91 protein-coding genes, 3 tRNA genes, 1 other RNA gene, 1 pseudogene and 1 other annotated feature (1 of these 97 running past the window's edge) are annotated in these 87,016 nt (G+C 39.4%); of the genes and pseudogenes, 18 read left to right on the top strand and 78 right to left on the bottom strand.

The window, feature by feature from the left end; all coding sequences use genetic code 11:
• Nucleotides 1-387: 387 nt before the first annotated feature.
• The 14 genes from lysS to spoIIE form a co-directional block, all read right to left on the bottom strand.
• Complete coding sequence (lysS, locus tag ACFSBH_RS03240) at nt 388-1,845, bottom strand: lysine--tRNA ligase (RefSeq protein ID WP_379596037.1); 1,458 nt, start codon at nt 1,843-1,845, stop codon at nt 388-390.
• Nucleotides 1,846-2,083: 238 nt separating this feature from the next.
• On the bottom strand, nt 2,084-2,569 hold the full coding sequence (gene folK, locus ACFSBH_RS03235; RefSeq protein ID WP_379596030.1) for a 2-amino-4-hydroxy-6-hydroxymethyldihydropteridine diphosphokinase: 486 nt from the start codon (nt 2,567-2,569) through the stop codon (nt 2,084-2,086).
• Entirely contained in the window at nt 2,566-2,931 is a 366-nt protein-coding gene (folB, locus tag ACFSBH_RS03230; protein ID WP_251516986.1) for a dihydroneopterin aldolase, read from the bottom strand. Before folB ends, folK begins: the two co-directional genes overlap by 4 nt.
• The gene (gene folP / locus ACFSBH_RS03225) at nt 2,924-3,751 is read right to left on the bottom strand and encodes a dihydropteroate synthase (RefSeq protein WP_379596028.1); all 828 of its coding nucleotides are present in this window, start codon (nt 3,749-3,751) and stop codon (nt 2,924-2,926) included. Before folP ends, folB begins: the two co-directional genes overlap by 8 nt.
• A gap of 149 nt (nt 3,752-3,900) precedes the next feature.
• Nucleotides 3,901-4,827: a cysteine synthase A gene (gene cysK, locus ACFSBH_RS03220; protein ID WP_251516991.1), complete on the bottom strand. Its 927-nt coding sequence runs from the start codon at nt 4,825-4,827 to the stop codon at nt 3,901-3,903.
• A gap of 159 nt (nt 4,828-4,986) precedes the next feature.
• The gene (locus ACFSBH_RS03215; RefSeq protein ID WP_251516993.1) at nt 4,987-5,886 is read right to left on the bottom strand and encodes a peptidylprolyl isomerase; all 900 of its coding nucleotides are present in this window, start codon (nt 5,884-5,886) and stop codon (nt 4,987-4,989) included.
• A 21-nt stretch (nt 5,887-5,907) separates the two neighbouring features.
• Nucleotides 5,908-6,777, bottom strand: coding sequence for an Hsp33 family molecular chaperone HslO (gene hslO, locus ACFSBH_RS03210; protein ID WP_251516995.1), 870 nt, complete (start codon nt 6,775-6,777; stop codon nt 5,908-5,910).
• A gap of 13 nt (nt 6,778-6,790) precedes the next feature.
• Nucleotides 6,791-7,567 carry a type III pantothenate kinase gene (locus ACFSBH_RS03205; RefSeq protein ID WP_379596025.1) on the bottom strand — a complete coding sequence of 259 codons (777 nt, stop codon included), beginning with the start codon at nt 7,565-7,567 and terminating at the stop codon, nt 6,791-6,793.
• Nucleotides 7,568-7,728: 161 nt separating this feature from the next.
• A complete protein-coding gene (ftsH, locus tag ACFSBH_RS03200) occupies nt 7,729-9,786 on the bottom strand; it encodes an ATP-dependent zinc metalloprotease FtsH (RefSeq protein WP_379596023.1) in 2,058 nt (685 codons plus the stop codon).
• Nucleotides 9,787-9,940: 154 nt separating this feature from the next.
• Nucleotides 9,941-10,486, bottom strand: a complete 546-nt coding sequence (hpt, locus tag ACFSBH_RS03195) for a hypoxanthine phosphoribosyltransferase (protein WP_251517023.1) — start codon at nt 10,484-10,486, stop codon at nt 9,941-9,943.
• 25 nt (nt 10,487-10,511) lie between these two features.
• Entirely contained in the window at nt 10,512-11,903 is a 1,392-nt protein-coding gene (tilS, locus tag ACFSBH_RS03190; protein WP_379596021.1) for a tRNA lysidine(34) synthetase TilS, read from the bottom strand.
• A gap of 147 nt (nt 11,904-12,050) precedes the next feature.
• A complete protein-coding gene (locus ACFSBH_RS03185) occupies nt 12,051-12,980 on the bottom strand; it encodes a protein kinase domain-containing protein (RefSeq protein WP_379596019.1) in 930 nt (309 codons plus the stop codon).
• On the bottom strand, nt 12,943-13,683 hold the full coding sequence (locus tag ACFSBH_RS03180; RefSeq protein ID WP_379596017.1) for a hypothetical protein: 741 nt from the start codon (nt 13,681-13,683) through the stop codon (nt 12,943-12,945). The genes ACFSBH_RS03185 and ACFSBH_RS03180 overlap by 38 nt, the downstream gene beginning before the upstream one ends.
• A gap of 59 nt (nt 13,684-13,742) precedes the next feature.
• Nucleotides 13,743-16,187, bottom strand: coding sequence for a stage II sporulation protein E (gene spoIIE, locus ACFSBH_RS03175; protein WP_379596035.1), 2,445 nt, complete (start codon nt 16,185-16,187; stop codon nt 13,743-13,745).
• 427 nt (nt 16,188-16,614) lie between these two features.
• On the opposite strand from spoIIE, the gene ACFSBH_RS03170 reads away from it, so the two are divergent.
• A tRNA-Met gene (locus tag ACFSBH_RS03170) sits at nt 16,615-16,688 on the top strand.
• A gap of 653 nt (nt 16,689-17,341) precedes the next feature.
• On the opposite strand, the gene ACFSBH_RS03165 is transcribed toward ACFSBH_RS03170, so the two are convergent.
• The 20 genes from ACFSBH_RS03165 to yabG all read right to left on the bottom strand — a co-directional run bounded on the left by ACFSBH_RS03165 (nt 17,342) and on the right by yabG (nt 35,317).
• Nucleotides 17,342-17,725 (bottom strand): S1 domain-containing RNA-binding protein, encoded by a 384-nt coding sequence (locus ACFSBH_RS03165; RefSeq protein ID WP_251517009.1) that lies wholly within the window; start codon nt 17,723-17,725, stop codon nt 17,342-17,344.
• Between the two features lie 70 nt (nt 17,726-17,795).
• Nucleotides 17,796-18,176: an FtsB family cell division protein gene (locus ACFSBH_RS03160; RefSeq protein ID WP_379596015.1), complete on the bottom strand. Its 381-nt coding sequence runs from the start codon at nt 18,174-18,176 to the stop codon at nt 17,796-17,798.
• A 5-nt stretch (nt 18,177-18,181) separates the two neighbouring features.
• A complete protein-coding gene (yabQ, locus tag ACFSBH_RS03155) occupies nt 18,182-18,781 on the bottom strand; it encodes a spore cortex biosynthesis protein YabQ (protein WP_379596013.1) in 600 nt (199 codons plus the stop codon).
• Complete coding sequence (gene yabP, locus ACFSBH_RS03150) at nt 18,778-19,083, bottom strand: sporulation protein YabP (protein WP_251517013.1); 306 nt, start codon at nt 19,081-19,083, stop codon at nt 18,778-18,780. The genes yabQ and yabP overlap by 4 nt, the downstream gene beginning before the upstream one ends.
• 66 nt (nt 19,084-19,149) lie before the next feature.
• Nucleotides 19,150-19,404, bottom strand: coding sequence for an RNA-binding S4 domain-containing protein (locus ACFSBH_RS03145; protein WP_251517015.1), 255 nt, complete (start codon nt 19,402-19,404; stop codon nt 19,150-19,152).
• A gap of 2 nt (nt 19,405-19,406) precedes the next feature.
• Nucleotides 19,407-20,852, bottom strand: a complete 1,446-nt coding sequence (gene yabN / locus ACFSBH_RS03140) for a bifunctional methyltransferase/pyrophosphohydrolase YabN (protein WP_379596010.1) — start codon at nt 20,850-20,852, stop codon at nt 19,407-19,409.
• Between the two features lie 4 nt (nt 20,853-20,856).
• Nucleotides 20,857-22,428 (bottom strand): putative polysaccharide biosynthesis protein, encoded by a 1,572-nt coding sequence (locus ACFSBH_RS03135; protein ID WP_251517019.1) that lies wholly within the window; start codon nt 22,426-22,428, stop codon nt 20,857-20,859.
• A gap of 207 nt (nt 22,429-22,635) precedes the next feature.
• A complete protein-coding gene (gene spoVT / locus ACFSBH_RS03130; RefSeq protein ID WP_251512785.1) occupies nt 22,636-23,172 on the bottom strand; it encodes a stage V sporulation protein T in 537 nt (178 codons plus the stop codon).
• Between the two features lie 102 nt (nt 23,173-23,274).
• A complete protein-coding gene (gene mfd, locus ACFSBH_RS03125) occupies nt 23,275-26,799 on the bottom strand; it encodes a transcription-repair coupling factor (protein ID WP_251512788.1) in 3,525 nt (1,174 codons plus the stop codon).
• Between the two features lie 69 nt (nt 26,800-26,868).
• On the bottom strand, nt 26,869-27,099 hold the full coding sequence (locus ACFSBH_RS03120; RefSeq protein ID WP_251512790.1) for an anti-sigma-F factor Fin: 231 nt from the start codon (nt 27,097-27,099) through the stop codon (nt 26,869-26,871).
• Between the two features lie 70 nt (nt 27,100-27,169).
• Nucleotides 27,170-27,733 (bottom strand): aminoacyl-tRNA hydrolase, encoded by a 564-nt coding sequence (gene pth / locus ACFSBH_RS03115; protein ID WP_379596006.1) that lies wholly within the window; start codon nt 27,731-27,733, stop codon nt 27,170-27,172.
• A 171-nt stretch (nt 27,734-27,904) separates the two neighbouring features.
• A complete protein-coding gene (locus tag ACFSBH_RS03110; protein WP_251512795.1) occupies nt 27,905-28,525 on the bottom strand; it encodes a 50S ribosomal protein L25/general stress protein Ctc in 621 nt (206 codons plus the stop codon).
• Between the two features lie 172 nt (nt 28,526-28,697).
• A complete protein-coding gene (locus ACFSBH_RS03105; protein WP_251512797.1) occupies nt 28,698-29,651 on the bottom strand; it encodes a ribose-phosphate diphosphokinase in 954 nt (317 codons plus the stop codon).
• A gap of 15 nt (nt 29,652-29,666) precedes the next feature.
• A complete protein-coding gene (gene glmU, locus ACFSBH_RS03100; protein WP_379596003.1) occupies nt 29,667-31,052 on the bottom strand; it encodes a bifunctional UDP-N-acetylglucosamine diphosphorylase/glucosamine-1-phosphate N-acetyltransferase GlmU in 1,386 nt (461 codons plus the stop codon).
• Between the two features lie 172 nt (nt 31,053-31,224).
• Nucleotides 31,225-31,515 (bottom strand): septation regulator SpoVG, encoded by a 291-nt coding sequence (spoVG, locus tag ACFSBH_RS03095; protein WP_251512802.1) that lies wholly within the window; start codon nt 31,513-31,515, stop codon nt 31,225-31,227.
• Nucleotides 31,516-31,659: 144 nt separating this feature from the next.
• Nucleotides 31,660-32,469 (bottom strand): pur operon repressor, encoded by an 810-nt coding sequence (gene purR, locus ACFSBH_RS03090; RefSeq protein ID WP_379596001.1) that lies wholly within the window; start codon nt 32,467-32,469, stop codon nt 31,660-31,662.
• Nucleotides 32,470-32,535: 66 nt separating this feature from the next.
• Nucleotides 32,536-33,390: a 4-(cytidine 5'-diphospho)-2-C-methyl-D-erythritol kinase gene (gene ispE / locus ACFSBH_RS03085; protein ID WP_379595999.1), complete on the bottom strand. Its 855-nt coding sequence runs from the start codon at nt 33,388-33,390 to the stop codon at nt 32,536-32,538.
• Nucleotides 33,391-33,509: 119 nt separating this feature from the next.
• Nucleotides 33,510-33,689, bottom strand: a complete 180-nt coding sequence (locus tag ACFSBH_RS03080) for a small, acid-soluble spore protein, alpha/beta type (protein WP_251512808.1) — start codon at nt 33,687-33,689, stop codon at nt 33,510-33,512.
• 229 nt (nt 33,690-33,918) lie between these two features.
• A complete protein-coding gene (veg, locus tag ACFSBH_RS03075; protein WP_251512810.1) occupies nt 33,919-34,161 on the bottom strand; it encodes a biofilm formation stimulator Veg in 243 nt (80 codons plus the stop codon).
• Between the two features lie 250 nt (nt 34,162-34,411).
• The gene (gene yabG, locus ACFSBH_RS03070; RefSeq protein WP_379595996.1) at nt 34,412-35,317 is read right to left on the bottom strand and encodes a sporulation peptidase YabG; all 906 of its coding nucleotides are present in this window, start codon (nt 35,315-35,317) and stop codon (nt 34,412-34,414) included.
• Between the two features lie 222 nt (nt 35,318-35,539).
• Between yabG and ACFSBH_RS03065 the strand changes: the two genes are divergently transcribed.
• Nucleotides 35,540-36,052 carry a DUF3231 family protein gene (locus ACFSBH_RS03065; RefSeq protein ID WP_251512814.1) on the top strand — a complete coding sequence of 171 codons (513 nt, stop codon included), beginning with the start codon at nt 35,540-35,542 and terminating at the stop codon, nt 36,050-36,052.
• Nucleotides 36,053-36,106: 54 nt separating this feature from the next.
• On the opposite strand, the gene rsmA is transcribed toward ACFSBH_RS03065, so the two are convergent.
• From rsmA to metG, 5 genes are all read right to left on the bottom strand, one after another.
• On the bottom strand, nt 36,107-36,985 hold the full coding sequence (rsmA, locus tag ACFSBH_RS03060; RefSeq protein ID WP_379595994.1) for a 16S rRNA (adenine(1518)-N(6)/adenine(1519)-N(6))-dimethyltransferase RsmA: 879 nt from the start codon (nt 36,983-36,985) through the stop codon (nt 36,107-36,109).
• On the bottom strand, nt 36,975-37,544 hold the full coding sequence (rnmV, locus tag ACFSBH_RS03055; RefSeq protein ID WP_379595992.1) for a ribonuclease M5: 570 nt from the start codon (nt 37,542-37,544) through the stop codon (nt 36,975-36,977). The genes rsmA and rnmV overlap by 11 nt, the downstream gene beginning before the upstream one ends.
• A gap of 185 nt (nt 37,545-37,729) precedes the next feature.
• Complete coding sequence (locus ACFSBH_RS03050) at nt 37,730-38,956, bottom strand: ubiquitin-like domain-containing protein (RefSeq protein ID WP_379595990.1); 1,227 nt, start codon at nt 38,954-38,956, stop codon at nt 37,730-37,732.
• A 425-nt stretch (nt 38,957-39,381) separates the two neighbouring features.
• A complete protein-coding gene (locus ACFSBH_RS03045; protein WP_251512823.1) occupies nt 39,382-40,152 on the bottom strand; it encodes a TatD family hydrolase in 771 nt (256 codons plus the stop codon).
• A gap of 60 nt (nt 40,153-40,212) precedes the next feature.
• Nucleotides 40,213-42,219 (bottom strand): methionine--tRNA ligase, encoded by a 2,007-nt coding sequence (gene metG / locus ACFSBH_RS03040; RefSeq protein ID WP_251512825.1) that lies wholly within the window; start codon nt 42,217-42,219, stop codon nt 40,213-40,215.
• Between the two features lie 618 nt (nt 42,220-42,837).
• Between metG and ACFSBH_RS03035 the strand changes: the two genes are divergently transcribed.
• The gene (locus tag ACFSBH_RS03035) at nt 42,838-43,119 is read left to right on the top strand and encodes an AbrB/MazE/SpoVT family DNA-binding domain-containing protein (protein ID WP_251512827.1); all 282 of its coding nucleotides are present in this window, start codon (nt 42,838-42,840) and stop codon (nt 43,117-43,119) included.
• A 64-nt stretch (nt 43,120-43,183) separates the two neighbouring features.
• Here the strand turns inward: ACFSBH_RS03035 and rsmI are convergent, their stop codons facing one another.
• The 17 genes and pseudogenes from rsmI to dnaX all read right to left on the bottom strand — a co-directional run bounded on the left by rsmI (nt 43,184) and on the right by dnaX (nt 55,699).
• The gene (gene rsmI, locus ACFSBH_RS03030) at nt 43,184-44,059 is read right to left on the bottom strand and encodes a 16S rRNA (cytidine(1402)-2'-O)-methyltransferase (protein ID WP_251512829.1); all 876 of its coding nucleotides are present in this window, start codon (nt 44,057-44,059) and stop codon (nt 43,184-43,186) included.
• The gene (locus tag ACFSBH_RS03025) at nt 44,056-44,328 is read right to left on the bottom strand and encodes a GIY-YIG nuclease family protein (protein ID WP_379595986.1); all 273 of its coding nucleotides are present in this window, start codon (nt 44,326-44,328) and stop codon (nt 44,056-44,058) included. The genes rsmI and ACFSBH_RS03025 overlap by 4 nt, the downstream gene beginning before the upstream one ends.
• The gene (locus tag ACFSBH_RS03020; RefSeq protein ID WP_251512833.1) at nt 44,321-45,061 is read right to left on the bottom strand and encodes a tRNA1(Val) (adenine(37)-N6)-methyltransferase; all 741 of its coding nucleotides are present in this window, start codon (nt 45,059-45,061) and stop codon (nt 44,321-44,323) included. Before ACFSBH_RS03020 ends, ACFSBH_RS03025 begins: the two co-directional genes overlap by 8 nt.
• A 217-nt stretch (nt 45,062-45,278) precedes the next feature.
• Nucleotides 45,279-45,632: a DNA replication initiation control protein YabA gene (gene yabA / locus ACFSBH_RS03015; protein WP_251512835.1), complete on the bottom strand. Its 354-nt coding sequence runs from the start codon at nt 45,630-45,632 to the stop codon at nt 45,279-45,281.
• A 204-nt stretch (nt 45,633-45,836) separates the two neighbouring features.
• Nucleotides 45,837-46,661: a PSP1 domain-containing protein gene (locus ACFSBH_RS03010; RefSeq protein WP_251512837.1), complete on the bottom strand. Its 825-nt coding sequence runs from the start codon at nt 46,659-46,661 to the stop codon at nt 45,837-45,839.
• Nucleotides 46,662-46,671: 10 nt separating this feature from the next.
• On the bottom strand, nt 46,672-47,661 hold the full coding sequence (holB, locus tag ACFSBH_RS03005; RefSeq protein WP_379595983.1) for a DNA polymerase III subunit delta': 990 nt from the start codon (nt 47,659-47,661) through the stop codon (nt 46,672-46,674).
• 147 nt (nt 47,662-47,808) lie between these two features.
• Nucleotides 47,809-48,243, bottom strand: a complete 435-nt coding sequence (locus ACFSBH_RS03000; RefSeq protein ID WP_251512841.1) for a YaaR family protein — start codon at nt 48,241-48,243, stop codon at nt 47,809-47,811.
• Between the two features lie 36 nt (nt 48,244-48,279).
• On the bottom strand, nt 48,280-48,609 hold the full coding sequence (locus tag ACFSBH_RS02995; RefSeq protein ID WP_251512843.1) for a cyclic-di-AMP receptor: 330 nt from the start codon (nt 48,607-48,609) through the stop codon (nt 48,280-48,282).
• A pseudogene (tmk, locus tag ACFSBH_RS02990) lies at nt 48,578-49,253 on the bottom strand (dTMP kinase). Before tmk ends, ACFSBH_RS02995 begins: the two are co-directional and overlap by 32 nt.
• Nucleotides 49,250-50,683: an aminotransferase class I/II-fold pyridoxal phosphate-dependent enzyme gene (locus ACFSBH_RS02985; protein WP_251512848.1), complete on the bottom strand. Its 1,434-nt coding sequence runs from the start codon at nt 50,681-50,683 to the stop codon at nt 49,250-49,252. Before ACFSBH_RS02985 ends, tmk begins: the two are co-directional and overlap by 4 nt.
• Nucleotides 50,684-50,882: 199 nt before the next feature.
• Nucleotides 50,883-51,878 carry a nuclease-related domain-containing protein gene (locus tag ACFSBH_RS02980; protein WP_251512851.1) on the bottom strand — a complete coding sequence of 332 codons (996 nt, stop codon included), beginning with the start codon at nt 51,876-51,878 and terminating at the stop codon, nt 50,883-50,885.
• A 129-nt stretch (nt 51,879-52,007) separates the two neighbouring features.
• Nucleotides 52,008-52,196, bottom strand: coding sequence for a sigma factor G inhibitor Gin (locus ACFSBH_RS02975; RefSeq protein ID WP_251512853.1), 189 nt, complete (start codon nt 52,194-52,196; stop codon nt 52,008-52,010).
• A 160-nt stretch (nt 52,197-52,356) separates the two neighbouring features.
• Entirely contained in the window at nt 52,357-52,620 is a 264-nt protein-coding gene (locus ACFSBH_RS02970; RefSeq protein WP_251512855.1) for a pro-sigmaK processing inhibitor BofA family protein, read from the bottom strand.
• Nucleotides 52,621-52,738: 118 nt separating this feature from the next.
• The gene (locus tag ACFSBH_RS02965) at nt 52,739-52,951 is read right to left on the bottom strand and encodes a YaaL family protein (RefSeq protein WP_251512857.1); all 213 of its coding nucleotides are present in this window, start codon (nt 52,949-52,951) and stop codon (nt 52,739-52,741) included.
• A 16-nt stretch (nt 52,952-52,967) separates the two neighbouring features.
• Complete coding sequence (recR, locus tag ACFSBH_RS02960) at nt 52,968-53,564, bottom strand: recombination mediator RecR (RefSeq protein ID WP_251512858.1); 597 nt, start codon at nt 53,562-53,564, stop codon at nt 52,968-52,970.
• Nucleotides 53,565-53,640: 76 nt separating this feature from the next.
• Complete coding sequence (locus ACFSBH_RS02955; RefSeq protein ID WP_251512859.1) at nt 53,641-53,955, bottom strand: YbaB/EbfC family nucleoid-associated protein; 315 nt, start codon at nt 53,953-53,955, stop codon at nt 53,641-53,643.
• Nucleotides 53,956-54,001: 46 nt separating this feature from the next.
• On the bottom strand, nt 54,002-55,699 hold the full coding sequence (gene dnaX / locus ACFSBH_RS02950; RefSeq protein WP_251512860.1) for a DNA polymerase III subunit gamma/tau: 1,698 nt from the start codon (nt 55,697-55,699) through the stop codon (nt 54,002-54,004).
• A gap of 240 nt (nt 55,700-55,939) precedes the next feature.
• Here dnaX and ACFSBH_RS02945 point away from each other — a divergent pair, with 240 nt between their 5' ends.
• From ACFSBH_RS02945 to ACFSBH_RS02890, 12 genes are all read left to right on the top strand, one after another.
• Entirely contained in the window at nt 55,940-56,155 is a 216-nt protein-coding gene (locus ACFSBH_RS02945; protein WP_251512861.1) for a hypothetical protein, read from the top strand.
• Between the two features lie 10 nt (nt 56,156-56,165).
• Nucleotides 56,166-56,348, top strand: a complete 183-nt coding sequence (locus ACFSBH_RS02940) for a hypothetical protein (protein ID WP_251512862.1) — start codon at nt 56,166-56,168, stop codon at nt 56,346-56,348.
• Nucleotides 56,349-56,410: 62 nt separating this feature from the next.
• Entirely contained in the window at nt 56,411-56,599 is a 189-nt protein-coding gene (locus ACFSBH_RS02935; protein WP_251512863.1) for a hypothetical protein, read from the top strand.
• Between the two features lie 19 nt (nt 56,600-56,618).
• Nucleotides 56,619-57,362, top strand: a complete 744-nt coding sequence (locus ACFSBH_RS02930) for an amidohydrolase family protein (protein ID WP_251512864.1) — start codon at nt 56,619-56,621, stop codon at nt 57,360-57,362.
• 50 nt (nt 57,363-57,412) lie between these two features.
• Entirely contained in the window at nt 57,413-58,297 is an 885-nt protein-coding gene (locus ACFSBH_RS02925) for a hypothetical protein (RefSeq protein WP_251512865.1), read from the top strand.
• A 29-nt stretch (nt 58,298-58,326) separates the two neighbouring features.
• On the top strand, nt 58,327-58,566 hold the full coding sequence (locus tag ACFSBH_RS02920) for a hypothetical protein (protein WP_251512866.1): 240 nt from the start codon (nt 58,327-58,329) through the stop codon (nt 58,564-58,566).
• Nucleotides 58,567-58,659: 93 nt separating this feature from the next.
• The gene (locus ACFSBH_RS02915) at nt 58,660-59,286 is read left to right on the top strand and encodes a class I SAM-dependent methyltransferase (RefSeq protein WP_251512867.1); all 627 of its coding nucleotides are present in this window, start codon (nt 58,660-58,662) and stop codon (nt 59,284-59,286) included.
• 163 nt (nt 59,287-59,449) lie between these two features.
• Nucleotides 59,450-59,851, top strand: coding sequence for a hypothetical protein (locus ACFSBH_RS02910; RefSeq protein ID WP_251512868.1), 402 nt, complete (start codon nt 59,450-59,452; stop codon nt 59,849-59,851).
• A gap of 217 nt (nt 59,852-60,068) precedes the next feature.
• Complete coding sequence (locus ACFSBH_RS02905; protein ID WP_251512869.1) at nt 60,069-61,304, top strand: MFS transporter; 1,236 nt, start codon at nt 60,069-60,071, stop codon at nt 61,302-61,304.
• An 11-nt stretch (nt 61,305-61,315) separates the two neighbouring features.
• Nucleotides 61,316-61,654: a DnaJ family domain-containing protein gene (locus tag ACFSBH_RS02900; protein WP_251512870.1), complete on the top strand. Its 339-nt coding sequence runs from the start codon at nt 61,316-61,318 to the stop codon at nt 61,652-61,654.
• A gap of 179 nt (nt 61,655-61,833) precedes the next feature.
• Nucleotides 61,834-62,067, top strand: coding sequence for a hypothetical protein (locus tag ACFSBH_RS02895; RefSeq protein ID WP_251512871.1), 234 nt, complete (start codon nt 61,834-61,836; stop codon nt 62,065-62,067).
• A gap of 39 nt (nt 62,068-62,106) precedes the next feature.
• Nucleotides 62,107-63,117, top strand: coding sequence for a phosphotransferase family protein (locus tag ACFSBH_RS02890; protein ID WP_251512872.1), 1,011 nt, complete (start codon nt 62,107-62,109; stop codon nt 63,115-63,117).
• A gap of 82 nt (nt 63,118-63,199) precedes the next feature.
• Here the strand turns inward: ACFSBH_RS02890 and ACFSBH_RS02885 are convergent, their stop codons facing one another.
• The 4 genes from ACFSBH_RS02885 to ACFSBH_RS02870 form a co-directional block, all read right to left on the bottom strand.
• On the bottom strand, nt 63,200-65,785 hold the full coding sequence (locus tag ACFSBH_RS02885) for an ABC transporter permease (protein WP_379595973.1): 2,586 nt from the start codon (nt 65,783-65,785) through the stop codon (nt 63,200-63,202).
• Complete coding sequence (locus ACFSBH_RS02880; protein WP_251512874.1) at nt 65,782-66,465, bottom strand: ABC transporter ATP-binding protein; 684 nt, start codon at nt 66,463-66,465, stop codon at nt 65,782-65,784. The genes ACFSBH_RS02885 and ACFSBH_RS02880 overlap by 4 nt, the downstream gene beginning before the upstream one ends.
• A 122-nt stretch (nt 66,466-66,587) precedes the next feature.
• Nucleotides 66,588-67,592 (bottom strand): sensor histidine kinase, encoded by a 1,005-nt coding sequence (locus ACFSBH_RS02875; RefSeq protein ID WP_251512961.1) that lies wholly within the window; start codon nt 67,590-67,592, stop codon nt 66,588-66,590.
• Nucleotide 67,593: 1 nt separating this feature from the next.
• On the bottom strand, nt 67,594-68,277 hold the full coding sequence (locus ACFSBH_RS02870; protein ID WP_251512875.1) for a response regulator transcription factor: 684 nt from the start codon (nt 68,275-68,277) through the stop codon (nt 67,594-67,596).
• 161 nt (nt 68,278-68,438) lie between these two features.
• Between ACFSBH_RS02870 and ACFSBH_RS02865 the strand changes: the two genes are divergently transcribed.
• Nucleotides 68,439-69,188: a PdaC/SigV domain-containing protein gene (locus ACFSBH_RS02865; protein ID WP_251512876.1), complete on the top strand. Its 750-nt coding sequence runs from the start codon at nt 68,439-68,441 to the stop codon at nt 69,186-69,188.
• Nucleotides 69,189-69,248: 60 nt separating this feature from the next.
• On the opposite strand, the gene ACFSBH_RS02860 is transcribed toward ACFSBH_RS02865, so the two are convergent.
• The 3 genes from ACFSBH_RS02860 to tadA form a co-directional block, all read right to left on the bottom strand.
• The gene (locus ACFSBH_RS02860) at nt 69,249-70,058 is read right to left on the bottom strand and encodes an alpha/beta fold hydrolase (RefSeq protein WP_251512877.1); all 810 of its coding nucleotides are present in this window, start codon (nt 70,056-70,058) and stop codon (nt 69,249-69,251) included.
• Nucleotides 70,059-70,202: 144 nt separating this feature from the next.
• An RNA gene (gene ffs / locus ACFSBH_RS02855) (signal recognition particle sRNA large type) lies at nt 70,203-70,468 on the bottom strand.
• A 79-nt stretch (nt 70,469-70,547) separates the two neighbouring features.
• Nucleotides 70,548-71,009, bottom strand: a complete 462-nt coding sequence (gene tadA, locus ACFSBH_RS02850) for a tRNA adenosine(34) deaminase TadA (protein WP_379595970.1) — start codon at nt 71,007-71,009, stop codon at nt 70,548-70,550.
• Nucleotides 71,010-71,132: 123 nt separating this feature from the next.
• On the opposite strand from tadA, the gene ACFSBH_RS02845 reads away from it, so the two are divergent.
• Nucleotides 71,133-71,663: a cysteine hydrolase family protein gene (locus tag ACFSBH_RS02845; protein ID WP_251512879.1), complete on the top strand. Its 531-nt coding sequence runs from the start codon at nt 71,133-71,135 to the stop codon at nt 71,661-71,663.
• Nucleotides 71,664-71,700: 37 nt separating this feature from the next.
• Here ACFSBH_RS02845 and ACFSBH_RS02840 read toward each other — a convergent pair whose 3' ends face one another.
• From ACFSBH_RS02840 to acsA, 7 genes are all read right to left on the bottom strand, one after another.
• Entirely contained in the window at nt 71,701-72,216 is a 516-nt protein-coding gene (locus tag ACFSBH_RS02840) for a type 1 glutamine amidotransferase domain-containing protein (protein WP_251512880.1), read from the bottom strand.
• A gap of 83 nt (nt 72,217-72,299) precedes the next feature.
• Entirely contained in the window at nt 72,300-72,818 is a 519-nt protein-coding gene (locus ACFSBH_RS02835; protein WP_251512881.1) for a hypothetical protein, read from the bottom strand.
• A 61-nt stretch (nt 72,819-72,879) separates the two neighbouring features.
• Nucleotides 72,880-73,734, bottom strand: a complete 855-nt coding sequence (locus ACFSBH_RS02830; protein ID WP_251512882.1) for a metallophosphoesterase — start codon at nt 73,732-73,734, stop codon at nt 72,880-72,882.
• Between the two features lie 44 nt (nt 73,735-73,778).
• Nucleotides 73,779-74,405: a kinase gene (locus ACFSBH_RS02825; RefSeq protein WP_379595966.1), complete on the bottom strand. Its 627-nt coding sequence runs from the start codon at nt 74,403-74,405 to the stop codon at nt 73,779-73,781.
• Nucleotides 74,406-74,557: 152 nt separating this feature from the next.
• Nucleotides 74,558-75,121: a GNAT family N-acetyltransferase gene (locus ACFSBH_RS02820; RefSeq protein ID WP_251512884.1), complete on the bottom strand. Its 564-nt coding sequence runs from the start codon at nt 75,119-75,121 to the stop codon at nt 74,558-74,560.
• A 39-nt stretch (nt 75,122-75,160) separates the two neighbouring features.
• The gene (locus ACFSBH_RS02815; protein WP_251512885.1) at nt 75,161-75,922 is read right to left on the bottom strand and encodes a class I SAM-dependent methyltransferase; all 762 of its coding nucleotides are present in this window, start codon (nt 75,920-75,922) and stop codon (nt 75,161-75,163) included.
• 85 nt (nt 75,923-76,007) lie between these two features.
• Nucleotides 76,008-77,711: an acetate--CoA ligase gene (gene acsA, locus ACFSBH_RS02810; RefSeq protein ID WP_379595963.1), complete on the bottom strand. Its 1,704-nt coding sequence runs from the start codon at nt 77,709-77,711 to the stop codon at nt 76,008-76,010.
• Nucleotides 77,712-78,193: 482 nt separating this feature from the next.
• Here acsA and ACFSBH_RS02805 point away from each other — a divergent pair, with 482 nt between their 5' ends.
• Nucleotides 78,194-78,400 carry a hypothetical protein gene (locus ACFSBH_RS02805; RefSeq protein ID WP_251512887.1) on the top strand — a complete coding sequence of 69 codons (207 nt, stop codon included), beginning with the start codon at nt 78,194-78,196 and terminating at the stop codon, nt 78,398-78,400.
• Nucleotides 78,401-78,461: 61 nt separating this feature from the next.
• Here the strand turns inward: ACFSBH_RS02805 and ACFSBH_RS02800 are convergent.
• The 8 genes from ACFSBH_RS02800 to ACFSBH_RS02765 form a co-directional block, all read right to left on the bottom strand.
• Nucleotides 78,462-78,534, bottom strand: a tRNA-Arg gene (locus ACFSBH_RS02800).
• Nucleotides 78,535-78,607: 73 nt separating this feature from the next.
• Nucleotides 78,608-79,429: a pyrroline-5-carboxylate reductase gene (proC, locus tag ACFSBH_RS02795; protein WP_251512888.1), complete on the bottom strand. Its 822-nt coding sequence runs from the start codon at nt 79,427-79,429 to the stop codon at nt 78,608-78,610.
• 451 nt (nt 79,430-79,880) lie between these two features.
• Nucleotides 79,881-79,973 (bottom strand) — tRNA-Ser (locus tag ACFSBH_RS02790).
• A gap of 114 nt (nt 79,974-80,087) precedes the next feature.
• The gene (gene serS / locus ACFSBH_RS02785) at nt 80,088-81,356 is read right to left on the bottom strand and encodes a serine--tRNA ligase (RefSeq protein ID WP_251512889.1); all 1,269 of its coding nucleotides are present in this window, start codon (nt 81,354-81,356) and stop codon (nt 80,088-80,090) included.
• 49 nt (nt 81,357-81,405) lie between these two features.
• Nucleotides 81,406-81,636 (bottom strand) — a binding site (T-box leader).
• A gap of 73 nt (nt 81,637-81,709) precedes the next feature.
• On the bottom strand, nt 81,710-83,047 hold the full coding sequence (locus tag ACFSBH_RS02780) for a serine hydrolase (RefSeq protein ID WP_379595960.1): 1,338 nt from the start codon (nt 83,045-83,047) through the stop codon (nt 81,710-81,712).
• A 208-nt stretch (nt 83,048-83,255) separates the two neighbouring features.
• Entirely contained in the window at nt 83,256-84,731 is a 1,476-nt protein-coding gene (guaB, locus tag ACFSBH_RS02775; RefSeq protein ID WP_251512890.1) for an IMP dehydrogenase, read from the bottom strand.
• 251 nt (nt 84,732-84,982) lie between these two features.
• The gene (locus tag ACFSBH_RS02770; RefSeq protein WP_251512891.1) at nt 84,983-86,197 is read right to left on the bottom strand and encodes a carboxylate--amine ligase; all 1,215 of its coding nucleotides are present in this window, start codon (nt 86,195-86,197) and stop codon (nt 84,983-84,985) included.
• Between the two features lie 30 nt (nt 86,198-86,227).
• On the bottom strand, nt 86,228-87,016 hold the 3' portion of the coding sequence (locus ACFSBH_RS02765; RefSeq protein WP_251512892.1) for an HD-GYP domain-containing protein. 324 nt of this gene lie beyond the right edge of the window; the window shows 789 of its 1,113 coding nt (coding positions 325-1,113); its start codon lies beyond the right edge, outside the window; the stop codon is at nt 86,228-86,230.

Raw genomic sequence — 87,016 nt, 5'->3', positions numbered from 1 at the left:
TGTTGTTTAATAAGAAAACGGGGTTTTCTTATTAAGTTTATGCTTGGCCACTCACGTGACCTTGCTTGACATACTGGTTGTTTTGTTCAGTTTTCAAAGAGCAAACATTTCGTTGCCGTTCGTAACGGCGACTTTTCTAATATAACATGGTTGAAATATCTTGTCAACAACTTTTTTAAAATGTTTTTTTCGAAGTTGTTGTCATTTCTTTTTTATAGCGCCGTTTAGCGCAACGAATATTAATTTACCATGTTTACGAAATGAATGCAAGTAGTTTTTTAAAAAAATATACGTAAATAAAATACACGTACTATTCTGTACAAATAAATCCTTAAACATTAAGATACCCAGTTCACCTGAAAGTAAACTGGGTATAATACATCTAATTTATTTATTACGCATTTGCGGGAAAAGCAGAACGTCACGAATAGAAGGAGCATTGGTCAGTAACATGACGAGACGGTCAATACCTATACCAAGTCCACCGGTTGGCGGTAAACCAAATTCCAGTGCCTCAAGGAAGTCCTCGTCCATTAGATGCGCTTCATCATTTCCTGCATCTCTTTCAGCAACTTGTTGTTCGAAACGTTTGCGTTGCTCGATTGGATCATTCAATTCACTGAAGGCATTCGCATGTTCACGCCCTACAATGAATAACTCGAAACGATCGGTAAAACGTGGATCTTCTTGATTAGTTTTCGCCAAAGGAGAAACTTCAACTGGATGTCCATAAATGAACGTAGGCTGAATAAGTGTATCTTCTACTTTTTGTTCAAAGAACTCATTCAAGATATGACCATAGGACATGCTTTCTGTAATTTCCACACCATGCTCTTTAGCTAATGCACGTGCTTCTTCATCTGTAAGCTGCTGCCAGAAATCTACACCTGTAACTTCCTTAACAGCATCTGCCATATGAAGTCTCTTCCATTCTGGCTTAAGGTTGATTTCATGTTCACCATACGTAATATCGGTTGTTCCCAAGACTTCTAGAGCAATATGTGCAACCATATTTTCTGTAAGTTTCATAATATCCTCAAAGTCAGCGTATGCTTCATATAGTTCAATCATTGTAAATTCAGGGTTATGACGAGTGGAGACCCCTTCATTACGGAACACTCTTCCGATTTCATAAACTTTTTCCATACCACCGACTACGAGACGTTTTAAATGTAATTCAATTGCAATACGCATGTATAAGTCGATGTCGAGTGCATTGTGGTGGGTAATAAATGGACGGGCCGCCGCTCCACCAGGAATACTATGCATCATCGGTGTTTCAACTTCCAAGAATCCTTGGTTATTCAAATACTCACGCATTGTTTGGATGATTTTACTACGTTGAATGAAAGTCTCACGGCTCTCAAGATTAGTGATCAAGTCTAAGTAACGTTGACGATAACGTTGTTCCACGTCTTTTAAACCATGATATTTCTCAGGAAGCGGACGTAATGATTTCGTCATCAATTCTAATTGCTCCGCTTTAATTGATAGTTCTCCAGTGTTTGTTTTAAAAACCTTACCTATAATACCGATAATATCGCCTAGATCGAGAGTATTAAATACGTCATAAGCTTCATCACCGATAGCATCTTTTCGTACATATACTTGAATTTGGCCACTCATATCTTGGATATGTGTGAAACCTGCCTTCCCTTTACCACGCTTTGTCATGATTCGGCCGGCCACAACTACTGGGATATCTTTTTCCTGCAACTCTTCCTTTGAAAACAATTCATAGTCTTTTATAATATCTGCTGCAAGATGCGTTCTTGCAAACTTACCGCCAAAAGGATCCACTCCTTGTTCTTGCAAATTTACAAGTTTATCTCTTCGCACCTGCATTTGATCTGTAAGTTCCTCTGACAAAGTCAATCACTCCTGTCTTAATGTATGTATAACTTTAATGTAATTTACTACCTAGAGTTTTCTTTTAGCCTACTATAGCACAGAAAAACCTACCAGCAAACACTGGCAGATTCTTGTTAACTTCACGGCTCCCTCTATATAGAAGCAATGTAGCTTTTTACCTCAATTGCTTCTCGCACCACAATTAACGGTTATTATTATATCATATAATATTCTACCGTTTTTTCACTGTTTCTACATCACGTTGCGGTAGCTCTTCTAACAATTCTTGTGCGGTTTTACCAAACTGCACTATCTCTTCCTCCGCAATTTCCGCCAGGGGCACAAGCACAAATGCACGCTCATGCATCCGCGGGTGTGGAATCGTCAATTGTTCATCCGTGCTACTTTCTTGATTATACAATAAAATATCAAGGTCGATGGTACGTGGACCGAACCGCACGTCCCTTGTCCTGCCAAGTTTTTGCTCTATCCCTTGAATCGTCTCTAATAAGTCATATGGCTCCAATAAGGTTTGGATTTCAATAACCATATTTAAAAAGTCATCTTGTTCCACATAGCCGACAGGCGCCGTTTCGTAGATGGATGAACGCTTTTGGATAGCGATTGCTTCATGCGCCTCCAGTAGATTCAGAGCTTCACTTAAATAGAAATCCCGCGGTTCAATATTTGTTCCAAGTGCAATATATGATTTATTCATCGTTGATTCTCCCTATATATTTCTACAGCTACTGAACGATACTGTCCATCGATTGGTGGATTGGGCTTTACTACTACAACTCGGCAAGCTTGTAATAATGGGAAAGTCTGAAGAAGCTTTTCAGCCACAGACTCAGCAACAGCTTCTATTAGATTCTTTGGTTCTCCCTCCACAATGCTTCGGACAAGCTGATAGACTTCACCATAATGGATGGAATCTTCCATTTTATCCGATTGGCCTGCTTGTTTTAAATCAAGAAAGAGTTCTAAATCTACATGAAAACGTTGGCCAAGTTTTCGTTCCTCCGGGAATAACCCGTGATATCCATAGAACTGCAACTCATTCAAACTTATTTTATCCATTATATACACCTTTTCCAAGCATGGCATCCGTCATTCTTGCAATATCTGCATTCACCTTTACGTTATGAACCCTTACAATAGAAGCACCCTTTGTGATTCCAAGGCAAGTGGTCGCTCCGGTTCCATAGTCACGAGCATCCGGCTGCACATCAAGTACATGACCAATCATGCGCTTCCTCGATGTCGCAAGTAACAACGGATACGGCAACTGTTGAAACATTTCTAGTTTCTGCATGACCATTAAATCGTCTTCCCTCGATTTTGCAAAGCCAATTCCCGGGTCGATGATGATATGATGTTCTGGAACACCTGCATCTTTAGCGATTTTTATGCTTTCCTTTAAATCTTGGATCATATCCAGAATAAGATCCTGATAATCTTCATTTGTCCGATTATGCATCAAGATAATAGGTACGTTATGCTTAGCGACCACTTCTGCGATAGCCGGATCTTTTTTGGCTCCCCAAATATCATTGATAATATCAGCGCCAGCTTCAATCGCTGCTTCTGCAGTTTCCGCTTTGAATGTGTCAACAGAAATAGGAATGTTAAGCTTTTCTTTTATAGCTTTTATTGAAGGTACGATACGAGAGATCTCATCTTGTGCAGATACCGGAGTATGTCCTGGCCGGGTAGATTCTCCACCGATATCGATAATGTCCGCACCCTCTTCTGCCATTCGGACAGCTTGTGCCACTGCTTTCTCTACCGTCGTATAACTGCCGCCATCCGAAAAAGAGTCTGGTGTCACATTTAATATACCCATAATATGTGTTCGTTCCGCTAAATTTAACGATTTAGTCTTCGTCTTCACTATCATGATTCTTGCTTCTCCTCAAAAAACATTTATTTGTATCGTAACACATTCAATTCCAATAAGACAAAAACATACTACTTATGCATGGATAATATTCCCCAATTCAAAAAGGATTAACAGAACAAATCTGCTAATCCTTCAAAACAATCCATTTATTCTTCATCAAATTGGAATAATGCAGTCGATAAGTAGCGCTCTCCGTTATCAGGCAAGATAGCTAGTACTTTCTTTCCTTTACCTAATTCTTTAGCGACTTTCAATGCTGCCGCAACTGCTGCACCAGAAGAGATACCACCGAGGATCCCATTTGTAGTTGCAAGCTTACGGGAAGCTTCAAAAGCTTCTTCATTTTCGATTTGAATAACTTTATCATAAATATCTGTATCAAGGACATTCGGAACAAAACCTGCACCAATTCCTTGGATTTTATGCGGTGACGGAGATCCACCTGATAATACTGGAGAATCTTTTGGTTCTACAGCAAAGAGTTGCACATTTTCAAAATGGGATTTCAACACTTTTCCTGCACCAGTAATCGTACCTCCTGTACCGATACCAGAAATAAAAGCATCCAAGCCATCCTTCATTTGCTCAACAATTTCTTTCCCAGTTGTTTCTTCATGGACCTTAGGGTTTGCCGGGTTATCAAATTGCTGTGGCATGAAATAACCATGTTCATCTTTTAGTTCGTTAGCCTTTTTAATGGCACCTTTCATACCATCCGCCCCAGGAGTAAGCACCAACTGAGCTCCGTAAGCCCGCAATAGATTGCGGCGCTCCTGACTCATTGTGTCAGGCATGACTAATACAGCTTTATATCCCTTTGCTGCTGCAACCATAGCAAGTCCAATACCAGTGTTTCCACTTGTCGGTTCAATGATCGTATCTCCAGGCTTCAATTCTCCGGCTTCTTCTGCAGCCTCTACCATAGAAACAGCTATACGATCCTTTACAGAGCTTCCCGGGTTCATGAATTCAAGTTTCACGTATACATCAGCTGAATTATCATCTGTAAGATTGTTCAATTTAACAATAGGTGTTTCACCGATCAAACGGGTAATATCATTAGCAACTCTCATAAGACCCCTCCTAATTCCCAGTAAATTAATATGATTTCCGATTAATTATAATGTATGTTTAATCGGAAAGTTTGTCAACTATTTTGTTGTTGCAACAATACGAATAATAAAGCATTTTCGTAAAAAAAATGCCGTTCATTATCTGAACGGCTTCCGTTATTATTTGGAATAAATCCAGTCAACTTCGACTTTTTCCCATAATGGGTTTGCTTGTAAGGCAATCTTTTCTTCATGAAGAATCAATTCATTTTCAACATATGGCTTAATCTCTTCATAACTGAATTCAATTGCTGGAAGTGCTTGATGCAAGTAGATGATTGCAATCCCGTTATCTGCGGCAAATGGTTCTGAATAAGTATGTTCATCCATTTTGTTAGCAACTTCCTCATATCCATTCGGGAAGAATTGGCTGCTTGTATTAATAAACCCTAAATATCCGCCGCTATGTTTCGTCTCATCATCATTCGAATACTCTCTTGCTAATTGCTCAAAACTGGCCCCTTGTTCCAATTCTTCATATACCTTCTCTGCAGTCTCCATATTTGAGACTAGAATATGAGATAATTGCATAGCAGAGGAGAAGTCATATTGGTTTTTATAATCAGCGTAATAGCTTTCGATTTCAGATTCGGGAATAGAATATTCCTCTGTCAGTAAAAATTCGAGTTGATATCGATAAATCAGTTCTTCTCGCCACTTCTCTTCTTCCTTATTCAACTCTTCTTGCGTTAATGGTCCTTGCATAGACGTCAAATAAGCAAGATCACGTTCAATGACCTTTTCACTGATTTCAATGTTTTTCTCAGCAGCTAATTGAGAAACGATTTGACGATCGATGATAGATTTTAATGCTTTTTCACCGTGCGTTTCACGCAGATTAGCCATCCAATCTTCATAAGTCACATCAGTCCCGTTAATCGTCGCGACCGGCTCTTTACTTGTAATGGCAGCTTCTCCATCTTTTACAACAACCTTATCATCTTGCATCATGAAAATGAGTGAAGCAATGTTGGTAATAAGGAGTACTATGATGATACCCCATAATAATTTCTTGGACATACGACTACTTTTCTCCCTCGTTTATTGTTTCAATTCTTCTAGTTCGTCCGTCGTAAAATGATATTCTTCACTACAGAAATGACAGGTAGCACTTGCTCCTCCATCTTCTTCTATCATCTTTTCGATTTCATCATTTCCTAAACTGCTAATCGCATTAGCGATTCTTTCTTTTGAGCAGCGGCAACGGTATTCGATAGGCATTTTCTCATGAATGGTAAATGGTTCATCTCCAAATAACTTCTCCAACAACTGTTCTGGTGTGTAACCCTGTTCGATAAGTTTAGAAATGGCTGGAAAATCTTTTACTTGTTCCTCTAACTTTTCAATGACCTCATCATCTGCTCCAGGCATTACTTGAACGATAAATCCTCCTGCTGCAAGAATCGTATGATCCGGGTTAACGAGGACACCAGCTCCTACAGCTGATGGAACTTGTTCTGAAGTCGCAAAGTAATAAGTGAAATCCTCACTGATTTCTCCAGAAACGATTGGAACTTCTCCAGTAAAATAATCTTTCAATCCAAGGTCTTTAATGACACTTAAGCTGCCAGATGTACCAACTGCCCGTGCGACGTCGAGTTTACCTTTGTCATTCAATTCAAAATCGACGTGGGGATTTGTCACATACCCGCGCACATGACCGTCTGCATTAGCATCGACGACAATTGCTCCAATCGGGCCACCGCCTTCAATTTTAATTGTATTGGAATCTTCACCTTTTAACATGGCACCCATCATTCCGGCAATCGTTAAAGTTCTCCCTAAAGCAGCAGAAGCAGTTGCCCATGTATCCTGGCGTCTTCGCGCCTCCTCCACCGTGTTCGTAGACGCAGCTGCATAAGCACGAATCCTACCGTTATATGCAGTCGCTTTAATTAAATAATCTTTCATGCTGTTAACTCCTTTATGAAATATCTTTTAGTCGGTTATATATGATATTCAACCCTTTTAATGTCAAATAACGATCTACAACATCAATCGCTTTCGAATCTTTGGCAATCAGACCGGCCAAACCACCTGTAGCGATTACTTTCACATCTCGGTCGATATCTTCTAACATCTTGTCAATTATACCATCGACCAATGATACATACCCGTAATAAATTCCTGATTGCATCGCTTCTACTGTTGATCTTCCTATAATATGCTCTGTCTCCATAATTTCTATTTTCGGAAGTTTGGAGGCTTTGCTATATAATGCCTCCATCGAGATATTGATCCCTGGCGAAATTAGACCGCCATGGTAATATTCATTTTCATCTATATAACAGAAAGTAGTGGCTGTTCCAAAATCAATCACAATGACAGGTGCGCCATATGTTTCTATGGCACTAACCGCATTGACAATCCGGTCGGCACCAACTTCCCGTGGATTAGGATAGCTCATCTTGAGATATCGGGAAATATCCTGATTTCCAACAACTACTGGTTCCAACTGAAAGTAATTCCTGCTCATTTTTTCCAATGCGTACATAATAGGTGGCACCACAGAGGAAATCACCACTCCATCTATGTCAGTAAAAGAAATCCCTTTATAACTGAAAAGCGAATGGATGAGCATCCCGAACTCATCCTCGGTCTTGTGTCGATCTGTTTTGATCCGCCATTCGTGTAAAAGTTCTTTTTTTTCGAAAACACCTAAAACCGTGTTCGTATTCCCTACATCCAAAACAAATAACATTCGAATCAGACCTTCCTATTTTTCTAAGTTTAAATATAGCATAGGTAACTGGAAAAATGAAAATGGCAGAGCTTGAATATCCACTTCTTTTCATCAAGTATTTCTTCCGCGTAGACTTGGATTAAAAAAAGCAGCCATCCCTTAGCATGGCTGCTTTTCCATTAGTTATTATTCTTATGATCATCGTCACCCATAATCGGATCATTGATATGTCGTTTTTCTTCGGTAGCTTGAGATTCATCGCGTCTTTCTTCCTCGCGTTTCTCCTCAGCTTCTTTCTTCACTTCTTCATAAGATTTTCCGACTTTATCCGGATCTTCGTTCTCTTCTTTTGAATTGATGTTCACTTTAACGTCCTCGTTGTCCTCGTCTTCTTCCACTTCCAACGGCTCCGGTAAAACTCCATCGTTAAAGAGAGATTCGATTTGGCGTCGGTCTAGAGTCTCAACTTCAAGAAGTGTTTGAGCAATCAGCTCCAACTGTTCACGATGTTCTGTAAGGATTGTTTTCGCACGCTCATAACAGTAATTGATGAAGTTCTGCATTTCCTTATCAATTTCATAAGCGATTTTTTCACTGTACGTCTGATTGTTCTGGATGTCACGGCCAAGGAACACATTGCCGCCCTCTCCACTAGAAAATTGGATTGGACCAATTTTGTCACTCATTCCGTATTCAGTAATCATTTTATGAGCGATACTAGTTGCTCGCTGGAAGTCATTATGCGCTCCGGTACTAACCTCACCAAAGATGATTTCCTCCGCAACTCTTCCTCCGAGTAAACCAGTTATCTTATCGAATAATTCCGGTTTCGTCATAAAGTAGCGATCCTCTTTAGGCAGCATGACAGCATAGCCACCAGCTTGGCCACGTGGTACAATCGTCACCTTATGTACGACGTCTGCATCATCAAGCACCATGCCGACAACGGTGTGTCCACTCTCATGGTACGCGACAATATTTCTTTCTTTCTCAGAAATGACACGACTCTTCTTCGCAACACCCGCGATGATACGGTCGGTCGCTTCATCCACATCAGCAGAAGTAATGAACTTACGATCATCCCTCGCTGCAACCAATGCCGCTTCGTTCAACAGGTTTTCCAAATCTGCTCCAGAGAAACCTGGTGTACGCTGAGCAATGACCTTAAGATCGACTGTCTTATCCAATGGTTTGTTACGAGCATGTACTTTAAGTACTGCTTCACGCCCTTTAACATCAGGACGTCCAACCATAATCTGTCTATCAAAACGACCTGGACGTAAGAGTGCCGGGTCAAGGATATCTGCACGGTTTGTAGCCGCAATAATGATAATTCCTTCATTTGCACTAAAACCATCCATCTCAACAAGTAACTGGTTCAACGTCTGTTCACGCTCATCGTGCCCCCCGCCAAGACCTGTTCCACGTTGACGACCAACTGCATCAATCTCGTCAATAAAGATGATACATGGTGCATTTTTCTTCGCGTTCTCAAACAAGTCACGGACACGGGATGCTCCGACCCCGACAAACATCTCTACGAAGTCAGAACCACTGATTGTAAAGAAAGGTGTTCCCGCTTCACCGGCAACTGCACGAGCCAGAAGCGTTTTACCTGTTCCTGGTGGTCCTACTAACAGCACACCTTTTGGAATACGCGCACCGACTGCTGTGAATTTACGAGGATCTTTTAGGAACTCAACAACCTCGACAAGCTCCTGCTTCTCTTCATCAGCACCAGCAACGTCTTTAAAACGCACTTTCTCTTTTTCACCCGATACCATCTTAGCCTTACTTTTCCCGAAATTCATAACACGGCCGCCACCGCCGCCACCTTGCGCTTGACTAAGAATGAATAAGAAAAATAGACCTATTAATAGGAAGGGAACAAGGGTTGTAAGAAAAGTAACCCAAGGGCTTGGACGTTCTTCTTCCTCTGCTTTCAAAACACTATTATCTCTTGCAAGTTGTGTGATTTCAGCAATCACATTTGTATTATCTGGAACTTGGGAAACAAAAGTTTGATTATCATCATGAAGCACACCAGTAATTCGGACAATGCCATTTGCTGGTTGTAGCGTCAATTCTTTTATCTCGCCATTTTCTAAAGCATCTATAAATTCGTCTACATGATATTGTTCACTTTCTTCGCCTGGACCATTTAGTACACTAATTACGCCAATAATGACGAAGAATATAAGTACCCAAAAGAATACGTTACGAAATATCTGACTCATTACTTACCTCCTCCCATACCGGGAAAACTATATTACATAGTACCATATGAAAAAGTTATTATACAACTAATTGCGCTTTAGAATTCACTTTTATTTTTCACCGTCGGTTCAGCTGTTTCATCCCCATTTACTGGCACTTTATCCGGTGAAAGAATTACTCTTTGTCCTGATAGATTTCCTCTTTCAGTACCCCGATGTATGGAAGGTTTCGGTATCGTTGATCATAATCCAAACCATAGCCAACAACAAATTCATTTGGAACTTCGAAGCCCACAAGATCAGCAGATATTGCAGCTGTGCGTCCTGATGGTTTATTAAGCAGTGTTACGATTTTAATGGAATTTGCTTTCCGGTATTTGAAGAGGTCGACTAAATAACTTAATGTTAATCCACTGTCAATAATATCCTCTATAATGAGAAGATCACGGCCTTCCACCTTTGTATCAAGGTCTTTCACAATTTTAACTTCTCCACTTGACTTCGTTCCACTTCCATAACTGGAAACATCCATGAAATCAAGCTCCACATGAATATCCATATGACGTACGATATCCGACATGAATGGCATGGCACCTTTTAGTACACCGATAGCGAGCGGGAATTTCCCATCGTATTCTTCCGCCAGCTGCCTGCCAAGTTCCTTACATTTTTCTTGAATTTCTTCCTCAGTTATTAAGATATGCTTAATATCTTTGTGCATACTATCCTTTAACATTCTTATCCTCCTACTGGTGTCCTTTTTCGTATTGTATACATACAAACTGTTTATCATTTACTTCTATTTGCTTACCTTTTTTCAGGCCAACTAACCATAATATATGTCCATTGCTATCCACAACGATAGGCCAAGAATTTCTTCTTTCGATTGGGATTTTTTCATCAATAAAGATATCCTTCAACTTCCTTGTGCCTTGCAGCCCTTTCCAGCTCATACGGTCTCCATTTTTACGGGTTCGTACATAAAGTGGTAAGGAAAGTCCGCTAGCGGCAATATATAGTGAAAAAGGGGTTTCTTTACCAATTGTGGCTGTATATGTAGCTTTTATTACCGATCCATCTGGTAAATAAGTGGTACCAGGGAGAACTAACATTTGATTAAAGTTCTCTTGTAGTGGATATGATTGTTCGAAGTAAAAAGTCAGTCTGTCATATGCTCGATTTAATTTTAAGCAATGTGGAAAGTCCAGTTTTGTATTTCCGTGAGACTTACGTATCAGTGAAAAAAATTGTTCTTCATGTACATACGATAAGTGGCTTGGTATTGTTTCGTATAGATAGTTCAATATTAGATGAAAGGCACGTCTTTGTAAAGATTGGTCATGTTTTTTGAACAAATTAATATCCATTATGACTTGATGCTTTTCATGATTAAAGACCACAGCTTCATCGAGCACCTTTTTTGCCTGCTTTTGCATATAGGTCTCATCTTCTTCCAAGTTTTCACTAAGATGCTGTGCCGTCCGATGTAAATTCGCGTTTTTCTCTTTTAATAAAGGAATGACATGGTGTCGATAATAATTTCTCGTATGTATACTTTCCAAGTTTGTCGCATCAATCCGTGGGATGATGTTATGCGTTTCACAGTAAACTTCTATTTCACTCTTCGTCACTGCAAGTAACGGGCGGATGATCATCCCTCCCGCTAATGGACGCTGCACTGGAATCCCCTGAAAAGAAGTTGAGGTTGCAGAGCGGACAAGTTTCATTACCAATGTTTCCACCTGATCGTCACCGTGGTGACCGAGAGCAAGATAATCCGCATGAAGTTCTGTCATCTTTTGTGCGAAGAACTTATAACGAAGCTCACGAGCGGCCACTTCCATGCTGATTCGTTCTGTTCTAGCATGGGAACGTACATCAAGGGATGTTCCATGGAAAGTTAATCCCCAATCCTTGCAAATCTGTTTGACATAGTTGAAATCCCCCTCAGATTCCTCCCCACGAAGCTGATGATCTACAGAGAGCACCTGTAAGTCTAGATTCCATTCTTCCCTTACTGTTGACAAAAAATGCAACAAAGCCATGGAATCTGGACCACCCGACACTCCTACAAGCACCCGAGCACCTTGATGCAACAAGCTATGTTTATCGATGAATTTCCGAACTGCATTCTCCATTAAATTCTCTCCATCTACAAGACTATTCTTACTTAATTTTATCACAGTTATCCATTTACCCTAAAGTAAGACCTTCCAGGTCACGAATAAATTATAGTGATTCGGAACGTTGACTTCCCATTCTAATAAATTTCTTTCAAATTACAGTCAAATCATAAAGGAGAGGAGAAAAGAAAAAGCACTTATTATAAAAATCCAAAAAGCCTCCTTGAACCCACTTCCATCATTTTTCTCCGGATTCCTTGGATTGTTTCGTTGTCTTAACGAAAGTAAAACTTGTTTAAGCTCCCGTTTCATTTCGGTACTTGTCTGATACTTCCCTGAAATTGCTTTTTTTAAAACCGGTGCGTATGGTTTTAACGCCTTCACTTGATCTATTCTTTGATAAATATACTTCTTCCTGTTTTTTTCTGGGCGCGGAAAACGTTTTGGGTAAAAGATTTCCAGAAAAATAATTGCAAACGAAAAAAGGTCGTAACTCGGCTCTGCCCGCCTGGAACCCAGCCCCCAGTACCCTCGATCATAAAAGTCGGTATACTCCTTGATGGAGCGACCAATCTGTGTCATCCCACCAACATCTACCCAACGGATTCGGGGAGGAGCTGAACGGACAATCAAATTCTCTGTTTTTAAGTCACCAAACACCCAGCCTTCCTGGTGGAGTTTCTCCAAATCTTCCAGGAGTTGAATCATAAAGGGACCAAGCCAACTAGTACCATGCTTTTGGAAGAAGTCTCGGACAGTCTCCCCTTTGACATACTCCATGACGTAAAAATAAAAAGTCCGCCCATTTGGAGCAGTCCAATCATCCACATCTAATAAAGCAGGCCCAAGGCGATTTCCCCGGACCTGCTCCAATGATTTCAGCACATTAACCTCCAAAGACATAGACGTTTGATTTTCGCTTATTTTTAAAGCAGCAACCTGCCTATTAGCCTGACATAAATAGACTGCTCCAATCGCTCCTTCACCAAGTTTTCCATTTATGAGATAAGTGTTTCCTTTGAATTTCCCTTTGATTAACGTCCCAGGCTTTATACTAGAAACCTGTTTCTTCAATATCCGATTCATTGCCATGACGGAAACTCCTTAACAAACTTTTCTTACCGAATTGATACATCGCTTCTCGGATTGCCGGACCTGTTGGGGTGATTCCACCACTCGTGATTTTAGGGAAAACCGAAGAAACTGACTCTAGTTTTGGAGTCCAGTCGAGCACTTTTTGTATACTCTTCCGTTTGCCTGGAAAACTATAAATTGCAAATCGATTTTTTCCAATTCTTGCATTGAGACTGATAGATAAGTCGATTAATGCCTCTTTCACCATATGCAATTTATGATGCATGCTTGCACTCGTGTCTACTAGAATGACGACCTCAAGGTCAGACGTTTCTCCCAAATCTTCTACTACCTCAATGATTTCACCACGTTTTTCTGGGTCTAAATCTTCTAATCGATGATTCTCTCCAAGAATTTGTTTCAATTCCTTATTAACAAATCCTTGTAGTGTTTGGTTCATTGCTTGCTTGGTAACCATCTGCACTGTTTGTGATAACGCTTCACTATATACAAGCTGACTGACTCCACCTCCTGAAAGTGCTATATCTTCCACTTCTTGAAGTCCTGAACTTTCTTCTGTTTCGTCATGATCAAGAATTCCAATAACGTTTACAGCAATTCCTTGCTGATAAGCAAGTGCTGCTGTTGCTGCCGGATCTTCTCCATGGTTGGAGCACCCATCCGTAATTAATAAGATTTGCCGTAATGTACCTGTTTTCATAGGTTACCCTCCCGTTTCCTAGTTTTACTAGCATCGCCAGAAAACTGGAAGGATATACCTTAACCAAGCGCCTTCTTCGAGTAAATTGGAACCGAAGCCCACTTCGGCTGGTTCTTCATAATCTTCGAGACTAGAACCGTCATATCGTCATCGATTTCCCCTGATTTTGTACGAATGACTTCCTCCAACAGCAAATCAGCAATTTCTTGTGGATCCTCTGTTTCTATTTCTTTCAAAGTGCGTTTCAGCCAAAGCTCCGTATTCTCCACATGTTTAGGTCCATCAAAAACACCATCACTAATCATAATCAAGATATCACCCGACAAGAGCTGGTCACTGACAATATCGATATCAACCTCATGGATAATTCCCATAGGCAGATTACCAGCCTCAATTTTTATAATTTCATTCCCCCTCTTTACAAAGCTCGGTGCAGCACTCACTTTCAAAAATTTTACCATCGCATGGTTTAAATCAATGACCGCAAGATCAAGGGTGGCGAACATTTCGTCCGTTGTCCGTAAAGCCAATATGGAATTGATCGATTTAATCGCCACTTTTTCCGGGATACCGATTTGTAATATTTGTTGCAACAGCCTCAACGTCTCCTCGCTTTCCTCCCGTGCCCGCCTGCCATTCCCCATTCCATCACTTATTGCCATCGCAAATTTCCCTTCACCAAGTTCCATGGTTTTAAAACTGTCTCCTGAAATGAATCCGCCTCCTTTTGCCGCATTCGCAGCCCCTGTTTCCACAATAAACTCCTTTGCGGAACGAAAAGATAAATAACTGTATCCATTTGGAAATGGTGAGATTTCCTCTTCTTTTACAACAATCATTTCTCCAATAATATCGGATAATACCGGCGCAATCAGCTTTTCTCCTTCTCCGTGATATTCATAGAAAGAAATCGTCATTTCTATATCGACATTTCCTTTATCCAGTTGGAAGATATCAAGCTTTTCCAGTTCAATTCCCAAGCCTTTTAACGCATCTATAATCTGAATCTCCTGCTTTTCGTGATGCTCCCTCTCCTTCAAAATTTCATTCGCAAAGTCGTCCATCACTTCGGAAACGCCAAATAATTGATCCGCAACGAGACGCTTACTTTCAAGCACTTGTCGTCGCAATTCATGATTTGCCATATAATAAGTCATTTCTTCCTTAAGCACTTCTACAACCTTCTTCGATTTTACACAATGGTTTTCAAAGGCTCGCTTCACCTTCAAGCTAGGCTCTTGTTGAATCGCGTAAGCATCCTTCATCCCCTCCATTAATTGATACGTCTTATCGAAGTCCTTCTGCCAGCAGCGTTCCTTCATGAAGCAGCTTTGGCATGTCCTCTCTGTCACTTGACTTAAAAACTGATCCGTATCCCGCTTCTTTGCAATAGTTCCAGTTGGATCAGTTTCTGCGACAGCAAAACTACGGGCAAGTGCATCAAATACTCCAGAGAACTGTTTTACTCTTTTTGCTGTAACATCCCGTACCTTTAAAGAGTACTGCTGCTGTTCTTTAGCATGCTCCTCCGTTCCTGGTATGTAGCGAGAGATATTTGAAAACCAACTCGCTGGAGTCAGGAAGAAGAGTAAGATGGCAATAAGCGATTCGGTAATCGAGCCCATTAATGTGATACTCTCACCGTAAATGACGATAAGAAACGTACCGACCAAAAGACCTGCTGCAACACCAAACTTTTTCCCTTCTTTCAGCAGTCCCCCTAACAAGCCCGAAAAAGCTAGTAGACTCATCTGGAATAAATTCGCCACATTCGCAAGTGATAAAATAAGTCCCACTACTACCCCGACCGTCGAGCCAATTGCCGCTCCCCCGACAAAAGCAAAAACTAATACAAAATACCGTGCAAAAATCTGTTCCACTGCCGCACCATATATTACCCAGCCGATGGTACCTGTTAAAATGGAGGCAATTAATATGATCATACAAACAATTTCTTCATTCTTTAAGGCAGGCTTGTACCTTTTTGGTGATAATAATGGGATGCTCTGCATAAATATAAGTACAAGTACAGAAGCCAGTACACTCTCTACCGCTATAAGCAACCATTCATAAGAAGTAATCGGGTTATGCCATGAATATAGAAACATCCGTGGAAGAAAGGTCGCAATCCCTACTACAAAAGGAAGGACTATCTTCTCCCGCTTCAGTTGCTTAAAAACTGCAATCAACATGAGAAATACGAGCACCGAAAGTCCGACGAATAAAGTATGTTCAATCGAATATGTCGCTGCTCCCAAGGAAATCGCCAGTAACGCATGAAGAGTCCTTCTCCGTTGCATCAGCCAGACACTCGCTATAAACGCTAAGGCAAATGGAGAAACTGCCGACAGCACTACAGCTCTTCCAAGTAAAAAGCCGACCATGACTAAAAGCAAGCCCCGATCAATAAATAAAACCCTCGCCTTTGTCCGCCATGGAGATAGCTTCTCCTTCCCAGCCTTCTGTTTCCAACTTGTATACCCCGTTTGCTCTACCGATTGCATCATTCACCATCACTCCATTCTTTTCTGTTAGTAAACCATATTCATTTTGTTTATGTTGTCAAAATTTCAGAGCGTGTCCAAAAAATCGTTCGACGGGAAATTATAAAGAATTCTGAATTTACACACGAACAAATGTTGTGAAATTCTATCAAACTTTATTCTATCAAGGGGAATGGAGTATTAATGGAAAGCGAATATATGCAGAAATGATGAATGTTTGACGAAAATGTGGGAAAGTATCGGCTTTTATTGTCTCTATTCGTTTAAAACCTTTATTTTATATCTCATTCTTTTATAATTTAATTTTTTTATCAAAACATGTTGACATAATTTAAAACCTAGTGTATTATAAATCTCGTTGACAATTTTGGCGGCGTAGCTCAGCTGGCGAGAGCGTACGGTTCATACCCGTGNCGTTGACAATTTTGGCGGCGTAGCTCAGCTGGCGAGAGCGTACGGTTCATACCCGTGAGGTCGTGGGTTCGATCCCCTCCGCCGCTATATACCAATCAAAAGCAAAAAAGACCGTTCAGGGACTGACAAGCTGGACTGAGGTGCAGGAAGATAAAGGAAACATGGCGAGGTAACGAGNCCCGTGAGGTCGTGGGTTCGATCCCCTCCGCCGCTATATACCAATCAAAAGCAAAAAAGACCGTTCAGGGACTGACAAGCTGGACTGAGGTGCAGGAAGATAAAGGAAACACGGTGAGGTAACGAACCGATGTTGACTTATCGACCGGAAGCTCAGGAAGTTTGCGCAGTCCCTGGTCTTTTTTTGCTAGNAACGAGCCGATGTTGACTTATCGACCGGAAGCTCAGGAAGTTTGCGCAGTCCCTGGTCTTTTTTTGCTAGACGATAGAAAAGCTGAAGAGCGCGGTTAGGGACGGTCGAATTGGACCACGGCGCAAGGAAATAAAGGAAACACGACGAGGTACGAGCCGATGTTGACTTATCGACTGGAGGCGTGGGAAATTCGAACAGTCCCTGCGCTCTGAAGCTAGACATACCAAAAGTAAAAAGTTCTGCATCTTGGATGCAGAACTTTTTTTATTCTATCACTCTCTAATTAAACAAAACAGCAGGGCCCATCTTGGTAGATGAATCCTGCTGTTTCTCTATATAAGAGCATTATTATTTTCTAGACAGCAAACTTTTAGCCGCGTTTAGCACCTCGACCTCCGCGTTTGGACTCGGTATGCTTCTTCAGTGAGGCTAAGCGATCTTCCGAATCTTTCAAGAACCGACTCATTTTCGCTTCAAAAGTTTCCTGGCGTTCTTTCGGATTTCTTTGGCGAACTGGTCGTTCTTTTGCTTTCTTAATCGATAGACCAATCTTTCCATCCTTTTCGACATTAATTACTTTAACCTCGACAGTATCGCCGACAGTCAGATGATCATTAATGTCTTTAACATAGTTATCAGCTACCTCACTAATATGGACTAGGCCTGTTTTCCCTTTTTCGAGTTCAACAAACGCTCCAAAATTTGTGATTCCTGTAACCTTTCCTTGCAGCTTGCTGCCTACTTCAATTGACATAAAAAAAATGCTCCTCCTTAAAATTTTAGGTATACTTCTATTCTTAGTATATGGCTGTTAAGTTAAAGTGTCAATATGACGGGTCCCCATCTTGAAGCTTAAAAATCAATTCTCCCTTTTTTGTAAAGAAGTAATTGGTTCTCGCAATATCGAGGACATAACTTTCATCATTCAATAATTCGATTTCTTCCTTCAAATGTTCTTCTTGCCGTTTCAGTTCCGCTAATTCTTCTTGGAGTTTCTCGTACTCTTCCGTTTTTTCGGCATGTAAGATCCGCTGATTCCAATGATAGAATCCCATTGCTCCAATCATTAACATGATCACAAGAGAGAATAACACAAGACGTCGAATTAAACGCTGCCTTTTTCTTTTCTGTCTTTCTATGTAAGCGTCATACTGCTGCACATAATTCGAATCTAATCTTGTAACCGTTTTTCTTCTTTCCGACAATTACCCTACCTCCTTCTAAACGTCAGATACTCGATTCCTTTTTTCAGTTTAATTCTTATTGTACTATAAATTGGACTAGATTTGTGTAACAATTTCTTAAATTTTTCTGGTATAAAAGGCTGCAGCATACGACCAATCAGGAGGAAGGGAAATAGGATAACCTTAAAAATAAAGCCCAGTAACTTAATTACTATTTGAAAGAGGAAAATAATAACACTTGAACATACGAGAAAAATCCATTTCAACGGCATAATAATAAGTAAGATAAAAAGACGCTTGAAAAATTGAAAGATCGCCCGGAATATATCGATGACCCTTTCCAACAGACGTTTATATAATGTGTTTAATAACGCCTGATAAAAGGAAAAGCCCAACAGGCAAGCTAAGAATATATAAAGCCGGATTTCTCCCGCATTGACGAGGAATAAACAATAAAAAATAATAAGTGTCTGCAAAAGCCAAAAACTGATTTCCAGAAAGTAACTCGTTACTCTTTTTCCTTTCCAATGGACGGAGAATCGCCGGAATGTATCTTGGGCAATACCTAAATAGATTCCGCTCAACACCATAATGGCCATTGTAGCAAATTGGACGGAAAGAGTCATCGGAACAACTTGCTAAAGAACCCCTTAGCCTTCTCCCCATGGACTTCATCAATATAGGATAGTTCATAGATTCTGCCTTTTATTGTAACATTGCCGGAACTAACATCAAGATTCTTTAGTTGAAGGTTTTGTCCACGGATAATGAGATAGCCTTGTACAGTTTCCAAAAGAAACTCTTCGTTGTCAAAGCTATCCACTTCCTTGACCCCACTGATTTCAAGATTTTTACGATTCGTAAGCTTCACCTGATGCTCCATTTCCACCACTCGATTGCTATTTGAATAGTTCCCAAATTCGCCCATAAAAAAACCTCCTTCTCAATGTAAATTTATGAGTGGAGGGACAAGTATAGAACTAAATACTCGTTCTTATATTTTTTCTTCTTTCACTACGGTATACAGCGTTTCTGCTTCATCTTTTTTAACCGTTTCTCTCGTATCATTCACGCGTACCGTGACAACCTTTTGCCCGAATTGGATCGCCAAGGTATCCCCAGGAGTAATGGTGGTTGAAGCTTTCGCTGCACTTCCGTTCACCGTAATCCTTCCCTGATCAGCAACTTCTTTTGCAAGGGTCCGGCGCTTAATCAAGCGGGATACTTTGAGAAATTTATCTAAACGCATGGCTATTCCCTCCCTTTTGCTTCTTGCCAGTATTCTTCCATTTCCTCTAATGTTGTATCTTCTATCTCTTTGCCAGATTCTTTTATTCTTTCTTCCACATAGTTGAACCGGGAAGCGAATTTAGCGTTAGCCCGATTCAGTGCAACCTCTGGATTTATATCGTAGAAACGCATCAAATTGGCAGTAACGAATAAAACATCTCCAAATTCATCTTCTATGTCGACAGCATTACCCATGCTGATGGCTTCTTTCACTTCTGACAGTTCTTCTTCAAGCTTTTCCCAAACGTCTTCAACATCCGTCCAATCAAATCCTACCTTACTAGCTTTATGTTGAAGTTTGGCAGCTTTGGCTAACGAAGGTAAGTGCTTCGGTATGCCACCAAGCAATGTATCATGTTTCTTTCCTTTTTCTTGTTGTTTGAGCGCATCCCAGTTGGTAAGAACCTGATCAACTGAATCGACTTGTTCCTCACCGAACACATGAGGGTGGCGATGGACCATCTTATTAGTAATCGACCGGATGACATCATCAATCGAGAAGTATCCTTCATCGTCTCCAATTTGGCTATAAAGGACGATATGCATGAGAAGGTCGCCAAGTTCCTCAATGATATTGTCATCATCCTCATTATCAATTGCATCCATTAATTCATAGACCTCTTCAATCGTATATTCCCGAAGCGACTGATGGGTTTGCTTTTGATCCCATGGACAACCGTTCGGGCCTCGGAGTGTAGCCATCACTTCCACTAAACGGGAAAAGCGATGCGGCAGCTGCTCATGAATGACAGGAGGAACATACACACTCGTTAAATTGTTTACTTCCACTGTGCGATCCAAATCCTCTAGTGGCAGTTTCGTCAGCTTTTCGTGTTCCGTGCCTGCCGCCTCCACAATTGTCACTTCATAATCGGGAGGTAAATCCTCCAGTAAAGTCAATTTCACTTCTGATGCAATAAAAGAGTCATATACCTGACAAAATACCAGATGCTGCTCATAGTTTAACTGTCTCCGTTCAAAACTTGTCCCATCGACAAATTGGAAACCATCGATAGGGTCTATTTTCAGGGAAGTAAATAAAGCATCCAAATAACTTTGGCCGCCTGAAATTTCTACCTCGACTTCTTCTTGTTCGAGCAATAGTTGTACCGTTTTCTCTGCAAGCATCGGATGTCCTGGAACTGTATAGACAATTGAACTTTCCTTTGCTACTTCCAGCAACTGGGCAACAATCGTTTCATAGACTTCAGCAAAATTCGAAGTCTCCTCATATATGGCATCAAATGAATAAAATGAAATCCCTTCCTGCCTTAAGGTATCAATGACAGGGTGGTCCGTCGTCCGCGTATAAATTTCCTGCTGGGAATCCTTCAGTTTCCTATATACTCCTAGTGGCAGCTGGTTTATATCCCCAGCTCCTAACCCGATTACCTCAATCTTGCTCATTCTATTATCTCTCCTTATAGATGCGCATCAACAAACGTGAAAATGGTAACATCATAATTTCTGAACGTTTTAAAGCCTTTCCGCGAATTAAAATGAATATGTACATGCAGGCACCTGTGCTGGCAATTATTCCAACAAAAAAGAGTGCTCCGGCTCTTGAAAGTTCGGCCGGTAAAAATTGTTTAATAACAAAAATATAAAGGAGCATAGCGGAAGTGGCAAGAAATAGCGCTCGCCAATTAATGTATCTGGCAAATTGCAGGTTTGGCAATTTGCGCTTCAGTTCCAACAATACAAAACAGGAAAAGAACGCTAATCCAATAACAGTCGAAATGGCACTGCCGGTTATTCCATAAATAGGAACGAGCCATTCATTGCCAATCCAGTTCAGCATCACCGCGACCAGAATTAACAAGGCAGTCCGCTTCATATAGCCTAATCCTTGTAAGATAGTAGCACAAGTGATTCCAATGGCACTGAGTAAAATCGCGAGCATTAAAATCCTCAAATCAACAGTTCCTTTTAAATCCTGATACAACAAAATATTAGCTTCTGGCATGATTGCAATCAGCCCTGCTGTAGCGGAAAAAGCCAAGTAAAAGCTTATCGCAAGGCTACTGCGTACTTTTTGGTAAAATTCAATCGGATTTTCTTTTAATTTGCTCTTAGAAATCGATGGTATCATAGCAAGCGCGAACGAAGAACCGAGTACAGTTCCGAGTTGGATCAGTGGCTGTCCCCTGTCCAAAACACCTTTCTCCTCCATTGCCTCCCTTGGCAGTAAGCCGTATTCCTGTAAAGCTGGGATAAGAGTGAACGCATCTCCAAATTGGAATAAAAGTAATACCATATGATTAAGAGCAGCTACAAACCCCAATAAAAGGAGAGTCTGGATATAGTAGCGCCAAGGAATACGCTCGTTGCTAATTCGGGGAACTTCTTGCCGTTTCATAAAAATGAGAAGAATGAATATAGCAACGACCCCTCCGAAAATACTGGCAATTGCTGCACCTTCCCCAATCCGGTACATACTGACACCCTGTGCATTCACATACAGGGCAACTAGAATAATCATGAACACGCGGACAACCTGTTCTCCGACTTGGGAATATGCCGTTGGCTTCATTTGCAAGTGCCCTTGAGATGCTCCCCTTAATAAAGATGTAAAAGGAATGACTAAAAAACTCACCGCAACAATTTTGTATGCACGTGTTAAATTCGGATCCCCAACCCAAGTTGCCACATTTCCCGAAAAAACAAATAAAAGGGAAGCAATAATACCTACCATGAAGAAGAGAATAAGAAGAATAGGCAAGTAAAAATGATTCAGTGTGAGTTTCTGCTGTTTTCTTTTTACTTCAGCCGCGATATTAGAGATTGCGGATGGAAAACCATATAATGATAAAACAAGCGCCATCCCCAACAACGGATAAATTTGCTGATAGATATAAAATCCAACATCGCCTGTGAAGTTTTGGAGCGGTACCCGGTAGCCCGCGCTCAGTATCTTACTCAACATTCCTGCGATGGTCAGCAAAAACGCTCCTCGCAACAAACCCTTACTTTCACTCGTCATCCAATAAACGTCCCTTACGCAATAAATTTGAATATATTATACCATTAAATGCTAATCCATGTGTGAGCGTCAAAGAGCTTCCTTGTAATGGGAACATCAGACAATCTAAACGGTCTTGTTCTCATTAATGGTGACTATTTTGTTTTACATCAGACATTTTTAACTAGAAAAAGGTCAACCAGGACTGCCCTGATTGACCCAATGAAGTTATTCCATCTGTTTTCCTAAAAATATGGATGCTGTTTCTGAAACCTTCGCTTCGACATCTGTTAACTTTTGACCTTCTGTTGAGAATAATAATACACAGCCAATCGGATCGCCGTTCGCTACTATTGGGCTAAGACAATAAGATTCAAGCTCTGTTTCCTTACCGTCCAGTAATTCAAACGTCCCTTTATCCGTTTTAAGTATTTGGTTACGACCCTCAATAGCTTTTGTTACATCGGAACCAATCATTTTATTTAAATAGTCCTTTTTCGATTCACCAGCAACCGCAATTACATCATCACGATCACATATCAACACTGGTATTTTTAATGAATCAAATAGAGACTCTGCATATTCCTGCGCGAAATGTCCTAGTTCACTAATAGGCGAATATTTCTTTAGAATAACTTCCCCATCCCGATCGACGAATATTTCAAGAGGGTCGCCTTCTCGGATACGTAACGTTCGTCTGATTTCTTTAGGAATAACAACCCTGCCTAAATCATCAATCCTTCGTACAATTCCTGTCGCTTTCATACCATTCTGCCTCACTTTCAAGTAGAAAATACATTTACTAAATATCACCAGTGTTGGTGTTAGTATGAAGCAACATGGGATAATTATACATTATCAATAAATTTAGGTATCACGGTTTACATTCGCTAATTTTTTGATTAGTTCTTCCGCCACTTCATAGCGCTTCCGTTCGGTTTCTCTCGTCCATGTAATAACAATCTTCAATCTGTTATTCTCCGTTCCAAGCTGGACATTACGACCAAAACTGTTGGCCAATTCAAAGAGCTTGGCACCGTCTACCATTTGACTCCGATTTTCTTCCAACAACATTTCCAGTTGCTTTTTCTTCTCGGTGATAAATTCTACCCTCTCTTTGCGGCCATGCAATCGCAGTTTCGATACCGTAAATAGATGTTCCACTTCTTCTGGATAATCACCGAAACGGTCAATGAGTTCGTCCTGTAGTTCGGAAATATCCGCTTCTGATTCGATCGTTTGAAACAGTTTATAAATATCAATCTTCTGCTTGCCGTCCGGGATATAATCTTCTGGGATATAGGCATCGATTTTTAATGAGATCTCCGGATCAAACGGTGTGATATCTTCTATTTCCTTGCCCTGCTTTCGAGCATCGATTGCATCTTTCAACATCTTCGAATAGAGGTCATATCCAACAGAATCAATGAATCCGTGCTGCTGCGAACCAAGCAAGTTACCTGCCCCACGAATGGATAAGTCTCGCATAGCAATTTTAAAACCGGAACCGAGCTCTGTGAATTCTTTGATGGCCTGTAAACGCTTCTCCGCCACTTCACTAAGGATTTTGTCCTTCTTGTAAGTGAAATACGCATAAGCTACCCGATTCGAACGACCGACCCGGCCCCTCAATTGATAGAGCTGGCTTAATCCCATTCGATCCGCGTCGTTTACAATCAACGTGTTCACATTGGGAATGTCTACTCCAGTCTCAATAATCGTCGTACTTACCAAAACATCAAATTCCCCTTCAAGGAAGTTTAAAATTACATTTTCCAATTCTGATTCGCTCATTTGTCCATGTGCAATCCCAACTCGGACACCATCGACGAGCATACCGACATCCCTAGCTACTTTATCGATATTTTCAACTCGGTTATATAGGAAAAATACTTGTCCTCCTCTGGCCATTTCACGTTCAATGGCTTCCCGAACCAAGATGGGATTATATTCCATGACATAAGTTTGGATCGGAAATCGATTTTCTGGTGGCGTCTCAATGACCGATAAATCACGTACACCTAACATGGACATATGCAATGTTCTCGGAATCGGTGTCGCCGTCAGTGTAAGCACATCGACATTGATCTTTATCTGTTTAATTTTCTCTTTATGTTTTACACCAAATCGTTGCTCTTCGTCGACGATAAGTAAACCTAAATCAAAATACTCCACATCTTTAGATAACAAACGATGTGTCCCGACTACAATATCAACTGTTCCTTTTTTAAGTCCTTTTAATGTCTCCGTCTGCTGTTTTCTTGTTCGGAAGCGGCTCAGTAACCCAATGTTGATCGGGTAATCCTGGAATCGCTCTCGAACCGTCTCATAATGCTGTTGAGCCAGTATGGTTGTAGGCACAAGGAAAGCCACTTGTTTTCCATCCATAATGGCTTTGAATGCTGCACGGATAGCAACTTCTGTCTTTCCATATCCAACATCCCCACAAAGCAAGCGATCCATTGGTCGAGCCTTCTCCATATCAGCTTTAATTTCTTCAATACATCGGAGTTGGTCTTCTGTTTCCTGATAAGGGAAGGAAGCTTCAAACTCCCGCTGCATTTCCGTATCTGGAGAAAAAGCATAACCTTTCTTCGCTTCCCGTTCGGCATAGAGCTTAATAAGTTCATCCGCAATATCCTCTACATTCGATTGCACACGGCGTTTTACCTTCGTCCATTCTGTTCCACCAAGTTTATAAAGCTTTGGTTCTTTCCCTTCTGAACCGACAAACTTCTGGACTTGGTCAATTTGATCAATAGGGACAAAGAGCTTATCGTCTCCAGAATATTTAATAAGCATATAATCATTATGCATGCCGTTCATTTCTAATGTTTCAATACCTAAATATTTCCCGACTCCATGGTTCGTATGAACGACGTAATCGCCGATATTCAGCTCTTGATAGCTTTTAATCCGCTCAGCATTGGAAATTTTTTGTGTTTTACGTTTTCGTTTCGTCTGCTTTTTAAATAACTCGTTTTCGGTGATGATGACCAATTTATGCATCGGCAATTCAACTCCGCTCGATAAGTTCCCAACAACAATTGTAGGCTTGGAAACCGGGAGCTGTAATTGTTCAGCCACTACCGCCTCAATTTGATAATCCTCTAAAATGGCATGGACTTTCTCTCTTCGCTGTTCATTAGGCACCAATATGAGTACCGATGAAGCTGATTTTTCCCAACGCTGCAATTCGCTTTTGAATAAATGCATCTGACCGTGAAATTCTTGCATGGCCCGTGATGAGAGATTAATGATATTTTCGGGTTGGGTATTCGGAATATGACGTAGAAAAACAGACATGTAAATACGCTGTTGTTTCATTTTCTCCAGAACAATCTGCCAATCAAAAGAAAAACGGCTGTCTTTAACCATGCGATTGGCCTCTAAGAGACTGCTATACCATTCAGCTTCTTCTGTATCCAAGTTTGTTGCGGTCTCCTGAATTCTGCCCATTTCTTCCAAAACAATCAGACCATCATCTGGTAAGTAATCTAGTAAACTCTTAGGACTTTCATAGAAAAATCCGATATATTTATACATTTCCTGAAAGCGTTCCATATTTTTCAAACGACTAATATCATGTTCAATCGTTTCTACAAGTTCCTCTTTGCCCGACTTTGATGTTTTGTTCTTCAAAGTTTCTGCCAACGCCTTTTCAATCCGCTCTGCTGCAGACAGCAGATCTTCCTGTGTAAGGAGAAGTTCTGTCGCTGGGCCGATATTAATTTCCGTAATTCTTTCTAATGAACGCTGTGTATCCGCATCAAAGAAACGAATAGAATCGATTTCTATATCAAACAACTCAATACGAACAGGGTGCTCTTCTGTAAGTGGATAAATATCAATAATTCCGCCTCTTTGACTGAATTCCCCAGGGGCCGTGACCATTTGTGTACGCTCATAACCCATTTCTACTAAAAAGGAAAAATAGGCGTCTACATCGATTTCTTCTCCCTCTTTAAACTTCAGTTGATATTTCAACCAGTCACTCGGACTTGGAAGTATCCTTTTTAAAGCAGCAATAGGGGCAATCAGAATGCCCGACTTTCCTTTCGACCAGGCAGTAAGCGCCTCAATCCGCTGACTTCTTAACTCAGGGCTCGCTGTAGCAATTTCAGATGCTATCAACTCATTTACCGGATAAAGGTGTACCCGGTCTTCCCCGACTAAATCTGTGATGTCATCATAAAGCTGCTCGGCTTGCAATAGTTGATGAGTCACTAACAGTACCGGCCGTTTAGTTGATTCATTAATGGCAGAAACGAGCATGCTTCTAGCAGGACCAGCTAATCCCGCTACAAGCTGCTCCTTCATGCCATTGGATATCCCGTCCAGAATCGTCTGGATATCCTCTTTTTCCTGTAAAAATTGATGTATTTCCCTCATGTATACCACTCTACCTATTTCAAAATAAATGCAAAAAACGCTTTGGTCCAACCACCAAAGCTGTATAGCCTAATGTATAAAATAATCGAGTTCATGATAATGCGGATGTTCTTGCAGGGTATCCTCACATGCATCACAAATCGCAAAAATTTTTATATTACCGTCTTCTTGATACTTCAACATTTCTTGTTTTTCCTTTGCTGTAAGTTGATCAATACCGAGTAGGGCGGCATCCAGTACTTGTTCCTCTAGTCTGCCAATCTCTTCCTTACAATGTCTGCATTGATAGATAATCGCCACGTATATCGCCTCCTCAGAGTCTATAAATAAAGTTTATCCGATTCAGCATCGTTTATACGTGAGCGTTCACTTAACTGTTGTAATCATTCATCACTTCAAGGAAACTTTTGCCCTTTATCCATTCTTCACAAGCATCAGCTGCTTTTCCAATACTATCTTGGATTACATCTTGCTCTGATTTCGCAAAATTAGCGAGCACATAATCGACGATAGGCATCGCATTTGTCGGTCTGCCAACTCCAAATCTGACCCGATTAAACTCTTTTGAACCGAGATGTTCAATGAGGGAGCGCATTCCATTATGTCCTCCATGCCCACCTTTAGCCCGAAGTCTAATCTTCCCAGTCGGCAAATCAAGATCATCATAAATTACAAGAAGATCCTCCGAATCGACACCATAATAGTCCATTAACGGGCGAACAGCATTTCCTGATAAATTCATGAAGGTTTGCGGTTGCAAAAAGATAACCTTCTCCCCATGAACCATTTCCATGGCATAATCTCCGTTGAATTTACTTTTATCCAATTTTAAATCATGACGTGCAAGCAGTTCGTCAATCACCAAAAACCCAATATTATGTCTGGTTTTATGATATTTTCTTCCCGGGTTGCCTAACCCAACTATTAATTTCATGTTATACTTCCTCATTTACTATTTTGTCGGCTTTTCGCGTAACTGAATTTTCTAAATTCTATCGAGTCACGTTTTCGGGATAAAAAAAGACTAAACAAGCCCTCCTAACACAACATCTGATATGTTCTTGATAGGAGGGTTGTTCTCTAGTATATATGCAACTCTTGGTAATTATTCGTTCTCTTTTTCACCATCAACAAGTTCAGGCTCTGCATCTTCATCAACTTCCGCAGGCTCTCCTGAAGAAGGCGCTACAATTGTAACAACTGTAGTATCCGGCTCATCGACATATTCGAATTTATCGGATTTTGGCAGATCTGCAACGGAGATCACATCACCGATTGCCAATTCTGTCACATCGACTTCAATTTCCTCCGGAATATCAGCAGGCTTCACTTTAATTAACAATTCGTACTGTGCAAGCTGTAACACACCACCATCTTTAACGCCTACAGCTTCCCCTTCAACACGGACAGGTACGGAAACTTCCATTTCCTCACTCATATCAACCACATAAAAATCTGCATGGATTAATGAATTTTTAATCGCATCCATTTGATATTCATGAAGCATAACATCTGCCTTCGTGTCATTTTCGATTTCCAGTGTGATGATTGCGTTTCTTCCTTCATCACGTACAGTTTTTAGTAGTTCAACACTATCAACCGCCACCGTTTTCGGCTGTTTATCCTTTCCGTAAACAACTGCTGGGACTTGTCCCTCGTTTCGAAGTTGTTTCGTTACTGATTTACTTAAATCATCTCTCTTAACTGCCTTAAGTTTTACTGCCATCTTCATCATCCTCCAAAAATTTACTATTAACCACACCAACGTATGCTTACTAACCTTTGGTAGCTGAATCTTACACATGTATCTTAAGTCGAGCTAAAAAAACGTTTTGTACTATCTAGTAATCATGGAAAAACAACCATAGATATATACCTTACTGCAAAACCTCCGAAATTTAATCAAACAATATACTTACGGATTGTTCTTCATGAACGCGGACAATCGCCTCTCCAATCAATGGAGCAACGGATAATACACTGATTTTATCCACTCGTTTTTCTTCTGGGAGTGGAATACTATTCGTCACAACCAACTCCTTGATTTGGGATTTTGAAATCCGTTCAATAGCTGGTCCTGATAATACTGGGTGTGTACAACAAGCATACACTTCTGTAGCTCCATTTTCAATTAAAGCGTCTGCTGCGAGCGTAATCGTTCCACCAGTATCGATGATATCATCAATTAGAATGGCAGTCTTGCCTTCTACATTCCCGATAATATTCATAATTTCTGCGACATTTGGTTTTGGTCTTCGCTTATCAATGATACCAATAGGTGTTTTTAAACGATCGGCAAGTTTTCTTGCACGCGTTACCCCACCATGATCAGGAGATACAACAATAACATCTTGGAGATTCTTCTCTTCGAAGTAATCAGAGAGGATTGGTACCCCTTGTAGGTGATCGATTGGTACATTGAAGAACCCTTGAATTTGTGGCGCGTGTAGATCAAGTGTAATGACCCTGGTAGCTCCTGCTGTTTCTAGCAAGTCAGCAACCAATTTCGCTGCGATCGGCTCTCTTGAACGTGCTTTTCTATCCTGTCTTGCATAACCGTAATAAGGCATAACAATATTGATTGATTTAGCGGATGCACGCTTCAAAGCGTCAATCATAATTAGTAATTCCATTACGTGGTCATTGACCGGTGCAGAAGTGGATTGCAACACGTATACTTCACTTCCACGTATACTTTCTTCAATATTAATCTGTACCTCACCGTCACTAAACCTTGATACAGTACATTTTCCTAAGGAGATCCCGATATGATCTGCGATTTCTTGTGCCAATTTAGGATTTGAATTAAGTGTAAATAACTTTAGCGATCCGTCCTCATATTTCGATGCCATTAAAATAACCCTCCGTTAATCTTTTTTTCCTTTGTTTCCCTTGAGTCGCTCTGCATAATTCTCTTTATTCGTCTGTCTTGCTCTGGCGATGGATAATGCATTGTCAGGCACATCTTTATTAATGGTAGAACCTGCAGCAACATATGCCCCTTCACCGATGGTAACCGGTGCAATCAAGTTCGAGTTGCAACCTACGAATGCATTGTCTGCTATTTTGGTTAAATGTTTATTCTGTCCATCATAATTAACTGTTATCGTACCACAGCCTACATTTACATTTTTCCCGATTTCTGCGTCACCTATATAGCTTAAATGGGAAACTTTACTTTCATCACCGAGGGTAGCTTTTTTAAGTTCAACAAAGTTGCCGACTTTTGTGTGATTTCCTACTATTGAATCTGGGCGGATATGTGCAAATGGGCCAACTGACGTTTCACTTCCAATTTTACTATCATGTACCACACTCTGTTTGACGACCGTATTTTGACCGATATGCGCGTTAATAAGTTCACTATTCGGTCCAACCACAGCGTCTGATTCAATTGTTGTTTTTCCTTGGATTGTAGTTCCCGGGTGAATCGTCACATCTTGTTCGATAACGACATCCGGACCGATATATGTCTGTTCAGGATCAAGAATGGAAACGCCATTACGCATATGCTTTTCGTTGATCCGTTTCTTCATAATACGTTCTGCTTCTGAAAGCGCAACCCGATTATTTACCCCGAGTGTCTCTTCAAAGTCAGAAGTCAAGTAAGCTGTAACAAGCTTGTTATCATCTTTCATAATTTCAATGACATCCGGTAAATAATATTCACCTTGGACGTTGTCATTAGATACTTTTTGAAGTGCTTCAAACAGATGTGCATTATTAAAACAATATGTACCTGTATTTATTTCATTGACGAGTAGCTCTTCTTCGCTTGCATCTTTATGTTCGACAATCCGCTCTACTTGCTGTTCCGCATTCCGAATAACCCTCCCGTATCCAGCAGGGTCAGGAGTATCAGCTGTTAGAATTGTTGCACTTGCCCCTGATTGTTCATGGTGTTCAACTAATTTACGGAAGGTTTCTCCTGTAATGAGTGGTGTATCCCCACAAGCAACAATAGTTGTCCCTTCGGCATCTTTCAGTAAATCCTTCGCTTGTAGAACGGCATGGGCTGTACCCAATTGTTCTTCTTGAATCACAAATTCCGTTTGTGCTCCAATCTCTTCTTTTACTTTCTCAGCACCAAAGCCGACAACAGTAATCGTTTTATCTAAGTTAACGGCATTCAAATGATCTATAACATGCTGAACCATTGGTTTTCCGACTACAGGGTGCAGCACTTTATAAAGCTTTGATTTCATCCGAGTACCTTGCCCTGCAGCAAGAATGACAGCATAGCGTTTCGTCATAAAGAAACCTCCAATATTCTTCTAATTGTCCACTTTAAAATATATCGTAAACGTATAAGGATTTCAAGGGATTGCGGGAATATGCAAGTGTTTTTTTATGGAAAGGAAAGGAGGACAAAAAAGAGGCTAACCTATGTAAGATTAGTCCCCCCCTGTTTATTTATGGCCGATTTTAGGAAGCGCCTGCTTCTTCGAATTCGACTTCACTTTCTCCTGATTGTCGGTACGCCTCAAGTACTGCGTCCTGAATTTTATTTCTCGTATTAGAATTGATTGGATGGGCAATATCTCTAAATTCTCCATCCGGTGTACGTTTGGACGGCATCGCTACAAAAAGCCCATTATTCCCATCAATTACACGGATATCATGGACTACAAATTCCTGGTCCAAAGTAATAGATGCGATCGCTCTCATTCTGCCCTCAGTATTTACGCGGCGCAATCTTACGTCAGTAACTTCCACGATGTTTCACCACCTTTTCCCATTTGAACTCTATTTCTATAGTTCAACAAAAGTCTTAAAATTCCTGCTTTTATTTTAAAAAAGTTTCTTTTTGGTTAAAAAAACTTTCAAAAAAGGGAAAAGGCAACTATTTTAGGGGAATTATTATCTATAATTCCCCGGAATGATCTCCATTTTCTTTTCTTCAGGATCAACATGTGAAATTTTAATAAGCGATGTATAGTTGGTAACCTTTCTTTCTTCTTCTTCATCGTCAGCTTCCGCAAATACACCAATCGCTTTTACCTCTGCATCAAACTCAGCAAGCAAATTCATAATACCAGTTATCGTTCCGCCTGCTTTCATGAAATCATCGATGATACAAACCTTAGACCCTTCTTTAAGGCTGCGTTTTGCAAGCACCATCGTTTGAATCTTTCTGGAGGAACCTGAAACATAATTAATACTTACTGAAGAACCTTCAGTCACTTGCGGATCTCTTCTGGCAATGACGACGGGGACATTCAAAAATGAAGCTACTGCATAAGCAAGGGGAATTCCTTTCGTCGCTACGGTGACAATGGCATCAATCTCTAGAGAAGCAAAACTGGAAGCAAAGATACGGCCAATTTCCCGGACTGTCTTCGGGTCGCCTAGCAAATCACTCATATATAAATATCCACCCGGTAAAATACGATCAGGATCCTTCAATATTTCACAAAGGCCTTGAATGAATTTCTCATTTTTTCCCTCTGTGTTTTTAGGAATGAATCGTACTCCCCCACTAGCTCCTGTCGTCCGATGGAGATATCCTATACCTTGCTGTTCAAATACATCATGTATAATATCTAGATCTTCACTGATGGAAGATTTGGTTGTATTACATAAATCCACAAAATAAGGTAATTGGGTATGTGTATGGGGATTTTCTAGAAAATATTGGGTTAACACGATCAAACGGTTACTTCTTTTCATTTCTACACCTCAAAACCCGTATATTTTTATCTAAATATACCATTTTCATCCGTATTTAGGCAATAATTATCCTAAAAGACGGACTAAATAAACTTCATCACAAAATCCCCGCATCCCATTATAAATCCGCTTTGCTTTCTGATGTTGCTGGACTAAACCATAAACTGTAGGGCCTGTTCCACTCATCAGTACACCAGGAGCCCCTAAATTCTTCATAGAATCTTTGATTCGTTTCACTTCTGGATGCAATCCCATCGTAATCGATTCTAAAGAGTTTTCGATATGCTTGCATATCCCTGAGAAATCCCTGTTATAAAGCGCTTCAATAAGGGCGTCGTTATCCGGATGGACCAATTCATCCACATTCACATGCTGAAAGATCGTTCGAGTGGAAACACCAATATTTGGTTTTGCCAGAACGACCCAACACGGTGGTGGAGAAGGTAATTTTTCAATGATCTCTCCGTATCCTTTAGCAATTGCCGTCTCCCCGTAAAGACTAAAAGTGGCATCTGAACCACATTTCGCTGCAACAGGAGCAAGCTCAGAAAGCTCCAAGTCTAGATTCCATAAGCGGTTAAGACCACGCACAACAGCCGCAGCATTCGTACTTCCTCCCCCTAAACCTGCAGAGACTGGAATGTGTTTATCAATTTTAATGTGAACGCCTTTTTTAATACCAAATTTATCTTTAAATACTTTCGCTGCTTTATATGCCAAATTCCGTTCATCGTTTGGTACGTAACGGCTTTCTAATGAGATTTCAATCCGATCGTCATCAAGAGAGGTGAATTCCAGGCGATCTGCTAAATCAATTGTTGTCATAACCATTTCCACATCATGATATTCATCCGTTTCCCGTTTACGCAATACATCAAGGGATAGGTTTATTTTTGCTGGTGCTTTCTCTATGATTGTCATGATCTTCACCTGCTTAAATAAAAAGTTAAACAAATTGTACCATAATCGATAAATAGTGGCGACTTCTATGGTAATCACCCAATAGCTAGTATATCTATAAAGAAAAAAAGACAAACCACCTATGGTTTGTCTTTTCCGATACTTTCCTCCGCCATTTGAATGGCTCGCTTCACCATATTACCGGCGTCTCTGGCCTTAATCCCGCCCCAGCCTTCTTGTTTCACCGTGTCGTAAAATCCTAACTCTTTGGCAATTTCTTCTTTCAACTGGTCTGACATAACTCCTCTACGCCTTCCCATGAAAAAACAGCTCCTTTTTGTTATGGCATTTACGACACCCTTAGTTTAACCGATTGTGCATCAGCAACTCCCGGAAGCTTACGGGAACAAAGGGAAAGTTTAGCACAAAAGCGAAAGCGCCTGTTTTAACCGATAAGTTTTATATCTAGGCACGATATTTATGTAAATAACAAATAGAAACACCAAAAAATAAAGCAGTAGGTAATCTACTGCCTTCATGTATATTTCTCTATTTCTGATCTAAAAATTTAAGTTCAACAGTCTCTGTAAGTACGTCTGCATAGCTATAAGAAACACGTTCGAATGCATTTTCGTCTTGATCGAGCTCAACGATGAACACAGAAGGATAAGTTTCCGCCAAAACACCGGATCTAACAATTGTTTTCTTTCTGCCGCCGTTTGCTTTCAATTTCAAACGCCTTCCAATTCGGCAATCAAGACCTTGCTTAATTTCGTTCAATGTTTTCGCCAATAGACTCCACCTCACTGTAATTTATTATAACACAGGCTTGTTCGGTAGTCAAATGAAACTAAATATTATAACAGCATACCAATTTACCTGTCAACAATAATATTTTGGCTATTACACGTATTATTTCTAGTTGTTAACTTTTTATGTATGATTTGACAATATTTATTCTGTATCCTACTTTCATACTATAGTATGGACTAAATATATAAATACTATGTAACGGGACAAGGCTTACCCAGTCCCTAAATCGTCAAAATTCCTTGATATTTTCATCATCAGGTTGATCTGTATGCTCTTCTGCCTCTTCAATGAACGGTAGTCCTGTCCGCAAAAGACCGCGGGTCTCAATTCCTCCCATGCCCTTCTCACCTGTTAGTGTATTCCGGACGGCATCGGAGACATTAACACTCTCCATAAACGGTGTATAAGCTATTTTTGCAGCAATATAAACTGGATCTAGAGCGTGGATATTAATCCGATAAGGAGAGCTGGCAAAGTTAGCCCCAGCTCGAATCATTGACTCAAAATGAGATTGACAAGCACCAGCAAAAATGACTAATTGATCTAGATGTGGATTGACCCTTCTTGCTTCTCGGACCGTTTCCACAAAGTATTTGGAATTACGATAAGCACGTAAATCTTTCTTTTCCCCTTTGTTTTTAGAATAGGAGTCATGACCTGTAATGACAATGATATCAGGTTGGATTCTTTCAATAAGCGGACCAACGGCCTGTGGCATTTCTTTTTCCGACAAATGCACTCCATGGACATGTAAGCCTATGCGCTGATATAGGCTGATACATTTTCTTAAATATATTAGGTCACCATCTAAATGCAACACCTTCGCAGGCAGTTGAAAATAAGATAAATTCCGTTTGTATCCACCACTGATCTGGTGCGTCTTTTTCTCTCGCATCAACTGATAATCTTGACGGAACAACCGATATGAAAACTCTTCTTTTTCCTTTGACTTCTTTTGTATTTTTTCCAAGTCTGTTCGAACTGCAATGGTTAAATCATCGAGCGGAGCATCCGCTTCAAGACGTAATTCGACTCCAAGGAGCTGTACAATCTGTTTATCTACATTTGAGACTCGAAATACAATATCATGGTTATATGACTTCCTTGTAACGATATCTCCAATTTTTATATCCATCTACACACCTCAATCGCCCAGGATTACTTCTATAGGCTATGTCAAAAGGATTGAATTTGTGCTTATACCCAAAATATATCTAACCTGCCTCACCATATCGGTTGGTTCTGAACCAATTTCCCAGTCTTTTTAAAAGCGGTGACTCCGTAATGTATGAAAATAATTGAACGGAACACACTATGGCTAGTGCTTGTTGGCATGAATATACTTAGGAGGTTTAATATGGGGATATTTAGTGGGAATCCAAAAGAACAACCGCTGCATTATGGTGAGGTATTTGGAATATGGTCGTATTTAATGACAGCTAAAGGTACAGTCGCCGCCAATCAAACGCAATATAATCACGCAGGAGATGAAGATCTTAAGAAGATGTTAGAGGAAGCCATTCGTTGCAGCCAGGAGGAAATTAAGCAGATTGAAGCTCTTTTAAAGGTAAACGGCGTAGGACTGCCTCCAACGCCTCCAGAAAGGCCACACGCCCACGCAGAGGATATTCCTGTTGGAGCAAGATTTGCAGATCAGGAAATGGCAACAATGCTCGGAGCACAGAATTCAGCTGGTTTAGTGGCGTGCAGCACCATCATGGGAGAATCTATTCGTGAAGATATTGCTATGATGTTCGGTCAATTCCACATGCAAAAAGCATCCTTTGGCGGTAAACTCTTACGTATGATGAAGGAGAAAGGTTGGATTGTACCACCACCACTTCATAATTATCGGTTAGAAGATCATTAACATATGTTAAATCGAAAAACGGCAGTACGCTAAAAGCGTACTGCCGTTTTTCGTTTATCCATTTATTTCCTCATATAGCCCGTCCGCTAACCTTGCAAACTCCTCGATCGTTAGAGATTCGCCTCTGCGACCACCGTCAATCTCCACACGGTCCAACACTTTTTGCAATGTTTCCTTATCCATCTCTTGCAAATGATTTGCTAAATTATTTCTTAACGTCTTCCTTCTCTGTGCGAAACTCGCTTTCATCACACCAAAAAAGAAATCCTCATCTTTCACAAGAACAGCCGGTTCATCCCGTAATTCAAGTTTAAGTATGCTGGATTCAACGTTCGGCTGCGGATTAAATACCGTCTTAGGCACATTCATCACAACTTTGGCATTCGTATAGTATTGAATGGCAATAGTTAATGAACCATAACTTTTTGTATTCGGTTTAGCAGCCATACGTTCAGCTACTTCTTTTTGGATCATAACCGTAATACTCTCCAGCGGCAACCGATCGCGAAGCAGTTTCATCAAGATTGGGGTAGTAATGTAGTAAGGCAAATTAGCCACGATATGAATCGGCTGATTTTCTTCAAATTGTTCTTTGATCACTTGGTGCACATCAGCTTTTAATATATCTTGATGGAGTACTTCAATATTGGAATAATTCTGCAACGTATCCTGTAATATCGGGAGCAAGCGCTGGTCTATTTCGAAAGCAACAACCTTATCTGCATGGATAGCCAATTGTTCAGTCAAAGCACCTATTCCTGGTCCAATTTCAATGACACCAGCAGACTTATCTACACCTGCATGCTTTAATATATTCTCTAAAATATTTGGATCAATAATAAAATTTTGCCCAAGACTCTTTTTAAATGCAAAACTATATTTTTTTAAGATTTCTTTCGTCCTGGATGGGGTTGCGATAAATTTAGTTGACATCTTCATCCTCCTGTTGGATGGCTTGCACCGCCGCTTCAAACTCTTCTTTCGTTATCTGAAACTGATTCAGTCGTTTCAGTAGTTGTTTACCATTAGTATGTCCGATTTGTAAATATTCACCAAGCCTACGTCTTCGTTCATGAGCCTCATTCACACCAATTAAACGATACTTGATCAAGTCACTTTTTGTAATATCACCTTGTTGCTGTTCCGTCAGTTCATATACCTTACTGAGAGCTTGACGTATCGCTTCTGGACTAGCATGTTCGATACCTAAGCTATTGTTATGGGGATTCTTTGCTCTAGCCTCATTTTGGGTAAGGAAAGCATGTTTGCAGCCAGGAACCGCTTGATCTACGATATGCCGGATACGTTCACCAGGATAATCAGGGTCTGTAAAAATAATTACTCCACGCTTTTCTTTAGCATGACGTATCCGATTGATAATTTCCTTATTGATTGCAGATCCATTTGTTTCAATTGTATCTGCTTCAATCGCCTGATTAATTTTTGCCGTGTCGTCTTTTCCTTCAACGACGATAATTTCTTTAATCTTCAAGTTCTTTCCTCCTACCACAAAAGCGTAAGCACCCTCGCAGGCTAAATTCGCGACATATGCTCAGCACCTGCGGCTATTCCACGAACAGCTTTAAAGAGTAGTAATAATATTTTCCCGCACTGCACAAAAATAAAAGCTCTTCCCCTGATTTTAACACGAGAAGAGCATATTGCCTAAGTATTCTATTAGTCAAGAATTTTAATCGTTACCGTACGGACTCCCCAATCATTCGCTGCATCTTTAGTTGGAACATGTACATCAATGCGATTACCACGTATTGCTCCGCCAGTGTCTCCAGCTACCGCTTCACCATAGCCTTCCACCCACACTCTAGTCCCAAGTGGAATGACACTGGAATCTACTGCTATCACTTTTTGATTTGGATTTGATTTCAAATCAATTCCCGTTGATGTTACTCCAGAACACCCATTACAATCGGCGGTGAAAGCACTTGCTGTAACAGTCATCGACTTACCACCACTAGATTCTGAGGATTTGCTTGATAATGTAACAAGCTTTCCACCAGATTTTGTCGATGCCGTTTGCTGCATAGGTTCCTTCGTACCAACTGCAACAACACGGTTTTTACTTTCCTTTATGACTTCTTCCTCAATCAGCTCACGGGAGACTTCTTCACCATTTTCCTTTGTGATTTTATACCTTCTGACCACTTCACCATTCTCTCCCTGAGTGATCACTTGTTCTTTCCCTTTCAGAAGGGTATCATCTTCTTGTTTTTCTGTCTTAAATTCAATATCTTCGGCGATTTCTTTCGTTTCAGATGTAACACGGACAATATTAACCTCTGTATCCTTTGTTACAGCTTTATCTAATGCTGGTTTGATTCGATCTTCTCCATTCAACTCAATGCCATTAGCTTGCAGGAGCTCATCCACGGTTCCACCAGTTGTATATACCTCAAGCTCTTTCCCACCATCATTTACTGCAACGTTGAACGCCTGCTTTACAATAATCTCCAAGCCATCAAATAACGCTTCAGCAGTGGAATGGGAAATTTCGTCATGTTCAGAAAAAGATAAATCATTCTCCTCGAAGAAACTCTGTACTGTTTCTTCTGTTGTATAGTAAGTTTCAGGGTTTCCATCGATGTCAACGGTAACCTGCTTTGCTGTCTTATAATCGATTGTCATTCCATCTTCAATTGGTGTTTCTTGATCATGAGATAACTCATCATAGGCACCAACTGCAATTCCCATTTCTGAAAATAGTTCTCCCACCGTCTTCTTGTGGGTATTTACGATTTGTTCTTCTCCGTTGTCTATGATAGTAACTTCTGCTTTAAAAGCTTCGACTACTATCAAACTCGTAAATAATACGAGAGCTAAGACACCAAATCCAGAAAGAACCATTTTCGTTTTGGATCCTAGCATTAGCTTATGAATTAATTTCATGCTCCTGCCTCCTTGTTCGAATCGATTATAGTAATTGATTGTATGTGAAGTCAAAGCCATTCCGTTTACAATCAAGTTACATTTCTATTACACTTCGATTGGATTTATATTTCAAAGCTACCAACACCTTGAACCACAAGGGTTACAAGTTTTGCGTAATATTCTATCAATTATCGATTAGGCTTAATATAAAGCTTCAAGGAGTTTAGGTTTTTCTGCTAATAAGACAATTATTGCTTATATATTGCAATATTATAGGGAATTCGACATAGTTTTCCCAAATGGTTTTCTCCAATGAGGAAACTTAAGATAATAAGCTGATTTATCTTATTTAATGGCATATTTAGCGACATACATCCATTTTTAATCTCATCAAATAAAAAGAGGGCTCATTAGAGAAAAAGCTCTAGTTCGCCCACTTCGCTTTATGCTTTAATATTAAAAATCTGAAATGCATTTTCCGTTGTCTGCCTTTCCACTTCCTCTAAGGGGATACCTCGCAGTTCGGCAATTTGTTCTGCAACAAGTTTTACATAAGCAGGTTCATTCCGCTTCCCACGCTTTGGATGCGGCGCGAGGTATGGTGCATCGGTTTCAATCAGTAAACGCTCTAACGGAACTTCTTTGGCCACCTCTTTTGGAAGGGGGGCATTTTTGAATGTCACCGGCCCACCGAGAGATATATAAAAATTCATATCGAGAACTCGCTGGACATATTTTACCGAGTCATTGTAACAATGCATAATCCCGCCAACCATATGCGCTTCCTCTTCTTCGAGAATTTGGATAATATCTTCTGTAGCCTCCCGATTATGGATAATAATCGGCATATCCAGTTTCTTTGCAAGCCGGATTTGTTTACGGAATACATTAGCTTGTACATCTTTCGGAGATTTATCCCAGTGGTAGTCCAATCCCATTTCTCCAATGGCGACAACTTTGGGATGCTCGGATAATTCTTCTATCCAGGCCAGTTCTTTATCTGTCATATCAATCGCATCAACGGGATGCCAACCGACTGCAGCATAAATCGTTTCGTACCTTTCTGCAATTTCTATCGCAAGTGGGATTGTTTCGTGGTCAAAACCTACAACAACCATGTATTTAACACCTGTGTCAAACGCACGCTGAATCGTCTCTTCCCTATCTTCTTTAAATTGCCAAGCATTTAAATGTACATGTGTATCAAATAACAACTTCCCTACCTCCTATCTTTAAAAAGAAAACCCTGCTGAACGTAGCAGGGTATATAACAATTATGAAATCAGTGAACCATTTGGTACTCCTAGCGGTGCTTCAATCACCGTCAGCTTGCCATCGGCTTCTGCGGAGAGGATCATTCCTTGACTCACTTCTCCACGCATTTTACGCGGTTTCAGATTAGCAACAATGACCACTTTTTTGCCGACTAATTCTTCCGGGTTTGGATAATGCTCAGCAATCCCAGAAAGAATCTGACGATGTGCTTTATCTCCAGCATCAAGGCGGAATTTAAGTAATTTATCCGCACCTTCCACTTTTGAGCATTCAATAACTTCTGCAACTTTAAGCTCTACCCGATCAAACTGGTCAATTTTAATTTGTTTCTCTTTTGCAGAAATAAGTTCAGTTTCTTCCGGATTCCACTCTTCTTCCTTTGCAGATCCTCCAGCCATTTGAGCACGGATATAATCAGCTTCTTCCTCAGCATCAAGACGCGGGAAGATCGGAGTACCTTTTTTGATGACCGTTGCACCCTCTGGGAAATTGCCGAATTGTGCACGCTCCCAACTTCCTTCCGTTTCTACATCCAGGCCAAGTTGTTCAAAGATTCTCTTTGGTGCATTGGTGAGGAACGGCTGCAGCAGAGTAGCGGAAATTCGTAAGCTTTCAGCAAGATGAATCATGACACTTGCTAACTCGTCTCGCTTGTCCTCTTCTTTCGCAAGTTTCCACGGCTCTGTTTCGTCAATATATTTATTGGCACGTGAGATTAGACGCCATACATGCGACAAGGCACCACTGAACTGCATTTTCTCCATTTCTTCTTGATAATCCTCAATTACATCAGCAGCTGTTTGCTTCAGGTCTTCATCAAACTCCGTTACTACCCCCTGATAATTAGGTACGTGACCATCGAAATACTTATTAATCATAGCTACCGTACGGTTAAGCAAATTACCCAGGTCATTCGCCAAATCATAGTTGACACGTGATACAAAATCTTCCGGCGTAAATACACCATCACTTCCAAAGGCAACTTCACGCATGAGGTAGTAGCGAAGAGCATCGAGTCCATAACGCTCGACAAGCATCTCAGGATAGACAACATTTCCTTTTGATTTGGACATTTTTCCATCCTTCATTAATAACCAGCCGTGACCGAATACTTTCTTCGGTAAAGGTATATCAAGGGCCATAAGCATAATTGGCCAGTATATCGTATGGAAGCGGACAATTTCCTTACCAACCATATGAACATCTGCAGGCCAGTATTTTTTAAACTTACTATCGTCTTCCGTACCATATCCGAGGGCTGTAATATAGTTCGCCAATGCGTCAATCCACACGTACACAACATGCTTAGGATTGCTCGGAACCGGAATACCCCAAGAAAATACCGTACGAGATACAGCCAAATCTTCCAAACCTGGTTTAATAAAATTATTAATCATTTCATTTTTTCTGGATTCCGGCTGAATGAATTCCGGATGTGTTTCATAGTATTCTAATAGTCGATCTGCATATTTACTCATTCTAAAGAAATAGGATTCTTCCTTGATAAGTTCACATGGATGGCCGCTATCCGGAGACTTACCTCCGACTACATTTCCATCCTCATCATATTCAACATCTACCAGCTGAGTTTCTGTGTAGAAGGTTTCATCAGGAATCGAATACCAGCCCTCATATTCATCAAGGTAGATATCACCCTGTTCAAGGAAGCGTTCAAAGATATCCTGCACCACTTTTTTATGCATCGGATCGGTTGTACGAATGAACTTGTCGTTACTAATATCCAACAGCTTCCAAAGCTTCTGCATTCCTTCGGCCATGTCATCAACATATTCTTTAGGAGAAACATTTAATTCCTTTGCCTTCTGTTCAATCTTCTGTCCATGTTCATCACTGCCCGTCAGATAGAACACATCGTATCCGGTCATCCGTTTATACCTAGCCATTACGTCACAAGCAATAGTGGAATAAGCATTACCGATATGTAGTTTCCCACTTGGATAATAAATTGGGGTTGTTATATAAAAGGTATTTTTTGAGTTACCCATAAGTGAACCTCCTCATTCTAGTATCATTAACTTATAAAATCTATTGTATCGATTATATAAGAATTTGCCAAATAATGTTTTAGCAAAACCGATGTATCTTCTTATATTTGACGCTTTAGGGATTTTTCAAATGCATTATAAACATTTCTTCAATAAAAGGGATAAAATGTCGTTAATTGGATATTGTGTCAATTATATAAAGTGTTGATTTAACTGTATTTAATGGCTACATCTGTATTAGATACATTATATATTCAAATATTAAATTATGTTATTATGTCGCTAATTGATTAATTCTTTATTGATAATGACTAAAAATTTATACAGATTCTTAACATTCATTATCCATTTTATATAATAATTTAACAGGCGAATTATCTGACTAGTGTATATTTTTGGAAATAAAATTGACATTATTTTCAGGTGTTGGTATTCTATTGCTTAGAAAGATTTTACTATTAGCTCTTTTGTATCATTTATTTTTATCAGTAGTTGCAGAAAAGAGAGATTAAAAAATCCACTGCAACTTATTTTGGTAAAGATAAAGATAAAAAAAGAAAAGGAAGCGTTTTCTATCAACAGTGAAACGATTCCGACATTTATTGGGGAGGATAAAATATGAAATCTACTGGCATTGTTCGCAAGGTCGATGAGCTTGGAAGGGTGGTCATCCCTATTGAGCTGAGACGTACACTGGACATCCATGAGAAAGATCCAATTGAAATCTACGTGGATGACGACAAAATTATTTTGAAAAAGTATGAATCTCGGATGAGTTGCCAAATTACTGGTGAAGTCTCAGATGATAACTTGCTTTTAGCAGGGGGTAAACTGATTCTAAGTAAGGAAGGCGCAGCAGCATTAGTTAAAGAAATCGAATCCCGTCTTGTTGCTGAATAAATATTAAAGATAAAATAGAATAAACTGGGTGAAATATCCTACCCAGTTTTATTTTTGTGTATCCCTATTCTTCAATATGGTAAGTTTGATAAACCGTCCGCTTTGGAACCCCTCGATCCTTCGCTACCTGTTTAATTGCTTCTTTACTCGAAATCCCTTCTGTTTCGATATAGTGGTCCACATGTTCCTTTACACCAAGATTAGACCACCAGTTATCTTCAGCATCTTCTGCTCCTGCTTCTGCTCCTTCCACAACAATAACAAATTCACCTTTCAGTTCATTTGTCTTAACCCAGGCCAATAAGTCATCCACCGTTCCGCGAATATATTCCTCGAAACGTTTTGTGAGCTCCCGTGCTAATGCTACTTTTCTATTCCCTAGGGTGTCTCGAATATTCTCAAGTGTATCTTTCACACGAAATGGTGATTCATAAAAAAGCAGTGTTGCAGATATTTTTTTTAAATCTGTAAGTGCTTCTATTTTTTCTTTCTTCTTACGTGGTAAAAATCCATAAAAATAAAATTCATTGGTAGACATACCAGAACCTACGAGAGCGGCGAGTGCAGCATTTGCTCCAGGCAAGACAATCACTTTGACATTTCGCTTCAACGCTTCTTCCACTAAACCAGAACCTGGGTCAGAAATAGCCGGCATACCCGCATCACTGACAACAGCAATCTTCGCCCCCTCTTCCGCTTGGCGGATTAGATCTTCTATTTTCCCTAAATTAGAATGCTCGTGATAGCTTGTTAGCGGTGTGTTTATTTCGAAATAATTAAGGAGTTTTTTCGTATTCCTCGTATCCTCTGCCGCTATAACATTTGCTGTTTTCAATGTATTTAACGCACGATATGTAATATCCTCCAAATTGCCGATTGGGGTTGGTACAAGAAATATTGCACCTTCTGCTTCATTATCAAAACTTTTTTGGATCATCATGTCAGCAAGCACTTCTTTCCATTGCTCTCGATTAATTTCTCCTTTTCCGGACGGGAGAGCTGTTTAATTTGATATTCACGCCGCATAGCCTCTTCCTTTGTTGGAAATTCCTCCGTGTAAGCGACTTTAAAAGGACCCCGGCCACGCGTATATTTGGCACCTTTCCCCATTTCATGCATTTTTAATCGATGAGGCAGGTTGTTTGTATAACCTGTATAGAGTGTATCATCCTTACATTTCAATATATATACGAGATGTACTTCATCCATAAATGATACTCCTAGCTTCCTCTGTATACGTCCCGTCATCATTGTAAATGTAGAGCGGGGGGAGGATTTTTATATCGGGTTTCCCATCACGGATTCCCTCGAATAAAAGCATATTCGCTTCTTTACCTCGCTTTGGATAAACAAACTGGATACGTTTAGGCTCCAATTTGTATTTCCGGAATAAATCAATGATATCCACCAGCCTCCCTGGGCGATGAACCATTGCAACTTTACCGCCTGGGCGGACATGCAGCTTGCACGCTTTCACTACATCTTCCAGTGTACAATATACCTCATGACGTGCAATCGTCAAATAATCATTGTCATTATGCTCCGTCGACTTCGGTGAGCGGAAGTACGGGGGATTACAAGTTACAACATCAAACGTACTGTGGCCCAGCACCGGTTGCATTTCCTTCAGGTCACCAAGAAGGACTGAGATTTGATCCTCAAGCTCGTTCACTTCAATACTTCTTTCCGCCATGCTGAAAATACGTTCTTGTATCTCCACACCGGTAATTTTCGCTTGTGTACGTCTTGATAACAACAAAGGAACCACTGCATTCCCCGTACATAGATCAAGTATTGACCCACGCTTGATTGGAATATGTGCAAAATGAGAGAGCAGCACAGCATCCAGTGAAAATGCAAAACTGCTCGGGCTCTGTATTATTTTCATTGATTCATCGGCCAATAAATAGTCGAGCCGTTCATCGTCGTATAGTTTTACCATGATGGTGTCCTTTCTATTCCAATATTAAATTTTACAAAGACTGAGTGACCTTTCAGGAGAGCGCCGTAGTGTACTTCGGATTAAGTCACACATAGTCTTACGAGAATATATGAAGCTTCTGTAGACTATTAATAAACAACCTGTAATTCGGTTGATTTTCCTATACATTGAAGAAAACTGCCCTACTTTAAGAATAGGACAGTTCAAGTTTAAAGCATTATTTTCTCTTTGCAAAGAAATCCAAACAAAAAATACAATCTTCATTCTGTCGTGGACTTCCAAATTCTAAGTTACAGATATGGAATCCTTCATCATAAAGCCTTGCGAGGTTGTCACGTCCTTCTCCCGGGAGATATTCCTTCGTTTCCTCGCCACTCTCTTTCGCTTGTTTTTCTTTTTCCTGATTCGTTTGCTCCAAATGATTGCGCAAATTATGATTTTCAACTTGCAGGCGATGATTTTCTTCAAGGACACTACTTAGTTTTCCCTTCAATTCGCCAAGTCGTTCATACAACTCACCAATTTGCTTTTCCATATCGGCAACTTGGTCAAATATTTCTCTGTTATTCACGCCCACTCACCTCTTTATCACGCATTAACCGGCTGAAACCTTCCATTTTTATAACAAAATTGGAGAATGGAATGCAGCCCGCAAATTCCTGACTCGTTCGACTGACATTCAATGAGGATAGAAGCCGATTAACGTGAGTATCTATTAAAGTAAGTCCATTAGCACGTTCAGCGCCTTAAATAACCCATTGAATGCAGCGTCATCTTATTTTGTGGTCTGCGCTAAGATTCCTTCTTCAATCATTTCATCTAATGTATATTCAATCGTGCGTTCATGTTCTGTTAATTCAATTTGCACGAGTTTTTCCAATATGTTTAGTCCAACGACTTTTCCTTTTCCATGTGGAGTCTTAACGGATTCACCAAAGTCTGGCATCTCCCGTTTAGCTTCTTCATAATGGTCATTTTCATACTTTAAGCAACACATTAATCTTCCACATAATCCTGAGATTTTTGCTGGATTGAGAGAGAGATTTTGATCTTTCGCCATTTTAATGGAGACCGGCTCAAAGTCCCCTAAAAACGTTGAACAACAAAGCATTCTACCGCACGGTCCAATACCACCCAGCATTTTTGCTTCATCGCGTACACCAATTTGGCGTAACTCAATTCTTGTCTTGAACATAGCTGCAAGATCTTTAACAAGATTTCGGAAATCAATCCGACCATCTGCTGTAAAGTAAAAAATAATTTTATTTCTATCAAATGTATATTCAACATCGACTAGATTCATTTCCAAGTCATGTTCTTTCACCTTTACGGAACAAGCTTCCAATGCTTCTTTTGCTTGTCGCTTATTCTCAACGACAGTTCGTTTATCTTCTTCCGTCGCTACACGGATAACCTTCTTCAAAGGAAGTACAACATCTTCTTCATCGACCTTCTTACTGGCAATGACAACTTTCCCGAACTCAATACCACGAATTGTTTCTACGATCACATAACTATCAAGTGTGATATCTTCTTCCCCCGGGTCAAAATAATATATTTTACCCGCTTTTTTAAAGCGGACACCTATAACTTCTATCATTCTAATTTTTTCACCTCTTCATTTGCAGTACAAGCTGCTCCATTACTAATGTAGGCTGTACATTTTGCGAGAGTTTCCGTTTGGCCTGGATAATTAAATCGAGTAGTTTCGATAAATGGTTTTGCGAAAATCTCATCGAGGTCTTCTCTAGTAATGTATCATTTGGTTTGAAAACGGTCATCTTCCCCTCATTACCAATATGGTAGTAAAGAACATCACGTAAAGATAGGAGCAGCAGATCAAGCCCCCGTTCGTGATCTTTTCTCTCTTTAAAATGCGTAAGCCACTTACTATGGAGATAGAGATAGATATTCTCAGGCCTTGTGGTTAGCATTTCTATTAATTGTAACACTAGCGTTCTCGCTTCCACAAACCATTCGTCTTCAGAGAGCTGGAACGCATCATCTAAATTATTCGTAAGCGCACTCATCAGGAGTGCATCCTGTTCTTTCATCCCTTCACTGATCAACTGCTTTTGGAACTGGAGGGGATTAAGTGGTTTTAAGTCTATCACCTGACAACGAGAGCGAATCGTTGGAAGAATCGACCCACTATTTTCAGTGAGCATCATCGCAGTCGTCTGTTTACTTGGTTCCTCTAAAAATTTAAGGAGGCTGTTTGCCGCGTTTACCGTCATCCTATCAGCATGTTTAATAACATAAACCTTCTGATTGGACTCCATACCTGAAAACGCGAATTCCTTTTGCAGGTGCCTCACTTGCTCTTTTGATATAGATAAACCCTCTGGCTCGATCCAATGGACGTCCGGATGGTTGCCAGATAGGATACGTTTGCAATTATTACATGTGTTGCACGGTTCTATTCCTTGCTTGTTTTCACAAAAAAGACTCATTGCCATTACAAGGGCGATCCGTTCTTTTCCCGTGCCTCGTTCACCTTGCAGGAGGTACGCATGAGAAATTCGGCCTTTTTCCAAACTGTTGGTGAGAATAGTCGTTGCAAGTGGCTGTATTTCTGCAATTTTAGACCAAGTGTTCATGAGTATCCGTCCCTTTTCGTCCAACACTAACGCTCAGGCAGCCATGAAACTTATTTGAAAAGACCTGGAAGTTCGACGCGAGAAACACGCCAAACTTCCCGTCATTCACAGTCCATCTGCTGCTAAATGAGCGTGTGCAATTTGTTGTTACGTATATATGTTAATCAGCAGACCTTTGATTTCACCGATGTGACCAAGTATGTCCACTGTCTTCTTTTCCTGATTCATAACATCTTCCGTTAATTCCAATAACTTCTCGTCGATTTTCTTTAAAATCGTAAGTTTACGGCTACTTCCATCAAAACCGATGGAATGGCCTTGTTTTAATTGATAACTGTTTGATACAGTTTCTTCTAAAAAACCTTTAATCAATCGTTTGAACTTTGTAAGCTCACGTAATGTGCGATAATGTGCAAGTTTTTCACCTTGACTTGCAATATTTTTAACCAATTCTTCAAGCTCTTGTTGTTTTACCTTTAGAGACTCAGACTGTACGAGTTTTTGGAAGGATTGGGTTTCAGCTGGTGCAGTTCTTGTTACCTTAACTTCTGTCTGAGATTTAAATTCTTGGCTGATTTTCATTCATGCTCCGCTCCTTCCAAGTTCACTTTTTCCTTTTTAAAACTGGACAAATTGTTCAATTGGCAGAATAAATACAGTTGCACCGCCAACTTCTACTTTAACTGGCTTCGGAATATAAGAGTCTGCACTGCCACCCATTGGCGAAATCGGTGCAACCATCTGTTCACGCTGCGAACAGTTATCTCTAATTACCTTTAGAGCTAAGTCTACTTGGTCATCGTTACAACCAATCATCAAGGTTGTATTTCCTTCTTTTAGAAATCCACCAGTAGATGCAAGTTTTGTTGTTTTGAAATCCTCATCACCTAGTGCATTAACAAGTCTGTTGGAATCCTTATCCTGAATAACCGCCATAATTAATTTCATTTGCCAGCTCCCCCTTGTTTTTTAAAGTAAGCTAAAATACAATCCAATGCACTTTTTTCCACAGCTGCAAGAGCTTGGTCGGCATTGATTTTTTGAATTCGGTTTGGAAATCGATCATGAAGAATGTTATAGCCTTCATAAACTCTCTGATGAAAGTCCAGTCTCTCCAAATCTAACCGGTTTCTTTCTCTATCTTTATTCGCCGCAATTCGCTCTAATCCCTTTTTTGGATCAATATCAAATAAAAGAGTTAAGTTTGGCATGATATCTTTGATGGCAAATTGATTGATTTCATAAACCTCTTCGATTCCAAGACCCCGTGCATGCCCTTGGTAAGCAAGGCTAGAGTCAATAAAACGATCGCAAAGAACGATTTTTCCTTGCTGTAATGCTGGGAGAACTTTTTCCACAAGATGTTGTCTGCGGGCTGCAGCATAAAGGAGTGCTTCCGTACGCTCCTCCATTTTCGTATTGACCGGGTCAAGAATGATGTTCCGGATTTGCTCAGCAATATCAATGCCACCTGGTTCTCTCGTTGTAAGGACCTCGTAACCCATTTCTGTCAAAGTATTGGTTAATGCTTGAAGTACGGATGTCTTTCCCGCACCCTCCACACCTTCAAATGTAATAAAATATCCACTCACGTCTGCTTCTCCTTCAGGTTGCTCATAAATATACGTATGCCTTCTTCCCGTTGCTGGATTCTCACCCCTTGCTCGATAAGCTGGTTGATTGCTGTATAGTGCTCCAGTGTAACGATTTCTCCTTTTGAAATTAGAGGAATCCCCGGTGGATACGGAATCACCGGCTCTGCTGCAATTTCACCTATTGCTTTTTCAAAAGGGATAAGCTTTTGTTTCAATCCTTCCATTTCCCGGTAAGTTAAGGCTAATTCTTGAATCGTACTGGTAAAATAGTTTACCACTTCTATTGTAGCATGATTTCCATTGTTTTTTAATGCTTCCATCACGTATTTCAGGACTTTTTTCAGACGTGCCCATTCACTGAAAGGGCCTAAACCAAAAATAAAAAGTATTTGCCTGTCTGTAGTCAGTTCCGGATAAATTCCTTGTTCCTCAAACAACCTCGCAGCCTCTTTTGCAGTATACCCATCTTTAAGCTGAATCGTTAATTTTAACGGATCGTCAGATGGAATGATGTCCCAGTGACTGACTGCCTCCCGAAATAATGCTTTTATTTTGTCGATGTCTTCTAAGATTTGTTGGATCCTCTCCTGATTCAGCATGGCGAGATAATATCTTGCAATATCTAAAGAAGCCATTAATGGATATGACGGGCTGCTCGATTGCAGCATCTGCAATCGATATGCCAGACTTTCCTTTGTGATCAGCTTCGATTTTATATGTAGATAAGAAGCCATCGTCATTGCCGGAGCCGTCTTATGAGCCGAATGGACGACGACATCCGCGCCAAGCTCGAGGGCAGACTTTGGAAATGGTTCCCCTAAAGCGAAATGCACTCCATGGGCCTCATCTACAAGAACGGGAATATTCCGGTCATGAGCGAGCTCAATCATCGTTTTGATATCATAAGTACGACCAAAATAGTCGGGATAAGTAAGGATGACAGCTTTAGCATCCGGATGTTCATCTAGTGCTTTTTCAAGTGTATTAATCGCTGGACTGGTGAATCTCTCCACTTTGGCATCATACTCCGGTGCAAGAAAGACCGGTCTCACACCAGCAAGTTCCAGCCCATTCAAAATCGACTTATGACTATTTCGCTGAACAATCACTTTATCATTTTGCTTACACGCAGCAAGAATCATCGCTAAATTTCCTACCGTGCTGCCATTGATAAGGAAGAAGGTATGATCAGATTGGAAAAACGCACTCGCCAATTTTTCTGCTTCAGCAATTGCTCCATGGGGAGCGTGAAGGTCGTCTAAGCCCGGTAGTTCGGTCATATCCAGTTTTAAAATATGTTCATAATATGACTTCGCCTGCTCCGGAAAGATAACCCCACTTTTATGGCCAGGAACGTGAAATGATATGGATTTGGTAGTGGAAAATTCTTCTAGCATTTGTAAAATCGGGATGTTTTTCTGGTTCATTGGAGACTCCTCCGTGATTTTTGGTTATATTCTTTAGTTTATCATAGAGTGAGCAGGGCTGGGGGTGCGAGGAACTGGCTTGATACAGCGGATATTTGTGAATTTGAGCATTATTATCTTGGACTTGAGCATCTTTACTGCCAACTTGAGCATTTTTAATGGGTATTTGAGCATTTATCTGGTAGATTTGAGCATTTACCTATACATCTAATAGATGATAAGGTTCGAGCTTATATTCTAGTCCGCTTTTTATCCCATAGCTTTCTAACTTCTCCTTTTGTAATAATTGCTTAACAATATGTCTAGACTCCAACTGCAAAAACTCCCTCGCTTCTCGATTTTTTATATATTCATTAACTAATAGTCCGTATTCCGCCAATGCACGTCTATGAGCTTTTTTCGAGGCTGCTCTACAATAATAACAAAGCCATTTTCCTCCTTTACGTATCATTGGTGCTTGCAAGCATTCTGGACAGATAACTCCTTTTATTAATTCCCCATAAGAAATTTTGTATTTGGCCAGAAGATCTTCTTTTTTCTCGGAGTGTGCAGCAAGTAACCGATTGGAAATCTCCATCAATTGGTCTCCTGATAGTCTTGCTACCGGGTACATCTTTTCAAATTCCTCAATTTTATCAAGCAGCTTATCCTTATGCATAACCATTTTGGGCAATTCATTATTATTGGTATGATTTTTAAGGATGGTATTCGAGTTACTATAGACTACAATTTTTTCAATTGGAAGGGAGGGGAAATCGTACTGCCTTAGCCAGCGGAGTAGTCGGAGGTGTTGCAGTTTCACTTGAAATACCGGATTGGTAAATGCTTGTTCTTTATCAACTTCTTTTCGTATTACCTGTCCCATTTCATCAAATATGACATGGTCACGAATATTTTTTACTTCTATGATCAGTAAGTATTGTGCAGACAATAGTAGAATATCAATTTGGAAATAACTCTGATTATCCTTGATGCGTAGATATTGGAAGATAAGATATTTTTCTGGAGGAAGGAAGTTCAGCATATACTGAAGGTCTTGTTCTCCGTTATATCCGGCGCGTATGTTTCTTGCTCTTGAATCAATGATTTCTTTTTGAGGATGATTTTGAGGAACCCTTTCGTTTAAAGCTTCATGCTGCAGCAATTCGATCGGAGGTTTAAGAGGTTTAATAATCAACGATACACTACCTTTCATATGTATTTTCTCGTTGCTTTATATTCGGCAAAAGGGAGAAAAATCCTGCATGAAGGGCGAGTTTAATTTCTACGACAATAACCTACATTACAAAAACAAATAAAAAAGCCTTTGCTTTATACAAAGACTCTAGGAAAATAGTTGCTGTTGATTTACACTTTTTAATTTCTGTACATAGTAGCGGTATTTTTCTTCACGTGGTTCAGTATGGATGATATTATACTCACACTCTTGGCAAATAAACATTGTATAAAGATGAATACCATGTTGCTTTTCTTCTTCACATATACCACAAGTTTTAAGCGTCTTTGCTTCCATTTCCCCACCTCCATGAAAGTAGTATCTCCTAATCTTATGATTTCTATTCATGGAATGTGAATATTACTATTTTCATAATAAAAAAATGGACCGTATACGTAGGGTCCAATTTTTGATCTCATGTTGAAACGGATATATACCCTGACATTCTGGCCCATTTTTATAATATGAAAATATGGATTGCGACCAAGGATGCCACTCCGAAAAGGCCCAATATCCCGGAAACAAGTGCAGTGAAGAGGTTAATCGGGACATGAATACCAAAATTGGCTCCGAAAACGTTGACGAAAAATAATAATAATACCCCGATTACTAGTTTCACAGACCCTTGTCCGAGCAGTTTCATTGGTTTCACCGGTGCTCCAACGGTAAGCAACAAAATAATAATGGAAATCATTATGATAATTACCATGGTTGAGCTCATTCTTTAACAATCCTCCTACAACTCAAGTCTAACGAGAACAAGATTCGAACTCCATGTCCCACTTAGTCTATGTATATGTATTTACATATAAAAAAAGACTAAGGTTCAACTTAGTCTTTTAAATATCCAATGCATTAACATTTCGGCGTCGCGCTTCCCGGAGCAAATATAAATATTTGGCCTCAGCAAGTTTCTCGGCAGCTCTGCTTTCAAGGGTGCGTTCAATACTCCTTGAGCCTAATTCGCGAATTTGTTTCCACTCTTTTTCTACTACAAATATCGCATGCAGCAGCTCCGCATCCACCTGTTTTTTATTCAATTTCCTTGCCATGTTCTTCACCCGAATTCTATAATTCTCTTCTTCCCTCTAACGCTCTTGATAGTGTCACTTCATCCGCATATTCTAAGTCACCGCCAACCGGTAGTCCGTGGGCGATTCTAGTTGTGCGGATACCAGATGGTTTCACAAGTCGAGAAATATACATCGCTGTTGCTTCCCCTTCAATATTGGCATTGGTCGCAAGGATGATTTCTTTTACTTCTTCATCCTTCAGGCGATTAAGTAAATCAGGGACATTGATATCTTCTGGGCCAATTCCATCCATCGGTGAAATCGCACCATGAAGAACATGGTATTTACCATTAAATTCTTTCATTTTTTCCATAGCGATAACGTCTTTCGGATCCTCGACTACACAAATAATCGATTCATCCCGATGCGGATCGGAACAAACTGCACAAACTTCCTTATCCGTAATGTGGCCACAGATCGAGCAATGAGTAAGCTCTCTCTTCGCATTGACCAACGCGTTTGCAAAGTTCAAGACATCATCGTCCTTCATATTCAAAACGTAAAAGGCCAGACGAACAGCGGTTTTGGGACCGATTCCTGGCAATTTCATAAAGCTATCAATAAGCTTTGAAATCGGTTCTGGGTAATACATGAACTTTTCCTCCTAAACAATAAGGGAAAAAAGCACCTGCTAAAAACAGGTACTTTTTCAATCCATTAGAATGTGTTTAAAACATTCCTGGCATATTTAAGCCTTTAGTAAATTGTCCCATCGTTTCATTTGATTTTTCGTCAACCTGATTTAAAACATCGTTTGTTGCAGCAATGATCAAATCTTGCAGCATTTCGATATCATCTGGATCGACAACTTCTTCTTTAATCTGAACGTCTGTGATCTCTTTTTTACCGTTGGCAATCACAGTTACCATACCGCCACCAGCAGAAGCTTCAAATGTCATCTCATGAAGTTCTTCTTGTGCCTTCATCATTTTCTTTTGCATTTTTTGCATTTGTTTCATCATATTGTTCATATTTCCTCTCATGGAAATACCTCCCTCAAATTTGAAATGGTTATTTTAATAAGAGCACTTACTCTTGAATTTCCAATAGGTCATCGCCCACGAGCTTCCTTGCCTCTTCAATGAGCGGATCACTCTTTTTTTCTTTTTCGTCTTCCTTCTCAACTGGCTTATCCTGAGAATCGATGAACGATTGTCTCAAATCCAGCCAATTCGCATCTGGAAGTGGGATAATTCGCAATTGCTTACCTAAAACACTTGCGAGTACGGATTCAACAAGCTCCCGATTATCTAAGAAAAGGGAACAATGAATTTCATATTTAAACGCAACGACAAGAGACTCTGGAGATGCAGCGACCGGTTTACTATCCTGAATCGTCGCATGTGCAGGGGCATTCGTGCTTTTGAGCCGTTCTAAGAAGCTCGCCCAGTTGCCCTGAACATTTCTTAATTCCTGTTTTTCTGCTTCTCTCAGCACACCATATATCTGTTCAGTCGGAACTTTGAAACTGCTCTTTGCGCCACGGGATTGTGGACGTCTTTGTTCCCGTTGTGGTGTTGGTTGACTAGCTGCGGCTGGTGCCTGTTCCTTGAAGCGGGTAAGCTCTTTCTCCAATTGAGCCAACTTATCGGTTAAACGCATAACCTCGTCACTTGCTACTGCATTCTGACTACCAGCATTGTTAGGGCCATTTGTAATCGTAAGTATAGCAATTTCAATATATACTTTCGGACTGTTACTCCATTTGATTTCCTGTTGGCATATGTTCAGACGGGTGATTGCTTCCTGAATCCAATTGACTGTAACCTCTTCTGCCAGCCCGCGAAAAGCATCGTCTACCCGTGCACGTTCAAGCATTCCTTCTAAAGTTGGATTACTCTTAAATAGTAATAGGTCACGCAAGTAATAGATAAGGTCATATACAAAGCGCCCGGGGTCTTTTCCTTCTTGAATGATCGTATCCAACAGCTTGATCGCATGCTGGACATCACGGTCAAACATCGCCTTTGTGATTTCGGTTAAAATTCCTTGAGATACACCGCCTGTTACGGCAAGCACATCTTCTAACGTCACCTCATCACTGCTGTATGAAATGGCCTGATCCAAGATACTTAAAGCATCACGCATTCCACCTTCTGCCGTCCGCGCGATTGCATCCAGCGCTTCCTCCGTAACCTTCTGTCCATCTGTCTGAACGATTGTTTTCATACGTCCTACAATGGCTTCATTGGATATCGGCTTAAAGTCAAATCGCTGACACCGGGAAATGATTGTCAGTGGAATTTTATGTGGTTCTGTCGTAGCTAAAATAAACACGACATGTTTTGGTGGCTCCTCTAATGTTTTTAACAAGGCGTTAAACGCATTAACAGAGATCATGTGGACCTCATCGATAATATAGACTTTATAAGGAACAACGCTCGGTGCATATTTTACTTTATCACGGATTTCACGAATATCATCGACACTCGTGTTCGAAGCTGCGTCAATCTCAATAATATCCGAAATGGAACCATCCTGGATTCCTAGGCAGGCAGCACATTCATTACATGGCTCTTCCACCGGATTTCTTTCACAGTTGATGGTTTTTGCAAAGATCTTCGCCGCACTCGTTTTCCCTGTTCCACGTGGACCAGTGAATAAATAAGCATGCGAAAATTTCTCATGCAAAATCGCATTCTTCAATGTCCTTGTAATATGTTGTTGTCCAACGACGTCCTCGAAGGTTCTTGGACGCCAAACACGATATAAAGCTTGATAGCTCATGATATAGATTCTCCTCTACAGTCTATTTCTAATTATACCCGATATGAGGGGTGAATGTGAACCGATGAAGGTAAACATTTGCGAAAATGTAATTTGGAAATATTGTTACAGACTATTTATTTACCGCTGCGTTTGATGTAGACTGAACTTATAGAAATAATTGAAAAATATGGGATTTTAAGTGCTGGGATTTTTTTTGGGTTACATCTTGGAAAACATTTACTTATAGGAGGGTTTAACATGGCTAAAGGATTAAAAATCATGTTTTACTGGTCATTTGTTTTCCCTATTTTAGTTACCTTTTTCAGAATCTCCTTCGACGTATTGTTAGGTAACGAAATCGTATGGATGTCACATATCGCCTTTTTCTTAGCAACTATTTTTGCCGGGTTGATATTTGGCGGGCCATTAAATTTCCTTATTTTTAAGTATTACGCTAAAAAAAGAGTAAGTTAGGAGGATAACGGTGGAAGTGATATTTATGTTTGCAGCGGCAATTGTTGTGGTCTTCGTTGCTGTGATTGGAATCATTGGCGGTTTATCACAAAGATTTACAAAACCCACAGCCGAACTAAAAGAGCGAGTCACCTTATTAGAGACAAGATTACAGGAGTTGGAGGAAAAAATAAACGATAATAACCAACTATAATTATATTTACGGAAGAATTATTAATGCACTTCGATTATGTAAGCGATTAAGAGGTGGGAATCATGTATTCTTTATTAACAATAAATCAATTTCAAATAGGTGACTTCATCGTACAATTATTATTCATTTTTATCCTGTTGACATTGATTGTGAGCATCGTTTCTATTATAAGAAAATCGAGAAGGAACAACGAGAGATTGAAGCGTATAGAAGAAAAAGTAGAAGAGTTATTATCAAAAAAAGATACATAAGTGAGAAGGGGGAAATTGTTTGAGGGTATTCGACGCCCATTTTCATATTATTGATTACCGCTATCCAATCTATGAAAATCAGGGATATTTACCACCAAATTATGTCGTAGAAAACTATCGAGAAATAACAAAAGACTTGCATATACTTGGTGGAGCAGTGGTATCTGGTTCCTTCCAAGGTTTTGATCAGAGTTATTTGATCGACGCTCTAAATAAACTGGGACCATCATTTTGCGGCGTAACACAATTGCCGTTTACGGTTTCAGATGAGGAAATCATTAAGCTCAATCAAGCAGGTGTAAAAGCACTACGTTTTAACATTAGACGTGGGGGATCAGAAGATTTATCAAACCTTGATTACTTAGCAAGAAGAGTATATGACTTAGTGGGCTGGCATAGCGAACTATATATCGATGCCAAGGATTTACCTGATATAACTGCAACCATTGAAAGCTTGCCCGCTATATCGATAGACCATTTGGGATTATCCGAGGAAGGTCTACCACATCTACTGAGATTGGCGGATCAAGGGGTTCGAGTAAAAGCTACCGGGTTCGGCCGTGTCGAGCTCAACGTAACCAGTACTTTAAAATCGATCTATGATGTAAATCCAGATGCACTGATGTTTGGTACAGATTTGCCTTCCACGAGAGCAAAGAGGCCTTTTGAGTATGCAGATATTGAAATGATTATGGAGTTGTTTGATAAAATAGCAATAGATAAAATAATGTATTTCAACGCATGGAATTGGTACTTTGGATAAGAAAATAGCCAGTATACATCTATTAATGTCCTAATTATTCGGGGGAAAAAATGCAAATTACAATAAACGCCTATGAAAGTGAAGATAAAGAACAATTGAAGCATTTATTTCAAGTTAATTTTGAAGATGAAAACTTGCTTACAATAGTGTATGGAGATAGAAAGCTTTTTGCATATTCTGCCCTCCTAAATCATAAGCTAGTCGGAATTTTATTCGCTTGGAAGAACACCATTCATCCAAATTGCATTTACTTTCGTATTTTAGTAAATCCACTCTATCATTCCTTACCAATTGCCGAATTGCTTTTAGAAAAACTAGAGACTCTTACATTAGTAAATTTACCATTGCAAACATCACTCTGGGAAACTTCAGATTCCCTATTAAGAATATACAGAGAGAATGGATTTTCTATAATCAGAAAAACTTACACACCGACTTTAACTCTTACAAAAGATATAGATCTTACTGAATGCAAACAAATAAATTATAAAAAGATAAATCTTGAAGAGGCATCAGCAAACAACTTATTGATGAAAAAACTTACGTCCCTTGTAAGAAGGAATTATGAACAGTCACATCTGGTAAATCCTGTAGCAAGATTAGATTATGAGCAATGGCAGGAGTTTATTTTAGCTGATGATGTATTAAAGAAACACAGTTATATGTTTTTGGACCATAGTGAAATATTAGCCTATTCATTCCTTCACAAGTCTGATTTGAAAGGCAATCTTGAATTAGGGTGGTGTGGAGCAAATAATGTGGAACATTCATATCTAATTCCTCAATTAGTTATACATCAGGCACGGGATGCGATAAAACTAGATTACCAAACATTTTCTGGAGAATTCGATACAACAGACAAATATGCTTTAGAAACGTTGAACCATTTTCCGTTCGCTCCAGCTCCTACCTTGGTTACATTGCAAAAAAAGTAATACCCATTCATATAAAGGACAGTGAACAAATGAAAACCTTCTATCTAGCCGTCACGTATGATGTATGTGCACATAATCAATTGTTCGAGGACATGAACAGGTACGCTCTGGACTTGTCTATCAATCTAGATGAGCAAATAAGAGAATTTGCTAAACAAGATATTGCACCGGTAGTGAGATTATTTACATCAGACAATCAAGACTTTGAGAACCTAAAATTTATTAAAGAATATACCTTTATAGAGTACGAGTGTAATTGTCAGGAATAACTTCCTTTACTTCAAGTCCTACCAATTTTATAGCGTCTCTCACTGATACAAGTATCACTAGTTAGTTAAATAATATTTATTGGAGGAAGATACATGTTAGACAAACAAGGTTTTAATCTATGGTCAGATAATTATGATCAAACAGTAAAGGTTAGTGAAGATAATCATGAATATCCCTTTGCCGGATACAAACAAATTTTGAACCATATCTATAATGAAGTCATGCAAAAATCCAGTTCAAACGTACTTGATATCGGTTTTGGAACAGCAGTATTAACGAGTCAATTATATGAACGCGGCCACTATATAGATGGTTTGGATTTTTCGGATGAAATGATCACCATTGCAAAAGAAAAAATGCCCAACGCTCGTTTATTGGAATGGGATATCACACAAGGATTGCCTTCTCAGATTTCAGAAAATAGATACGATTCCATCGTCAGTACATACACATTACATCATTTAAATGATAAAGAAAAAATTGAGTTTATAAATAGACTGTTGCCACTCTTAAAAGAAGAAGGAAAAATATATATCGGTGACGTTGTGTTTCAAAACAGAGAAGATCTGAATCGCTGCCGCCAAGAAAATCTTCATCATTGGGATGATGATGAGTTTTATTTTGTCTTTAATGAATTCGAATCAGATTTAGGAAATTCATGTCATGTTCTTTTTCAACCATTCTCACATTGCGGTGGGGTTATTACCATTTCGAGATAATAGATCGGGGCTTTGCTATTTCTTGAAGTATGCTTTTTTATTTTCTTATCATTAAATTTTTTGCAAGAAAAAGTATAATAAAACAAAATAGATTGAATTTTCTAACAATTAGTTGCGGTGAATAATAAACAGTATCCCTTTCATTGTTAAAAGGGGAAATGAAGTGAGTAAAAGAAAAGTATTTTCTTACACTTATCCAAGCTTCGGCGTTATGAAACAACACATTAAAAATGAAGAAGGTTCTAATGTTTTAACCATCCAGCCAGAGTTTAAGTTCCAGCCCATATTTAATTTTTTTCAAGGAACTCATCTTATTTACAAAGGAAAAGTGAAAAAGTTAAGTCTTACAAGATTTAGCTTCATACTAGAAAATGTAGAAGGGCATCCTATCGCTAACATTAATCAAGTTCCTGTACATAAGAAAAAATCTATATTTAAGGAATACCACATCAATATAGATGATGAAGTGTTTAAAGTATCCTTTAAGCTTGCCGATCATTCCTTTTCTATTTCATATAGGGTAGGGAACTTGGCATCCAAGCAGACCGAGTATCTTCATTTTTGAAAAAAATAGTAGATTATAAAACATATCGTTTTGAAGTGAATGAGGGTAGATTTCCTTTGGAACTTTGGATGGCAATTGGAGCAGGGGTTATTATACTAGACTAATTTATAAAAAATATATTGCCCTGGAAATAATTAGTCTTATGAAAGAGTACAAAATCACACTTCAATAATAACTTATTACAAAACACCAATGGAGGTAGAGCACAATTAGGAGCATGAATAACTGGAAAGACCCAGCAATTTTATTATCCTCGATTGGATTTTCAAGTATCGGTGACTTTATCTATCTAGTGGCAATCAATATTATGGTGTATCAGCTTACAGGTTCAGCAGCCGCTGTCGCAGGTCTTTGGATTATAGGACCTATCACGAACATCGTTATGAAACTTTGGACTGGAAGCTTTATCGACTATCGAAGCAAACGTAAAGTAATGATGGTTACCTATTTAATCCGAGCTCTTTTTATTTTCCTTATTCCGTTCGCACCGAATACGGTAGTTATTTACGGAATATTAGTAATTTTAAGTGGGGCTAAGGCATTTTTTAATCCTTCTTCTATTACATATATTACTATCCTTATTCCAAAAGATAAAAGAAAGCGTTTTAATTCCATTCGATCATTTACGAGCTCAGGGGCTTTCATTGTAGGTCCTGCAGTTGGTGGTTCTCTGCTATTAATCACATCAATCGAAGTGACTTTATGGATAAATTCAATATTCTTTTTGATATCAGCAGTTTTATTATCATTTCTTCCTGAAAAAGAATATATAGATAAAGGAAGCATTCCTACTTTAACTCTGAATCAGATAATACGTGACTTTACGGTTGTTCAGAAATTTATGGCAAATAATAAATATGTAGCTTATGTGTATCTCAGCTTTGTTGTGATCATCGTCTTTTCATTTGCAATGGATGCACAGGAAGTTGTTTTTACCCAACAGGTGATTGGTCTCTCTGAATTTGATTATAGTCTACTTGTAAGTATAACCGGCATCGGTTCGGTCACAGGCGCTTTCCTATTATCGGTTTTTTCTAATAAAATCCCGCTTCGATTCATGATTTCTATTGGATTAATCATGATGACGGCCGGCTATATCATTTATGCCTTTTCATGGTCTTTTACTTCTATTGTTGTTGGTTTTGTCATTTTGGGATTCTTTAACGTGTTTTTGAATGCTGGAATGATGACATTTTATCAAAATAACGTCCCGGTGGAAATGATGGGTAGAGTAACGAGCATATATGATCTCATCCAGAGCGGCATTCAAGTCTTTGCTGTTTTAGGAATAGGGGTTGTAGCGGATATTATTTCAATGCGAAGTACTATTGTCACCCTCGCACTTTCCATGCTGCTCGCGTCCTTTATTTTTTCATTTTATATATGGAAACCTGAGAAAAGGAACTTCTTCCAGGATGAAAATCAGCTGGAAATCAGTGTGAGAGAAAGCTAGGAGGAATCAATATGGAAAAGAAGTACAATGATTTAATTGGGGAAATACTAGAAGCTTCAGGGGAAAAAGATAATTTTAACTACGAAGGAAAAGGAAAACCTCTTTCGAAAGATTATTTGAAGATGGACACGTTTCAACACTTTCAAAAGATAGCAAAGGATGCAGGGTATTTGCCTCCTTGGTTAGAGTTGCAAAAAGAAATCTCTCAATTAGTCCATAGTTGTGAAACAGAAAAGCATGTAAAAGCAATCAATAAAAAAATCAATAAATATAATAAATCATGTCCGCCTTCCATGCAGAAAAACTTAATCAGCCTAGATGAATTAGATGCGGCTAAAAATATCTGGTAGATTGTACTTGAATTTATTATAAGAAGTCTACAAAAGCTAGAATACATCTTACTTTGTAGGCTTCAGGTTGTCCTGAGAAAAATACACCGTTCTTTAAAGCGGGAAGAATCAAGAAGGAAAATGACACTGTTTTGTTGAACATATGGATTAGGAAATAGAAGGATTACATTGGAGTAGACATGATATTTATTGAAGGGAATGACACTTTGGTTAGTTTATTGGAAAACATCTTTCAAATATCAGCAGCAATACTAATCCTTTGTTCCTTCTATTACTACAGACAGTTTAAGAAAATGAAGAAAGAAAGGAAACTGACGAGTAGTGAACTTTCTATTTATATTGTCACCCAAATCGCCATTTATCTCTGTGCAGGCAGTTTTCTACTTTTATTTCTAGATAGGAATTTTGGATAAAAACTTGTTTTCTATTATAAAACTAATTAGGAGACATATATGACAACAAAAATAATCTTTGGTTCAAATAAACTAGGTAACATTCGAAATGAACAGCTGCAAGCAACGCTCGTCAAGTTTAAATTAGGTACGCTGTTAAGTGCAAAGAAAACGGAACAAGGAGCAATGGGACAAACTATGTTCATCATTTCCACTAAAGGAGAGTTTGTATTTAAGGGGAATCCGCTATATAAAGGACAATTAGAAGAAGAAAAATACTTTATCGAACAACTACGACAGAGAACCGAAGTACCCGTCCCAATTCCTTATCTTATTGATGATTCCACGGATATTTTTGGATGGAAGTATGCTTTGATGCCACTACTAAAAGGGAAACATTTAACTGATTCTACGTTGCAACATACCATGAATACCAAAGATAAATGCAGTATTGCCCAATCCATTGCCGATGCATTATTCGCTTTTCATCAATGGAAAGTGGAAGACTTCGGTGAACTTGACACCCATACATTAAAAATCACACCGTTTAAAACGGGTTATTATCAATGGCTCTTTGATAGAATTCTATTTTGGTTAGAGGATGCGAGGAAATATTCTAAAGTCACTCACGATGATTTACAATGGACAAAAAATCTGTTGGAAGATTCCAAGGAAGCTTTCCAACGTATTACCTCTCCAACGTTTGTAATGGGGGATTTTAAGCCGGGTAATTTCCTCGTTCAACAGAAAGAAAGCAGCTGGAGCATCAGCGGTGTTTTTGACTTTACCAATTCCTTTTTTGGAGATCCAGTTTCCGACTTGGTCAAAATGCTGACGTATTATCTTGATAACAATGAAAAAGTTGTAGCAAAACATTTAGTTGATGCGTATTTTGATAAGCTGACTAATAAAGTGGATAGCATAACACGGTTGAAGGTGCATATGCTTCATCAAAAAGTTTTGGATTGGGGTAATGCTAAAGCAACGAAGACAGTCACTTGGTATGATGAGCTTCCTTTTTATCATTGGGCTGGAGAGTATACGCAAGCGATGGAAGACCTATTCAGATAACATCCGTTCCAACATTCTCGAAAGGCTATCCAGACCGTATTATTAAAGAAATGCGATTAACTTCAGGTTAATCGCATTTTCTTTATATATTCTCTTGTTTTAATCCTTCGATAATATTTTCCTTTTTTATTTTCGCAATGGAGTAGAGCATCGCAGATCCTACAATCAAGAAAATGGCGATAATCACAAAGCCGATACTCATCCACGGGAGACGAAATGCATATTCGAATGTATAATTCGTGGAACGATGAATGCCGTACATGATCAACATGCTGATAGGCAATCCATAGCCTAATGCTTTCATTCCATAAAACATACTTTCATAACGGATCATTTTATTAAATCCTTTTGGTGTCATACCAACAGATCGAAGCATGGCAAACTCTCTAGTCCTTAAAGAAATACTTGTTGTAATGGTATTAAAGATATTAGCAATGGAGATAAGCGAAATCAACGTAATAAATCCATAAGTGAATATAGACAAGAGCAAAATCATTTGTTCTTCACGCTGACGGCTTTGATAGACGTTATACACATGAACATTAGGTTCGTTTCTTTCTTCAATTGCTGCTTGTGTTGCTAAAGGATCCGAGCTATTCATATATAGATAGGTGCTCACTCTCTCGTCAGATATGGAAAGCTGCTTCAGTGATGACTCAGGGATAATAAGATTAATCCCCCCAAGCATGACAGTATTAACACCCACCGGAACCAGGTCAGTAAGGGCACCGATTTCTACACTAGTAAGAAATTCCGGCTCGTTTTGCTCTGACTCGATTTCACTATAAGACGGTAAATATACATCAATTTTATTTCCTACTTCCGACTCAATCGACTTTGTTTCAATAATTTTACCTTTTGTTCCACCTTCATAGGAAATTTGTTCAATGACGATGGCAGTCAGTTGAGACGGGTCAGTAAATTTTTCAGTATCTACTCCGACTTCCTCCGCATAAGCTTGGAAATTTTCATCGTCCAAACTATATAAGGTGACATAATAAGGATATTTCCCATCTTCCAAAGTCATGTCATATTCTTCTATTTGCATTTTCAATTCAGTTGGTAATTCATCCTTATCGATGAACGCATCAAGTAATACCTCAGAGACTAGAAATGATTCTGTGACATGGTCCATTGATGCAAAGCTTTTCAACTCATTTTTTTCCAACGTGTCACCGTATAGCTGAATATCGAACTGAATGTTATCTTGAGACATCTCCAACGATTTTTTCAACCCATCCGTAAAGTATGAAACGGATAAAAATAGAACAATACTGATGACTAATGAAAATACAGTCGCTAAATATCTCTTCTTATTGCGCTTCACATTCTTTAATCCAATTTCAGCTTCCAACCCAAATATTTTTCTTACAATTTTTGAAGTCTTCACAGTTCTCCCCGACAATTTGATGTCTTGGGTTTGACGGATGGCATCTATCGCTGAAATCTTTGACGCCCTTTGTGCAGGTATATATGTGGAAATGAAGATCGTCAAAATAGAAATAGCACATGCGACCAATATAGAAGCAGGGGTGACTACCAACTCCAGCTTTTCAGAAATTCCTAGTGCATTTTGAATAAATGTATTGATAAAAATAAAGGTGACACCAATTCCCCCAAGGCCTGCTATAATTCCAATCGGTATACTAATTGCCCCAATTATCGTCCCTTCAAAAAAGACAGAGTTTCTTTTCTGCTTCTTTGTAGCTCCGACACTCGACAACATCCCTAAATGTCTAGAGCGTTCAGATACACTAATGGCAAATGCATTATAAATGAGAGCGACAGATCCAATAATGATGACTGTCATAATTATACCGGCCAATGAGTATAACGTTTGGCGTAGATTATCATTAGCCGTAACTCCATAGTAACGAAGCAGATCAGAGTTAAAATTAACCGTTTCGATTCCCTGTTCCTTTGCCAGACTTTTTGCGTTTTCATAGATAGAACTATTGACGTCTTCTACAACTACATACGCATCGATGGAGCTTGTTTCACTCCATAACTTTTCATCGACATAGCCAAGCACCGTATAACCTGGTGCCCACGGAACTTCCCAGGTTGGACGTTTCATTACCCCAACAATCACCATTTCTTTAGATTCTTGGTTACGTAATTCTTCATGGAGAGTTTCTCCATCACGCTCAAGGAAGTGATGTTGTTTAAGCTTCATCCCTTCTAAATCCACACGTTCACCAATTTCAAGATGAAGTTCATCACCTATTTTATAATCTACCTTTGACTGACTTAACATCTCTTCAGAAACGACTATTTCATTAGGTTTATACGGTAGTCTTCCATCTATAATCTCCACAGGGAATTGTTGCATCCCTGGGCCATTATAGCTTTGTATATAAATATATGGTTTATTGTCGTTGTTCGTCTCTTCAAAAAAAGCATATCCATCACTGGAAATAACTAATTTCTTAGTTTCACTATGTTGCTCGATTGCCTCGATTTGATTTGGAGTGACATCACTATATTGAACATGCCACTCCCCATTACTCGTAATATGTTGTCTAATCATTAAATCCAGGAAAGAAACACCAAGGGTTGCGACGGCAGTAATCATTGCTACAGAGATGATTACTCCAATAATGGTCACCAAGGTCCTGCGTTTATTCTCCTTTAAATGTCTAATCGTGACTTTATTGACGATGTTCACGGACGGATCACCTCGTCTTTAGCAATCTTTCCATCTTCAATCGAGATGATACGGTCCGCTTGCAAGGCAATGCGTTCATCATGGGTAATGACAATGAGTGTTTGATTATATGTTTTATTAAACATTTTCAGCAATTCCATAATATCCTCGCTATTTTTGCTGTCCAAATTCCCTGTTGGTTCATCAGCCAGCATTAATGCGGGGTTACTAATCAAAGCTCGGCCAATCGATACACGTTGCTGCTGTCCACCTGAGAGCTGATTCGGCAAATGGGAGAGCCGTTTTTCTAATCCGAGGATGTCAACAATGTTATTAAACTGTTTGGTATCCACTCGCTGTTCATCCAAAAGCATTGGCAACTGCATATTTTCTTCCACTGTCAAAATCGGAATCAGATTATAAAACTGATAGATTAAACCAATTTGTCTTCTTCGGAAAATTGCCAGCTGTGTTTCGTTCAGGTCATATATATCCGTTCGGTCAATGAATACCTTGCCACTTGTCGGTTGGTCCACTCCACCGAGTAAATGGAGCAACGTGGATTTCCCTGAACCGGAAGGACCGATAATACAGACAAATTCTCCCTTTTTAACTGTAAAGGAAACATCATCAAGCGCTCTTACTGCTGTTTCACCTTCGCCATACACCTTGGACAGATTCTTTACTTCTAATATATTCATAAAAATAACCTCCATTGATTAACTTCATGAGGTCAGTATACTTCGTCGGTATGACTTTAAAGTGACTCTTAAGTGACAATTTATTCACTTTGAAAGAAAAAAAGAAACAGATGATGAATCGATCAAATCACCTGCTTGTAAAATTTTATATGAAAAGTCGTTCCCTCGTCAGGATTACTTTTAACTTCCAAATCACCATTCTGGCTCGTAATGATGCTATGTGCCATAGCAAGTCCGATTCCTACACTTTCATCGCTGGCATTTTTTCCTTTATAAAATCGTTTAAAAATGTATGGAAGGTCTTCCCTAGGAATACCTGATCCATTATCCGAAATCTGAATTTCAGTGTATAACGGATTCTCCAAAAAATGAATGCTAATCTTGCCGCCTTCAGGAGTATGCTCTACACAATTTTTCAGGATATTGACAAGCGCCTCCACCGTCCAGTTGAAGTCACCTGTAAAAGTTGCCTGGTCTTCTCCTCGAATGGATAATTGTTGCATTTTAATATCCATTGGAATGTGCAGCGGCTCGACTGCGGTTTGAACTAGCAAATCAACATAATGATTTTCCTGCTTGAAGGCGATGGTACCTGCATCAATCTTAGATAGCTTTAACAAAGAGGATACTAGCCATTCCATGCGTTTCAACTGTACTTGCAGATTCCTTGTGAATTTTTCCCGCTGGTCATCTCCCAGTCCTTTATCACTTAATAATTCCACCATGACTGTCATGGAAGTGAGAGGAGTCTTTAGTTGGTGAGAGATATCTGATATGGCATCCGTTAGTTTTGCTTTATCTTCACGCAAAACGGTTCCATGCTCTGCAAGCATTTTCGTTACTTTATAGATTTGACTCTTTAATATGCTCAATTCTCCTTCATAGTTATCCCGTACATCGAGATGATAATCACCACTGCCTATTCTTTGTAAATAATGGGATAGCTTTTCTATTTCCCGGTAACGCCATTTAGTGAAGACCATCATACAGATGATCAGTAAAGTGGCCAAACCAAGAATCATACCTGCTGCAGCATAGGAAATAAACAGCATCGTAGAAATAGTGAATAATACACTAATCAAAAGAAGTACAGTAAGCAGAATTTTAATTTCCCGATTTCTCAGCAACTCATTCACCAACCTTGTAGCCCATTCCGCGAATCGTTTGAATCAGCGTTGGATTCTGTGGGTCATCCTCTAACTTTTCCCTTAACCTTTTGATATAGACAGTTAGTGTATTGTCATTTACAAAATCCCCGCCAACATCCCAAATCCGATCTAAAAGCTGCGCCCGTGTAAGCACTTGTCCAATATGATTGGCAAAAATAAGGAAAAGCCGATATTCTAGAGCTGTCAACAAGATTTCCTTGTTGTTTTTATACACTTTGCCTTCCGTAATATTAACTTTTATATTTTTAAGTTCAATTATATTTTTTTGTGGAGCACTGCGATGATAGCGACGATGTACAGATTTGATTCTAGAGATAAGTTCACGGATACGGAAAGGTTTGGTGATATAATCATCAGCTCCCATATCCAACCCCATGACTACATTGACTTCATCATCATAAGCCGTTAAAAAGATGACAGGTTTATCTTCTTGTTCCTTCACTAACTTACATAAGTCATAGCCACTTCCATCTGGCAAGTTCAAGTCAAAGATGTATAAATCAATTTCTTTCATCTGTTGCTTAATTGTATTCCTCGCTTTAGAGGCATTGTAACAAACTACTGTCTCATAACCCTCTTGTTTTAAGGAATACTCCAATCCCGATGCAATCGTTCGATCGTCTTCCACCAATAGGATCTTCATCCGACTCACCTTACATTCGTTTTTCTTTTTATGTTACTGGAAGAATATATCGTCGTCAAAATACAGACGATGAATATTTGCTATGTAGAGTCATCATCATAAAAATACAGCAAGCAGTCCATAATAATGTTATGATGATAGCTTAAAAAGGGCGTGTTGTTTTGACAACAAAAGTGTTTCTGTTAGTTACTGTTTCTTTCGCTTTATTCACATGTGGAAAAGTGGGGGCGACAGAAACTGCTGAAGTTAATAACATGTGGATAAATAGTTCACCTATTATAGAGAATGGTACGAAAGAGAAATATGAAATAATACCTGAAAAGTATGAGGATAAAAATGTAGTAATAGAGTATCCCCAAATTACGGGAATTTCTGATAAAGAAAAGGAAGACGATATCAATCAGTTAGTCAAAAAAGAAGCAATAAAGCCTTATTTGGAAACCATCATGCAATTAGAACCGGATCAACATTATGAAGCGGATGGTGATTATGAAATAAAGATGTTCAATGAAAATATTTTAAGTATCGCATATAAGAGTTACAATAACATCACTCCATCTGCTCATCCGTTCAACCGCTTCTTTACAACGAATATTGACCTCCATACTGGAGAATTATTATTTTTACCCGACTTCGTTGAGAATATAGATGAAGCATTTATCCAGAAACTAAAAAACGCAACTTATATTGGAGATTTAGAAGATAAATACGTGGATCAAGTAAAAGAAATGGCGTTCAGCTCGTATGAAAATGATCAGGTATTGATGGAAGCACTTGCTGATAGTGAAGACAGGAAACATGGTATTTTTATCTATGTAACTGAAGATTCACTAGGCATCAGTTTACCGGTTCCACATGTAGCAGGGGACCACGTAGAATTAGAAATTCCTCTACACGAAATAGAGAATTAACGATCATTCAGCACTTCAAGTGAAAGATGCCATTCCCACCTGAAGCGGAAATGGCACTTTTTAATTTTTGATAAAATCTTCTAAAATCTGATTAAACTTCTCATGATGCTCCCAAAACATCATATGTCCACCTAACACTTCCAATTGTGTTTTTGGAGATAGCTCTTTTGTAAATCGGGCAGCTGTCTCTGCCCAATGCTCGGCTACAACAGTCAAGGTAGGAAGCTGTTCACTTGCTTGTTTTGCTGCTTCTCTATAATCAGAGAACATACCTGATGCGAAAAGATTTCCAGCAATATAATATGGAGTATTCATTGACTGCTCTACTAAAATGGTTAGTTCATCCTCACTTAATTCTCTCTGAATCATTACACCAGTAATATAAGCAGTAATAAATTCACGCTGTCCTTGTGGTGAACGGAGGGAATTATTATAGATGCCAGCAATATCATCGAGTGCGCCTTCCACCCAGTCATCTACATGAACAGAAAGTGATTTTGGCGGCATATCAATTAATACCATCGATTTCAATCGTTCTGTACCATTTTGTTTAAAATATTCCCAGGCAGTTAAACATCCGAAAGACCAGCCGACAAGATTTACATCTTGAACATCCAATTCCTTTAGTACTTTAGCCAGATCTGTACCGTGAGTAACATAATCATTGCCATGAATAGTTTTTGTGGACTTTCCATGGCTTCTTGGATCAATAACAATCACTCGATTCGTTTTTGAAAAATAGGAGACTTGTTTCTCGAAAGATTCTGTTGTAAAAGTAAAACCAGGTATGAAAACGATGGGGTCACCTTTCCCAGTATCTTCAAAAAAAAGCTCAATTCCAGGGTCGACCTCGATATATTTTCCAGCCAAAATAAACCCTCCCTTTATTTAGTTAGATAATTTAGTTAATTACATACTAGCATATCTGTTTAAAACTTTATATAAGAAAAATAAAAAACGACTCTAAACATCACCATACATGATGTTCAGAGTCGTTGATCATAAGCTATGTAACCGTGCACCCAACGTCGATACGACGACCATATGCGCTTCTTAGCTTCATGGCTCGGCCTAGGCTTCCCTACGGCACACAAGAATGACCACTTACTGCTGCTTCCTTCCGGACCTGACAGGGTTCGTGGGTTCCTGTTGCGCAGGACCCGGGCGTCAACACCAATCCACTAAGGCTGACCATACAGTTGCCGTACCTTGGCTGGGAATTCGGCCTCGCTATAGCGGATTGCGAGTACAGGGCACCGCTACCTCCCCGCTTAGCACGGTATTTATCATTATAACGGTTTTTGTGTCGCTTTGCAATGGAAAATAATTCATCTGCACTTAAAATGCTAGATAATCATTTCATTTTTTCTTCTTGTTACGAAGTGCTTTAAAGAAATCAGTTAATAAGCTGGCACATTCATCCTGCATTACACCTGATTCAAGTTCGGTTTGATGATTAAACCGTGGCTCCTCCAACAAATTGAATAATGTGCCGGCACATCCAGCCTTCGGGTCCGGTGCACCATATACGACTCGTTTTATCCGGGATTGAACGATGGCGCCAGCACACATGGGACAAGGCTCTAATGTGACATATAATGTACAATCTTCAAGACGCCAGCTGCCAATTTTTTCATTGGCTTCTGCAATGGCGATAAGTTCTGCATGAGAGAGGGTTTCTTGGGATGTTTCACGAAGGTTATGACCTCTTGCGATAATTTCGCCTTCATGCACAATCACTGCCCCAATTGGTACTTCTGCCATCTCTCGTGCTTTCTTGGCTTCTCTGATTGCTTCTAGCATAAATTTTTCGTCAGTCATCTAACACACACATTTCATAATTAGTTTGAAAAAAATGAGATTAGGAAATAATTAATTAGAAACATATTATTCTTAAACAATCTATCTATATACTAGGTATCTTACCACAAAGGAGAGGATGCTATGAGGAATTTGGATGATACAGCAGTTCTATTTGTAGATTTGATTAATGATTTTAACTTCGTCGGAGGAGAGAAGTTACTAAGTAATACAATGGAAATTTTACCTAATCTAATCAAATTAAAAAGCTTTGCCATAGAAAATGATTTACCTGTCATCTATGTTAATGATCATTATGGATTATGGCAAGCAGATTTCAATAAAATAATTGAGTACTGTACCAATGAAAACAGCAAAGAATTGATAGAGTCCATGAAACCAGATGATAGTGACTATTTCTTGATTAAACCACAGCACTCTGCTTTTTTCCAGACTCCGCTGCAATCATTACTGACTGACCTCAATCGAAACACATTAATCATTGCGGGTATTGCCGGTGATATTTGTATTCTTTTCACCGCTAAAGATGCGTATATGTACCAAATGGATTTGTATATTCCTAAAAACTGTATGGCTTCTGAGGAAAAAGAAAATAATGATTATGCGCTATACTTGATGCGTTCCGTAATGAAAGCAGATATTGACCCCATATAGAAAACACTCTCCCTGGTAATCCAAGGAGAGTGTTTTTTTATTTCAATATATTCAACGACTCACGGGTAAAGGCTGGAATATCGTCTGGCTGACGGCTTGTTACGAGTTGGTCTTGGCAAACGACTACTTCTTTATCAGCATATTTTGCGCCGGCATATTCCATATCTACTTTGATGGATTTATAACCTGTTGCATCGCGGCCTTCCAATGTTTTTGCAGTAATTAATAGCTGTGGCCCATGACATATCGCCAGGACTGGCTTTTTCTCGTCCATGAAGTGCTTGGCAAATTCTACAAAGCGATCATCCGCACGTAACTGGTCTGGTGAGAAGCCACCTGGGATAAAGAGAGCATCATACTCATTGGGATCAACTTCATCGATTCCATAGTCAATTGGAACTTTGGATTCTTCCTGTTTACCAATAACGGTATCACCTTTTTGATTTCCAATAGTTACAATTTCATGACCGGCTTCTTCAAATGCTTTTGCCGGCTCTGTGTACTCTGAATCCTCAAATAGGTTCGTAATGACAGTAGCTATTTTCTTACCCATAATTCCCAACTCCTTTATATTGATATTACATAAAAGAGTTTTCCCATTTCATAGTTAATAAAACATAGCTACTTTGTTTGATATCAATTATTATCAAACCGTACAACCTTCTTGAGGCGACGGTAAATGGAGCCTGGTAAGACAAAAGCAGTGAGGGATTTTCGTTTTTTGCTCTGCAATAAATCTACACTTCCATTCGTGCCAAAGTAAAAGGACTGCCAAGTGAACTTGGAGCAATAATTATCCTCCAGTTTACGAAGGTCGGGGACGTAGACATACCGCCTGATTTGGTCATAATGCTGCATAGCCCATTGTGCCGCTTGCTTCGCTTCCCGTTCATTGGAATGACGTAAAACGGTAATTTTTTCACCCTTTTTGTGACGGGAAAGATAAAGTGGCATACTGTCGGAGTGACCAAACCTTTTCCAGCGGTTAACATGGTAGATGCGGAAATTTGTACCGACAATTCCAGTATGGCCGACTAAAATTGAGGATAAAGCATACTTATGCGAATAAAGGACATCCCCTGGTTGCATACGAATAGAGGTGCCTGGGTAATAATGCGTCATTGCTGCTTCTTCGATGTCGTTCTTCTCATTCACAATGTTTCACCTTTCCACATGAAGTATATTCTAGCAAATCTAGGATTAACGATAAGCTAATTTATGCTGAACGTAATGTCACTACAACAATTTCTGGACGGTTAAATATCCTGAATGGAACAATACTATTTCCAAGCCCACGATTAACAATCATTGTAGTGCCTTCTGAATGATGTTCCCCAGATGTAAACTCCGGAAATAATCCTTGATCAGGAGCAATCAACCCACCAACAAAAGGAATTCGAAATTGTCCACCATGTGCATGCCCTGAAAATACAAGCTCAAATCCATAATCACTATAAAGAGAAAACAGTTCCGGTCGATGTGATAATAGAAATCGAAAATGGTCTTCGCCTTCAAAACCTGTGATCGCTTCTTTGATATTTTCTTCTGTCTTTGCTTTTTCTGCATGAGAGCTTCCCTCGATAGCCGGGTCGTCTAATCCAATGATCTGAATCTTATCCTCTCCAATGGTAATGTACTCACTTGTATTGCGCATGACTTGAACGCCGATAGATTCTAAATCTTCCTCTAATTCATTGAATTTTCCTGACCACCATTCATGGTTTCCCGTCACATAAAAAACCGGCGCAATCTCAATTAATTTCTCCATCAGAAGAATACCAGTTTGCTCATCGGATCTATTCGAATCAATTAAATCACCGGTAAAGACGATTAAATCCGGTTCTGTCCTGTTCACCCGTTTAAGCAGGTCTTCTTGATCCTCGCCAAATAACTTACTATGCAAATCAGATAGTTGAACAATTTTATAGTTATGAAAGCTTTTAGGCAGATTATTGGATGGAATGGTATATTCACTAGTCACTAAAGAATTGTTTTGATAGTAAAGGAAATATATTAGTAGAACCATCCCGATCAAATAATACAACCATTTCTTTTTCGTTTTTTCCTTCAATCTTCTAACCTCAATCTATTACAAACTTAGGACATCCACCAGTGTCATGAGTTCACTCTATAAATTTTATCTGCAGTCATTTCCGGCTTCACTACTTCCAAATAATGCTCTTCAGCTAACCAATATCGCTTTCTATACTTATCTAATATTTTTTCTCTACTCCCTATATATGTATCTCGCTGCAAGACTCTTTCGTACCGTATATCTCTTGGACAATCAACAAACACTGTAAAATCATAATATCCTATCCATTCAATCCTTTGATTAAATACACCTTCAATTATAACAATAGAATTTGTTGGAGTCGGAATGTCTTTCATCGTATATGTATCATTTGATTTATCATAGAAGGGGAGAGTCAGGCAGGAACAATTTTCATGGATCTTCATAAATAGTTCCTCTGTCAACATACTAATATCCCATTGTAAATAGTAGTATTCATACCATTCTTCTCTTCCAGTTCCATAGCGTTTGTTTCTTTCAACGATATGGTCGTCCAGACGGATGATTACAACGGGGCAATATTTTTGTAAACGAGACATCAATTGATGAACCAACGTTGTTTTACCTGCTCCACCCAAGCCATCGATTCCAACAAGATATGGTCTTTTCATGCTTTTATTTCTAAAATTAGTACGGATGTCATTTATTAGTTCGTCGCATTCGACCAACTCCATATACCTCCTATGCAATGAAGTTATTTTGAATTCAAAACCATAGTAAATCATGAGAGGGAACATGGCCTACCTCACCATGCTTCATTGCTGACTGGCTTTATGGTACCATTTGGCAAATGTTTCTGTCATGTTTAGTAGCAGGATGATTAAACTTCTAGAGTATTTCCTCTGTCTATCCATTCTGGCTTCAATAGAGAAAAAACAAGCGCATCATGTGACTGCTTGCGTTGATAGAGGTATCCTCTCAGTAATCCTTCCTGTGAAAATCCTAGTTTCCTTAATAATTGAATAGATGGTTCATTTTGCGGATAGGTTACCGCGCCGATCCGAAATAAATCCAAGTCCTCAAACGAGTATTGCAGTACTTTCGTAACTGCTTCCGTTGTAATGCCCTTACCCCAATAAGAAGGATGCAATTCATAACCTATCTCTGCCTTTTTCCCCTTAATATTAAGGTTGTTTAAACCTAATGTTCCAATAAATCCTCCAGTATCCTTCGATAGGATTCCCCATCTTATTCCTCTTTTCATTTCGAATGTGGAATGAAACGAATCGATCATTTCTACAGCCTGTTTTTCACTTTCCAAACTATCCATCCCATAATAAACCGTGACGTCATCTCTTGACATGATGTCATAATAAGCATTAGCATGCTCTTGTACGACTTGCACTAATTTTATCCGTTTTGTTTCCAACTCTGGAAAGTCCATTTTATTTGCTCCTTTAAATTTATAAACTGACCGTTAAAATTATTTCTTATGAACAATTGCCTCAAATGTAATGGTTTGCTCTAAATTTGTCGGATACTCTCCGTAATAATAATTGGCTGATATAACAATATCTTTAAACCCGACTGATTCCAGGAGCAACTTAAATTCCTCAATCCCATACCAACGAATCGGAAACCGCTCCAATTCCGTTTGAACCAATATTCCATCCCGCCATTTTTCGTAGCGGTTATGTGACACGGTATACTGATTGATATAATCGACTTCAACAATTTTTGTTTCTAATGTAATCCAGTCACCATTTTCTGTTTCCCAAGTCCTCGTACTTACTTGATCAATTGTTAAATCGGACTGCATAAATATATCAATGATTAGCTTACCTCCATCAACAAGATGACGATGGAAGTTTTTCAATGCCTGGATGGATTCTTCCCTCTTATGCAACAGTAGAAATGTTCCAGTTGGTACAATAATAGCTTCGTAGGCTTTATTTAGATTTAAGTCTTCCATTTTCCCTTGGTATAATATTGGTTTTAAGCCTCTCTGTTCACAGTTATCCTGACATATTTCCAGCATTTCAGTTGATACGTCAAATCCCTCCACATCCAATCCGTACTCAAGAAGGGGGACGAGAATACGACCTGTACCAACGCCCGGCTCAAGAATCGGACCTTTACAACCTTCTAATCTTGCTTGATAAAATTCTACATCACCAAAAGAGCGGCCAATATATTTGTCCAGATTATAGACTTCCGAGGAAAGCTTGCTGTAGTAGCCTAACATATGATCTACACCCCCTTTTGTTACAATTCAGTACTTTCTATAAGCTAAAATAAAAACCCTGTATCAAACAGGATTTTTATTTTAGCTAAATCTCTAATCCCTCATCTACACCTTGCTCCCAAGACTTCAACAGATGACGCATGATCTTTCCGCTTCTTGTTTTTGGAATTTCTTCTTTTACTACGATTTCATCTGGTGCAGCATTGGCACTTAACGTGTTGCTTATAAATCCACGTATTTCCTCCAGTAATTCCACCGATTCTTCATAGCCCGGATTTAACGTTATAAACGCCTTGATCACTTCACCATGTTTCGGATCAGGCTTTCCGATTACTCCCGCTTCAAGGACAGCAGGATGTTCAATCAATTTAGATTCTACTTCAAAGGGGCCGACACGCTCTCCTGAAGTATGAATGACATCATCCAGACGACCTTGGAACCAGAAATAACCATCTTCATCCACATAAGCACTGTCCCCGGTAATATACCAACCATCCATGAAATAACTTTCATATTGTCCAGGGTTATTCCAGATTTTCCGCATCATTGCTGGCCAATCTGCTTTGATGGCGAGATTACCCATCTGTTTCGGCGGCAGTTCATTTCCTGCGTTATCTATAATTGCTGCTTCTATGCCCGGAATTGCTTTCCCCATCGAACCTGGTTTAATTTCATCACATGGAAGATTGGCAATAAGTTGTGCCCCTGTTTCAGTCATGAGCCAAGTATCATGGATCCTCAAATTCAACTCTTTCAAGCCCCACGTAATAAGTTCCGGATTTAGTTGCTGCCCGCCACTTACGATATGTCTCAATGCGAGGAGATTATAATTTTTAGTTACTTTTTCTCCTTGGCTTATAAGCAGTCGGAGCACTGTTGGGGAAGTATACCATACAGATACATTGTATTTTTCCAATGTTTCATAGTAATTTTCCGGTGTTCGTTCTCCATCAACTACAACGTTCGTTATCCCATGGAGCCAAGGTGCAAATATTCCGTAGCTCGTGCCAGCCACCCAACCTGGGTTAGCAGTAGAAAAGTATATATCATATGGTTTTAAATCAAGCACCCATTCAGCCGTTGCGTAATGCTGCACCATCGCATGATGGACATGGTAGACTCCTTTAGATTTTCCTGTAGATCCAGGAGTATAATGAATCAACATTCCATCTTCCAAATCGACCCACTCGATCGGAAATACATCAGTTGCAGCTGCCATTTCCTCATCATAGCTAATAAAGATACTCTCTTTATTCGAAGTATCTCCAACTACAATGATTTTCTTTAAATGAGGAAGCTCCTGATAAGGCACACGCTCCAGTAACTCTTCTGTCGTGACAAGTACCGTTGCTTCGCTATCTTCTAACCTATCATATACTGCTTGCTCCATAAACTCATCAAATAGCGGACCGGCAATTGCTCCAATTTTTAATATCCCAAAAAAGACAGTATAGAATTCTGGCCTCTGCGGCATAAAAAGGAAAACGCGATCCCCTTTATTCACTTCATATTTCCGAAGCACATTTGCAAATTTATTACTCAGCTTGCTTAACTCAAGAAATGTAAGTGTTTCTTCTCGAGTGGATGACGAATAAATTAAAGCCAGCTTGTCTTTTCTCTCCGGATTTTCTGCATGACGGTCTAATGCTTCATAAGCCATATTCACTTTTCCAGTTGTATGCCAGCTGAATTTCCTCTTAACATCTTCCCACGTAAAGTTCTCTCTGAACGAATCGTAATCCTGTAAGTTATAATCTCCGACTCTAGCAGGAATTGGCTGCATGTCCATCGTTTATCTCTCCTTTATTGTAAACGTTAACATTTCATATAACATTAAATTGTTGAATTTTTTAGTAAGTTGAATCTATTTTAGAACATTTTGTGACATATATAAAGTATTTGAGTATAAGATTTTTTATTTTTTCAGGTAGAATGCAGAGGGAAGGTTCTAATCTAATAGGCATTTAAACCCTCCAGAAGGCTAATTTTTTATTGTATACTAAGTTAGGTAAATGAATCACGGAAAGGATGCTGTATATTGGTATTATTAGTTTTTCCCTTCATTGCACTCATGATTTACTTTCCATTTGCGGCAGGGTCAATAACTATTTATTACAGAGATATTAAAAATAGTAAGTCGGAAGAAAAACAAAAGAAAGCTAGAAGAAAGATTCTCCTACTTAATATAGTTGGTATTTTGTTGGCAATCATTGCCTTTAAATACATGTGGCATAGTCTTATGGTTAATTTTTAAAAGAGAGAGTTGATAGGATGTTAGCTGTTATAGCAGTAGGTGCTGCGATGCTTGCCTATGTGCCTTTTGGCCTCGCAGTGTTATTTATTGATAAGAAATTATTTCAACGTGCAGATACAAAAAGGAAAAGAAGAATGGCTGGGGGACTAATTATAACCATCAGTATCATTGGCATTATTGTTGGCATTTTAACCTTTAGAGGAATTATGGCAGATTATCTCTAATATGAAAAGAACCCAGGTTTAAATAAAACCTGGGTTCTACTATTTATCTTTGTTCATGAAACGGCCCCGGCAGGATTCGAACCTGCGACGCACAGTTTAGGAAACTGACGCTCTATCCCCTGAGCTACGGAGCCATACAGTAATGTTTTTATTATACAAAATCTGATGAAAAAAACAAGGCAGGATTTTTGCACCTGCCTTAACTTCTTAAACTTTTATAGCTTTTGCTAAATCCAAGGAGCGGTTCCTTGCACTGTGAATGCAAGCCATGATAATCTTTTCAAATTCATTTGCTTGCAGAGATTGAAGTCCCGCTTCGGTTGTTCCACCTTGGCTCGTAATATTTTTCCTTAGTGTATCAGCTGACTGCCCGGATTGCTCCAGCATTTTTCCGGCACCGATGATAGTCTGGGTGATCAGTGCATCGGCTGTCTGTGCATCCATACCTGCCTCTAAAGCAGCCTTCTTCATCGCTTCTACAAAGTAATAGATAAAAGCTGGACCACTTCCAGAAACAGCTGTCACGGTATGCATATCATCTTCAGATACAATCTTGGTCATACCGATCGTTTGAAATAATTTTTCTGCATATTCAAGTTGTTGTTCAGTTACATATTTTCCACCCGTAATAGCAGTAGCGGAATGCCCAATTTGGGCAGATGTATTAGGCATCGTCCGAATAACAGCTACTTTCTTGTTGAGCGTTTCTTCAATCGTTTCCGTCATTACACCGGCCAACACGGAAATGATGAGCTGATTTTCCTTTATATAAGGATTAATCGTCAATAAAGAATCCTTTAAGTCTTTTGGCTTCATTGCTAAAACAACGACATCGGCACGGCTAAACAATGCTTCCTTATCATAGGAAGTCTTTACTCCATACGTATCCTTCATATAAGCTAAACGCGCTGTATCTTGTTTATTGGTAACAAAAATTTGGCTTTTGTCGACTGTCTTTGTCTGCAACAAACCAGCAATGATTGCCTCTGCCATTGAACCACAACCAACAAATAAAATCCGTCTATCCATAAAAATACACTCCTTCTTTAAATTTCCAATAAAAAAAGCTGATTCCGTCCTAAAAAAGGACGGAAATCAGCTTCCGCGGTACCACCTAATTTGGCAATCTGCCCACTCTTCATTGATAACACAGTTTCCTGTGGTTAGTTTATAAGCTAACGACTCCCAGGTAGGTTCATACAAGCTTATCAGCAGGGATCTCTCAGCCGGTGAATCCCATTTTCTGTCAGATAGTTCTTATATTACTGGCCTCATCATCGTCTAAAATGTATTTGATTTCTGTTAATAGTAGGATAAAAAAATCGCTTTGTCAAGGGGCGGATTTTAATGGGTCAGGACACTTTCAATATAAGAGGGACTATAACTAGTAAGCTTTATCTTCATTAGGAATTTCTCCATTAAATGACAAAAAACGCCTAATATTACTTAAGCGTTTTTAAAGGATTTGAATTTATAAAAATGGAGGAGGTAGAGGGATTCGAACCCCCGCGCGGTTTGACCCGCCTGTCGGTTTTCAAGACCGATCCCTTCAGCCAGACTTGGGTATACCTCCGTTTCAAGACAAGATATAATATATCATAAAAACATGAATGATGTCAAATATTATTTTACGGCATTGTTAATGAGGGGAGGCTGCATGAGATGCTCATACAGCCAACCTTCTATCTTACTTGATAACTTCTAGACCACCCATATAAGGTACAAGCACTTTCGGCACGATGACAGAGCCGTCTTCTTGCTGATTATTTTCTAAAATCGCTGCAACTGTTCGCCCAATCGCGAGACCTGAACCATTTAAAGTATGCACAAATTCTGGTTTTGCATTCGCTTCACGACGGAAACGGATGCCTGCACGTCTTGCCTGGAAATCTTCAAAGTTAGAGCAAGAAGAAATTTCCCGGTACATGCTTTGGCTAGGAATCCAAACTTCAATGTCATACTTTTTCGCTGCAGTAAAGCCTAGGTCACCTGTACACATGCTCATCACACGATATGGCAATTCAAGTTCCTGCAAAATCTTTTCCGCATGACCTGTTAACGTTTCTAGAGTTTCATAAGAATCTTCAGGCTTAACGAAGTGTACTAACTCTACTTTGTTAAACTGATGCTGACGAATCAAGCCTCTTGTGTCACGTCCTGCAGAACCCGCTTCAGAACGGAAGTTAGCGCTGTACGCAACGTACTTTTTCGGTAAATCAAGTAAAATTTCATCACGGTGATAGTTCGTGACAGGCACCTCTGCCGTCGGGATTAAGAAGTAGTCCCATTCCTCTAACTTAAAGGCATCCTCTTCAAACTTCGGAAGTTGCCCAGTTCCAGTCATGCTCGCACGATTTACAATCTGTGGAGGGAGCACTTCTGTATAACCATGTTGATCCGCATGGTAATCCATCATGAAGTTGATTAGTGCACGTTCAAGTCTTGCTCCAAGCCCTGTATAGAAGACAAATCGGCTTCCTGTCACCTTAGCTGCACGTTCAAAATCTACAATAGATAAGTTTGTTGCAATATCCCAATGGGCTTGAATTTCAAATCCAAACTTAGGAAGTTCACCCCATTCACGGGCAACAACGTTATCGTCTTCGTCTTCCCCGATCGGCACACTTTCATGTGGGATATTCGGAATGGAATACATGACCTGTTCCAGTCTTTCTTCCACTTCTTTCAACTCTTTATCCAGCTTGCCGATTTCTTCTCCAACCTGACGCATCTCTTTGATTGCCGGTTCAGCATCCTGCTTTTCTTTCTTCAACTTTGCGATTTCTTGTGTCGCAGCATTTCTTTTAGCTTTTAACTGCTCGGTTTCAGCGATTAATTTACGACGCTTTTCATCCAATTCACCAAACGTATCAAGTTCGGATAAATCTTCACCCCGGTGCTGCAATTTTGCTTTTACTTCTTCGTAATTATTACGTAAAAACTTCATGTCTAACATAATATTTTTCCTCCTTTTATTTTAAATAACAAAAAACTCCCGTCCCAAAAATAGGGACGAGAGTTTAAATTCCCGCGTTGCCACCCTTGTTGAAGAGGAAATCCTCTTCCGGCTCAGCTGCTTTAACGGTGCAGGGACCCGGGTTTATTTACTCTAGAATATATCTATTTCCATAAACCAGTTCAAGGATGGATTCACAAGCATTCTACATCGATTTGCACCAACCATCGACTCTCTAAGTGAAGAATAACTTGCTACTACTTCCTGTCAGTACTATTAGTTATTAATATTTTCTATCATCATAGCCGATTTATTTTAAAAATGCAAGTGTACATTGTCTACAAGCCGATCAATTAAAATAATCCTTTAATCCAATCGACAGCTGTCGTGAAGACATTACCGAAAAAGTCACCGATTGCTCCAAGAGTGAGCATGAACCAGTTAGCTTTTTCAACGGCTTCGTCACTGACTAGGTCAACAGATACTGCTTCTTGTTCAAAAATATAACCGTGATCGGTTGCTTCGCCTTGATAGACGAGTGTAGCAGTTCCAACCTTTTCACCTTTTTCAATCGGTGCGACGAGTTCGCCTTCTTCATTCAACTTCTCTTCATCAATATGATATTCTAAGCTGTACAGTTCTGCTTCATCTGCTTTAATTGGCATAGAAACTGGATCACTAATAGAAACACTCACTTCTTTTTCCTTACCTTTAGCGACTGGCAGGGTAGATTCATCCTCTAATTGATAGCCAGCTGCGAATAATTCCTCACTCTGGAAGTTATTATATCCATAATCAAGAAGTTTTGCCGTTTCACGGAAACGTTCCTCTTTCGAGTTGGTTTTCATTACAACGGTGATAAGACGCTTGCCATCTCTCTCTGCTGTACCTGTGAAAGTGTATCCAGCAAGATCAGTATTTCCTGTTTTTAATCCATCCATTCCTTCATAATGGAATTGTTGTAAGAAGGTTGCTTCATGAGGGAGCATCCAGTTCAAGTTTTCAATCGTATAACCTTCGAAATCCACTTCCGTCTGGCTTGAAATATCTAATGCATGCGGAAAATCATTTACCAAATGATAAGCTAATTGAGCTGCAGATCTTGCGGATAATAAGTTACTCGCATTTGGATCAGTTCCTTCAGGGACATCATCACCTAAACTAGAGTTATCAAGACCAGTACTATTTACAAATAAATATTCGGAGAGGCCCAATTCCTCAGCCTTATCATTCATCATTTTTACAAATTCAGTTTCAGAACCTGCAATCAACTCTGCAAGTGCAATGGTTGTTGCATTATCAGAGAATACGGCCATTGCATTATATAAATCTTTTACAGTATAATCTTTATTTTGTGTTAAACCTACTCCAGAAAAATAAATGTTCGCGGAGATTTTATATGCATAATCACTTATTTGAGTTGTCGTATCCCAACTAATTTGTCCATTTTCAATTGCTTCCAGGACAAGATATTCGGTCATCATTTTAGTCATACTTGCTGGAGGAAGGGCAACATCTGCGTTTTTCGCATAGAGGACTTTTCCGGTACCTGCATCAACTAAGATGGCAGACTCTGCATTTAAATCAAGGGTGCTTTCTGCATTTGCGGTTAGCGGTTGTATCGTAAACGTCGTGAACAACAATACAAGAGCGAGTATCATTGATACACTTTTTCTAGTAACTTGAATCAACTTTCTTACCTCCAACATAATTAAAGATTTTAATATGTAACACCTAGTTATTCTATCATATTTCGACTTAAAAAAATAGATGGACATTAAACAATACGAAGCTCCTTACCTGATTCATAGGGTTGAAATCTAGCTATGTTATTTCTCACAAAAAGAAACGCCTATCTTCATAGTTGAATAATAGGCGTTCTTATTATGTCTTAAAAGATTATTGTATCGAGTAGTTCGGAGCTTCTTTCGTAATTTGCACATCATGTGGATGGCTCTCACGAAGGCCAGCATTAGTGATTCGTACAAACTGACCATTGAGACGCAAATCTTCAATTGTCGCTGAACCACAATAACCCATACCAGCACGTAAACCACCAACTAATTGATGGAACGTATCCGTTAATGCCCCTTTATAAGGGACTCGTCCTTCTATTCCTTCTGGTACGAGCTTCTTCGTATCCTCTGTCTCAGATTGGAAGTAACGATCTTTCGATCCTGCTTTCATCGCACCAAGTGAACCCATACCACGATAAACTTTATATTTTCTACCTTGATATATCTCTGTTTCACCTGGGCTTTCAGTTGTACCTGCAAATAACGTTCCGAGCATGACCGCGTGAGCACCCGCTGCAATAGCTTTTACAATATCACCAGAATATTTGATTCCTCCGTCGGCAATGACAGGAACTCCATATTCTGCTGCAGCTTTAGCACAATCGTAAACAGCGGTAATTTGTGGAACACCGACACCTGCGACAACACGTGTTGTACAAATCGAGCCAGGGCCGATTCCGACTTTAACAACAGATGCACCTGCTTCGATTAAAGCAACGGTTGCTTCTGCTGTTGCCACGTTTCCTGCGATGATATCTAAGTCAGGGAAAGCGGCTCTTACTTTTTTCAGTTGGTTAAGTACACCAGCTGAATGACCATGGGCCGTATCGATAACAACTGCATCCACACCGGCTTCCACCAATTTTTCAATACGATTCAGAGAATCCCCAGTCACACCAACTGCAGCTGCAACGAGCAATCTTCCTTGGGAATCTTTTGCAGAGTTAGGGAACTCAATTACTTTCTCAATATCTTTTATGGTAATTAAACCTTTTAGAATATTATTGTCATCAACGAGTGGAAGCTTTTCAATTTTATGCTGTTGTAGTAATTTCTCAGCTTCTTCTAACGTCGTACCGACTGGAGCAGTAACAAGGTTCTCGCTCGTCATCACTTCAGAAATTTGGATGGAATAATCTTGAATGAAGCGAAGATCACGGTTTGTCAAAATACCTACAAGTTTTTGTTCTTCAATATCATTCACAATCGGTACTCCGGAGATACGGAATTTACCCATAAGATGTTCAGCATCATAAACTTGGTGTTCAGGTGTTAAGAAAAATGGGTTGGTAATGACGCCACTTTCTGAACGTTTTACACGGTCCACCATTTCTGCTTGCTCTTCAATCGTCATATTCTTATGGATTACCCCTAAACCACCTTGACGGGCCATCGCAATCGCCATCTCAGCTTCTGTTACGGTATCCATCCCAGCACTAATAAAAGGGGATTTTAATTTCAATTTTTCCGATAGTTGAGTATCGAGCTTCACATCCCTAGGCAGTACATTTGATTCTGCAGGTACTAATAATACGTCATCAAACGTTAAGCCTTCTTTGCCAAATTTATCTTCACGCATGTTCTAGCCTCCTAATTATTTATAAATCTTTATCCCGTTGATTAGCTATAAGTTATAAGTTATTTTTATTTACTTTACGCTAAATATCGCGGTTTTTCAACCACTTCGAACTTAATGGGAATAGTAAATAGATTCACAATTTTTACGAACAGTCAGGAAATGACTTTCCCTTTTATCTATTGCTTAAAAAGAAAAATCATTTCCCATTTATTTGCTATCCATCTTAAATAATCAGGTTCAAATAGTTACTGCTACCACTGGTTATTTTTATATTTTCGATAATAATTGAACTGGCGCAGCAACATATAAAATTTACGCTTCAGACTCTTATCTTTTTTATAGAAGAGGGGATTACCCCATTTCTTAGCCTTGATGAGTCGCTTAACATCTTTCTTAACGGTCTCATCCTCCACAAAGTTATTCAACACAATACGTGGCACAACGGTGAACAGAAATTCTTCATTCAGATAAGTCACTGGTTTATCTTTCCCAAAAATGACATCATCTACAATGTATTTCGCCATATTATGTCCAAGGGCTGTCACATAATAACTGGAGCGTCCTTGTCGAATGTTCACTTCAAATATCTTAAACTTCCCGTCCCGCTCATCGTATTTCATATCAAAATTGGCAAAACCAACATAACCAAGCTCTTCTAAAAATCGCTGCAGCTTCTTCATCATATCCTCATTGTATCTGGTAAGGACAGACGTGTAATTGCCAATTGCGGTAGCCGTATGCTCCTGAAGGACAACTTGTCCAAATGTCACTAGCTGAGTCTTACTTTCCGAATTCAAATAAAGGACAGAATCCCACATATACGTGTCCTCGCCCGGAATATAATCTTGGATAATCAATTCATCGCGGTAGCCACTTGCCTTAATCATGGAAATGACTTTATCTCGTTCCTCATCCGAGTTCACCCGGTACACTTTTTCCTGACCGGTAAAGGGATGTTTGTAATATTCAATTCCATTACTTGGTTTTATGATGATCGGATAAATCATTTCCTCTTGGAAAGGAGCTTCATCCTTACAGTCATAAAAATGGGTCGTTGGAGTGTCGATTCCATACTGTTCACAAAGCTTATAGAAGTTTGCTTTCTTTTGAAGCTTATTCATAAGCTCTTCGGAAATATAGTTGAAATGATAATATTCTTTCAGTGCTGCTTCATTTTCTATAATTAAACGCACATATGCATCATTTGTACCGACAAGAACTAATTTTTTATTACGGCTGCTTAATTCCTTAGCCAACTCCCCCAATATAGGAACGAATCTTCCTTCATCGGTTAAATCTGGATGAATATCAATTCGTTCCGGGATTGTACTAAAACTAGTGAATCCCATTTCTTGCTTCCCAACTAGGATGGGGTGAATATGATAAGCTTCATGGAAGGATATTGCCATATTGTAGGCATTAATATCTGTTCCGATGATTATTGGTATAAAAGGTTGATTACTCATATTGCCTCCTGTTTCTACTTACAATTGATTTTAATCTAACATTACTTCTTCGATATGTAGCCCGGGGTTCATCTGCAAGCTGATTATCTCTTCTGTATCATGCAGTTTCACAATCGGCCTTGTTAAATGACTCTTGTCGATAAAAACAATTTCCCCTTTTTTATTATTCGTTAAGGAGACTGTTTTTCCGACCGCCCGTGCTGTTAAGCTCTCAATAAATTTTCGGACGATGAGCGGATCCAGCTTCGTGAACCGTTCATGTGCAATTTCATCAATGACTTTAAATATTGGCTGTTGTGCTTTATATAAACGTTCACTCGTCATTGCATGATAAGTGTCACTTACTGCAAGAATCCGAGCATATGTATTGATTTTATCCTTCATTAGTCCAAGTGGATAGCCGCTCCCGTCTATCCGTTCATGGTGTTGAAGGATTGCTATTTTTGCCGCTTTTGACAGACCTGTTATATTTTCCACCATCCGATAAGAGTACGTGGAATGGTTACGAATTTCTTGGTGCTGGCTTTCGGTGAGCGGGTCACCTTTTGAAATAATTTCAGAATCCACTCTCGTCATTCCTGCATCGCATAAATAACCAGCAAGTCCAAGTTGAATCCATTCTCCTTTACGATACCCCAATTCCTTGCCTAAAAACGCGGAAATAAGACTGATAGCGACACTATGATGGTAATTATAATCTTTTGCCGTTCCAAATTGATGCAACGTAAATATTTCCATATCGAGCTCTTCTATTCGTTCAAGTAATGGAATGATTGATCTTCTGATTTTGGACATATCGATAGGAATGCCGTTATTCCA

Origin of the sequence: Oceanobacillus luteolus, assembly GCF_042678205.1 — a bacterium.
In the GTDB taxonomy this organism is placed as follows: domain Bacteria; phylum Bacillota; class Bacilli; order Bacillales; family Amphibacillaceae; genus Oceanobacillus; species Oceanobacillus luteolus.
The sequence above is the reverse complement of the archived record's forward strand: the minus strand, read 5'-3'. Positions and strand labels throughout refer to the sequence as shown.

What these genes read in the sequence shown, in the direction of transcription:
- ACFSBH_RS02985 (WP_251512848.1), bottom strand. Translation starts at nt 50,683, where the DNA reads ATGAACCAGAAAAACATCCCGATTTTACAAATGCTAGAAGAATTTTCC.
- folP (WP_379596028.1), bottom strand. Translation starts at nt 3,751, where the DNA reads ATGATAGTGAAGACGAAGACTAAATCGTTAAATTTAGCGGAACGAACA.
- ACFSBH_RS02890 (WP_251512872.1), top strand. Translation starts at nt 62,107, where the DNA reads ATGACAACAAAAATAATCTTTGGTTCAAATAAACTAGGTAACATTCGA.
- ACFSBH_RS03080 (WP_251512808.1), bottom strand. Translation starts at nt 33,689, where the DNA reads ATGGGAAGGCGTAGAGGAGTTATGTCAGACCAGTTGAAAGAAGAAATT.
- ACFSBH_RS03020 (WP_251512833.1), bottom strand. Translation starts at nt 45,061, where the DNA reads ATGGTAAAACTATACGACGATGAACGGCTCGACTATTTATTGGCCGAT.
- rsmA (WP_379595994.1), bottom strand. Translation starts at nt 36,985, where the DNA reads ATGTCAACTAAATTTATCGCAACCCCATCCAGGACGAAAGAAATCTTA.
- proC (WP_251512888.1), bottom strand. Translation starts at nt 79,429, where the DNA reads ATGGATAGACGGATTTTATTTGTTGGTTGTGGTTCAATGGCAGAGGCA.
- ACFSBH_RS02905 (WP_251512869.1), top strand. Translation starts at nt 60,069, where the DNA reads ATGAATAACTGGAAAGACCCAGCAATTTTATTATCCTCGATTGGATTT.
- yabG (WP_379595996.1), bottom strand. Translation starts at nt 35,317, where the DNA reads ATGGATATAAAAATTGGAGATATCGTTACAAGGAAGTCATATAACCAT.
- ACFSBH_RS02965 (WP_251512857.1), bottom strand. Translation starts at nt 52,951, where the DNA reads ATGGCAAGGAAATTGAATAAAAAACAGGTGGATGCGGAGCTGCTGCAT.
- ACFSBH_RS03215 (WP_251516993.1), bottom strand. Translation starts at nt 5,886, where the DNA reads ATGTCCAAGAAATTATTATGGGGTATCATCATAGTACTCCTTATTACC.
- ACFSBH_RS02945 (WP_251512861.1), top strand. Translation starts at nt 55,940, where the DNA reads ATGGCTAAAGGATTAAAAATCATGTTTTACTGGTCATTTGTTTTCCCT.
- tilS (WP_379596021.1), bottom strand. Translation starts at nt 11,903, where the DNA reads ATGGAGAATGCAGTTCGGAAATTCATCGATAAACATAGCTTGTTGCAT.
- ACFSBH_RS03135 (WP_251517019.1), bottom strand. Translation starts at nt 22,428, where the DNA reads ATGACGAGTGAAAGTAAGGGTTTGTTGCGAGGAGCGTTTTTGCTGACC.
- ACFSBH_RS02920 (WP_251512866.1), top strand. Translation starts at nt 58,327, where the DNA reads ATGAAAACCTTCTATCTAGCCGTCACGTATGATGTATGTGCACATAAT.
- ACFSBH_RS02900 (WP_251512870.1), top strand. Translation starts at nt 61,316, where the DNA reads ATGGAAAAGAAGTACAATGATTTAATTGGGGAAATACTAGAAGCTTCA.
- ACFSBH_RS02980 (WP_251512851.1), bottom strand. Translation starts at nt 51,878, where the DNA reads ATGAAAGGTAGTGTATCGTTGATTATTAAACCTCTTAAACCTCCGATC.
- ACFSBH_RS02880 (WP_251512874.1), bottom strand. Translation starts at nt 66,465, where the DNA reads ATGAATATATTAGAAGTAAAGAATCTGTCCAAGGTGTATGGCGAAGGT.
- ACFSBH_RS02840 (WP_251512880.1), bottom strand. Translation starts at nt 72,216, where the DNA reads ATGGGTAAGAAAATAGCTACTGTCATTACGAACCTATTTGAGGATTCA.
- acsA (WP_379595963.1), bottom strand. Translation starts at nt 77,711, where the DNA reads ATGGACATGCAGCCAATTCCTGCTAGAGTCGGAGATTATAACTTACAG.
- dnaX (WP_251512860.1), bottom strand. Translation starts at nt 55,699, where the DNA reads ATGAGCTATCAAGCTTTATATCGTGTTTGGCGTCCAAGAACCTTCGAG.
- hpt (WP_251517023.1), bottom strand. Translation starts at nt 10,486, where the DNA reads ATGCACAAAGATATTAAGCATATCTTAATAACTGAGGAAGAAATTCAA.
- ACFSBH_RS03110 (WP_251512795.1), bottom strand. Translation starts at nt 28,525, where the DNA reads ATGGCAGTAAAACTTAAGGCAGTTAAGAGAGATGATTTAAGTAAATCA.
- ACFSBH_RS03205 (WP_379596025.1), bottom strand. Translation starts at nt 7,567, where the DNA reads ATGTTATTTGTTTTGGATGTAGGGAATACGAACACGGTTTTAGGTGTT.
- hslO (WP_251516995.1), bottom strand. Translation starts at nt 6,777, where the DNA reads ATGAAAGATTATTTAATTAAAGCGACTGCATATAACGGTAGGATTCGT.
- ACFSBH_RS02805 (WP_251512887.1), top strand. Translation starts at nt 78,194, where the DNA reads ATGTTAGCTGTTATAGCAGTAGGTGCTGCGATGCTTGCCTATGTGCCT.
- lysS (WP_379596037.1), bottom strand. Translation starts at nt 1,845, where the DNA reads ATGCAGGTGCGAAGAGATAAACTTGTAAATTTGCAAGAACAAGGAGTG.
- rsmI (WP_251512829.1), bottom strand. Translation starts at nt 44,059, where the DNA reads ATGATGATCCAAAAAAGTTTTGATAATGAAGCAGAAGGTGCAATATTT.
- ACFSBH_RS02870 (WP_251512875.1), bottom strand. Translation starts at nt 68,277, where the DNA reads ATGAAGATCCTATTGGTGGAAGACGATCGAACGATTGCATCGGGATTG.
- ispE (WP_379595999.1), bottom strand. Translation starts at nt 33,390, where the DNA reads ATGACAATCATAGAGAAAGCACCAGCAAAAATAAACCTATCCCTTGAT.
- ACFSBH_RS03035 (WP_251512827.1), top strand. Translation starts at nt 42,838, where the DNA reads ATGAAATCTACTGGCATTGTTCGCAAGGTCGATGAGCTTGGAAGGGTG.
- ACFSBH_RS02995 (WP_251512843.1), bottom strand. Translation starts at nt 48,609, where the DNA reads ATGAAATTAATTATGGCGGTTATTCAGGATAAGGATTCCAACAGACTT.
- ftsH (WP_379596023.1), bottom strand. Translation starts at nt 9,786, where the DNA reads ATGAGTCAGATATTTCGTAACGTATTCTTTTGGGTACTTATATTCTTC.
- mfd (WP_251512788.1), bottom strand. Translation starts at nt 26,799, where the DNA reads ATGAGGGAAATACATCAATTTTTACAGGAAAAAGAGGATATCCAGACG.
- recR (WP_251512858.1), bottom strand. Translation starts at nt 53,564, where the DNA reads ATGTATTACCCAGAACCGATTTCAAAGCTTATTGATAGCTTTATGAAA.
- metG (WP_251512825.1), bottom strand. Translation starts at nt 42,219, where the DNA reads ATGGGTAACTCAAAAAATACCTTTTATATAACAACCCCAATTTATTAT.
- spoVT (WP_251512785.1), bottom strand. Translation starts at nt 23,172, where the DNA reads ATGAAAGCGACAGGAATTGTACGAAGGATTGATGATTTAGGCAGGGTT.
- ACFSBH_RS03180 (WP_379596017.1), bottom strand. Translation starts at nt 13,683, where the DNA reads ATGAAAACAGGTACATTACGGCAAATCTTATTAATTACGGATGGGTGC.
- ACFSBH_RS02935 (WP_251512863.1), top strand. Translation starts at nt 56,411, where the DNA reads ATGTATTCTTTATTAACAATAAATCAATTTCAAATAGGTGACTTCATC.
- spoIIE (WP_379596035.1), bottom strand. Translation starts at nt 16,187, where the DNA reads ATGCAATCGGTAGAGCAAACGGGGTATACAAGTTGGAAACAGAAGGCT.
- pth (WP_379596006.1), bottom strand. Translation starts at nt 27,733, where the DNA reads ATGAAATTAATAGTTGGGTTAGGCAACCCGGGAAGAAAATATCATAAA.
- yabQ (WP_379596013.1), bottom strand. Translation starts at nt 18,781, where the DNA reads ATGACTCTTTCCGTCCAATTTGCTACAATGGCCATTATGGTGTTGAGC.
- tadA (WP_379595970.1), bottom strand. Translation starts at nt 71,009, where the DNA reads ATGACTGACGAAAAATTTATGCTAGAAGCAATCAGAGAAGCCAAGAAA.
- ACFSBH_RS02970 (WP_251512855.1), bottom strand. Translation starts at nt 52,620, where the DNA reads ATGAGCTCAACCATGGTAATTATCATAATGATTTCCATTATTATTTTG.
- purR (WP_379596001.1), bottom strand. Translation starts at nt 32,469, where the DNA reads ATGAAAAGAAGTAACCGTTTGATCGTGTTAACCCAATATTTTCTAGAA.
- ACFSBH_RS03010 (WP_251512837.1), bottom strand. Translation starts at nt 46,661, where the DNA reads ATGATAGAAGTTATAGGTGTCCGCTTTAAAAAAGCGGGTAAAATATAT.
- ACFSBH_RS03165 (WP_251517009.1), bottom strand. Translation starts at nt 17,725, where the DNA reads ATGTCAATTGAAGTAGGCAGCAAGCTGCAAGGAAAGGTTACAGGAATC.
- ACFSBH_RS02815 (WP_251512885.1), bottom strand. Translation starts at nt 75,922, where the DNA reads ATGTTAGGCTACTACAGCAAGCTTTCCTCGGAAGTCTATAATCTGGAC.
- ACFSBH_RS02975 (WP_251512853.1), bottom strand. Translation starts at nt 52,196, where the DNA reads ATGGAAGCAAAGACGCTTAAAACTTGTGGTATATGTGAAGAAGAAAAG.
- ACFSBH_RS02770 (WP_251512891.1), bottom strand. Translation starts at nt 86,197, where the DNA reads ATGAGTAATCAACCTTTTATACCAATAATCATCGGAACAGATATTAAT.
- ACFSBH_RS02895 (WP_251512871.1), top strand. Translation starts at nt 61,834, where the DNA reads ATGATATTTATTGAAGGGAATGACACTTTGGTTAGTTTATTGGAAAAC.
- holB (WP_379595983.1), bottom strand. Translation starts at nt 47,661, where the DNA reads ATGAACACTTGGTCTAAAATTGCAGAAATACAGCCACTTGCAACGACT.
- serS (WP_251512889.1), bottom strand. Translation starts at nt 81,356, where the DNA reads ATGTTAGACATGAAGTTTTTACGTAATAATTACGAAGAAGTAAAAGCA.
- ACFSBH_RS03065 (WP_251512814.1), top strand. Translation starts at nt 35,540, where the DNA reads ATGGGGATATTTAGTGGGAATCCAAAAGAACAACCGCTGCATTATGGT.
- yabN (WP_379596010.1), bottom strand. Translation starts at nt 20,852, where the DNA reads ATGAGCAAGATTGAGGTAATCGGGTTAGGAGCTGGGGATATAAACCAG.
- ACFSBH_RS02955 (WP_251512859.1), bottom strand. Translation starts at nt 53,955, where the DNA reads ATGAGAGGAAATATGAACAATATGATGAAACAAATGCAAAAAATGCAA.
- ACFSBH_RS03000 (WP_251512841.1), bottom strand. Translation starts at nt 48,243, where the DNA reads ATGAAAATCAGCCAAGAATTTAAATCTCAGACAGAAGTTAAGGTAACA.
- ACFSBH_RS02915 (WP_251512867.1), top strand. Translation starts at nt 58,660, where the DNA reads ATGTTAGACAAACAAGGTTTTAATCTATGGTCAGATAATTATGATCAA.
- ACFSBH_RS02845 (WP_251512879.1), top strand. Translation starts at nt 71,133, where the DNA reads ATGAGGAATTTGGATGATACAGCAGTTCTATTTGTAGATTTGATTAAT.
- ACFSBH_RS03185 (WP_379596019.1), bottom strand. Translation starts at nt 12,980, where the DNA reads ATGGCAATGAATCGGATATTGAAGAAACAGGTTTCTAGTATAAAGCCT.
- glmU (WP_379596003.1), bottom strand. Translation starts at nt 31,052, where the DNA reads ATGACGAAACGCTATGCTGTCATTCTTGCTGCAGGGCAAGGTACTCGG.
- ACFSBH_RS03050 (WP_379595990.1), bottom strand. Translation starts at nt 38,956, where the DNA reads ATGAAATTAATTCATAAGCTAATGCTAGGATCCAAAACGAAAATGGTT.
- folB (WP_251516986.1), bottom strand. Translation starts at nt 2,931, where the DNA reads ATGGATAAAATAAGTTTGAATGAGTTGCAGTTCTATGGATATCACGGG.
- ACFSBH_RS03145 (WP_251517015.1), bottom strand. Translation starts at nt 19,404, where the DNA reads ATGCGTTTAGATAAATTTCTCAAAGTATCCCGCTTGATTAAGCGCCGG.
- cysK (WP_251516991.1), bottom strand. Translation starts at nt 4,827, where the DNA reads ATGAGAGTTGCTAATGATATTACCCGTTTGATCGGTGAAACACCTATT.
- ACFSBH_RS03105 (WP_251512797.1), bottom strand. Translation starts at nt 29,651, where the DNA reads ATGGCATCGAAATATGAGGACGGATCGCTAAAGTTATTTACACTTAAT.
- yabP (WP_251517013.1), bottom strand. Translation starts at nt 19,083, where the DNA reads ATGGGCGAATTTGGGAACTATTCAAATAGCAATCGAGTGGTGGAAATG.
- ACFSBH_RS02925 (WP_251512865.1), top strand. Translation starts at nt 57,413, where the DNA reads ATGCAAATTACAATAAACGCCTATGAAAGTGAAGATAAAGAACAATTG.
- folK (WP_379596030.1), bottom strand. Translation starts at nt 2,569, where the DNA reads ATGAATAAATCATATATTGCACTTGGAACAAATATTGAACCGCGGGAT.
- guaB (WP_251512890.1), bottom strand. Translation starts at nt 84,731, where the DNA reads ATGCGTGAAGATAAATTTGGCAAAGAAGGCTTAACGTTTGATGACGTA.
- ACFSBH_RS03025 (WP_379595986.1), bottom strand. Translation starts at nt 44,328, where the DNA reads ATGGATGAAGTACATCTCGTATATATATTGAAATGTAAGGATGATACA.
- ACFSBH_RS02820 (WP_251512884.1), bottom strand. Translation starts at nt 75,121, where the DNA reads ATGGACTTTCCAGAGTTGGAAACAAAACGGATAAAATTAGTGCAAGTC.